This is a genomic window from Rhodococcus sp. OK302, from assembly GCF_002245895.1.
In the GTDB taxonomy this organism is placed as follows: domain Bacteria; phylum Actinomycetota; class Actinomycetes; order Mycobacteriales; family Mycobacteriaceae; genus Rhodococcus_F.
In genome coordinates this window covers 4,688,187-4,803,529 of the sequence record NZ_NPJZ01000001.1, presented here as the reverse complement: position 1 = coordinate 4,803,529, position 115,343 = coordinate 4,688,187, and the positions used below count along the sequence as shown (strand labels likewise).

The following is a 115,343-nucleotide window of genomic DNA, read 5'->3' as shown; positions in this document are numbered from 1 at the left end:
ACGATTCTCCTTTCCGGTTTTTGTCATCGTGCTGATCATGCTTGTGCTGGTGCTCATTCCGGGTATCGGCACAGCCGCTCAGGGCGCGCGTCGATGGTTCACGGTGGGCGGATTCTCGCTTCAACCGTCGGAGCTCATGAAAGTTGTGCTCGCAATTTGGGGTGCGCACTTGCTTGCGTCGCGGAGACCCGACGACAATTCGGTTCGTACGATCCTGATCCCGCTGGTGCCGGCAGCGTTGTTGGTGTTCGCTTTGGTTGTCGCACAACCGAACCTGAGCACGACAATCGCTTTGGGAATCATCCTCGGTGCGCTCTTGTGGTTCGGCGGTCTTCCGCTGAAATTGTTCGGAACTATTGCCGTCACCGGCGTCGTGCTCGCCGGAACACTTGCATTGACGGCTGGATACCGGTCGGACCGGGTCAAGTCGTTCTTCAATCCCAGTGATGACCTTCAAGGCGGCAATTACCAGGCGAAGCAAGCTCTGTATTCGCTCGCTGACGGCAGAATCTTCGGTGTGGGGTTGGGTCAGAGCGCCGCGAAATGGAATTATCTGCCCAACGCGCACAACGACTTCATCTTCGCGATTATCGGCGAGGAACTGGGTTATGTCGGTTGCCTAGTCGTGCTCGGACTCTTCGCGGGGTTTGTCTACACGGGCTTGCGTATCGCGGCCCGAAGTATCGACCCGTTCTGGCGACTGCTCTCCGCCACGGCAACCACGTGGATCGTCGGCCAAGCGATGATCAATATCGGATACGTGATCGGGTTGCTCCCCGTGACCGGCCTTCAGTTGCCACTGGTCTCCGCCGGCGGTTCGTCGCTCGCGATCACGTTGTTCATGTTCGGCATCATCGCGAATGCCGCGCGCCACGAACCCGAAGCTGTCGCTGCCCTGCAGTCGGGTCAGGACGGTAAGATTTCCAGGCTCCTGCGGTTGCCGATGCCGGTTCCGTATCGGGCTTCCGGCGCGGTTCGTCGTGTTGCCCCGCAGCGTCGCAACGAGCAGGTGCGGCAGGCAGGGCAGAATAGACAACGTCGGCAGGCGCCGACTCGGAACACTCAGGACCCACAAGATATTCGAGAGCGAGGAATTCGTAGGTGAGCGGCAAAAATTCGGCCCTGTCGGTAGTAGTGGCCGGGGAGGAACAGCCGGTCATATCGAGCCAGCTCTGGCAGTGGCGGACGCAGTGAAAGCTCTGGCCCCCGACACCGTCATTACAGCGCTGGGCACGGCCCGAGGGCTGGAAACGACGTTGGTACCGGCCCGCGGATACACCCTCGAACTGATCCCACCAGTCCCGTTGCCCCGTAAGCCGAGGATGGATCTGGTGAAACTCCCGATGCGTATTCGGGCTTCGGTCCGTAAGACGCGCGAGGTCCTCGACGCCGTCGATGCGGACGTCATCGTGGGTTTCGGTGGATATGTGGCATTGCCCGCGTATCTCGCTGCCCGCGGTGGGGTGCTTCGACGCCGTCGCAGCATCCCGATTGTCATTCACGAAGCCAATGCCAGTGCCGGTATCGCGAACAAGATCGGCGCACGACTTGCAACGCGAGTTCTGGCTGCCGTGCCGGGATCAGGTGTGAAGAATCGCGGTGCCGACGATGCTGACATCGTGGGGATTCCGGTTCGGGCGTCCATCGCGAATTTCGACCGGGTGGGTTTGCGTTCGCAGGCTCGGGAGTACTTCGGGCTTCCGCAAGACGGGCCGGTTCTGCTGGTCTTCGGAGGTTCACAGGGCGCCGCATCACTGAACGACGCGGTCAGTGGAGCGGCTCAGGCTCTGGCTGATGCCGGAATCTCGGTGCTGCATGCGCACGGCCCCAAGAACTCGCTTGTCGTTACGCAGCATTCGGCGTCGGCGCCGTATGTTGCTGTTCCGTACCTGTCTCGGATGGACCTTGCGTATGCGGCCGCCGACGCCACGATTTGCCGTTCGGGTGCAATGACGGTTGCCGAGGTGTCGGCAGTTGGACTACCGGCTGTGTACGTCCCGTTGCCACACGGAAACGGAGAGCAGGAACTCAATGCAAAACCTGTGGTCGCCGCGGGCGGCGCGGTCATCGTCAGGGACGCTGACCTGACGCCCGCGTTTGTAGCCGCCACCGTCGTGCCATTGCTCGTCGACGCGCCGCGTCTGCAGGAGATGAGCGACGGCGCCAGCGGCTTGGGGCACCGAACTGCCGCCACCGAAATTGCGCGAATCGTTCTGGAAACAGCAGAACGCCACAACACAGCTGTAAGCAACAACATTAGGGGAAACCGATGACCGCGCTGCCCGCCCACCTCGAGCGAGTACACATGGTGGGAATAGGCGGTGCCGGCATGTCCGGTATCGCACGAATTCTGTTGTCCCGCGGTGGACTTGTATCAGGGTCGGACGCGAAGGAAAGCCGTGGCGTGTTGGCGTTGCGGGCGCGCGGAGCGCAAGTCCGTATCGGTCACGACGCCGATGCACTCGACTTGTTGCCCGGTGGGCCCACCGTAGTTGTCACTACGCATGCAGCGATTCCCAAGGACAATCCTGAACTCGTCGAGGCGGCACGTCGTGGGATTCCGGTGATTCTCCGGCCGGCGGTTCTTGCGTCGTTGATGGAGGGAAACCGCACGTTCCTGGTTTCGGGTACGCACGGTAAGACGTCGACGACGTCGATGTTGGTGGTTGCGCTGCAGCACTGCGGTTTCGATCCGTCGTTTGCAGTGGGCGGCGAACTCAACGAAGCCGGAACCAACGCGCACCACGGCAGTGGAGACGTCTTCGTGGCCGAGGCGGACGAGAGCGACGGGTCGCTCCTGCAGTACGACCCCGACGCGATAGTCGTGACCAATATCGAAGCCGATCACCTGGATTACTTCGGAAGTGTCGAGAAGTACGTTCAGGTATTCGATGATTTTGTCGACAAACTGGCCCCCGGCGGTCTGCTGATCGCGTGTCTCGACGACGAAGGTTCTGCGGATCTTGCGAAGCGCGTAGTTGCATCCGGCCGCAAGGACATTCGGGTTATCGGCTACGGCAGTGCGGATGTCGATGCACCTGACGCGTTCGAGCCTGTCGACGGAGTCGAGGTGGGCGTGCGCCTACTCGATTTCCGTGCCCACGACGTAGGCGGTGTACTTCAATTCCAGTTGGCCGGAGAAGCGGCTGCGCGGACGGTGCGCATGGCTGTTCCGGGACGCCATATGGCGTTGAATGCGCTTGCTGCACTCTTGGCTGCAAAAGATGCGGGCGCAGAAATCGACGAAATCGTCGAAGGTCTAGCCGGATTCGGGGGAGTGCACCGACGCTTCCAGTTCACCGGTCGTGAGCGCGGAGTGCGAGTCTTCGACGACTACGCGCACCATCCCACCGAGGTGCGTGCCGTGCTGAGTGCTGCGGCAGATCTCGTTCGCCCGCAGGATGATTCGTCGGTATCGAATTCCGCGGCCGGTCGGGTAATCGTGGTATTCCAGCCGCACCTGTATTCGCGGACGGCTACTTTCGCTACGGAGTTCGCGGCTGCCTTGGACTTGGCCGACGAGGTGGTCGTGCTCGACGTCTACGGCGCCCGCGAAGAACCGATGCCCGGTGTCAGTGGGGCTCTGGTTGCCCAGTCGGTCACCAAACCCGTTCACTATCAGCCTGATCTGTCGTTGGCGCCGCGTCAGGTTGCCGGGCTCGCGCACCCCGGCGACATCGTCATCACGATGGGTGCGGGTGATGTCACGATGTTGGGCAAGCAGATCCTCGATGCGCTGCGCACGGTTCCTCATCAGGCTCAGCGCACGCAGTCGCGATGAGTCCTGACGCACGCAGTCACCGGGGTCGTCGAGATCCGGGGGCGCGGCGGGCCACGAGCACGCGTCGGCGAAGCACTCGAACCGAATCCCGCTATTCGACGCGTGCAGCCGTGCCGGTAGCGGCGCCGGAGCCCACACCGAAGGCGCCGTGGTTCAAGCGACCCGCGATCATGCTGCCGTTTGCGACAGTGGTCGTCGTCGGGCTTTTCCTGACAGCATGGTTGTCTCCGGTGCTTTCGGTGCGCGGCACCGAGGTCCGGGGAGCGACGACGGTTGGCGAGTCGGAGATTCTGGAATTGCTGGCGATTCCCGCGGGCCAGCCGCTGATGCGGGTGGACACCGGCTCGGCTGCGGCGCGGGTTGCGGCCATTCCCAAAGTGGCGTCGGCGCGGGTGCAGCGAATGTATCCGTCGACCATTCGCGTGACGGTGACCGAACGCGTGCCGGTGGTGTTCATCGATTCTCCGGAAGGTGCGCATCTTCTGGACGAAGCGGGCATTGATTTCGAGATGGGTGTTCCGCCGCCGGGTGTGCCGCGATTGGTGACGGCAGCACCGGGGTGGAACGATCCGTCGACGTTGGCTGCGCTGAACGTCCTGGCCGCCTTGCCGCCGGAACTACGTTTCCAGGTGGGAGAGGTTGCTGCGCGGTCGATTTCGGATGTGTCATTGACTCTGGTGGACGGGCGAGTGGTCAACTGGGGAGGCGTCGAGAAGTCTGATCGCAAGGCTGTGGTGACGCTTCCGCTGCTGACTCAGCCAGGTCAGACCTACGACGTATCGAGCCCTGATCTTCCGACAGTGCGTTAGCTTGCGTCGAATACAGTGTATTTACGTCAAATACTTCCGTCTGTCTCGGCGCGCCTAATGGCGGATCGTGACGCCGGTGCATAGCGTTTGCTTTCAGATCGAGTACTTGACATAACTCTAACCCTGTGGTTGAGGTTGAGTGTTGAGATTCCAGCGTTACCCAGCTTCATCCAGCAATAGACAAAACAATGCGTAATACGACACGGAAGGCGAGAGCCGATGACGCCCCCGCATAACTACCTCGCCGTAATCAAGGTCGTCGGCATCGGCGGCGGCGGCGTGAACGCAGTCAACCGCATGATCGAACAGGGACTCAAGGGAGTCGAGTTCATCGCGGTCAACACGGACGCGCAAGCCCTCCTGATGAGTGACGCCGACGTCAAGCTCGACGTCGGTCGCGAACTGACCCGCGGTCTCGGTGCCGGTGCTGATCCTGAGGTCGGCCGCAAGGCTGCCGAGGATCACAAGGACGAGATCGAAGAGGTCATCAAGGGCGCCGACATGGTGTTCGTGACCGCTGGTGAAGGCGGTGGAACCGGAACCGGTGGCGCCCCTGTCGTCGCGGCCATCGCGCGGAAGCTGGGCGCACTGACGGTCGGCGTCGTGACGCGGCCGTTCTCCTTCGAAGGCAAGCGACGTGGCGGCCAGGCCGACACGGGAATTCAGGCATTGCGCGAGTCGTGCGACACGCTCATTGTCATCCCCAACGATCGCCTGCTTCAGCTCGGCGACGCGGCCGTCAGTCTGATGGATGCGTTCCGTAGCGCCGACGAGGTTCTCCTCAACGGCGTTCAGGGCATCACCGACCTGATCACCACGCCCGGACTGATCAACGTGGACTTCGCGGACGTGAAGGGCGTTATGTCCGGTGCGGGTAGTGCGCTCATGGGTATCGGCTCGTCCCGCGGCGAAGGCCGAGCGATCAAAGCCGCTGAGTCCGCTATCAACTCGCCGCTTCTCGAAGCATCGATGGAAGGCGCCCGCGGCGTTCTGCTGTCGATCGCCGGCGGCAGCGATCTGGGCTTGTTCGAGATCAACGAAGCGGCAACGCTCGTGCAGGAAGCCGCACATATCGACGCCAACATCATCTTCGGAACGGTCATCGACGATTCACTCGGCGACGAAGTTCGTGTGACGGTCATCGCTGCCGGTTTCGACGGCGGTGCGCCTGCGCGTCGTCCGGTCGAGTCGAGTGCACCCGGCCGCGGATCCATCGGCGCCGGCCGGGCGGGTGAGGTCGGACGTTCACCCGTTGCGGCGGAACCCCCTGTGGAGCAGCAGGTTCCGGTCGCGCGTGAGCCCATCGGCGGCGGCTCGCTGCCGCCGCTCGACGGACCGCGTCACGCACCACAACCGGAAGACGACGGCGACGACGACGTCGACGTTCCCGTCTTCATGCGTCGCTGACAGTCGCTGACGACAGCGCCGCGCACAGTCTCGAGATCAGGGTATCCAGTTTTCTGGGTACCCTGTTCTTGACTGATCCTTTATTCATCCAAGAACTGCACCCGGATCATGTCCCATGTAGCAGTGAACATTCGACGTTTGTGAGCACAAAATCTTGAGTACCGAGAAGCCGACCGCTAATTTTCGAGTCCGCCGCGTCGTGACGAGTCGAGCAGGCGGTGTTTCACAGGCGCCGTACGACTCGTTCAACCTCGGTGACCACGTTGGCGACAACGCCGACGCCGTCGAGTCCAATCGTCGTCGCCTCGCGCAGGAAATCGGCGTCGAGCCGAATCATCTTGTCTGGATGGAACAAATCCATTCGCGCAACGTCACCGTCGTGACGGCGCCGACGGACGAGGTCATTGCGGTGACCGATGCTTTGGTCACCACCGTTCCCGGCCTTGCGCTCGCGACGCTCAGTGCCGACTGTGTTCCGGTTCTGCTGTCCGACGAGCAAGCCGGAGTGATCGCCGCGATTCATGCCGGTCGGATCGGCGCCCGCATCGGAATCGTGCCTCGTGTGTTGGCCGAGATGGTCCGCCAGGGTGCCGACGTTTCGCGTATCGGAGCCTTCCTCGGACCTGCCGCCAGCGGCCGCCAGTACGAGGTTCCCGCGGCGATGCGCGCTGATGTGGAAAAGCACTTGCCGGGCAGTGCAACTCGCACTGTAAAGGGCACTCCCGGGCTCGACCTCCGGGCCGGAATCCGCAAGCAACTCCTCGATGCGGGTGTTACCGGCGTTGCCGAGGATCCGCGTTGCACCATCGAGGACAAGGCACTGTTCAGTCATCGTCGCGAGTCACTCACGGGACGTCAGGCCGCAGTGATCTGGATGGATCCGATCGCCCCGGCCGTAGCTCCGATCGAATCCGCACCAGCCGAATCCGCAGCTGCGGAAACCGACTAGGTCATTCGGTATGAACGACGACGCCGATTCTTCGCGAGTAGCCGACATCGCGTCGGCACTCGACTCGGTGCGGGCCAGACTGGCGGCGGCGTGTGTCGCTGCCGGTCGGCCCGCCACCGACGTGAAGCTCCTGCCGGTGACAAAGTATTTTCCGGCATCTGATGCGCGGATTCTCTACGACTTGGGTTGCCGTGAGTTCGGGGAGTCCCGCGAGCAGGAAGCGATCACGAAAGTCGCGGAATTCGACGCTGCGACGCGTACTGAGTCCGCCGAGCCCGTTCGCTGGCACATGATCGGCCAGTTGCAGCGGAACAAGGCGCGATCCGTCGCCAAATGGGCCTACGCAATTCACTCCGTCGACAGCTCACGGCTGGCCGATGCCCTCGATCGTGGCGCGCTCGGCGCGCTCGACGACGGTGATCGCACCTCGCCGTTGCGCGTGTTGATCCAAGTCAGTCTCGACGGTGACCCCTCGCGTGGCGGTGTCACTCTCGAAGAATTGGCATCTCTTGCCGACAGAATCGAGCGAGCCGAGGGGTTGGAATTTTCCGGCCTGATGGCCGTTCCGCCGCTGGGTTCCGATCCCGACGAGCAGTTCTCGATCCTGCACGGCGCGCATCGGGCGCTCCTCGAATCACACCCCGGTGCAATCGAATTGTCGGCCGGCATGACCGGCGATCTGGAGGCGGCAGTTCGCCACGGATCGACATGCGTGCGTGTCGGAACCGCACTGCTCGGCTCACGACCAGTAACCTCGAAATGATCGCTCAGGTGATCGCCCAACCCGTCCACACCGCTGCGACCGGTCGCAGTCGGATTGATTCCGCCGCGCCAAGGAAGGTCGATCAATGAGCAACCTGCACAAGTTCAAGGCTTACTTCGGCATGGTTCCCCTCGATGACTACGAGGACGAGTACGTGGAGGAGCCCGACCAGGCTCGTCGCGCACCTCGTCGTAGCCACGATGGTTACGCCGAACGCGATGACCGTGAGTTTGCCGAACCGGCGTTCTCGAAGGCCGGTTACGCACCCAGTCGTCGTGAAGAGGAAGAAGCCGATTTCGATCGCTACGATTCGCGTCCGCGCATCGATGCAGTCGGAAGCCGCGCGCCTCGCCCCTCGATGGCACCGCGTCCGGCCAGCCGCGGAAACCTAGCAGTCGACGCTCGCGCCGAGCGCCCCGAGGTTCGCCGCGCGCCCGTAGTCGACGACGGCGGCCCGCTGGCGAAGATCACCACGCTGCGCCCACAGAGCTACGCCGAGGCCCGGACTATCGGTGAGCGATTCCGCGACGGAACTCCCGTCATCATGGATTTGGTCGATATGAGCAACGCCGATGCGAAGCGACTGGTCGATTTTGCCGCCGGTCTGGCTTTTGCCCTGCGCGGTTCTTTCGACAAGGTCGCCACCAAAGTGTTTCTTCTCTCACCGGCTGACATCGATGTGTCGGCCGAAGAGCGTCGTCGCATCGCGGAGACGGGCTTCTACAGCCAAAAATGATTCTCTCGATTGCGGATAGCTCCCTGAACAGCCGAAACGCTGCGTTTGCTGGTTGGTTGAAGCCGGTGCCGACGACCTCGATCGTCGGTGTGCCCGGTCGCAATTCAGCCAGTTTGCGGAGCTCCGGTTTTGCTGCCGATGCAGGATGTCTGTTTTGGACGCCACGCAGAAGTCAGGCAGAGTGAGAGTGTGAACGGGCTCCTCGAAGTGATCTATCTAGTGCTGGTTATCTTCTGGCTTTTGTTGATCGGCAGAGTGATAGTCGAGTTCGTTCGTTCGTTCGCCAGAGACTGGCGACCGTCGGGACTGGTCGCAGTCATTCTCGAAACAGTTTTCACTATCACCGATCCGCCGGTGAAACTCCTTCGTAAGTTGATCCCTCCGATCAACCTGGGTGGGGTTCGCCTGGATCTATCCATCATGGTCTTGCTTTTCATCGTCATCATCCTGATGTCGGTTGTCGGCTCGGCGCGGTAGTAGAGAGGGTGTGCCAGAATGGAACCCATAACTCGTGTGGTGGTTCGCCGCTACGTACACCGTGTTGCAACTGAATGCTTGCTAGACCGCCTAATGACGCGTGAAGGGATCCTTCCATGCCGCAACTGACTCCAGCTGACGTGCACAACGTTGCGTTCAGCAAGCCGCCTATCGGCAAGCGCGGCTACAACGAAGACGAGGTCGACGCATTTCTTGATCTCGTCGAGCAGGCACTTTCGCAGCTCATCGAAGAAAATGCAGATCTGCATCAGCGCGTAGGTGAGCTGGATCAGGAACTTGCCGCCGCGAAGAAGGCGCCGGCACCGGCTGGTGCGCAGGCCGCTCCGGTTGCTCCGCAGCCCAAGCCTGAACCCGCTCGCGTGGTAGAGGCTCCCAAGCCCGCTCCCGTCGTGGCACCGGTCCCCGTGGCCGCAGCAGCTCCGGTACCTCAGAGCGCTGACACACACATGCAGGCAGCCAAGGTCCTCGGCCTGGCTCAGGAGATGGCCGATCGCCTTACCGGTGATGCCAAGGCGGAGTCCGAGCAGCTGCTCGGAAGCGCTCGCACCAACTCCGAGCAGCTGATGAGCGAAGCTCGCAGCAAGGCTGACGGCATGATCTCGGACGCTCGCAACAAGTCGGAAGCAATGCTCACCGACGCGCAGACTCGCTCCGAGACTCAGCTTCGCCAGGCTCAGGAGAAGGCCGACGCTCTCAAGGCGGACGCCGAGAAGAAGCACACCGAGATCATGGCGACCATCAACCAGCAGCGTTCGGTCCTCGAAGGCCGTATCGAGCAGCTCAAGACGTTCGAACGTGAGTACCGGGTGCGCCTCAAGTCCTACCTGGAATCGCAGCTCGAAGAGCTCGAACAGCGCGGTTCCGCAGTGCCGGTCGACGGTGGCCAGGAATCTTTCAGCCCGTCGTTCGCAAAGGGAAACAGCTGACCGAGAAGTTCTCGACGGTCAGCGGCGACACCGGTAGAGGGTGACACGTGCTGGTCTCGACGATAGTTCTCGCTGCGGCAGGATTCGCATTCCTGGTCATTGCTCTGACAACCGGTTCGATTATCTGGGCGTGGGCATGTATCGCAATTTGCATCGCAGGTGCCGTTCTCTTGCTGGTCAGTGCGCTGACCAGCAAGAGAACGGTTCTGCCGTTGGATGAGCAGGATCGGTCCGCTGCTTCCGGCGCCGGGTCGATCCCGGATGCCGGGGACGTGCCCGATTCTGCGGGCACCGACGGCGGATCAGCGAATGAAAACGACGAGCATTAGACTGGTCGACACAAACACAGGCTAATTAGGATTTATCTGGCGATGAACCGGCTATCACCGGGGAGCCTTCGGAAGAACGGTGATTCAGCAGGCAATCGAGCTTGCCGGACACTCAGTAGAACCGAACGGGTGAGCCCGTCACAGCTCGATGAGAGAGGTAACCGGAAGTCCGGAAGATGAACGTCGCCGGATTCACGTGTTGCAAGCGGGGTGGTACCGCGGTACGTACGCAGATGCGCACATATCGTCCCCGTGCCGAGTCGGACAGGCACGAGGAGATCGCAGTGGCGAGTAACGGGTACCCCAAAGTCGATTACGGCGTCCCCGCCGATACCGGAGTCAAGTTTCCGGTTCTGGAAGAAAAGGTCCTGAAAGAGTGGGCCGACGACGACACCTTCCGGGCGTCTGTTGCCAATCGCGACGGCAGCGAGGAGTTCGTCTTCTACGACGGCCCGCCGTTCGCCAATGGTTTGCCGCACTACGGTCACTTGCTGACGGGTTACGTCAAGGATCTCGTGCCGCGTTTCCAGACCATGCGGGGCCGCAAGGTCGAACGCCGATTCGGCTGGGACTGCCACGGACTGCCGGCTGAGCTCGAGGCCGAGAAGCAGCTCGGAATCAAGGACAAGTCCGAGATCGACGTCATGGGTCTCGCCAAGTTCAACGACTACTGCAGGTCTTCGGTACTCAAGTACACCGATGACTGGCGTGAGTACGTCACCCGTCAGGCGCGCTGGGTCGATTTCGACAATGACTACAAGACCCTCGATATCGACTTCATGGAGTCGGTCATGTGGGCGTTCAAGGAACTTTTCGACAAGGGCCTGATCTACCAGGGATTCCGTGTCCTGCCGTACAGCTGGTACGAGCAGACACCGCTGTCCAACCAGGAAACCAAGTTGGACGACGCGTACAAGATGCGTCAGGATCCGGCTGTCACTGTCGATATGCCGTTGGTGGCACCGGGTTCTCCTCTCGACGGCGCCAACGCAATCATCTGGACCACGACGCCGTGGACGCTTCCTTCCAACTTGGCGACGGCGGTGCACCCCGAGATCGACTATGTCCAGGTACTCGGCTTGGACGGCAAGCGATATGTGTTGGCGGAAGCTCGCGTCGGTCATTACGCGCGTGAGCTGGGGGAGGAGCCCGAGGTGGTTTCGCGCCACAAGGGCAGCGAACTCGTCGGCTTGTCGTACACCCCGCCGTTCGATTTCTTTGCGGGCCATCCGAATTCGCATGTCGTGTTGTCCGCCGACTACGTCACCGTGGATTCGGGAACCGGAATCGTCCACCTCGCACCAGCTTTCGGTGAAGAGGATATGGATGTTGCTACTGCCAACGGTATCGAGGTCGTTCAGCCTCTCGACGCTGGCGGAAAGTTCACGTCGATGGTGCCGACCTACGAGGGCTTGATGGTCTTCGATGCGAACCCGGTCATCATCAAGGATCTCAAGGCCGCCGGAAAGTTGTTGCGCCACGAGACAATCGAGCACTCGTATCCGCACAGTTGGCGCAGTGGTCAGCCGCTTATCTACATGGCAGTTCCGTCGTGGTTCGTGTCCGTCACCAAGTTCCGCGACCGCATGGTCGAGCTCAACCAGGACATCACGTGGGTGCCCGACCACATCCGTGACGGCCAGTTCGGCAAGTGGCTCGAAGGTGCGCGCGACTGGAACATCAGCCGAAACCGATACTGGGGCAGTCCGATCCCGGTGTGGATGTCGGACGATCCGCAGTATCCGCGCATGGATGTGTACGGTTCGCTCGATCAGCTGGAGGCAGACTTCGGCGTGCGCCCGGCCGATCTGCACCGTCCGGTGATCGACGATCTGGTCCGTCCCAACCCGGATGACCCGACCGGCAAGTCGATGATGCGTCGGGTTCCCGAGGTTCTGGACTGCTGGTTCGAATCGGGTTCCATGCCGTTTGCTCAGGTTCACTACCCCTTCGAGAACCAGGATTGGTTCGAGACTCACTACCCTGGCGATTTCATCGTCGAGTACAACGGTCAGACGCGCGGCTGGTTCTACAACCTGCACGTGCTGGCTACCGCATTGTTTGATCGTCCCGCGTTCAAAACTGTTGTGGCACACGGCATCGTCCTCGGTGACGACGGATTGAAGATGAGCAAGTCCAAGGGCAACTACCCGGATGTCAAGGAGGTGTTCAACCGCGACGGCAGTGATGCCATGCGCTGGTTCCTGATGTCCTCGCCGATCCTGCGCGGTGGAAACCTTGTTGTCACCGAGCAGGGCATCCGCGAAGGTGTTCGCCAAGCGCTGCTGCCACTGTGGAACGCCTGGAGTTTCCTGCAGCTGTACGCACCGGAATCCGGTGTGTGGCGTACGGATTCGGAGAACATTCTCGACCAGTACATCTTGGCGAAGCTCGCGAGTACTCGCGATGTCATCACCGACGCTCTCGAGGCCAACGACATCTCCGGTGCCTGCGACGAACTGCGCTTGTTCTGCGACGCGCTCACCAATTGGTATGTGCGACGCTCGCGTTCACGTTTCTGGGATGAGGATCGCGACGCGATCGACACGCTCCACACTGTTCTCGAAGTGGTCACGCGTTTGGCTGCGCCGCTGCTGCCGCTGGTGTCCGAAGTGATCTGGCGTGGATTGACCGGCGAGCGCTCGGTGCACTTGGCTGATTGGCCGGAGGCGTCGGAATTGCCGGCCAACCCTGAACTGGTTTCCGCGATGGATGACGTGCGTGTGGTCTGCTCCACCGTGCTGAGCCTGCGTAAGGCGCAGAACCTGCGGGTTCGTCTGCCGCTGCCCGAGGTCACTGTCGCTGCTCCCGATTCGGAGCGTCTGCGTCCATTCCTCGGCTTGATCGCTGACGAGGTCAACGTCAAGAAGGTCGACCTCACCGATGACGTCGACGCTCACGGCCGCTTCGAAATTGTGGTCAACGCGCGCGCTGCCGGCCCGCGTCTGGGAAAGTCCGTGCAGACCGTCATCAAGGCAGTGAAGGCCGGCGACTGGACCGAGAACGCCGACGGCGTAGTTGTCGCCGCCGGAATCGAACTCCTGCCGGAGGAGTACACGCAGAAACTGGTTGCAGCAGAACCTGATTCGACGGCTGCTCTTCCCGATGGCATCGGCCTGGTTGTTCTCGATTCGGCTGTGACCGAAGAGCTCGAGGCTGAGGGCTGGGCCAAGGACCGTGTTCGTGAATTGCAGGATGCACGCCGCAATGCCGGTCTCGACGTGTCGGACCGCATCAAGGTCATCCTCGAGGTCCCTGAGGATCGCAAGGAATGGGCACAGCGCCACGGCGACATGATTGCCGGTGAGGTTCTGGCGGTCGAATTCTCCGTGGGCGAGGCCGGTAGCGACGCCGTGGACCTCGGTGACGGAGTCCGCGCCGCGATCACGAAGGCCTAGTACACGCTGACTCCGGTGCCCCGAAATGTGTCGGGGTACCGGAGTAGCGTGCTGGCATGAGCTCGAGCAAAGACACCGTCACGTGGATCCTGGAACAGTTGGAGCCGCTCGACGTCCGTGCTCGGGCTATGTTCGGTGAGTACGGGTTGTATTGCGACGAGAAAATGGTTGCTCTGATCTGCAACAACACGTTGTTCGTCAAGCCCACCGAGATCAGTGGTGAGTTCTCATCGCCGGCAGAGCGTATGCCGCCGTATCCGGGCGCAAAAGACTATTGCCGGGTGCCTCGAGAGGGCCTCGACGACGTCGATCAACTTCAGGCATTCATCCAGCGAACAGCTGACGCACTACCGCTGCCCAAGAAGAAATCGCCCAAGAAGAAATTGCCCGTTATCACTGATGAATCACGCTGACCCGACGCGAAGTCGAAGGTGGGTACTTCATCTCGACATGGATGCGTTCTTTGCTTCCGCCGAGCAGTTGACTCGTCCGACTTTGCGGGGACGCCCGGTGATGGTGGGCGGTCTGGGTGGCCGGGGTGTGGTCGCCGGTTGTAGTTACGAGGCCCGTGCGTTCGGGGCTCGCTCCGCGATGCCGATGCATCAGGCGCGTCGATTAGTGGGCGGTGGGGGAGTAGTTCTGCCGCCGCGCATGTCGCTCTATTCCGTGCTGAGCAAGCGGGCGTTCGACGCATTGAGGCTGCGGATGCCGGTGTTGGAACAGTTGTCAGTGGACGAGGCGTTCGGTGAGCCGACGGAATTGGCGGGTGCCGGTGCCGATGAGGTTCGCGCGTTCTGTGAGGACATTCGTGCTCTCGTCCTGGCCGAGACGGGATTGGTGGCCTCCATCGGTGCGGGGGCCGGCAAGCAGGTGGCCAAAATTGCGTCGGGCCTGGCCAAACCTGATGGCGTTGCGGTGGTTCCGCCTGGTCAGCAGCGGGATCTGCTTGATCCGTTGCCGGTACGCAAGCTGTGGGGAATCGGCCCGGTGGCGGAGGAGAAACTCAAACGGCTCGGGATCGTGACCATCGGTGGGTTTGTGCGGACACCGCCGGCGGAGGTTGCGTCGATCCTGGGAACAACGGTGGGGCCGGGCCTGCACCGGTTGGCTCAGGGGATCGACGATCGTCCGGTTGCGGAGCGTGCGGAGTCCAAGCAGATCAGTGCAGAATCGACGTTCGCCACCGACATCGTGACGTTGGCGCAGTTGCGTGCTGCGGTCGAAAACAGTGGTGGCTCTGCCTATTCCAGGCTCGAGAAGGACGGCCGCGCTGCTCGGACTGTGGTACTCAAGCTCAGGAAATCGGATATGAGTGTCCTGACCCGATCAGTGACCCTGCCGTATGCAACCCTCGACCGCGCGATCCTGATCGCGACTGCGCAGAAGCAGGTGATCGATCCGTTGGAACTGGGTCCCATCCGACTTGTCGGGGTAGGTTTTGCCGGGCTGTCGACCGTCCGTCAAGGGTCGTTGTTTCCGGAACTCGACCAGGATGTGCCCGGGTATCTGGTTGAAACAGTGACGGACGAACCCGACGATGCACCGGTGCCGGCGCGGGTTCCGGAGAGATACTGGCACCCCGGTCTGGATGTGAGCCATCCGGAATTCGGTCACGGTTGGGTGCAGGGCGCTGGACACGGCGTGGTCACGGTTCGGTTCGAAACTCGTTCCACGGGAACAGGAATCGCCAAAACATTCTCCGACGACGACGCGTATCTCCAAGTGGCGGATGCGCTGGGCAGCCTATTCTGAGGAGATCCTTAGACTTTCCACACTTACCGTTGGGTAATGTGATCAAAGACCGCGAGTGCCCACGTTCATGGTGCGCTCGTATATGAACACCGGATATGGATAGGACTGAGAAGTTGAAGCTTCGTAACATGACCGTCGCAGCCGTCGCGATTGCAGCGGCCCTGACGATGACTGCCTGCAGTTCCAGCGACCCCGCGCCCGCCCCGAAGACGACTGCCAAGACCACGACGGCCGCCCCCACCGGAACCCCCGTTGTGCTGCCGTCGGCTGCCGACCTCAATGCACTTCTGGTCAAGGGCCTCGACGAGACTGTTCCCGTCGCGGAGCGTGCCAACCTCGTCGAGGGTGCCGAGGCCGATCCCGAGCTGATGAACCAGGTTGCCGCAGCTGCCAAGGCTGCCAACGCTCAGGTCGAGATCCTCGACCCGGTCATCGACACGGGTAGCGATACGGCTTCGGCTTCGTTGAACATCATCGTCAACGGACAGCCGCTCGGTCAGGGTGCTCAGGCGTCCTTCGTGTACGTCGACGGCGTGTGGAAGCTCTCGAAGACCACCGCGTGCGCGATTCTTCCGGTTGCGAACCTGACGTCGCCTGCGTGTGCTTGATTTTCAATTCTGAATAGAACTGCCGTCGGCACCCGAACATGGGAGCCGACGGCAGTTTTGTCTGTTCAGCAGGTTAGTGATGGAAGCCTTCGGTGACGCGTGGCCGGGGCATCGGGCTGGCAAGTTCGTCGAGGAACGCGGTTTCCTCGTCGATGACGCGCAACAGGCTGGCCGCCAAGTCCATGCTCAAGCCGTTCCGCACGACGATGCGTTGAACGGTGAGGTCGGCCAGGTTGTCGGGCATCGGGTAGGCCGGAACCAGCCAGCCTTTCGCCCGCAGTCGATCCGACAGGTCGTAGAGGGTCCAATTTTCTGTGTGCCCGGGCTTGAGACGCCACGCGAAGACCGGAATATCGCTGCCGTTGTTCCAGAGCTCGAAGGCGTCGAGTTTTCCGATGCCCTCCGCCAGGAACTTCGCGACGTCCTGCGAGGACTGTTGGATGCTGCGATATCCGTCGCGTCCCAGTCGAAGGAACAAGTAGAACTGCAGGATCACCTGCGCGCCGGGACGGGAAAAATTAAGCGCGAAGGTCGGCATGCTGCCGCCGAGATAGCTGACCTTGAATACGAGATCATCCGGGAGTAGATCTTCCGACCGCCACACCACCCAGCCCAGTCCCGGATAGACCAGTCCATATTTGTGCGCCGATGTATTTATCGAGTGCACCCGTGGAAGCCGGAAGTCCCACTCGATTTCCGGCTGAAGGAACGGCGCGATCATTGCGCCCGAAGCTCCGTCGACGTGAATGGGGATGTCCAGACCGGTCTTTGCCTGGATTGCATCGAGTGCGTTGGAAATTTCGAGCACGGGCTCGTACATACCCGTGTACGTGACTCCCATGATCGCGACAACCCCGATGGTGTTCTCGTCGACGTACTGGTCGAGATCGTACCCGTCGAGGGTGTGGTGCTCTTCGCTGATCGGCACGTATCGCGCTTCGACGTCCCAGTAGTTGCAGAACTTTTCCCAGCACACTTGCACTGCTGAGCTCATGACCATGTTCGGTCGATCCGTCGACTTGCCGGCGGCTCGGCGTGCGTGCTGCCACCGTCGCTTGAGAGCGAGTCCGCCCAGCATGCAAGCCTCGGAGGAACCGATGGTCGACGTTCCGATCGCGTCCTTCGGTGACGGTGCGTGCCACAAATCAGCGAGAATTCGCCAGCAGTACGTCTCGATTGCAGCGGTCTGCGGATACTCGTCCTTGTCGATCATGTTCTTGTCGAAGGATTCGGCGTAAAGGCGGGTAGCGTGATCGTCCATCCACGTGCCCACAAATGTGGCGAGATTAAGGCGGGCATTGCCGTCGAGCATCGTTTCGTCGTGGACGATCTGATACGCGGTTTCGGGGAGCATTCCGTCAGGTTCGAGGGTGTACTTCGAGGCAACCGAATCTTCGCCGGGTCTGGAAAAGATCGGATTTACGGAAACGTAGTCGGAATGGTCAGCTCTTCTCGGTTCTGGCATGAAACTCTGCTCCTCACGTCGGTGTGGCGCTTTCGTCTTTTCCCAGCACTACTTACCGTTCATTGTGGCGGGCGAGTTGTCAAAGGGTCTGCGGTTTGGCTTCTTTCGAGTAACAGAACGCCAGCAGGTAAAAGAGGACGGAAACTACGACAAGAAAGCCGGAGATGCGGGAGACGATGGAGGGCTCGATAGTCGCGAGTGCGACGCCGCCGATTCCGAGGGCGATGGCGTAGAGCAGCTTGAGTGTTTGCCACACGACAGAACCGGATCGGATTGTGGAAGGCTTGCCACGCTGGTCGTTCCACCAACTCAATGCCACTGGAACGACCATCGCGACATAGACGATCGTCGATAGTTCGCCGTTCACGATGCCGGTGATCCCCAGGTACACGGCAGCCAGAACAAAAATACCTATCGCAATGTTGCGGAGAAGGCGTCGACGGTTCATGCACGTCATCTTGCCGGGGAATCTGATGCAGCGGATACATCTGGGAACACGTGTTGGTGGAATTCGTGATCTCGCCTCTCCGGCTCGAGACGAGAAGTGGTCCCACAAGGAAAACAGGTACACGAGGGGGCACTTTGGCCCGGGTGCCGACGTGCGCGGCATGCCACGATGAGGCACAACGAAGCGGTTCCCTGTGAACCCGGTATCCCGATACTCCAAGCGGCAACGCCGTCATGCGCGAGTGAGGGAACGATGGCGCATAGATTTTTCAATATCCGTGCCGCCGTTAATAATTCGGTGCGGCGTCATCATCTTGCTCTGAACTCCCGTAGCAAAAGTCCGTGATCGTTCAACCTTGAATCGAGGTGGCCTGATGCGTACATCCATCCTGGTCATTGTATTTACTGCATTTGTTTCACTGCTCCTTGCTGGACCTGCCAACGCTCGCAATGTGATCGTCGTTGACGGTACTGGTCGATCCGGCTCGGCGCTGAGGGCTCCGGAGATCCACCCTGAGGACACGGTCACCACTCTCACGTATCCGGCGACGGTGCTCGCTCCAGGCTACGACCAGTCGGTGGAAGCTGGAAAGCAAGCCCTGCGTGCTGAACTCGCCGACGCACCGGACGGCACGCTCGTTATCGGTTATTCGCAAGGAGCCCGCATCGTCGGCGATGTTCTCACGGAGCCGCAGAAACCTGGTGTCACGGGCATCGTCTACTCAGATCCTCGTGAAGCCGGTTCGGGTGTAGAGACGAAGGTCGCGTTGCCCGATGTTCTCGGCGCGACAATGTCCGGTGAGCGTCAACCGTTCACGGTCCCGGTTGAATCGCGGTGCATTCCGAGTGACGGTGTCTGCGATTGGCATGCTGGAGACTCGGTCGGCAGTATCGTCGGTTACCTCGAATTGCACACCGCGTATTTCAACTGACGCTGGAAACGTTGTGCCAGAACGGGAAGCGCCGAAACCGCTTACGAGTTCTGCCGCTGGATGGTCGCCGCTGACTGCCGCAAGTGCGGTATCGACAGGTCGGGGGGATCCACAAAATAGGTATGTCCCAGGCAATTTGGCCGTCGCGGGCAGGGTCGTGACGCGACATCCTGTGAAGGTAATTCGCCATTCGCAACGCAAGGGCCGGGACGAGAGTGCACCTGCCCCACACATCAGTCAAGGAAAAGATGAGCAAGCACAGAAAATGCAAGGCTTCCAACACAAAACGATTTATCGCAGTCGCTGCAGGAGTGGGCTCTCTCGTGAGCGCCGGGGTGGTAGTGAATGCCGGTACAGCCGGTGCACAAAGTTGGTCGAACAGCTGCAGTTGGGAGTGGCCGGTCAACGGATCACTCTCGCAGGGTTACCACCCAGGACATGACGGTGTCGACTTCGCCGTTGGAGTCGGCACCGTGCTTCATGCGCCGACGTCGGGAACGATTTCTGTTGCCGGACCGAATGATCCGGGTGGATACGGAACGTACATCCAGTTGGAAGCCGACTCAGGCGAGCAGATTCAGATGGGTCACCTCTCCCAGACGTGGGTCGGGGTGGGGGATCATGTGGAGGTTGGCGATCAGATCGGGGCCACGGGCAACACCGGCAGCTCTACCGGTCCGCACTTGCATCTCCGCATTCACAGTGCTGGGGCGGTCGATCCAGCGTTTTTCCTGAATTCGGTCGGTGCGTGCAACGCCGGTTCGTGAGGTGTCTGATGGTCGATTTCCCATCGTTTCCTGAAATAGCTTGAAGTCGACCCCCTTCGGGGGAAGCGTAGCAAGGCGACCCGCGTGCGCTGTGCCGGCCGTGCCCGCGGCTTCGTTTCCCCAGAGAGTGGATCGACGAAAGTCCCTGCCGCACAGTCTATGATCTTCGAACGTCATGTGTGGCCGCTTCGCGATCTGGAACGAGATCACCGGCACGACCACCATGACCAACATGCACATTCACGATCCCAGCCGTTCCCGCGCCGCCACAATCAAAGCCTCGATCCTGCGGTCGAGTGTCGGGTCGATCACCGGGGCGAAGTGCGGCGAGTGATTCGACGCGTAGTTGATCTGATGAACCATTTGATCGAAGGCAGTCGTTGATCAATGTTGCGCGGGAGACGTGGTTCAGGTCTCGTTGAAACGGCTCACAGTGAGCGTCCGAATCTGCCCGATCGTCACTATCAGTGGTCGAGGCGCCGACCGCTACACCCGCCTCGGAGCTCCGGCGAATACTTCCCACGATGATGTCCGTCCGCGGTCTCCAAGATCAAACCTGGTTCGGAATTGATGGGTCGGGTAGTTGATCATTGCTTCGCCTCGGTCTGGTGGAGGAGTGTGAGAGATGGGGGATTGACCCGTCGGCGCCGTCGGGGCGCCGCCCGAGGAGAAGGGTGTCGATCGTGTATGCACGCTCTACCACCATTGATGCGCAGCCGTCGTTCATCGACGTAGGGATCAAACACATGCGAGATACCGTGATGCCCGCGCTGGCCGACATCGACGGCTGCGCCGGACTGTCCCTGCTGGTCGACCGCAGTTCCGGCCGGTGCATCGTCACCACGTCCTGGATGGACGAGGATTCACTTCGCGCGAGCGAAGGACCAGTGCTGCAGCTTCGCGCCGGAGTGGCTGAGGTCTTCCACGGCACCGCCGCCGTCGCGCGGTGGGACATCGCCGTCCTGCACCGCGACCACCGCTCACGCCGTGGTGCCTGCGTGCGGGTCTCGTGGGTTCACGTCGAGCCGGGCCATCTGGAACGCGCCGTCGACGTGTACAAGATGGTCTCCCTGCCCGCGATGGAAGAGCTCGAGGGGTTCTGCAGTGCCAGCTTGCTGGTTGATCCTGCTGCCGGTCGTGCTGTGTCATCGGTGACCTTCGACAGCGCCGAGGCGATGAATGGAAACAGGAAGGAGTCCGAGACCATCAGAACTTCGGGAATCCGTGAGTCTGGTGCGCGGCTGCTCGAGGTAGGTGAGTTCGAGCTGGCGATCGCTCATCTGCACGTACCCGAGATGGCCTGACAACGATTGTCGCAGTGCACCGTCGGTCGGCTTCGGTGCGGTTGTCGGAGCGTCGCGGTAGGTGGACTACTGGTGTCCGCGGGCCGGCTGGGTCTGCAATTCCGGCGCGGCGGCGTTCAGCAGGGCGGCCCGATCGCGGGTCAACGGCGGATAGATGCGCGCGGTGTTGATGGTGTTCTTGGTGGCTTTGGCCTCGGCACCCGTCGCCACAACCTGCCGATCCCAGCCCTCGGTGTAGACCGCGCCCGCCGGGCCCAGATCTAAAACTGTTACATACCAAGGGATACGGAGGGTCAGCATCGGATTGCCGAGAAGATCGCTGATCACGTTGTACCCGGCGTAGCGGCCCATCGGCCGGCTGTGCTGGCAGGACATCACTGACTGGTGCTGATCGTCCATCTTCGCGGCGGCGACGTCGCCGGCAGCGAACACGCCTGGTACGCCGATCACCCGCAAATAATCGTCGACTGGGAGCCGCCCGAGCCGATCACGCTCGACCGGGAACTGCGCGGTCAACGGGTTTGCCTTCATTCCGGCACACCAGATGACCGTCGCCGCGGGCACCACCTCACCGGACGACAGCGTCACCCCGCCCTGATCCACAGCGGCCACGCCCACCCCGGTCAGTGCCTCGACACCGGTGTTGAACAATGCGGCTTCGATGACGGGCCGCGCCGACTCGCCCATATCCGATCCGACGTTGGGGTTGTGGTCCACCAGCACCACTCGCGACGTCACGTCGGCGCCGAACAAGGCCGTGAGCCGGCCCGGCAACTCGCAAGCGGTCTCGATGCCCGTCAGACCGGCCCCGACCACCACCACGGTCGCTGCGGCGGATGTGACGGGTCCTTCGGCCAGCCGGGCCAGATGCGCCTCGAGTTTCATTGCGCCGTCGTACGTGTCGACGTCGAACCCGAACTCCCACAGGCCCGGGATATCGGGCCGCACTACACGGCTACCTGCCGCCAGCACGAGGCGGTCGTAGCTATACGCCTGCGCCTGACCGCCGACGTTGGTGGAGACTGTCCGTGCATCGGTGTCGATCGCGGTCACGTCCGCGGCGACGTACGCGATCCCGACCGGGTCGAGGACATCGGCCAGCGGGATGCGGCAGGCGCTGAGATCGGCCTCGTAGTTGCGCACCCGGATGTCGTGGAAGGGCTCGGCACTGAGCACCGTGATCGACACCTGCCCGGCCGGTATCCCGAGTTCGTCGAGCTGCCGGGCAGCGCCGAGCGCGGCCCATAATCCGGCGAAGCCGGAACCGATGACGATGACATCGCTCATACGTTGAGGGTCTCACGGATCGCGGCGATAACGGGTGCGTGCGGCGTTGGCAAACTGCTTCGACAATCCGCATTCTTCAAGGTCGGGTCGCCTTTTTGTCTGACTCAGGGTTTCGACGCGCTCAGTGTGAAAGCGCGAGGCTAATGAAAGGGTGGCCAGTAAGGTACGAATACCTGAGCCAGTTGTGCCGGCGAACTCGGACATGGGTTCGGCCAATCCCCGGCGCACGCAAACTCGAGGAGTACGGATGCCACAGCTGTTGCACATCGATTCGTCCGCGGAGTTGGAAACCTCGGTTTCCCGAACATTGACGGGGCTGTTCGCCCAGACCTGGCGTGAACTGGGGGCGGATCACAGTGTTGTCAGACGAGATTTGCACCGCGCGCAACTGCCCCACCTTCCTGATGCAGAGTTGCATTACGCGAAGCGACTTCGGAACCCTGGCAGTGCACCCGACGCCCGGGCAGAGGTGCTGCAAGCTGAGTTGATTGCCGAGGTCGCGGCCTCCGATGTTCTGGTCATCGGCGCTCCGATGTACAACTGGTCGTTGCCTTCGACGCTGAAGGCGTGGATCGACTACATCCATGTACTGGGCACGACGGTTCCCTTCGATGAACCGAATCGGCCATTCGCCGGAAAACCTGTTGTCATCGTGTCGAGCCGAGGCAACACGTACGCGCCGGGAAGCCACAATGCGGGTCTCGATTTTACGATTCCGCCGCTGCAAGAAGTGCTGGGAAGCTCTCTGGGAATGAAGGTTTCGGTTGTCACTGCAGAGTTGACATTGGCCGGGCGTATCCCGCCGATGGCACCACTGGCAGAACGCGCTTCCGCTAGCCTCGAACATGCCGAGAAAGCGGTGCGCGAGTTGGCAATTGCGCTCGGCTCCTGATTGGATTCCGTGACTTCCCTTGTCCAAGCTGATGATCCCGTTGTATCCGGGCGGGATTGTTGCGGTACACACGACCGCGGACAAAGCAGGATTCGGGGTCGATGAAGAACCTGGGTTGCATTCAGTGGATCTCGAATTTTAGTGCCGATTCCACCGAAGGTACGGTCCTGTCATGACTGACATTGCACAGGAAATTATCACGACGTACTCGTACGGACCGGGCGCCGAGGTGTTCAGCGAGCGACGCGGGTTTATCTCGATTATCACCATTAACCGGCCTAACGCACGTAATGCCGTCAATGCTGCTGTTGCGGAGGGCATCGGGGACGCACTGGCCGACGCCGAATCCGACCCTCGTATCCGGGTGATCGTTCTGACCGGATCCGGCGACCTGTCATTCTGCGGCGGTGGCGATCTCAAAGCCATGGCAGCAGGAGAGGACCTGGTGCCCAATGATCCGGTGAAGCGGGCACGTGGATTCGGCGGTATTTGTGAGCATGTGATCGAGAAACCGATCATTGCTGCTGTCAACGGATTTGCGATCGGTGGAGGCGCCGAAATTGCACTGGCGTGCGATTTGGTTGTCGCCGACCCGAAGGCAGAATTCTCGCTGCCCGAGGTTCGCAACGGATTTATCGCCTCGGCTGGCGGTGCAATCCGGCTGGCGCAGTGGCTGCCGAAGGCGATTGCCATGGAAGTGCTTCTGGTGGGGGATCGATTCAGCGCGCAGCAGGCCAAGGAATGGGGACTGGTCAATCGGATCAGTGAGCCGGGTGCGTCTCTCGGACTGGCACTCGAACTGGCTGCGTCGGTTGCTGCAAACGCGCCGTTGGCGGTGCAGTCCACCAAGCGGCTGGTGGCCGGAATTGTCGATGGCAGTCTTGTTGACGAACAAGCAGCGTGGGCGCGTTCATACGCGGAAATGGCGAGGGTGGGAGCGACCCGCGATTCTCGAGAGGGTCCGCTGGCCTTCGCTCAGAAACGTGAGCCCATCTGGGAAGGGCGATAGTCCTGGTGGGTCCGTAATCCATCTTCGCGGGCGCAGGGTAACTCGTGGATTGTGACGCGCTGCGCACAATGACGGCTACGGGGTCGGAACGCTCAATCGCTGCGCCGCAGTAACCGCCATGGACCCCAGTACGTCCGGGGCGATGGGCGTCGGAGCCGTTGCCGAAAGCTGTGTCAGAGTTGTACCGACCGCAGCGACGACAACGTCGGCAACAAGTGTGAATCCTTCACTCGTAGTGATTATTCGGTACGAGAAGGACGCATCGCCGACGCTCGGCTGGTGTGCCGCGCCGACTCGATAGGAAACTGTCATGCCGTCGGCGTCGGTACCGGAATACTCCGCGCAGCCGGCCAGGGTTTCCTGCATCGTGCGGAAAGCTGTTGCGGCAGCGGTACCGTCGGCAAAGGAGGCACTGTCCTGATCGATGCTCGTGAAATCCGGTCCGGCGAACATTTTCGTGATCGAAGCGACCGATCCGGGGATCTGGGTGGAGATCGGTGCGAGCACGGCCGCACACGCGGCGGGGTCGGTAGTGGACTTGTCGGAATCCGATGTCGACGGTGCCGGAGCGAGGCCCAAGTCTTCGACCGGGTCCGGCACGATGTCGAAATCGGCGGGAAGGTCACTCAAGGTGAGCGCGGCGCGCTGCAACGTCGCCTTGTCCAGGGGAGTGCCACCAAGATTAGTCGCCTCGATCGGTGTAATCGGAACGAGTGATACCTCCGGTGCCGGTGAAGTAGCGGTGGCACTGTCACTGGAAGCTCCCGAGCTACACCCACTGAGGACGAGTACGGTTGCAACACCGAGTCCGAGCGCGATCCGACGCGCCATTACTGAGTCCACCGAATGGTGTTCGTGATGCTCTGCTTGATGACGGACGATCCGTCCGGGTCGCTGTACGCCTGGTCGCCGCCGATCGACATGTCCCCGCTGATGGGAAGGGGCAGTGTCATGTCGACAGTGACAGTCCCGGAACCAGCCATCACGTACTGATCGATGTTGAGTATCCCGGCGTTGCCGGCAAGATTCCAGACACTGCTCTGCGGAGTCTGAGATACCTCGACGGAGAAAGTGAGACGGTCGCCGTCGCGGGCGGTCAATATGACGGTGGTGGTCTGGTCAAGCAGGATCTCGCTGCTGACCTCCTGCTTGACGGTCCATCGCGCCCCGACTCCGACGGGAGCATCGGGTAGCGCAACGGTGCGGTAGACAGCCTGACCGAAAGCCTGCTCGATAGCGGCACGGGCGGCGTTTGCGGAATCGCCGGCCGGACGGAGGCGCAATGCCGTGATGGATCCGGACTCCGTGATGCTCAATCCGGCTCCCGAACCGTCGGCGCCACCGAGCGCTGCTTGCAGTGTCGCGTCAGGAGTGCTCATGTCCGACAGGGTGAGGTCGACCACCGTCGTCGGACTTTGTGCCGACGCAGCAGTCGTGACAACCGCGGTCAGGGGAATCGTGATTTCGGGTGACGAGAAATCTTTGACCGGTTGGTGATCGATCTGCTGACTAACGACGGCAGAGGTGATCAGTGTCGCAGCCTGAGTTGTTCCGACCGGCGCGCTCATCCGAAGGCTTTGGCGTGGTTCGCTGCCGGCATCGAGCACCTCGACGGTGGAGGCGGTTACCGGAACGGTGAACTCGCTGGGCGTCGCCGAGGAGGTGTTGGGAGGTTGCTCCGAGCCACTACAGGCGGTGAGCAGAGTAGCGAGAGTGAGGGCGGCTGCGAACGCATACGGAACGCGCCTGCCGGACGTAGACAACTGTGGCACGCGCTCCAGGTTAACCGGTTCCCCGAAGTGCCCGGTCGAGGTCGGGGAGTGAGTGCAGGCCGAGCGCCGAACATAGGGGATGATGGTGGCGTGAGTACAGACCACCCAGAACGAGATGTCAACGCGGAGGATCAGCCGATTACCGATTTATCGAAGCCTGACTCGACGAAGCCCGATGGGCCCCAGCACCCGCTGAATTCTCCCCAGCGCCCGCTGAGGTTGGTGATGCTGATCGTGATTGCGGCAGTAATCCTGGTCGCGGACATCCTGACCAAGGTGTGGGCTGTTGCAGCGATCACGCCCGGTCAGCCGATCGAAATCATCGGTGACGTTGTCACTTTCACGTTGGTCCGAAACCCGGGCGCAGCATTCTCGATGGCGACGTCCATGACGTGGATCCTCACACTGGTGGCGATCGGTGTGGTGATCGGCGTGATCAAGATCGGCCGCACACTCCGCTCGCCGTGGTGGGCTCTGGGCCTCGGTCTCGTACTCGGCGGCGCTCTCGGCAATCTGATGGACCGGTTGTTCCGCGCACCGGGGTTCATGCAGGGACATGTTGTCGACTTCATGTCGATCGGCTGGTGGCCGGTGTTCAACATCGCTGATTCTGCGATCGTGTGCGGCGCGATTCTCCTGGTCGTCCTGACCCTGTTCGGGTTCGAGCCCAACGGTGAGCGACTCCACAGCGGCAAGTCCGGCAGCGACAAGACCGGCGACAACAAGTCTGAATCCCAAGGGGAGAACAAATGAGGGAATCTCGGTCGATGCCAGTGCCGGACGGACTCGATGCCATGCGCGTCGACGCCGGTTTGGCTCGTCTACTCGGACTCTCCCGCACCGTCGCGGCCACCCTCGCCGAGGAGGGTTCGGTTCTGCTCGACGGCGTTGCCGTGGGTAAGTCCGATCGGTTGACCGCGGGTTCGTGGCTCGAGGTCACGTTGCCGGAGCCGCCGCGTCCGTTGACTGTCGAGGCGACGCCGGTCGAGGGCATGGAGATCCTGTACTCGGACGACGACGTTGTTGCTGTGAACAAGCCCGTCGGAGTCGCGGCGCACGCCAGCGTCGGATGGACGGGGCCGACGGTCATCGGTGGACTCGCTGCAATGGGCTACAGGATCTCGACGTCCGGCGCACACGAGCGTCAGGGCATCGTCCACAGGCTCGATGTCGGTACGTCGGGTGTCATGGTTGTTGCTACGTCCGAGCGGGCGTACACGGTGCTCAAGCGTGCTTTCAAGGAACGGACCATCGACAAGCGCTACCACGCGCTCGTGCAGGGGCATCCGGATCCGAGTAGTGGAACCATCGACGCTCCCATCGGCCGCCACCACGGAAACGACTGGCGTTTTGCGGTGCGCGCAGACGGTAAGGCGAGTGTCACGCACTACGACACCATCGAGGCGTTTCAGGCCGCGAGTCTGTTGGACGTTCATCTCGAAACCGGTAGGACACACCAGATTCGGGTCCACTTCTCCGCACTGCGACATCCGTGTTGCGGCGACTTGACCTACGGGGCAGACCCGCGACTGGCCGAGCGTCTGGGTCTCGAACGCCAGTGGCTGCATGCAGTGTCGCTCGGTTTCGCTCACCCGGCCGACGGCCGGTGGGTCGAGATCAAGAGTGAGTACCCGAAGGATCTCGCGGACGCTCTCGAGGTCCTTCGATCGACGTGACGCTGCGCGGAATCGGTTCCGCGTTGGCCGGCGTGGCAGTGGTCGCGCTGGTCGTCGGCGCGGGACTGATGAATCCGGTGCCGACGGCGCCGATCGGAACGGATTCGCTCGGCCCGGACGGTGGGGAACTGGTTGTCGACTATCTCGATCGGGCGCAGGCAACACTGTCGACGGTGAACGGGCCGACCTGGGCGTTGGCATCTTTCGCGGCACCGATCACTGCCGACGAGGTCATTGCGGCCACGCCCGGAATTAGGGTGTCGGAAGTGCTGTGGCGGGTGCCGATCGATCGCGTCCAGACGCCGTTGGTCTCGATTGGCGTACCGGACAACGACGTGGCGATCAAGCAGTCGCCGGGTGCTGCCGCGACTCGGCTTGCCTCGATGTCCGGGGTGGACGAGCGGCAGAAGATGATTGCCGCTGCGTCAGTTCGATCTCTTTCCGAGGACTGCTCCTGCGCGGTCGGTGTGGTTGTTCGCGGCGATGCCGGTGACCTGGCAGTGCTGGCAGCAAATCCTGCAGTGCGGGCACTCGAGGCGATGCCTGTCGACGGAACGCCGTGGCGCGCCGCAGTCCGGCCGTTGTTGGCCGAGTACGTGGACGTGGTTGTTCCCGGCCCGGACGACGGTCCGATTCCGTGAGTCCGGTCTCGTAACTCTCGTCACTACTACCTCGGATACAGATGCTCGGCCGCCGACCCTGTCGGTAGCGGGGCCTACACTCGACAAAGCTCCCAGACCTTCAGAGAGGCGCACGTGGCTGACTCGTTCGTTCATCTTCACAATCACACCGAGTACTCGATGCTCGACGGTGCGGCCAAAGTCGGCGCCATGTTCGAGGAGGCCGCACGTCTCGACATGACGGCCGTCGGCATGACCGACCACGGAAACATGTACGGCGCCAGCCAGTTCTACAACGAGGCTAAAAAGGCCGGCATCAAGCCGATCATCGGTATCGAGGCGTACATCGCTCCCGAGTCCCGGTTCAACACCAAGCGCGTGCTGTGGGGCGATCGTAGCCAGAAGTCCGACGACGTCTCGGGTAGCGGCGCGTACACGCACATGACGATGGTCGCGGAGAACGCGACGGGTCTGCGTAACCTCTTCAAGCTTTCGTCGCTCGCCTCCATCGAAGGTCAGCTCGGCAAGTGGCCGCGTATGGACGAGGAGCTCATCGCGACTCATTCCGAGGGCATCATCGCCACCACGGGTTGCCCGTCGGGGGAGATCCAGACTCGTTTGCGACTCGGTCATGATCGTGAGGCTCTCGAGGCTGCCGCGAAGTGGCAGGAGATCTGGGGCCCCGACAACTTCTTCCTGGAACTGATGGATCACGGTCTGTCGATCGAGCGCCGGGTGCGTGAGGGCTTGCTCGATATCGGTAAGCAACTCGGCATTCCGCCGCTGGCTACCAACGACTGCCATTACGTCACCAAGGACGCTGCCGAGAACCACGAGGCACTGCTCTGTATTCAGACCGGTAAGACACTCTCGGATCCCACTCGCTTCAAGTTCGACGGCGACGGCTATTACCTCAAGTCGGCTGCCGAGATGCGGGCGATCTGGGACAAGGAAGTTCCCGGGGCCTGCGACAACACGGTTGCAATCGGTGAGCGTGTCCAGTCCTACGAGGATGTCTGGGCATTCCACGACCGCATGCCGATCTTCCCGGTTCCCGAGGGGCACACGCAGCAGAGCTTCCTGCGCGAGGAGGTCATGCGAGGTTTGGACCGCCGTTTCCCGAGCGGTCCGCCGCAGGAGTATCTGGCGCGCGCCGACTACGAGATCGGCGTCATCAACGAGATGGGCTTCCCGGCCTACTTCCTCGTGGTCGGTGACCTCATCAACCACGCCAAGGACGTCGGAATCCGCGTCGGTCCCGGTCGTGGATCCGCAGCCGGTTCGTTGGTGGCGTACGCGATGGGCATCACCAACATCGACCCCATTCCGTACGGCCTGCTGTTCGAGCGATTCCTCAACCCCGAGCGTGTGTCGATGCCCGATATCGATATCGACTTCGATGATCGCCGTCGCGGCGAGATGGTTCGCTACGCGACGGACAAGTGGGGAAGCGACCGCGTCGCACAGGTCATCACGTTCGGAACCATCAAGACCAAGGCAGCCATCAAGGACTCCGCACGCGTGCAGTTCGGTAAGCCGGGTTTTGCCATCGCCGACCAGATCACCAAGGCGTTGCCGCCCCCGATTATGGCCAAGGACATCTCGGTGTCCGGCATCACCGATCCCAAACACGAGCGGTACAAGGAAGCGGCCGAGGTTCGGGCGCTCATCGACTCGAGCCCCGACGTCGCAAAGATCTACAAGACCGCAAAGGGTCTCGAAGGTCTGATCCGTAACGCCGGTGTACACGCGTGTGCCGTCATCATGTCGTCCGAGCCGCTGATGGACGCCATTCCGGTGTGGAAGCGCGCCCAGGACGGTGCCATCATCACCGGCTGGGATTACCCGTCGTGTGAAGACATCGGTCTGCTCAAGATGGACTTCTTGGGCCTGCGTAACCTCACCGTCATCGGTGACACGCTCGAGAACATCAAGGCCAACCGCGGTATCGACATCGACCTCGATACCTTGCCGATGGATGATCCGGCTACCTACGAACTCCTCGCGCGCGGCGACACCCTGGGTGTGTTCCAGCTCGACGGCGGCGGTATGCGTGAGCTGCTGAAACTGATGCAGCCCACCGGTTTCGGCGACATCGTGGCCGCTCTGGCGCTGTACCGACCGGGTCCGATGGGTGTGGACGCGCACATCTCGTACGCGAAACGTAAAAATGCACTCGAAGTGGTCAGTCCGATTCACCCCGAGTTGGAAGAGCCGCTCGCGGAGATCCTTTCGGAGACATACGGTCTGATCATCTACCAGGAGCAGATCATGCAGCTGGCGCAGAAGGTCGCCGGCTACACCCTCGGACAGGCCGACTTGCTGCGCCGCGCCATGGGTAAGAAGAAGCTCTCCGAACTGGAAAAGGCGTACGCCGGTTTCCGTCAGGGCATGTTGGACAACAACTTCAGTGAAGCTGCCATCAAGGCTCTCTGGGACACCGTGTTGCCCTTCGCCGGCTACGCGTTCAACAAGTCGCACTCCGCTGGGTACGGGCTGGTCTCGTACTGGACCGGGTACCTCAAGGCGAACTATCCGGCCGAGTACATGGCCGGCCTGCTCACCTCTGTCGGTGACGACAAGGACAAGTCCGCGATCTATCTCGCAGACTGCCGCAGAATGGGCATCACGGTGCTACCGCCGGACGTCAACGAGTCGCGCGTCGACTTCGCGACAGTCGGTGAGGACATCCGTTTCGGTATGGGGTCCGTGCGCAACGTCGGTGCCAACGTGGTGGCGTCCATCATCAAGGCGCGAACCGAAAAATCGAAGTTCACCGACTTCTCCGATTACCTCGGCAAGATCGACGCGATGGCATGCAACAAGAAGGTCACCGAATCTCTCATCAAGGCAGGCGGATTCGACTCTCTCGGGCATCCGCGTAAGGGCTTGATGTTGGTGCATGCCGACGCTATCGACGCTGTCATGAGCACCAAGAAGGCTGAGGCGATCGGCCAGTTCGATCTGTTCGGCGGAGCTGAGGCAGACGAATCCATCGCGTCGGTATTCGACGTCAAGATTCCGGACGAGGAGTGGGAAACCAAGCATCGTCTTGCGCTCGAGCGAGAGATGCTGGGGCTCTACGTTTCCGGGCACCCACTCAACGGTGTCGAACATATCCTCAAGCAACAGTCCGACACCTCCATCGCCTCGATTCTCGACGGTGGAGTCCAGGACGGCGCGCAGGTTACCTTGGGTGGCATCATCGCCTCGGTCGACCGCCGGGTGAACAAGAACGGCCTGACGTGGTGCATCGTGACTCTGGAGGATCTGGTCGGTGGCATCGAGGTGTTGTTCTTCCCGCAGGCGTACGCCGTCTACGGGATGGACATTGCGGAGGACGCGATCGTTCTGGTCAAGGCACGCGTCTCCATCCGTGACGATCGGATGTCGCTGATCGGCAATGACCTTGCAGTTCCGGATCTTTCGGCAATCGGAGTGGCGCGCCCGCTCTCGGTGTCACTGCCGTTGCGTCAGTGCACGAAGGACAAACTCGGTGCTCTCAAGCAGATTTTGACCCGTCACCCCGGAACGTCGGACGTGCACGTTCGACTGATCGGTGGCACGGAGGTCACGTTGTGGAAGGTTGACGACGTACTGCGTGTAGAACCGTCGTCGGCGCTGATGGGTGATCTCAAGGCACTACTCGGGCCGGCCTGCCTGGCGGTGTAGCCCTGAGCCGCTCCGGCTGACAGACCCCGACAAACCCCGTCGAATATGGGTGGTGGAATCTTCCATCGCCGTCATTCGGTGGGGTTTGTCGTTATTGGTTTGGAGTGTTTCGACCTGGATTCAGGCGTAGCGAACCTGGGGCATACGAGCGGCAGTCGGGAGGCTGCGGAGCTGGCTGCGGCGTTGCAAAGTCGGGACAATGGATTGTGCGCCGGACATGTTTCGCATGATCGCGATAGCTGCCATTCTGACCGGAGCTGCGTGGTGATGGTCGAATTTGAGGTGCTCCATGGGTCCGCAGATCGAGATGGCCGCAATCGCGCCACCGATCGGGCCGATGGGCACGGCGATGCCGCCTATGCCCGCGATATTTTCACCGGTTGCGAATGCCATACCCTGTTGGCGAATTTTGTCGAGCTCGTCCGCGAGGGCGGGCGAGCCTGCCGCCGGCGCTGTGGCCGAGCATGCGAGTAGCGCTTTCCCGATTGGTGACTTGTCCGCGGGGAATCGACCCCCGGCGCGGGACGGTAGTGCGGATGCGACGCGCCCACCGATCTTCTCGAGATAGACCACGTCGGAGTCATGGAGGATGCCGAGATGCACTACGTGGCCGGTTACTCGATGCAATTCGTGGAGGAAGGGCAATGCTGCGTGATGTAGGCGATCCTGATGGATGGCAAGAGATCCGAGCTCCATGAGACGAAGTCCGAGTTCGTAGTTCCGTCCGTCTCGCCGCAGCCATCGCATCTGCACCAGTCGTTCGAGTATTCGATGTGCGGACGATCGCGGCAGCCCGGTCAGTGTGACTACTTGGGTAAGCGTGAGGAGCCCGGGTCCGTCGAAGGCGTCAAGGACCAGCGAGACCCTGTCCAGAATTGCAGTGGGGGCGGAATCGGTACTCCGGACCTGACCGGTCATGTCTTCTCCCTGTTGTAACTGTGTGTTCAGCGAAGCTGTCGATAACTACCAGCAATGCTCTGATGTCGGTGATTCAATGAGGAATCGTGGATATGCGTCCGGCCTGCGGGGCGCTGACACGTCCCGCGGGCCGGAAGGTTTATTGGTCGTCAGTGCCCCAGATACGTTTCGCCACTCAAGATTCGGTGTCCTGCAATTCGGATTCGCGGCGAGCAATGATCTCGGCAACTTCCTGTTCCCAAGCTGTGATGGCGCGAGTCGTATCGATTTCGAATTCGAAACGGCGAGTCATGTCCGGGGTGATATCCGCGACGTCGACGTAGAACTGCTGATACCAGCGTCGCAGCTGATAAACAGGTCCGTCTTCTTCGCAGAGCAGGGGATTGTCGATGGGAGCCTTGTTCTTCCAGATCTCGACATCCTGTAGGAAACCGCTCTCGACGCCCGTGACGAACTGGACCGCCATCGCGGCGGACTCTTCGTCGGTCATGCCCGGCAGCTTCTTCATCGAGACGCCGTACATCAGGACAAATGAATTCTCGTCGATCGGATAGTGGCAGTTGATCAGCGCCGTCTCGACCTCTGCGCCATTGGCGTTGATCCAGAGTTTGTCGACCATGTACGACGGGCCGAAGTAGGACGCATCCGAGCGCAAATGCTGGTTCGGATCGTTGTAGGACGCTTCGACGTCGAGGCGGGGCGTCGACTCCTGGTACTGCGTCGCGATGTGACCCTCGAAAACGTTCTTGAAGAATCGAGGGAATGACTTGTGGACATAGAAGAAGTGCGCCATGTCTACAACATTGTCGATAATCTCGCGGCAGTGAGAGCCCTTGATGATCTGTGCGTTCCACGTCCAGTCAGTCCACTCGTCAGTGCCGACCCCCTCGATCTGAGGGATGGTGACCTCGTCGGTGGGCGTGGAGCCCTCCGGGTCGTGCCAGACAAAAAGTTGGCAGTTGCGTTCGAGAGTGGTCCAGGCGCGAGTGCGAGCGAGCGGAGGTACGCGTCGTGCGTAGGGAATGTCGGTGCATTTCCCGTTGCCACCCCAGCGCCAGTCGTGGAAAGGACATGCGATCGAGTCACCCTTTACTTCTCCGAGTGCCAAGTTGCCACCCATGTGTCGGCAGTAGGCATCCAGCACTTTGATGGCGCCCTTGCTGTCGGCGAAGACAACAAGGCTCGTTCCGAATGCTTCAATCTGGTGTGGCTTGCCGTCTCGGAACGTCTCGCTCAGGCCGAGGCAATGCCACCCGCGGGCGAAGCGAGACGGTGCGGGTGCAGCCTCGATCAAGCGGATCGCTTCGTCGGTGTCGGTGTCGGTGTCGGTGATGTTGGTGGGGGCGGTGTCGAGCGTCATGTTTCCTCCGTACCGCGTCGATGTTGCGTCGAGCGCTCAGTCGTTTCCATGTGATCCACCTCATAGAATCTTGAAGTGCAGATGCGGGGAAGGTCATCTCCCGGTAGGCGGAACATGGCGTCTGGCCTGTGTCTTTTCGGTCGGATTATGGTGCGGGTCGACTTCGGGAGTCCCAGTGCATTGTGGGCCGGTGGCACTGTTCACGACTCCCGCTCACTGGACCGTGTGAATTGGGCATTGTGGTGCCGGTCATAATTGGAGCGTGGAGAGTGTCAGTGATTCCCTTGCCGAAGCAATTGCTTCCTTGCTTCCCGAGATCGCCGTGTGTGCGGCCGAAGCGGATCGCCGGAGGCGCTTGCATGAGGACACTGTGGACGCTTTAAGTGAAGCGGGGGCATTTGCGCTGTGTATCCCGAATCGATTCGGTGGATCGCAGGCTGAACCGTCCGTATTCCTACGGACGGTGCGTGAACTGGCAACGTCTTGCACATCAGCGGGCTGGGTTACTGCCTCCTTCGGGATTGCCGCTTGGCAGTTGGCGCTGTTCCCGGATGAGGCGCAAGCCGACGTGTGGGGCGGTCCGAGCGATCACCGTGCCAGGTTGTGTGGCTCGCTCACCCCCGGCGGCACTCTGACGTCGACCGGCCGAGGACTCGTTCTGCGAGGCCGATGGAAGTACGTCGTGGGAAGCCGCCGATCGGAGTGGGCAATCGTTGGGGCTGTGTTATCGGATCAGTCCGGCGCGCCCGTCGACTTCGTCCTCGTATTGGTGAATGCCCAGGACTATCGGATTGAGGCGGGCACCGATGCCCTCGGGTTGCGTGGGGCGGAGATGAACGACCTCGTTGTTGCCGGAGCTTCTGTTCCGCAGCATCGAGTGTTCGGAACGGCCGAGCGCGCGCAGGTCAGTAGTCGTCACGAACTTCTCTACAGATTCCCACAATCCGTTTTGTATGTGCATGCACTGACGGAGCCGATCATCGGTGCAGCACAGAGCGCGTTGAGGCATCACATCGAGAGTGTTCGGGCGGCTCACGAAACAAGAACGGGCCCACTGTCTTCGGCCGACCGCGACGGCTATGCGTCGATCTCGCGTGCGGCCGGCGACATCGATACCGCTGCTTTGCTTCTGGACCGCAGTATCGAGGTAGCGACGACGGCCACCGAAGAGCATCGAGAACTCGAAACGGGCGAGTGGGTTCGAGGTCGCCGAGATCAGGTCCTGGCATTCGAGCGTGTTGTCGCAGCAGTCGAACTGATTTTCGCGACGGCGGGCAACGGCGCGATCGCCGTCGACGATCCGCGGCAGCGAGTGTGGCGAGATACCCGCACAGCCAGGGTGTACACCGTCCACAGTGCGGAGCGTCCTCTCGAAGTGTATGGACAGTGGGCGACCGGACTGGACGTGAGCGCTGGGTTCCTGGCCATCTGATCGAGGCGACAAACACAGTGAGATATCGGACCAGCAGAGATATTGACCAGCAGGCGAGGAGAAAATGACTACCGGATCTCCGTCGATGATCGAGCGAATGACTCTGATCATGAGTGTCTTCGATACCGACACGTCGATGTTGCGCCTCGTGGACGTTACCGAGCGCACGGGGCTGGCACGGTCGACCACCCATCGGATTCTCGAACAGTTGGTGGGTTACGGGTGGCTTCGACACACGGGCGACTTCTATCTTCTGGGTGCTCGCTCCAAGGAGCTTGGTGCCAAGGTGGTCAACCATTCCCGACTGAGAACCGCCGCTGCACCGATATTGCATACGCTGCACGCCGAGACCGGTTTGGTTGCGCATCTCGGCTACCTGGACGGAACCGACGTAGTGTATCTCGACAAGGTAGGGGGACAGGCGTTTCCGCGAGTGCCGACGCGAGTGGGTATCCGGATTCCCGCGCATGCCACCGCTCTGGGAAAATCGGTGTTGTCGTTCTGGTCGCCTGAGCAGGTGGACACGCTACTTCCTGCGAAGCTGTCTGCCCGCACCGCGTCGACGATAGTCGACCGCGGCTCTTTGCATCTTGAGCTTGCTCGAATCCGCGCTCGCAACGGACTTGCGTTCGACCGTCAGGAAGTCGCCTTCGGAATCGGTTGTGTGGCCGCGGCATTGCGGGCGCCAACCGGTGTGCACGCCGGCTTCTCACTTTCCGGTGACCTCAGGCCTGGGGTTTTCGAACGCTCGGCACCAGTCTTGCTTGCCGCCGCGCGCCGCGCGACAGAGGCACTGTTCCCCGATGCGCCCGGCGATTCTGTTGTGCGCGAAGGTAACGCGGCACCGGAGAGCAGCCGGGTGTTGTCGTGGATGCTCGATATGAGTCGCGGGACCGAACGACTCTGACCTGAGGTACTCCGTCAGCGTTCGTTCTCCCGTTCAGCGGGAGAATGGTGTGACTCCGGCGCGCGGGCGCCTCTATCCTCACGGCACTGCCCGCAGTTGCGGCTACCGGGAAATCTCCTCTGCGACGTTCAACTGACGTCGAGGTGACTCACAATGTGTCTAATCAGTTGCAATGCAACATTTTTCAGAACATTTCATTCCATTCGTGAGCTCCGGTCAATGTTCATGTGTCGATCCGTCTGCCGATGTGCGCGCGGGTTTTCGAGGATGGTGAAGCTGATGGTGCGATTTATCAGGCAACGAGTGCTGCTTGCCATACCGACGATCCTCATCGTGACATTTCTAGTTTTTGTCCTGATGGAGTTGTCGCCTTCCGATCCTGCTCTGGCACTGGCCGGCGACAATCCGACGCCGGAGAAACTGGCAGAATCGCGAGCCGCGTTGGGACTGGATCGGCCCATGCTAGTCAGATACGTCGAATATCTGGGAAACGCCGTGCGTGGTGATTTCGGGACTTCGCCGATCACACACCAGTCGGTCCTGAGTGATCTGATGTTCCGCTTGCCGATTACAGCCGCGTTGGTTCTGCTTTCGCTCATCTTTACGGTTGTCCTGGGTCTGACACTCGGAACCCTCGCTGCCGTCTACAAGGGAGGGGTCGTGGACTGGCTCGCAAATAGTGTTGCCGCGCTGTTGATGTCAGTCCCGCCGTTTGTCGCGGGAGTTCTACTCATCTTGTTTCTCGCAGTATCGTCGCAGATGTTCCCGGCAACCGGATACGCGACGCTGTCGGACGGACTGGTTCCTTGGCTCACGTACATGACCCTGCCTGCGTTGTCTCTCGCACTGATTCCTGCAGCATTGCTTACGCGCCAAGTGCGCAGCGCCATGGTCGACGCTCTCGAAGAGGATTACGTCCGAACCGCGAGGGCGAAAGGACTCCGGCGCGTCACCGTGGTCGGAAAACACGCGGCTAAGAATGCTGCCGTTCCAGTAGTGACTGTCTTGGGATTGGTAGTTACCCAAATGGTCGGTGGCGCAGTAGTGGTGGAGAAACTCTTTGCTATCCCCGGACTCGGGTCGGTGAGCGTAGACGCGGTACTGACTGGTGATCTGGTGACTTTGCAAGGCCTCGTGCTCTTCATTGCACTGGTGGTAACCGCGGTGAATCTACTTGTTGACGCCTCCTACGGCTACTTCAACCCGAGATTGAGAGTCCGATGACGATACCTGAGCTCGAAAAGTTCGAAGTTGTTGTGAATCGGCCGGATTCGCAGACAGACGCGCCGGTCGAGTCGAAGTCGTGGTTCCAGCGCAGCAGAGTCCTTCGGAGACTGCTCGCAGACAAGGTCGCGATGGCTGCCGTCGGAGTCATCACGCTCCTGATCGCAGTGACGGTATGTGCGGATTGGCTTGCCCCGCAAGACCCGAACAAGGCGTCCATCGCGGATCGTCTGGAACCACCGTCGTCGGCGCACTGGCTGGGTACCGATGAACTCGGCCGGGACGTCCTCAGTCGGTTGATCGTGGCCACCCGACTCGATTTGCTCGCGTCTTTCGAAGCAGTGGGTATCGCGCTGGCGATCGGCGTGCCGCTCGGTCTGTTGGCCGGGTACTTCGGCGGAGTCGGTGACGCCGTGACGAGTCGTGTCATCGATGCTCTGATGACCTTGCCGCCACTCATCCTGGCAGTGGTGATCATCGGCATTCTCGGCCCCGGACTGACTACGGCGATGCTGGCCATCGGCATCCTGATCATCCCGTCCATCTACCGAGTTGTCCGCGCGTCCACCCAGAGCACTCGTTCCGAGTTGTACATCGAAAGTGCCCGCGCCGCTGGATGTGGGCACGGTCGCATCATCTTCAGGCACGTCCTACCCGCAGTATCAGCGCCGTTGCTCGTCCAGGCTTCCTTTGCTGCTTCGGCAGCCATCGTCGCTGAGGCAAGTCTCTCGTACTTGGGCCTCGGAGCCCGTGCGCCGCAGGCGACCTGGGGTCTGATGCTCAAGGAAGCTGCGTCCTCGCTTGCTACCAGCAGCTACCTACTCTTTCCGCCCGCAATCATGATCTCGGTGACGATCTTGGCACTGTCACTGCTCGGCGACGGCCTGCGGGACGCCATGGGACGACAGAACAAGGAGGGAGGCAAGTGACTACTCTTGATCAGGCGGTGGTCGTCGACAAGGCCGCCGGTTCGGACGTCGTTCTGCAGACCACCGGTCTCACAGTGGAAGTCAGTACTGAGCACGGTTGGGTCGAGGTCGTGGACGGCGTTGATCTGACGGTTCGGCGTAACGAGACCGTGGGACTGGTCGGTGAATCCGGATCCGGAAAGACACTGACCTCGCTCGCCGTCATGGGGCTGCTCCCGGAGAACGCACGAATCAGCCGCGGCGACGTGAGACTGTCCGGACGAACCATCTCCGGGTTGTCGGAGAAGGCGCTCAGTGACATCCGCGGTGTTCAGGCCGCGATGATCTTCCAGGAGCCTCGTCGTTGTTTGAATCCGGCATTCACGGTGGGCGATCAGGTGGCTGAATCCATACGTAGGCACCGTGGTTGGTCACGCAAGCAGGCGAAGGCGCGAGTCATCGAACTGTTCGAGCTTGTCGAGATCCCCGATGCGGCTCGTCGAATTGATCAGTACCCGCACGAGTTCAGCGGCGGCATGTGCCAACGCGTCATGCTTGCAATGGCGTTGGCCTGTGATCCCGAACTGTTGATTGCAGACGAACCGACCACGGCTCTGGACGTGACCGTGCAACGCCAGGTTCTCGAACTGATCCGAAGGTTGCAGGGAGAGTTGGGCCTGGGAGTCCTGCTCATCACCCACGATCTGAGTGTCGTTGCCGAGATGTGTGATCGGGTGACGGTCATGTACGCCGGACAAGTTGTGGAGTCGGCACCAGTGGATCCCTTGTTCTATACGCCGAAGAACCCGTACACGAGTGCCTTGCTGCAATCGATGCTGGAGCCCTCCGGGCGCGGAGAACCGTTGGGTTACATCCCCGGATCCGTTCCGCCGCCGCATCTGTTTCCGTCGTCATGCCGTTTCCAAGAGCGCTGCACGCACGCAGTCGAATCCGTGTGTGGCCGAGCAGTGAATCTGGAAAATGTGAGTGCAGCGCACCTGACCCGGTGTGCCCGAGCTGCCGATCTGGCTTTACCAGGAGTGTCCGCATGACTGTGCAATCGAGCGAACCCGCAGTGTCGACGGGCCGGGCAACACTGTCCGTTCGGGGCCTGACAAAGACTTACGGGAACGGACCTACTCTGTTGCGTCGTAAGGGTTCTACCTTCACAGCTGTGGATTCGGTGGACCTCGATATTGCGCCCGGCACCACTATGGGGTTGGTGGGGGAGAGCGGGGCCGGCAAATCGACAGTCGGGCGGTTGGTGCTTCGCCTCATCGAACCCGATTCGGGTTCGATCGAACTGCTCGGGACCGACATTGCAGCACTCGGGCGCCGTGAGCTCGAGAAGATGCGTTCGGATGCCACCATGATTTTCCAGGATCCGTACACTTCGCTCAATCCTCGTATGCTGATCAAGGATTCGGTGACCGAGCCGCTGTTGGTCAAGGGCGGAAGCTCTCGCGCCCAGCGATACGCCAAGGCCACGGACATGATCAAGCGAGTGGGTCTCACGGCGGCTCACCTCGAGCGCTACCCGTACGAAATGTCGGGCGGACAATTGCAGCGTGTGACAATCGCACGGGCATTGATTACCGATCCGAGTTTCATGGTGTGTGATGAACCGGTGGCGGCGTTGGACGTGTCCACCCAGGCGCAGGTGATCAACCTGCTTCGAGACCTTCAAACCGAGCGAGGCTTGGCCTATCTGTTCATCTCACATGATCTTCGGTTGGTACGCCTTATTGCAGACAACGTTTCGGTGATGAAGCGGGGACGGATCATGGAGACGGGTGACGCGGTCGCGGTGTTCGATCACCCCCAGCACGAGTACACGCGAGAACTGCTCTCGGCGATTCCTGGTCGTAGTCCTCGTTTGAGACGCTTCTCGCGCTGAGCGCCGGGTAGTAGGTACCGTCGACGAAATTGCAGACGGTACCTACTACCCGGCTGAGACGTCGCTGCCGCGTCGGATGCCGCTGTCCAAGTAGACGGGTACTCCGCCAATGCCACCGACCCGGTCCACAACTGCGGGAACGGCTTCGATGCCCGACAATGCGCCGTCGAGTTGACGACCACCGTCGTTCGACACCACAATGCCGTCGGCCCCCAGTTCTACCGCTGCTGCAGCGTCCTCGGGATCGAGGACGCCTTTGAGTCGTTGCCTACCGTGGCCGGCGTGCTGCGTCGAGCATGCTGGTGGGTGTCAGGGTGGGCGGAATTCCCATGCCGCGCTTGCGTTCACCTTCTTTCGCCGGTACGGACGCTTGTCCACGGATAAAGCCGGAAGAAGTGGTTCTCGCTCGTTGCGTCCGCTATCTCTTCGACTGTGTAGCTCGAGGTAGTCGAGATGACGGCGCGCATTCCCACACACTCGGCGGCCCGGACAGTCGCGCACTCACTCCGCCAGTGGATCAGTCCGGTCATGCCAGTGGGGAGATGACGACCGGCAGGCTTAACGGTGTGTTTCCTACCGTGACAGCGAGATCGGTTCCTTCTTTGCCGGTGAGAACTCAAGACTGCAGTGTCCACCGGTCGACGACGTCGGTGTTGGCGCGCATGATCCCAGTGATCGAGGCGGGTGTTCGGCTTGCGCCGAACACCCGCCTCGATTCTTGCGGCAGAACTACCTACTTGGTGATGTACACGTTTCTGAGATCACTGACTCCGAAGGGAGTGAAAGGAAGATTGCCCGTGCCGGTTCCGCCGACCTTCGGGGTGATGAGCATTCCCGTGACGCCCTGCATCAGCGGTGCATAGAGGGCGTTCTCGACCGAGAACTTGTTCACGGCTTCAGCTTTCGCCTTGCGTTCGGTGTCCGAGAGTGAAGAGTCATCGACGCCGACAAGGAGCGGTTTCATGGCTTCGGGAGTGCCACCGGGAAGGGTGAGCGGGCTGGTGTAGAGCCAGGTGAACCAGGCGGAAGGATCAAGAGACGCGGAGGTCATGTACGTGAACATGCCGGGTGCGTTGGACTTGCTGTATTCAGTGGTCAACTGCAGGATATCGACCGAGCGCAGTCCGATCTGGATGCCGATCTCTGCCAATCCGGCCTGGATGGCCTGAGCCTGGGCCGGCATCCTGCCGTTGTTGGCTACCAGGAACTCGCCGAGGTCCAGCCCGTTCGGGTAGCCGGCCTCTGCGAGTAGCTTTTTGGCTGCGTCGACGTCGTAGGCGTAGGACTTTTCGCCGGCCTCGTAGAACCCGGGCAAAGTGCTCGGGAAGGGTTGCACACGTGCTGCCTGGCCTTCGCCGAACGCCGCCACCAAAGACTCCCGATCGAGGGCAGTGTTGATAGCCTGACGGACCTTGATGTTGGCCAGCGCGGGAATCGTGCTGTTCAAGAACATTCCGGAAACCGTCGAGGCAGTCGGTTGGCGTCGGACGATCACCTTGCCCGAGTCGATCTCACTCTGCAGTTGCGTGGTGCCGCCGCCGGCTTGCGCTACGTCCAACTGTCCGGTGCGAATGGCGTTGTTGCTGGCATCGGGCGCGTAGGCACCGATCTGTACTTCTGCGGGTTTTCCGGCATTGGTATCCCAGATATTCCCGTCGGAGCGCCGCTTGTAGGTGATCTTCTGTCCGGGCTCGAATGATTCGAGGACGTACGCACCGGTGCCAACCGGTTTTGTAGCGAGATCAGCGTTTCCGAGCGCCTTGGGACTGATCATCGCGCCACCGATCGGGATGGCGATGGTGTTGAGGATGGTAGTGGTGGGGCGGCTCAATCGAAGCTTCACTTCGTTGGGCGCCACTACGTCTACCGAACTGATGGCTGCGGTCGCGGTTGCGGAGGCAGATCCTGTTGCCGCCCGGTACCGGTCGATGTTGGCCTTGACGGCGTCACCGTTGAACGGTGTGCCGTCGGTGAACGTAACACCTTCTCGCAGTTTCAGATCCAGCGTTGACCCGTTGTCCGAGAAGGTCCACTCGGTGGCGAGCATCGGGGCATACTGGCCGTCTTCGGTGACTTGGAGAAGTCGGTCGTAGACGGGCCATGTCGACATCAGGGTCCGCACCGCCTCGGGGGCGGCGACCGGATCGAGCGACGTCGCGACAGTCGCCCCGACGCGCATCGTGGCGTTGGTATCTACTTCGCCGGTGCTGCCTTGACTTCCCGTGCCGGCCGCTGCGCCTCCGACAGCCGCACTCGGGCTGCCACAGCCGGTCAAGGCCACCGCTCCTGCAGCCGCGACGGCCGCCACAGACAGCCAACGCTGTTCACGTTTCGATCTCATGAGAGTTCCTTCCAGAGGTGACGCGAATGCGTCCGGATGGCGAAGTTCTGAGATGACCGTAGTGTGCGGTGTGCGTGGAGGTCGCTACGGCTTCCCGTTCACTGGGAGAAGTGTATTTCTTTGCAGCCCTATTGATTTGGTGCTCTGGATGCATCCATTCGGGTACTCAGAAGCGGGGGATGCTGAGCCTGGAGTGGGCGGCTCCGTCTACCGGAACCAGAGTGCCGTTGATGTACGCGGACTCGTCGCTCACCAGAAATGACGCTACCGACGCGATATCCTCGGCAGTGCCCAGGCGCCCTGACGGGATCTGCGCCGCATAGGCTTCGGGACCGTCGGGATGGGTTTCGAGCCATCGATGTAGACCGGGGGTGTCCATTGATCCGGGTGAGATCACGTTTGCGCGAATGCCCAAGGCCCCGTATTCGACTGCGATACTTCGGGTGAGGCTGATCATCCCGGCTTTGGCTGCTCCGTATGCGGCCAGGCCGGGGACCGCTCCGATGCCTGCTCCCGAGGTCGTCGAGAGGAATACTCCTGATTTCTGTTCGAGCATGAATGGCAGTGCAGCTGATATTCCGTAGTACATGGAATTCAGGTTGAGCACAACAGTATTGGCGAAGGCGGCGGGAGTGACCTCGAGGGTGGGTTTGGGTTGCTGCCCACCGGCATTGCTGTAGAGGATATCGAGCCGTCCGTAGCTCTCGACGGTACCGGTCACGAGGGATGAAACAGCCTCGGCGTCGGTGACGTCTGTCGTGACGGCTGTAGCTTTGCCGCCGGCGTCGGTGATCAGATCAGCTGTGGCAGTCGCAGAATCGCCGTTGATATCGCTGACCACGACGGTTGCTCCGTCGGCAGCGAACCGTATCGCAGATGCCCGTCCGATGCCGCTGCCGGCGCCGGTGATAACAGCAATTTTGTTGCTGAGCTTTCTGCCCATGGTCTTCTCGATTCTCTCGGGGATTGCAGGGGATTTATGTCGCTGACGACATCTTTCGGAATCGCTCGGCAGCTTCGAGAAGCAGTGCGCTGCGGTCGAAGCCGCTTTGCTTCTGTGCCGTCTCGAAGTGGCCGGTGGTAATCCAGATCGGGCCCTGATCGAGGTGCTCGAGGCCTTCGCGGGCTACGTCTTCGGGATCTGCCAGGACCAAGCCCGGCATGTCGAGATTCAATCCCAGACGGCCCAACGCCGGTGTTCGTGTTGCGCCGGGAATTACTTCGAGGACGTGAACACCGAGCGGAGCCAGTTCGAGCCACAAACCCTCGGCAAAAATTCTTCCGAAAGCTTTTGCTGCAGCATAGAAACTGATGTGCTCGGTTCCGAGGTACCCGGAGATCGACCCCATCAGGATGATGCCGCCACTACCGCGTTCTTTCATCCGGCCACCGAAGTGGTGGGTGAGGGCCAGTTGGCTCTTGATGTTCAGATCGATAGTGCGCTGCACAGCCGCGAGGTCACTGCTGACGAATTCGCTGGCATATGATCCTGCGCCGGCGTTGAATACGAGCAGCCCCACGTCGAGTGGGTCCGTGACCGCTCGCAAGTGATCGAGCGCATCGTCGTCCAGTAGGTCGAGTTCGAGTGTCGTGACCTCGACGCCCAGGGCGCGCGCCTCGGATGCGGTCTCTTCGAGTGGGCCACTCTTGCGGGCGAGAAGTACGAGATTAATACCGGCAGTGGCTAATTGGCGGGCGTATGCACTGCCCACACCTTCAGATCCGCCGGCGATGACAGCCCAGGGGCCATAGTAATTCTTGTCGATCATGATGCACCTCTCGATACGTATCAAACATTTGCTGCATGGGAGAATGTAGACGGTGGTGTGAACTGTGCGGGGTCGTCTATTTTTGTGGTTCGATGCCTTCGAGGAAGACCGAGATCAAGGTATCGCCGAACTGTTCGATCGAATAGTTCTTGGTGGGGGAGAACCACCGCAGCGACAACCAGACCGCGTCGCGCATCAATCCGTAGATCACGTCTGCGGGTAGATCCGCGCGAAGCTGTCCGGCTTCGATTCCGGAGGCGATCGCATCCATCCACGTTGTCTTGGTGGTGCGGGCTGCCGATCGAATAGTGTTGTTCCCCGGAAGTTTTCGAAGATATTCGGAGTTGTTCTGATAGATCTCCGAGGCATGCGGGTGCGCAACGCTTGCGGCCAGCGAGGCGTGGACGATCGAGGTAAGCCGATCCCGCGGATCGGCGTCGGTAATCGCTTCGTATCGAGCAGTCAGATCGTCGAGATACCTCGACACGATCATGTACGCGATTGCATCCTTGGATTCGAAGTAGTGATAAAGGCTGCCGGAGAGGATGCCGACTCCGTCGGCGATATCCCGCACCGGGGTGCCTGCGATTCCCTTGGTGGCAAACAGCGATGCTGCCTGCCCGAGAATCAGGTCGTGGCGCTCAGACCACTCCATGCCTACCTCCGATGTTTGTGCAAGGATCGCGTCGCGAATTCTACGACAGTTGAACAAAGGTTTGATGCGCGCCCGGCGAAAAGGGCACCGTTGCGTTTCACGCGAGGTTCTGTGCGCACGACCAGGCCTGTGCAGCCAGACGCTGTGCCTGGACACCGAACGATTCGGGGGTGCGGTCGGTGCGACCCATCGATCCGCGGGATACGCGGGTGTAGACGCCTTCGACGATGCAGGCCGTTTTCCACCAGTTGAATGCCAGGTAATACTCCAAGTCGTCGCCAGGCATACCGGTGGCGGTCAAGTAGCGATCAGCCAGTTCGTCTCGGGTGGGTAGACCGGCTGCGAACGTCGGGGGCGTCTCGAGCGCGGTTACCTCGTCGCCAGGTTGCGCCCAGTACATCAAGAACTGCCCCAGGTCCGCCAGTGGGTCACCGACTGTCGACAGTTCCCAGTCGAGCACTCCGAGCACCTGGCCCTGTGTGCCCATCAGAGCGTTGTCGAGGCGATAGTCACCGTGTACGACGCTCGAGCGTAATTGGGGTGGGGTCCGGCGACTCAATGCGTCACGGGTGCGACTGATGTCCTCGAGGACTCGCACACGATCTCCTTCCCAACTGGCGGACCAGCGTGAGAGTTGCCGTTCGACATACCCTCCCGATGTCGAGCGCTGCGACCAACCGTGAGCCGCGGGGTCCAACGAGTGCAGGCGCGCGAGAGTGTCGACGAGCGAATTGCCAAGTGCGCGGCGTTCGGTGGGAGGGAGGAAAGCCTCCACCGCGTCCGAGTCCCGCAGGATTTCTCCGTCCAGGAATTCCATGACGAAAAATGGAGATCCGTTGATCTCGAGATCGGTACAGACACCGACGACCGTTGGAACCGGAACCCCGGTATCTGAGAGTCGAGACAAGATGCCTGCCTCGCGGACGACGTCGTGAGCGGTGGCCACGATCTTTCCCAACGGGGGTCGGCGGAGTACCCAACGAGTACCCGAGGTGTCGGTGACCAGGTACGTCAGATTTGACCGGCCCCCGGCTATCTGTTCGAAGCTGAACGGAGCGAGAGCATTCGGGACTGAGCGCTCGAACCAGGCGGTGACCGCGAGACGGTCGATACCGAGCGTGGCCGTGGTTCTGGTAGCAGTGGATCTATCGGTCATGTGCGGTCCTTGTTCATGCGTAGGCCTACTTTGTCATCGCAAGATGGCGAAGATCGTAGATTCCGACGTTGACCCACGGGACGTCGTCGGCGCCGACCACTTTGTTGCTCGAGAGCGTGGCGTTGGTCTGGTTGCAGATCGGGACCCACAGGGCCTTCTCCAGCGTCTTCGCCGAGATCTTGTGGTACAGCTCGGCACGGTCGTTCTCGGACATCGTCGGATCGGCAGCCTGCTTGATCATGCCCAGGATTTCCGGGTCGTCGGCAGCGAACTTGAAGTTGTTGACCAAGTAGAAGTTCACGGTTTCCGCAGGATCGACTTTGGGTGTGAACGAGTTGGCGACCATCTGATCGAATTCACCGGCAATGTAGCGTGGTTCGAGCTGGTTGAGCGGAACGGGATTGAGCTCGGCATCGAAGCCCGAAGTGGACAGGGCAGACTGGATGACGTTGGTGGGCTTTTCGGTGTTGCTCCCGGCACCGAACGTTAGCGTGACCTTGGTGTTTCCATTCTTCTGGACCAATGCCTTGGCCGCCTCCGGATCGAAGGCGTACGGATACTTGTAGTCGGGATCGAATGCCGAGCTCGTCTTCGGGAACATCTGGTTGTGTGGTGTGCAGTTCCCGGAGAACAGCGCGTTGATCTCATCCGGATTGATCGACTGTGCAACCGCTTGACGTACTTCTTGATCGGCCAGCTGACCCGTCGGACGCAGATAGACACCGAGGGTGCTTCGGAACGGAACCTTGTCGATTGCGAAGGCGCCGCGGTCGGCAAGCGTATTTGCCTGCACCACTTCGCTGGCCGAACTGACCCACGTGAGATCCAGTGCTCCGGTCTGGATGGCGTTCAGACGCGTCGACGCGTCTGGGACAAGCGTGATGTCGATGCCGCCGAGGCGTCCGCCCTCCGCGTCCCAGTACGGACGATCGGACCGCTTCAATACAAGCGACTCTCCGGGAACGTATTTGGTGACGACGTAGGCGCCGGAACCTGCAAGTCCCGGGTCGTTGCGGATATCGGTGCCGGCGGCGATCACGGCGGGACTGATCATCATGCCTACCGGAGTGGTGAATACTCCGGGTAGTTCGACACCGGCTCCCGGCGCCAGTTCGATGCGCGCGGTGTACATGTCAGGTGCAGTGATATCGATGACGCCCGCGAGTGCCGCAGCCGAGGTACTGCCTGCGAGTGTTTTGCCTCGTTTCAGGGTGGCGGCAACCGCCTCGGCATCGAAGCGGGTTCCGTCGTTGAAGGTGACGTCGTCACGCAGCTTCAGCTCCAGATACTTGCCGTCCGAGCTGAATTCCCACGACTTGGCAAGTCCGGGAACAATTTTGTCGTTGCTGTCGACGGTCATGAGTCGATCGAAGAGTGCAGTGAGATGACTCCACCCGCCGATGGTCATCTGTTGCTGGGGGTCGAGATTGTTGGACGTGCCGGCGGAGGCAATCCGTATCACTGCAGCGGGGTCGACCTCACCGCCGACGCTTCCGCTGTTCGTCGTACCGCTCGCGCCTCCGCCACAGGCGGACAACGACAGCGCTGCCACGGCAAGAGCAGTGACGAGCTTTCCCTTGCCGAACCGGGTCTGTGTCATAGTTGGCCTCTCTTCGATCGCGTTCGAAAAATGGTGTTAATCAGGCGGTACGAGTGATCAGCCGAGGGCTACGGTCACTTTGTCGAGTACTCCGTCGAAGATGAACGGCAGCTGGTACTGCTCGGACACCGGGGTTCCGGTGTCGCGTCCGATGCTCAGGCCTTCGATATAGTTGAGGCGGAACGGGGCAGTGTTCGCCACGGTTCCGTATCCGACCTTCTCCTCATCGCAGAGGAGGGTGACCGCTGCGGATCCGCCGCGCTGCGTGGGATCGATGTCGACCACGGCCACGAGTTGGTGCCGTCCGGCAGGAAGAGCGAATTCGGAAGTGACCGTGCCACGCTCGCGGCCTAAGAGGTTGTAGTGGTAGGTGAGGACACCGTTTGCCAAATACAGAGCATGGCCACCGAATCGACCACCTTGAGAGAGGAGCATGCCGTCTGCGTGGTTCGAAGTCAACACTACGTCCGCGGTAATGCTGAACGGCTTGTTGGTGACATCGGGTGCACTGCCAGGTGTCACTCGCGTCACCCCGTCGTAGTAGACGAACGTGGTCAGGCCGAAAGTCGGATTCGGCTTAGGCGGGCCAGGATTGAGCGCTTTGACGATAACGGGAAGAACCTGGTTGGCTTCGGCCTCTTCCCAGAACAGATCGACCAGCGCGCTGAGTTTGTCGGGGTACTGCGCCGACAGATCGTCGGACTGACTGTAGTCGTTCTCGACGTGGTACAACTCCCAGTTCACATCGTCGAGAGAGTCTGCGCCGGTGGCGAATTCCCACGGCATTTCCCGGGGCGTAGTAGCGGCAACCCACCCGTCGGAATAGATCGCGAGGTTGCCCATCAATTCGAAATACTGTGTCGTTCGGGTCGACGGTGCCGCGGCGTCATCGAAGGTGTAGGCCATCGGCACTCCGCACAGCGGCATCTGTTCTACGCCCCGAATCTGTTTGGGCGCTTCTATTCCGATGACATCGAGGATGGTGGGAACGACGTCGATGACGTGGTGGAATTGCGTGCGGATTCCGCCGGCGTCGGTGATTCGGGCGGTGTGCGAGAGCACCATCCCGTTGCGCGTGCCCCCGAAATGCGACGCGACCATCTTGAACCATTTGAACGGGGTATCCGTCGCGTGGGCCCAACCGGCCGGAAAGTGGTTGTAGTGCAGCGGGCCGCCGAGTTCGTCGAGGTGTTCGAGGAGGGATTCGATGCTGTCTTCCATACGGTTGACGTAACTCATCTCGTTGAGAGAGCCGTTGGCTCCACCTTCGGGACTGGCTCCGTTGTCGCCCTGGATGTAGAAGACCAGCGTGTTGTCGAGTTCACCGATGCGTTCCAATTCTTCGAGAACACGGCCTATCTGGGAGTCGGCGTAAGCGAGAGCGCCGGCGTAGACCTCCATCATGCGGGCCGCCACTTTTTGATGCTCGGCGGTGAGGGAGTCCCACGATGCGATCTGCTCGGGACGTTCGGTCAGTTCGGTGTCTGCGGGTATGACACCGAGTTGCTTCTGTCGAGCGATCGTTTCCTCGCGTATGGCATCCCAGCCCTGATCGAACTGCCCACGGAATCGATCGATCCACTCTCGTGGTGCATGGTGCGGAGCGTGAGTAGCGGCATTGCTGTACTGGATGTAGACAGGCTTGTTCGGTGCCGCCGACTTCTGCCGACGAATCCAGGTAATTGCCTTGTCTGCCAGGTCTTTTTCGAGGTGGTACGTGGGATCGTCCGTAGGTGGGTCCACCGGACTGGTCCCTTCGTACAGTGCGGGTGCCCAATTGTCGGTGCTGCCACCGAGATAGCCGTAGAAATGTTGGAATCCCATGTTCGTGGGCCAGTGGTCGAACGGTCCGGCGGGCCCGGTCTCGTAGACGGGGACATTGTGGTACTTGCCGAACTGTGCGGTGGAATATCCGTTGCACCGCAGCATTTCGGCAACCGTGGCAGCGCTGTCGGGGATGATGCTGGTGTATCCGTCGTAGGCAAGCGCCATCTCGGTGACACGCCCCGCACCGACCTTGTGGTGGTTGCGACCGGTCATGAGTGCCGCGCGGGTCGGAGAACACATCGCAGTTGTATGAAACTGCGTGTAACGCAGACCGGTTTCGGCGAGTGCGTCGAGCGCCGGAGTGGGAATCGGTCCACCGAAAGTGCTGCTTGCCCCGTAACCGACGTCATCGGTCATGATCACGAGAACGTTCGGCGCGCCTGCGGGCGCCGACACGGGAACCGGCCATTTCGGCGCATCGGATTCGCGGGGTTCGCGGCGCTGTGAACCCGAGGCGCTCGTGCGGGTATCGACGTTCATATGTGCACTCCTGGAATGGATTCTGAAGGCAGTTCGCACCGTATCAAGCATTTGCTACGCAATGTTCCAAATTGGGATTACGGTGTGTTTCACGGTCGATCGAGGAAAGCAGGAGCGACTATGGATCACAACGACAAATCCCGCCAGATGGACCTGGTGCGAGGCCCATTTCCTTCCGTCAGTCTGATTACAACCGCGAGTTGGGCATTGCGTGACGAGTTGGCGCTCTGCCGACGCCTCGGGATTTCCGCCGTGGCACTGTCCGCGTACAAAGCGGGTCGAACCGGTTGGCCGGAAACGGTATCGCTGGCCCGTGAGTTCGGCGTCGCGGTCGGTTGTATCGCGCACGGAATCACAGCCGATCCGGACGATGGAACTGCCTGGGAGGGGGAGATTGCGGCACTCGACGCAGCAGTGGTCGGCGCGGCAGGTCTGGGAGCACCGACGGTGCTGTTCACAACGGGACCGTCCGGACGTCTCAGCTGGGAAGATGCAGCAGACCGATTGATCGATCATGTGTCGCCGGTGGCCGAGCGGGCCAAACAGTTGGGAGTTCGGCTCTCCCTGGAGAACACCATGCAGATGCGTTCGGATCTGAGTTTCGTTCATACAGTTCGCGATGCGGCGGTAATCGCACGGCGTCTGGACATCGGAATGGTCGTCGACCTCTATTGCGCATTTCAGGAACCGGATCTACTCGGTACCTTGCGGGCTGAACTCGATCGGGTGCAGATCGTGCAAGTAGCCGATTTCCGGGTAGGAACGCTCGCGGTTCCCAACCGGTGGGTACCCGGCGATGGAGATCTTCCGATGGATCGACTGTTGCGTGAAGTGCTCGGTCTCGGCTACCGCGGTGCTGTTGAGCTGGAGATACTCGGTCCTGCGATTGAGGAGGAAGGGCCGGAGAGTGCGCTTAGGCGAGCGTATTCCTGGCTCACCGCGGAGTTGGCGGTTGACGCGGAGATGAAACCATGATGATGTGAATCAAACGTTTGCTACGCGACGATGGCGCGCCAGAGCAACGTTTCCCCGAATTCGAAAGGGTGGACCCATTGAGTGACAAGACGATGACCGAGGACGATGTCGTACGTCGACTGCGGTCCGGTATGACGATCGGTATCGGTGGTTGGGGGTCACGGCGCAAGCCGATGTCCCTCGTGCGTGCAATTCTTCGATCAGACCTCACGGATCTGACGATCGTGTCGTACGGTGGTCCGGACGTCGGATTGCTCTGTGCGGCAGGGAAAGTCAAGAAGGTGATTTTCGGGTTCGTTTCGTTGGACTCGATTGCCCTCGATCCGCATTTCCGGGCCGTCCGTCAGGCCGGAGCGGTGGAAGTGGCCGAGTACGACGAGGGAATGCTGCAGTGGGGTTTGTACGCTGCCGGCATCCGGATGCCCTTCTTGCCGACCCGAGCTGGACTGGGATCGGACGTCATGACGGTCAACCCCGATATGCGTACCGTATCCGACCCGTACGGAGACGAGGTTTTTGCAGCGATGCCCGCCTTGAATCTTGATGCGGCACTGGTGCACATGAACCGTGCAGACATGCATGGCAATGCCCAATTCTTGGGCCCTGACCTGTATTTCGACGATCTGTTCTGCATGGCGGCCGAGGATGCCTATGTGTCGTGCGAGGAAATCGTGCCCACCAAGGCCTTGACGGCCGATGCTCATCCGTCGACGCTGCGGATCGCCCGTCTCCTGGTCTCCGGTGTGGTCGAGGCACCGAAGGGCGCACATTTCACCTCGTGCGTGCCGAACTACGAACGCGACGAATCCTTCCAGCGGGAATATGCGGCCGCCGCCCGCGATCCACAACAGTGGAAAGCCTTTGTCGGCGAGTACCTTTCCGGTAGCGAAGCGGACTACCAGCGCGCTGTCGCGCTGCGCGATTCCCAGGCGGTGTCGGCATGAGCGAGTCGAGTGCGAACGTGGCTCCTGCTACCCGAGCCGAAGTGTGCGTCATTGCCTGCGCCGAAGCGTATCGCGGCAACGGTGAGGTCATCGCGAGTGCCTTCGGAACCATTCCGGCCATCGGAGTTCGGTTGGCACGACACACCTTCGAACAGGATCTGGTGATCTCCGACGGCGAGGCGCATGGAGTTCGTGGCACCTGGGCCGTCGGCGGGCCGGCGGAGGGGGAGATCGAAGCGTGGATGCCGTTCAGCGCGATCTTCAATCTGGTGTGGAACGGCAAGCGCCACATCATGATGATCCCCACCCAGCTCGACGTCTACGGCAACAGCAATATCTCGGCGATCGGTGATCACGCGGCGCCCAAGGTGCAGCTTCTGGGTGTGCGGGGTGCGCCGGGAAACAGTGTGTACCACCCCACCAGCTACTGGGTTCCCGCACACAGCACCCGTGTGTTCGTGCCACGCGTAGACATGGTCTCGGGAGTCGGTAACGACAACGCGACCAAGGCAGGTCCGGCTGCGACCAAGCATCACGATCTGCGTCACGTTGTCACAAATTTGGCTGTACTGGATTACGCAGACTCGGGTCGACTTCGGCTTGTGTCGGTGCATCCGGGGGTCAGCGTCGACGACGTGGTGGCAGCAACCGGATTCGAGCTCGAGATTCCCGAGTCGGTTCCGCAGACCCGGCTTCCGAGCGTCGAAGAGCTACAGCTCATTCGGGATGTCATCGATCCCAAGGGACTGCGAAACAAGGAGGTTTCGGCATGACTGACCTCGCTGCAGACCACCAGGCCCTTCACACGCGGGCGTGCGACCTCTTCGGGGTCAAATATCCGATCGTGCAGACCGGAATGGGCTACGTCTCCAACTCGACACTGACCGCTGCCACAGCGGCGGCCGGCGGACTCGGCATTATTGCCGGTGGAATGTTGGCCTACGAAGAACTCGCTGAGGCGATCGCGGAAGTTCAAGCCCAGACTGATAATCCATTCGGCGTAAACCTGAGAGCAGATCAGGCGGACATCGACAAGCGAATCGATCTGCTGATCCGATCCGGTGTCAAGGTTGCGTCGTTCGCTCTGGCGCCCAAGCAGGCACTCATCGGACGACTGAAAGATGCCGGGCTGGTGGTGGTTCCGTCGATCGGGGCTCGACGGCATGCCGAAAAAGTTGCTTCGTGGGGCGTTGACGCGGTGATCGTCCAGGGCGGCGAAGGCGGCGGCCACACCGGCGCTGTGCCGACCTCATTGCTTCTGCCTCAGGTAGTCGATGCCGTGGACATCCCGGTGATCGCGGCGGGCGGTTACTTCGACGGCCGCGGTCTGGTCTCGGCGCTCTCCTACGGCGCAGCCGGAATCGCGATGGGTACACGATTCATGATGACAAGCGATTCCCCCGTTGCGAAGCAAGTCAAGGATGTGTACCTGTCGAAGTCGGTCAACGACACCGTGGTCACACTCGAGATCGACGGTGTGCCGCAACGTGTTCTGCGTGCGGGGACCATTGATCAGCTGGAGTCCACAACGGGTCCGGGTCGGATGATCCGCGCGGGCCGCAACGCTCTGGCATTCCAGAAACTCTCCGGCACACCGTGGCGCGACATGATCCGTGAGGGTCTCGCGATGAAGAAGAGTCACGAACTCGGCTGGAGTCAGGTGGTGATGGCTGCCAACGCTCCGATGCTGTACCGGTCCGCATTGGTGGACGGCCGCGTCGACGTCGGCGTCATGGCAACAGGCCAGGTAGTCGGGCTGATCGAGGACGTGCCCAGTTGCAGCGAATTGATCAACAGAATTGTGGCCGAGGCGAATTCGGTTCTCGCTCGACTCTCTGCCTGACATGTTTGATACACGTATTCGAAAGGGACTTGGATGAATCAGCTTGAAGGTCGTGTTGTTGTCGTCACCGGAGCCGGCCGTGGAATCGGCCGCGAACACGCGCTCCTTGCTGCCGCGGAAGGCGCGCACGTCGTAGTCAACGACACGGGCGCCGCTGCCGACGGCTCGGGAACGGATGACGCTCTGGCCGCAGCGGTCGCTGCTGAGATCACAGCTCTCGGTGGCAGCGCAATCGCCAGCAACGCGGACGTCACCACAGTCGCCGGAGCTCAGGCGCTTCTCGATCTGGCAGTAGAGAACTTCGGCGCAGTTCACGGACTGGTCAACAATGCGGGTGTTCTCCGCGACCGGATGTTCGTGAACATGAGTGAAGAAGAATGGGACACCGTGATCGCGGGTCAGCTTCGCGCGACGTTTGCTCCCTGCCGCGTGTTCGGCGCGCACTGGCGTGACCGTTCCAAGGTTGGCGACGCCGTGGCAGCATCCATCGTGAACGTCTCGTCCACGTCGGGGCTTCTCGGCGCAGTCGGCCAGAGTAACTACGGCGCCGCCAAAGCTGGGATTGCCGCGCTCACTGTGATTTTGGCGCAGGAGATCAGCCGCTACGGAGTGCGCGTCAATGCCATCACCCCAGTCGCACGCACTCGAATGACAGAGAAGGTTCCCGGAATCGCCGAGATGGTGGCGGTCCCCGCGGATCCGAACGATTTCGACGTCTACCACCCGGGCAACGTGTCTCCGGTGGTCGCTCACCTGCTCACCGCCGACTGCGACACCAACGGCTCGGTCTTCTATGCGAAGGGCGGCGAGATCAAGCAGTTCCTCGGCTGGTCGTACGGCAAGAGCATCGTGAAGGACTCACGCTGGACACTCGAAGAGCTGGCGACGGAAATGAAGACCTTCGCATAAGCGACCCTACGACAAAGAAACTCGGAGTGAGTTATGGCAAACAAAGATGCCGTGGGTGTAACGGGAACACCGTTCCGGCTCGACGTGGAACGCGGAAAGGTCCGCGAATTCGCCCACGCGATCCGCAGCACCAATCCTGAGTACCTCGACTCGGAAAACCCGGTCAGTCCGCCGACCTTCTTGACCACCACGTTCTTCTGGCAGTCTGGCGATCAGAACCCTTGGAGCGCAGTGAAACTGAATCAGCAGCGAGGTCTGCATGCTGAACAGGAATACACCTTCTTCGGTCCGCCGCCGCGCGCGGGAACCAAGCTCGAGGCCCGCTCACGGATCACCGACGTATTCACAAAGGAAGGTCGACGAGGCGGCGAAATGACCTTCGCAGTCATGGTCACCGACTTCGTGGACGAAAACGGAACCTTGGTGGCGCAGGCGAAGATGACCGGCGTCGAGACCGGACGAGCACCGTCGGAGGAATCATGACCATGACAGCGCAGCCCACGGCGATCACGGCACCGCTGCCGTGGACCATCGGACCGGTAACCCGCACGGACTTCGTTCGCTACCAAGGTGCGTCGGGGGATATGAACCCGATTCATCATGACGAGACCTTCGCCAAGGCCGCAGGATTCGAGAGTCCGTTCTCCGTGGGAATGTTCCAGGCCGGAGTGCTGGGCACCTATGCGACGGACTGGCTCGGTGCCGAGAACGTACGTTCCTTCCGTATTCGATTCCTCGAGCAAGTGTGGCCCGGAGATGTCCTGACGTGTACCGCCAAGGTCGTCAAGGAATATCAGGACAACACCGAGAGCAAGATCGACGTGGAACTCGAGTGCGCCCGCCAGACGGGCGGCGTCGCGGTGCGGGTGTGGGCATCCTTCGTCACCGCTCCCGGTGTGGTGTCGGTGTGAAGGCGCACCAGTGCCACACGCTCGGTGAGCCGGATGTCCTCCGGTTCACCGATGTGCCGGACCCGGTTGCGGCACCGGGAACTGTGATCGTGGATGTGCGGGCCTGCGGCATCAACTTTCCGGACGGACTGATGGTCGCCGGAAACTACCAGACCAAGCCGCCCCTGCCCTTCACTCCGGGATCCGAAGTGGCGGGCGTGATTCGGACAGTCGGAGACGGTGTCGAAGGTTTGAACGTGGGGACTCGTGTCCTGGCGTTCTGTGGAATCGGCGGTTACGCCGAGCAGGTCTCGGTACCCGCGTCACAAGTCTTCGCGATTCCTGAGGCGATGTCCTACCCTGACGCTGCAGGATTCTCCGTGACGTACGGAACCTCCTACCACGGCCTCGTCGACCGAGCGGGACTTGCTGCCGGAGAACGACTTCTGGTGCTCGGTGCGGCTGGAGGTGTCGGGCTCACTGCTGTCGAGATCGGTCGAGCATTGGGAGCCGAGGTGATTGCCGCGGCGTCGACTGCCGAGAAGTTGGCACTGTGCGAAGAGCACGGTGCGTCGACACTGATCAATTACGCAGAGTGCGACCTGGCATCCGAACTGAAGACACGCGAACGCGTCGACGTCGTCTACGACCCGGTCGGCGGCGACGCGGCGCAAGCTGCAATCAGGGCGCTCCAATGGGGCGGCCGGTACCTGACCGTCGGATACGCGAGTGGCGACATTCCCAAGGTGGGAATGAACCGCCTACTCATCTCCTCGGCCTCACTTCTCGGAGTGTTGTGGGGGGCGTGGGCAAAACGGAACCCGGCCGAGAACGCGAGCAACATGCGTCAGTTGCTGGACTGGTACGAGCAGGGGCTGCTGGTGCCGCACGTGTCTCGGACCTTGCCGTTCGACGACGCGTCCGAAGCGCTGAACATCGTCATGAATCGGCAGGCTGCCGGCAAGGTGATTTTGGTCCGTGACTGATCGGTTCGGAATCGATCTCCCGTGCATACATACGCATTCATATTGTGAGAACTGAGAGGACTTCTATCGTGGACCTAGCTCCCAGCCCGGCAGCCCAGGAGATCATGGACCGCTTGAACGCGTTCATGGTCGATCATGTGTATCCGGCCGAGCCGGTGTACGCGCAGCAGATGGAAGAGATGGGGCCGCGTAATCACACGTTGCCGGCTGTGGTCGAGGAACTGAAGGCCGAGGCTCGGCGTCAGAGGATGTGGAATCTGTTCCTTCCCTCGCTGTCCGGGCTCTCACACCTCGACTATGCGCACATTGCCGAGATCACCGGACGCTCGCCTTACATCGCGCCGGAAGCGCTGAATTGTGCGGCACCTGATACCGGCAACATGGAAATCCTTCATATGTTCGGCACGCCCGAGCAGAAGGAGCAGTGGCTCGAGCCACTGCTGGACGGCCGTATGCGTTCCGGGTTCTCCATGACCGAGCCCGCTGTCGCGTCGTCGGATGCTCGAAACATCAGCACCTCCATCGTTCGTGACGGCGACGACTACGTCATCAACGGTCGCAAGTGGTGGACAACGGGCGCCGCCGACCCACGTTGCGAGATCCTGGTTTTGATGGGCAAGACCGACCCTGAGGCGTCGCCCCACCGCCAGCAGTCGATGGTCCTGGTACCGGTGAACACGCCGGGCGTCGAGATCATCCGGTCACTTCCGATCTTCGGTTACCACGATCAGCACGGACACTGCGAAATTACGTTCACGGACGTGCGAGTGCCCGTAACCAACATTCTCGCGGGTGAAGGTGAAGGATTTGCCATCGCACAAGCTCGGTTGGGTCCGGGCCGAATCCATCACGCGATGCGTTGCATCGGAATGGCGGAACGTGGACTGGAATTGATGGTCCGGCGAACGTTGTCGCGCGACGCCTTCGGTGGCCCGATTTCTGACCAAGGTGTTGTGCGGACGTGGATTGCGGAGTCCCGCATGGAGATCGAGCAGGCGCGTCTGCTGGTTCTCAAGACCGCGTGGATCATCGACCAGATGGGTGTCAAGGAAGCCGCGATCGAAATTGCCGCGGTCAAGGTCATCGCTCCGCGAGTGGCACGCTCTGTTCTCGAACGGTCCATCCAATGCCACGGTGGCGGGGGAGTCACCGAAGATTTCCCCATTGCCCGGATGTGGGCCAGCGCCAGGATTTTGGGAATTGCCGACGGTCCGGATGAAGTTCATATCCGCAGTGTCGCGCGGACCGAGATCCGCAAGTATCGCTGACAAGAACAGAGGGACTAAATGTTGGGTCGAAGTACGTTCGCAGACAACCCTGAAGCCTTTTCGGACGTCAGTATCAGCGAGGTCGTCCGTCATCGGGCCGCGAACACACCAGACTCAGTAGCCTTCGTCACCGGGGACCGCCGCTATACCTGGCGCGACTACGATCTGACCGCCGACCGAATCGCCGCAGCACTCGCTGTCGCAGAATCGGTCGGCGGTTCCGGTGTGGCGATCTACCTCCCTGACACCATGGCAGTGCATGCGGCATTGTGTGGCGCCTATCGGGCCGGCCGGGTCGCAGCTGGAATCGGTTTTCGTTCCGGGACAAGAGAAATCGCGCACCTGATGGCCAAAGCCGACTGCCGGGTTCTGATCACCACCGCAACAGTCCGCGGCCGCAGCTGTTACGACGTTGTCGATGACCTGCAGCGAAGTGGGGCGACGGTTCTCAGCGTCATTGTGGTCGATGACGACGGCGTGGTGGAGCTGGGTACCACCGATCGCACGGAGGCGCGCAGTCGCGTCGAGTCATCTGAGTCGTCCAACAGTGTCGGAGTCTTCACTACGTCCGACACCACGCTGCTGAACTCGACCTCGGGCACCACCGGACTGCCGAAAGTAGTGGCGCACAACGAGAAGAAGTGGATCGAATTCGCACAATTGGCGATGGTGGGTGCGCGGATCACCGACGTCGATGTTTTCTGCTCGGCAGTACCGGCGCCGTTCGGCTTCGGGCTGTGGTCTGCCCATTTTTTGCCCACTCTGCTCGGTGCACGCACCGCCGTCCTGGAGAAGTTTGACGTCGAGGTGATGATAGATCTGATCGAGTGCGAACGAGTCACCGTGCTGTGTTGTGTCAGTACACAATTCAAGATGTTGCTTCGATCGGAACGGGCGCGTACAGCAGACTTGTCCAGTCTCCGCGTGCTCTACACGGGTGGCGAAGCGGTTCCCTACTCCGAGGCGCTGGCATTCGAACAGCGTACGGGTGCCAAGGTTTTGCAGTTCTACGGTTCGAACGAAGCCGGTGCTGTCAGTCAGACGACGCTCGATGACGACCGTGAGACTCGGTTGAGAACCTGCGGGCATGTCATCGAGTCCATGAACGTGCGGATTTTCTCTGACAATGGCGGTGAGGGTGAGCCTCGGCGTGGACAACCTGCTGTCCACGGGCCGCTCGAATCGCTGGGCTACTGGCAGGACGAAGACGCGAACGCCGAGCTTTACACGGTAGATGGATGGATGTTGCTCGGGGACATCGTGGATATCGACGCTGCCGGTCGGGTACGGGTTGTCGGACGCATTGCCGACATCATCATCCGCGGAGGTAAGAACATCTCCGCAGTCGACGTCGAAGAACTGATGTGCGCGCATCCGTCAGTTCGAGCTGTTTCCGTGGTCGGGGTGCGTGACGATGTTTTCGGGGAGCGGGTGTGCGCCGTGGTGGTCGCCGAATCCGGTGTCGAACTTTCCACGGCGATACTGTCGGAATGGATGCGCGCGCAGGGAATTAGCACCGAATACATTCCGGAATATGTGGTCTTTGTCGACGACCTTCCCACTGGGCCCGGTGGGAAAGTCGCCAAGGGCGAGGTGCGAAAGTTGGCCGTCTCGCGAGTGTGAGACGGGCCAACTTCCACGCCACGACTGATGTCATCGGGACAGCAGTGCCAATGCCCGCCGGGTGACGCCTTCGGCTGTAATGCCGTAGTGGGCAAGTAGGTCCGCCGGAACGCCGACCTCGAGATCCTCGTCTGGTAGTGCAACGATTCCGAGTCGGGTGGAGACGCCATTGCGGCCGAGTACTTCGGCCACCGCGGAACCCAGACCACCGATTGCGTTGTGCTCCTCCACCGTCAGGATCGCGCCGGTCGTGCTGGCGGCGTCCAAGATCGCTTCCTCGTCGAGTGGTTTGATGTAGGCCGAGTCGAGTACGGCCGCGCTGATCCCGTGTGCTTCGAGTAGTTCGGCGGCTCCCACGGCGCAGCCCACGCCCATTCCGGTGCCGATGATGGTCAGATCGCGGCCCTGCCGAACCCGGGAGAATTTTCCTCGCGCCAGTGTTGGAGCTTCCGAATACACCGGCCTGGTTGCTTCGCTGATCCGCAGCAAAACCGGCCCTGCCTCGGTGTTGCTCTGCTCCAGTAGGGCGAGGGTTGACGCGTTGTCCGCCGGCGTCATCACGGTCAGGTTGGTGATTGCCCGCGCTATCGCAAGGTCCTCGACTGCGTGGTGGCTAGCGCCGAAGTAGCCCATCGCAAGGCCCGAGAGCCGGGTTACCAGGGTTACGGGCATCATCGTCGCCGCCAAGTCGGTACGAATCTGTTCGGCGCACTTGATCATTCCGAACGGGGCGAATGCGAGAACGTACGGCCGATACCCGGAGGCCGCCATCCCGGCTGCCACCGAGATCGAGTTGGTTTCGGCGATACCCATCTCGATGTACCGGTTCGGGTGCCGTTCCCGCAGTTCCGTCAGGGCCGAGCCCAGATCTGCGGAGAGGACGACCACGTCGGGATGCCGGTCGGCGAGTTCTGCCAGGGCATGTCCGAGCAAGTTGAGGGACGACGCCTGACCTTCGTCGGAGAAGACGTCCTCCATCGCGCCGGCTCGATTGTTTGTCGTGGCGGTCATGGTGCTACCTCCTGCATGCGGGTGGTGATTTCGGAAATGGCGGCTTCGCGCTGCTCCGGGGTCAGGCAGCCGACGTGCCAGGCCCGGGGAGCTTCCTCCATGAGAGCGAGACCTTCCTTTTTGTGTCCGGGCGATGATGCACACCGGCCGGTCCCCGTCCGGGGACGGCAGATCGGCGAATGTGTCTGCGAGAGTTGCGACGTCGTGGCCGTCGAGTTCGATGACGTGCCAGCCGAATGCCTCGAAGCGTGCGGCAAGAGGTTCGATGCCCATCATCTCGGACGTGGGGCCGCTGCCGATGTATCCGTTGGCGTCGACGACGGCCACGAGGTTGCCGAGTCGGTAGTGGGAGGCGGCCATGGCTGCCTCCCAGACCTGGCCCTCGTGGATCTCACCGTCGCCGGTGAGGACAAACGTCCGATGGTCCGAGCCGCTCAGACGGGCGGCGAGCGCCATGCCCAGTCCGACGGAGAGGTTGTGGCCCAATGATCCCGAACTGAAGTCGACGCCAGGGGCCTTGCGCATGTCGGGGTGGTCGCCGAACCGGCTTCCGATGTAGCCGAAAGTATTCAATTCCTCGCGGGGGAAGTATCCGAGATCGGACAAGATCGGCCACAGGCCGACAGCGGCATGCCCTTTGCCGAGCAGGAATCGGTCTCGGTCGGCCCAGTCCGGATTTTCCGGGTCGAGCCTCAGCGCCTGGTAGTAGAGGACCGAGAGGATCTCCGCGCAGGAAAACACGCTCGAATAGTGGCCTAGTCCGGCTCCGTCGATCATTCGGATCACCTCGATCCGCAGCCAGTCCGCACGGTTGCTCAGCTCTGCGACCGAGGCGCTTCGGCCACGCTCCAGCCGGGTGTTTTCCGGTCTGGACGCCATTCTTGTGCTCATGTGATCCTTCCTCGACTACTTCGTTCGGTTGGAGATACCCACCTGGTATCGGGATGGGATTTGATGTCACGCCACCACTGCTGGGTCGTTCTCGAGTTGATGTCGACAAGTCGTCCAGGCGCCAACACTAACCGGTGTATCAAACATTTGCTACATTTCGACCACTTGGCAATTTGTAGCGTAGAACACTGGGGGACAGGGTGATTCATACCTCCACGGGAAGCGGATCTGACCGAATCGCGGAACGAGTGAGCGCGTGCGCCGGCCTCAGCCACGATCGGGACTGAAGGTCCGCTAGGCGGGATGACTTCTTGCGGAATGCGGTTCGATCGGGTGATCTCGGCTGCACTGCACATAGCAAACGTTTCATTGATGAACCAGAGGGAGATTCCATGAAGTTCGGCGAAGCTGTAGCCCGAATTCTCGAAGCAGAAGGTATCGAGATCGTGTGCGGGTACCCACTGAACTACGTCTTCGAATACGCTGCGGATGCGGATATTCGGCCGGTCATAACGCGAGCTGAACGAACCGGCGGCCATATCGCAGATGCAATTTCACGGGTTACGAGCGGTCGAAAGATCGGCGTCTATGCCACACAGCACGGACCTGGAATCGAGAACGGTCTGGGAGCAGTTGCGCAAGCGTACGGTGAGTCCGTGCCGATTCTTGTTCTCCCGATGGGCTATCGGAGAGACGAAGCCCACCTCGCGCCGAATTTCAACTCCACGATCAGCCTGCGTTCAATTTCGAAGTCGGTCGAACCGATCAACGATCCCAACCAGGTCGTTCCCGTTTTTCGTCGAGCATTCAGTCGATTGAAGAACGGAAGAGGCGGGCCGGTCGTGGTCGAGATTCCCCGCGACCTGTGGTTCGAAGACGTCACCGTGCCCTTCGATTATCAGCCAGTTGTCAGAACCCGATCCGGTCCGGACCCGGTCGCTGTGCGACGCGCGGCAGAACTGCTTGTCGCTGCTGAGCGTCCCGTCATCTATGTCGGTCAGGGTGTGCACTACGCGCAGGCCTGGTCGCAACTGCAGCAGTGTGCAGAAATGCTGGCAATCCCAGTCATCACGACCCAGGAAGGCAAAAGTGCATTCCCGGAGAACCACCCTCTGTCTCTCGGGACGGGCGGACGAGCAATGCCTCGTACTGTCCATCACTTCCTCGAGAAAGCGGATGTGATTCTCGGCGTCGGATGCAGTTTCACGCCAACCGATTTCGGCGTCGCGATTCCGAAGGGTAAGCGGGTGATTCATGCGACGCTGGATCCGGCACACCTCGACAATTCGGTCGTAGCCGAGATCGGGTTGGTCGGCGACGCCGCACTCACACTCGACGCGCTGCTGGCGGCGGTGGCAGAACTGACCGACAGCACCGTTCGAGATGCCGACGCCGTTGTGAGCGAGATTCGTGAGGTGTACGACGCGTGGCTGGCGGAATGGATGCCGCTTCTCACCTCCGACGAGAATCCTGTTTCCGCATATCGAGTGATCTGGGAACTCATCCAGGCGACCGATCCCGCAGACACCGTCATCACGCACGACGCGGGCTCGCCACGGGATCAGCTGTCACCGTTCTGGAAGTCTGTCGCGCCCCTGTCCTACCTCGGGTGGGGAAAGACCACTCAACTCGGTTACGGGCTCGGCCTCGCGATGGGCGCGAAACTGGTTCACCCCGAGAAGTTGTGCATCAATGTCTGGGGTGACGCTGCCATCGGATTCACCGGGCTCGAGCTGGAAACCTGCGTGCGAGAGCAGATCCCCATCTTGTCGATCCTCTTGAACAACTCGTACATGGCGATGGAGACCAACGCGATGGGGTTGTCCCAGAAGAAGTTCGGCACGATGAACATCTCTGGTGACTACACCGCGATGGCCCGCTCGCTGGGTGCATACGCCGAGCGCATCGACGATCCGAGTGAGATTGCCGGCGCCCTGAAGCGCGGAATCGCACAGACGGAGGCCGGTCGCCCCGTGCTCCTGGAGTTCATCACCTCGCGAGAGCTGCGCATCTCCACACACGGCGGCGACACGTACATGTCGCCGGTACCCGACAACTTTCGCTGACGACCTCCTGGAAGTTGAACGATTCTCACGTCCCGAGGTTCCGCTGCAATGGAGCCAGAGCTGCCATCTCGACGTGAATGAGCGTCGGACCGTCGTGTCCGAGTGCTTCGGTGAACGCCGATTCGAATTGGCCGACATCGGAAACCCGACGGGCCGGTGCGCCGAATGCCGATGCCAGGGCAGTGAAGTCGGGGGTTGTCAGATCGACGTGATGATGTGAACCGTCGCCGATGGTGCTCTGGATTCCACGCAGCATTCCGTATCCGTGATCGTCGAAAAGGCACACGATCACCTTTGCGGAAGACTGTACGGCGGTGGCTAATTCGGCTACACCCAACATGAATCCGCCGTCGCCCTGCAACAGGACCGTGTGTTGGTCGGCGGCAAGAGCTGCGCCCACCGCCATCGCCATGCCAGGTCCGATGCCGGCTGCCGTCGAACGAACAGAGGTTCCGGCATCCGTGACGGGGACCAGTCGATCGCCCCACACGTAAGCGGGAACTGTAGCGTCGCAGACCAATGCGCCGTCGGTGGGCCTCAGTCTCGTGATGATCTCACTGATCGCAAGGTGATCTGTGCCGGCCTGACGTGCCACCAGTTCGCGTGCTGCCGCCGCAGCGTCGCGGCCGGCCTCGAGGTGGGCCGCTCGGGTTGGGGCATCGACGGTCGACGGCATGGATTTTGTGAGACTGTCGAGTCCGGCCGCTGCGTCGGCAATCACGGAAGCTGCAGCCGGATAGTTCAATCCGATCATCGTCGGATCGATGTCGAGATGAACCACGGTGGGCGGTAGTTTCAGATTCCATTGCGCCGTCGGATACATCTGGAACCGTGTGCCCACTGCGAGCATCACATCGCACGTATCCAAGAACTCACGCATTGGCGGAAGTGTCGCATAGCCGCCGAGACTGCGAGGATCCAATTCCGAGATGGCGCCGCGACCCTCGCGGCTGGTGATCACCGGTGCATCCCAGCGCTCCGCGAAGAGCTTCAACGCAGCGACGGCGTCGGAGCGGACCACGCCGCCTCCCGCCCAGATGATCGGCGCGTGTGCCTGGGACAGCAACGCCACGGCTTCGTCGATGCTGACTGTATCGGGGGCCTTGCGAACTAGTGGACGGATATCTGTGTCAAGGCAGTCGAGCGCGTGCGGGTCGCCGATGACCGCGTCCTGAAGGTCCAACGGAATCTCGACACACGTCGGCCGTGGACGGCCCGAACGAGCGGCGCGGCCGAGTCTCAGGACAGTCGTCGCGATGTCATCCACTGATTCGACCGTCACCGTCTCCTTGGATGCGGTGCGCAACATCTCGCTCTGATGCTCGGCCTCGTGAACATAGCCGCGCCCGCGGCCGAGATGGCCGGTTTCAACCTGGCTGGTGATCAGAAGGACGGGTGAAGACGCATGATGAGCCTCGTACAATCCGCCCATCGTATTGGCGGTGCCCGGACCCCCGCTGACTATCGCCACGCCTAGTCCGCCAATGACCCGGGCGTAGGCGTCGGCGCTGTGAAGGACGCCTTGTTCGTGCCGGCAACCGACAACCCTGATGGTCCCGAGGTCTTCGATCGATCGAAGAATCGTCATGTTGTGTGCGCTGGGAATGGTGAAGACGGTGGTGACGTCCATTGCTTGGAGCGCCAACGCGACACTCATTCCGCCGGTGATCTCATCTGTCGTCTCGAACATCTTCATCGACAATCTCTTTCCCTGGGTGTATCTGCTGCGGATCTCGAGTAACCCACTGGCCGGGAGAATGCGTTCCGCATCGGGGCGCATCACTTGTAGCGTCCCGTCCATGAACTCGGCTGCCCCTGTGGCGGTCAGTGTGTTTCACACGAAAGGAATAAGGACTATGAGTAAACCGTCCCCGGGACATTCGCGAGAAGCTGCAACAGTCGACGTGGTGCTGGTCGGCGCCGGAGTTTCCGGTATGTACGCGATGCACAAGTTACGCCAAAGTGGCTTGACAGTCCAGGGTTTCGAAGCTGGATCCGATGTCGGCGGGACCTGGTACTTCAATCGCTACCCGGGTGCACGCTGCGATGTGGAGAGCGTCGACTACTCATTCTCGTTCTCCGAAGAGGTTCAGCAGGAATGGGATTGGAGCGAGAAGTACGCTACCCAGCCTGAGATTCTCTCGTACATCAACTTCGTCGCGGAGCGTTTCGATCTGCGCAGTGACTTCGCCTTCGACACCCGAGTTCTCAGCGCTGAATTCGACGAGGAGGCTTCACTGTGGCGTGTGACCACGGATCAAGGACACGACATCACTTCGAGGTTCTGCATCTTTGCCACGGGTTGCCTTTCGGCCGCGAATGTTCCGAACATCGAGGGGCGAGACACCTTTGCGGGCAACACTTATCACACTGGGCATTGGCCCCACGAGGGTGTGGACTTCACCGGACGACGAGTCGGGGTCATCGGAACAGGCTCGTCCGGAATTCAATCGATCCCGCTTCTGGCTGAGCAAGCTGATCAACTTTGTGTTTTTCAGCGCAGCGCGAACTACAGCGTGCCGGCTGGGAACGCGGTACTCGACGAAGCAACCCGTCGGGAGCAGAAAGCCAATTACGCAGAGCGCCGACGGTTGTCGAGGCTCAGCGGCGGCGGGTCACCGTTCACGGCGGATCCCCGTAGTGCATTGGAAGTATCGGATGAAGAACGCATCGAGGCCTACAACAAGCGTTGGACGCTCGGCGGTGTGCTGTTCGGCAAGACGTTCGCCGACCAAACCAGCAACATCGAAGCCAATGACACTGCTCGACGGTTTGCCGAGGACAAGATCCGCTCGGTGATCGACGATCCCGCGGTCGCGGAAGTGCTGATTCCCAAGGATCATCCGATCGGGACAAAGCGAATCGTCACCGACACCAACTATTACGAGACGTATAACCGGGACAACGTCACCCTGGTGGATCTCAAGTCCGATCCGATCGAGGCGATCGACGAGGCTGGGATCAAGACTATGTCCGAGCATTACGAACTCGACGACATAGTCTTTGCTACGGGCTTCGACGCCATGACGGGCGCATTGGAACGAATCTCCGTGACCGGCAGGGGTGGGGTAACCCTCAAGCAGGCTTGGGAAGCGGGTCCGAGAACGTATCTGGGACTGGGTGTTCCGGGATTTCCGAACCTGTTCATCATGACCGGGCCGGGTAGCCCCGGTGTGCTCGCGAACGTGATTTTGGCCGGTGAGCAGCATGCGGACTGGATCTCCGATTTCATCACCTACCTCGATGATCATGGCCTGCGCACAGTCGAAGCCACGACCTCCGCCACCGATGCGTGGGTGGAGGAGTGCTCCGAACGGGCCTCTCGTACCCTCTTCCCTTCGGCCAACTCGTGGTATCTGGGCGCGAACATTCCGGGTAAGCCGCGGGTGTTCATGCCGTTCATCGGCGGGTTCGGCACCTACCGGCAAATTTGTGAAGACGTCAGTGCTTCCGGGTACAAGGGGTTTGAAATGGTCGCAGCAGACGACTGATCTACCGCCTGCTTCTCGATAAATGGCTGTACCCCGTCACCCAAGGTGGCGGGGTACAGCCATTTTGTTTCGAATCTGTGAGGGTGGAGTAGGCAACGACAAACGAATTGGCGCCCCCGGTGAGGGCGCCAATTCATTTGAGCAGGTTGTGTGTGGAAGGTACCGTCGACCGCTAGTGTGCGAGTTGTGCTGCCGAGACCGAGTTTTCGGTCTGGTTCGAGCTGACACCACCGGTCGCCGGTGTGCGTCCGTGGCGCATGATAAGCGCGACGCCGATACCCACGACGAGCACGACCGCGCAGATGAGATATCCGTATTCGAAGCCTTGCACGGAGGAAATCGGCTGCTGCGTAGTCGGATTGAGCATGAGGACGTAGTTTGCGGCCAAGGCTCCCAAGAAGGCACTCGAGAGTGCTCCGGAGACCTGCTCCGACGTGAACTTCATCGAACCGGTGACAGCTTGGGTGTTGGCAGGAACCGCTTCGATCAGGAGATTGGTGGAGGCGACGAAGTACAGTCCCATTCCGGTGCCGGCCACCATGGCGACCAGGATCGTCATGGAGGGGGTATCCACTGCGCCGACTCCGATAAGGACGGCAGTGAGCAGGCACATGGTGAGCGCGAAGATCATCACGAAACGCGGTGAGTACCTACGGGCCAACCAGCCGCCGAGGATGCCGCAGATCGCTGCGGCCAGTCCGGACGGCAAGCCGTAGTGCATAGCGTATCCGGTGGCAGTAAATCCCAGACCCGACTCGTCGTTGCCGGGAATGGCGGGGGTACGGAGCATCTGGGGCATCAGCGCGCCGTTTGCGCCGTTGTACACGCCGTAGCAGGCGGCAATCAGCAGTGTCATCCAGACCCCGGGCCGTGAGAGGAGCCCCATCGAGATCAGGGGCTGGTCGATGCGGCGTTCGGCGACGATGAACGCGATGATCATCGCTACACCGACGGTGAAGGCGACCGCCCGGTAGTCAGGTCGGATTGCTCCGAAGATCAGTGAACTGGCACCGAGTCCGAGCAACGCTGCGCCGAGGTAGTCGATGGTGTGATTGATGCGGACCTTCGACTCGGGAACGAACACCGCAGTGGCGAGGATGACTACTGCGGAGTAGACGAAGAGAAACCAGAAGGCTGATCGGAAGCCGTGATTGTCGATGAGCCAGCCACCGATCAGTGGTCCGCCGAGGGACGATGCGCCGATTCCTACACCAATTCCGCCTACGCCCAAAGGGACCCAGCGAGCGGGGATCAAGTCGCGGATCAATCCGTAGCAGATAACCGCCGATGCCAGACCGACTGCCTGCAGGCCACGCCCGACGAGGAAGAAGTTGAAGTTGGTGACAGTTGCGCAGATTGCGGTGCCGAGGAGGAAGAACGCGCTCGCCCACATCAGCATCTTCTTCTTACCGTGGACATCGGCAAGTTTTCCGAGGATCGGAACAACCACACCACCGACGAGCAAGGGAACGGTCATGACCAGTCCCACTTGATTGGTCTTGAACGCGATGGCCATGTCAGTGAGCCCGGGACTGATGAGAGTGAATTCGAAGGCGACGATTTCGGTCATCAATGCGATGAGCGCGATGATGAGAATCGACTGTTTTTTGGAGCGCGATTCGGTATCGGAGTCAAAGCCCGAAGGTGTAGCTGCTGGCACGGCGTTTGCCATGGCATCTCCAAGGTTGGTAGGTGACGTGATGTCAGTCACTTTCCGTGTAGCAAGCGATCTTCGTCTAGGAGTTCTCCCAGTCATCGGGAGGAATCGCACTTCGACGAATCCGGCGCCCATGGCCTTCCTGTGGGTGCGGCCGTGGGCGATCTGTCAATCAAACCATTCGGTCCGGTTGATGTTTGAAGTGCGCTGGGAGAGAAGGTGTTCGGGACCTGTGTTGTCAGTGTCGCCCACGTGCGGGCGGTGACGACTCCGGTGCGGTCGGTTGTGAGACGAGCCTGCCGATTAGGAGGGCCAGTCGTTCGTCGATGTCGCTCTTGTCCTCTGGCTCGTTTCCGAAGGCGTCGACAAGTTGGTCGCCGAAGACGGTCCATCCGTAGGTGAGGGCAAAAGCCCCGATCAGGTCGATGTGGCAATCGGCTCCGAGTCGGCGCTTGAGTTCTTCGATCGCCGGGAACTGGACCGGGAACTTGTCGCGGTCTTCGTCCGAAAGCAATAACCATGCCATCGTTCGAACGGACAGGCCGTTGGCGATGGTGGCACGAAAGATCTCCGACATCGCCTCGCTGGGATCGGCTGTCGATTCGACGATCTGAAGCCCGGATTGACTGCGGGATTCCAGTACTGCGCGCAACAAGTCGTCCTTGTTGCCGATGTGGCGGTGGATGAGTCCCAGGTTGACCCGCGCCTCGGCCGCGATGTCGCGAAGCGACGCTCTGGTTCCTACTTTTGCGAAATGGCGGCCCGCGACCTCGATTACGGCAGCTCTGACCTCTTCTGCGCCGGTCGGTTTCGGGATGGATTCAGGTGCCATTGGTCCACTCTATCGTGGGCGAGAAATGTTGGGTGGCAACAAACTTGCTCTTGACATGACCGGCGGAATGCCTAATCTGTAGACATGCGTCTACAGTCACTGGTAAACCCAGCCATCCGCCCGCTCACTTCTGTCATCGGTGCCGAAATTACCGGGATCGATCTTGCCCGCACTTCGACCTCGGATATCGAATTCGTGTCGAAGGCGCTGCTCGAACACAAGGTGCTGTTCTTCCGCGATCAAGAACTCGACGATCGTGCACACGCGGACTTCGCTGCACACTTCGGCGTTCCTCAGCTCTTCGCCTTCTTGCCGCCGGTAGCCGAGGACGTACCCGAAGTACACGCACTTTCCAGCGGCGGAACCAAACCGAAGCGCTCCAATGCCGATATCTGGCACTCCGATGCGACCTTTCAGTCCACTCCACCGATGGGGTCAATTCTGCGTTCGTTGGTCTCACCCACCGTTGGCGGAGATACCTTGTGGGCCAACATGGAAGCTGCCTACGAAGCGTTGTCGCCTCGCTTGCAGGAGATGCTCGACGGTATGACGGCGACACACGATTTCAAGAATTCGAGTACGCATCGTAACAATCCTCTCGGTGACGTCTACCCGCCCATTTCGCACCCGGTTGTCCGGACGCATCCGGTTACGGGACGAAAGTCGTTGTACGTCAACCGGACGTTTACCACGCGAATCGACGGACTCAGTGAACGTGAGAACGAAATGCTGTTGCCCTTCCTGTGCGATCACGTTCGCGGCCCCGAGTTCCAGTGCCGATTCACCTGGGCGGCAGGTTCCGTCGCTTTCTGGGACAACCGCTGCACCCAGCACTATGCGGTAGCGGACTACACGCAGCCGCGACTGATGCACCGCGTAGTGATCGACGGGGATCGACCGTTCTAGTCCAGCGGGTTCGACCGATCTGTTTGCCGAGATTGCAATAAAACCTCCCGTCTCGTGAGACGGGGAGTAACGGCACGTGGTTCCCCCGGTCCATAGTGGAGCGACATCACAGACGGAGGAGCGAAATGACGGTGAACGAGCAAGGCACGCAGAGTTCAGTTGTGTTCACGCCGGGTCGAATTGGACCGCTGACTCTTCGAAACCGCATCATCAAAGCTGCGACGTTCGAAGGTCGAACGCCCGACGCATTGGTTACCGACGAGTTGATCGCTTTCCATGCCGAGGTGGCAGCAGGTGGCGCTGCAATGACCACTGTCGCCTACTGCGCCGTGCAGCCTGAGGGGCGCACGCAGGGGGGACAGATCTGGATGCGCCCGGATGCCGTTCCGGGTCTCCGCAAGCTCACCGATGCCGTGCACTCACAGGGCGCCGCAGCTCAGGCTCAGATCGGTCATGCGGGAATCGTTGCAAACTCGACGTCCACCGGGTTGCCGGCGCTGGGGCCCACGAACAGATGGGATCCGGCCAAGGCAAAATTCTCCCGTAGTGCAACGGTTGACGACATCGCCCGCATCGCGCGATCGCACGGGACTGCCGCTGAACTTGCACTGGAGTCCGGCTTCGATTCGGTCGAGGTCCACTTGGGGCACAACTATTTTGCGAGTTCGTTCCTCAGTCCCAAGATCAACAAGCGCAAGGATGAATACGGCGGATCCTTCGAAAATCGGTCGAAGGTAGCGCTCAACTCCTTGCGCGCGGTGCGGGACCGAGTAGGGGATCGCATGGCCGTCACCGCGAAGATGAACATGGATGACGGTGTCGCCGGCGGGTTCTGGATCGAAGAGGCCGTGCGCCTGGCGCAGCTTCTCGAGGCGGAGGGGTTGGTCGACGCTCTGCAGATGACGGTGGGAAGTTCGCCTCTCAATCCGATGTACCTCTTCCGCGGCGAGGCGCCGATCCGAGAAATGGCAGCGTTGATGCCCCCGGTTCGTAAGCTCGGGCTCAAGGTGGTCGGTAAGTACATGCTGCACAGCTATCCGTACGAACCGCTGTTCATGCTCGAGCAGGCGCGTCAGATCAGGGCGGCAGTCAAGATTCCGCTCATTTTGCTCGGTGGTGTCACTGACCTGGCGGGAATGAACACCGCGATGGAGTCCGGCTTCGAGTTTGTCGCGATGGGTCGCGCGCTGCTTCGGGAACCCGACCTGGTTCGAAAACTGCAGGCAGACAATGCCACACGTTCACTGTGTATTCACTGCAACAAATGCATGCCGACCAATTTCTTCAATACCCACTGTGTACTGCGCCCGGAGTCGCCGTCGATGCCGACAATGCTTGCGACGCCGACAATGGCTGCAGCAGGCGAAGGAGCGATGGTTCCATGACTGTAAACCGTTTCACAATTCCGATCGTCAACAACGTGGCACAGCCCAAACCGGCTGTGTTCGTCCAAGATCAGGTTCCGAAATTCAATCGAGTAGATCCGGTGCGACCGCCGGAAGACGCACCCAACGTACTTCTCGTCATGATCGACGACGTGGGATTTGGTGCGGCGTCTACCTTCGGTGGACCGTGCCACACGCCTACTGCAGATCGATTGGCCTCGGAGGGCTTGAAGTACAACAAGTTTCACACAACAGCTCTGTGCTCACCGACCCGCGCCGCCACGCTGACCGGTCGCAACCACCACAGTGTCGGCTTCGGCAATATCGCCGAGGTCTCCACGACATCCCCCGGTTATAACGGAATGCGTCCCGCCAGTGCAGCGACCGTCGCACGGGTGTTGCAGGGCAACGGATATGCGACCGGAGCCTTCGGCAAGATGCACCAGACGCCGCCGTGGGAAACAACCGCAGCCGGCCCGTTCGACCACTGGCCACTGCGTGAAGGCTTCGACAAGTTCTACGGATTCCTCGGTGCCGAGGCAGATCAGTTCGCGCCGGTGCTCTACGACGGCTACACCATGATCGCCCCGCCGAAGACCGCGGAGGAGGGCTACCACCTCTCCGAGGACCTCGTGGACCAGTCGATCAAGTGGATCGACGGCGTCAATACGATGGACCCCGACAAGCCGTGGTTCTGCTACGTACCGTTCGGAGCAGTTCATGCGCCCTTGCAGATTCCCGACTCGTACCAGGAAAAATACCGCGGCAAGTTCGATCACGGTTGGGACGAGCAGCGCGAGATCACCCTCGCTCGGCAGAAGGAACTCGGTGTTGTCGGCGAGGACACCGAGTTGGCGCCGTGGGCACCGGGGGTGCCGCATTGGGACACATTGACCGACGTCCAACGCACGGTTTCCGCACGTCTGATGGAAACCTATGCGGCGTTCCTCGAGCACACCGACGATCAGGTCGGACGCCTCGTCGATCACCTCGAGAAGCGTGAATTGCTGGACAACACGCTGGTCATCTACATGATCGGCGACAATGGCGCGTCCGCGGAGGGCGGCCTGGACGGTTCGTTCAACTACATGGCTACGCTCAACGGGTATCCGCAGACACCGGAGGAGATCAACGCGCGCCTCGACGACATCGGAACCGAGGACAGTTACGCGCACTATCCCGTGGGATGGGCGCTCGCGCTGGACACTCCGTACCAGTGGGCCAAGCAGGTTGCGTCTCACTACGGTGGAACGCGCAACGGGCTGGTTATGCATTGGCCCGACGGAATCGGGGCCAGGGGCGAGGTTCGCAATCAGTGGCATCACTGCGTGGACATCACTCCGACGATTCTCGAGGCAGTCGGCATCCCGTCGCCGACGATGGTGGACGGTGTTCCGCAGCAGCCGATCGAGGGCACCGCGATGAACTACACGTTCGACGACGCCGAAGCAGCAGATCAGCATGTGACCCAGTACTTCGAGATTTTCGGCAATCGAGGCCTCTACGATCACGGCTGGACGGCGGTGACAGCGCACCGCCGGCCGTGGGAGTTGGCGCTGCCCGGCCAGGACTACGCCGATGACACGTGGGAGCTGTACGACACCTCGGTCGACTGGTCGCAGGCCCGGAACCTGGCGGACGAGCATCCGGCCAAACTGCGTGAGCTACAAGAGAAATTCCTTCTCGAAGGTGCTCGCTACCAGGTGTTCCCGATCGACGACCGCACCAGAACTCGAAACATCGACCCGGCAACACGCGCTCCGCACGTTTTGCGCGGCCGGACCGGACTGACCCTGTATCCACATATGAACGGGTTGGTCGAGACAGCGGCGCCGCGAGTATTCAGCAGTTCGTACACGATCTCCGCGAAGATCGATGTCGGGGACAAGGTTCTGAACGGCGTCTTGATGAGTTTCGGCGGACGATTCGGCGGGTTGGCGCTGTACGTGCGCGATTCGGTTCCGGTGTTCTGCTACAACAACTCCTATGTTTCGCACACGTACCTCCGTGGTGCAACACAGCTCGAACCTGGGATGCGTGAGGTGACCATCGATTTCGACTACGACGGCGGCGGAATGGGGCTGGGCGGAATGTTCACCCTCCTTGTCGACGGACTACCCGTGAGCAAGGAACGAGTGTCGCAGACGACGCCGGCAATGTTCAGCCTGAACGAGCATCTCGATGTCGGGCTGAGTCGAGGAACGCCGGTAACGCCTGAAATTCCTGTTGGCGGTGACGCTTTCGACGGTGTGCTCGAGCACGTACGAATCGATGTCGAAGCTGCGCGTCCTCCACAGGAGGCGAAGGCGCTCGAGGATATCGTTCGAGCAACTCAGTAACAGAACAATAAAGGAGCGCCCCGCGTGGACAACACGCGGGGCGCTCTGGTGTGTGAGGTCAGAACGGTTTGTCGCCGAGAATGGTGACGCGCTCCATGACCCGAGGGTCGGGGAAGTAGTCACCGCACGCGTAGTGCTGGGTGGCGCGGTTGTCCCAGAACGCCACGGACCCAGGCTTCCAGTGGAACCGGCACTGGTATTCCGGATGTGTGGCCTCGTGCATCAAGATCTTCAGCAGTTCGTCACTCTCGTCCTTGGGAATGCCGACGATGTGTGTGGTGAAAATAGTGTTGACGTAGATCAGCTTCTGCCCGGTCTCCGGATGAATCCGACACACCGGGTGTTCCTGGGGTGGATACTCCAAGGCCTTCTGTGCCTTGACATCTGGAGGAAGTCGACGTCCGAATGTCTGCATGAAGTCGTGCACCGCGACCTTGCCGTCGATGCGTGCCTTGACCTCGTCGGAGAGTCCGTCGTAGGCGACGGCCATATCGGACCAGAGTGTGTCGCCGCCGGTCGTGGGAACGCTGACGGCCTTCAGGATCGAGCCCATCGGCGGCGTCTGCTCGAAGGAAGCGTCACTGTGCCAGACGTTTTCGACCGGAATATCGGCGGGCCCGCGCGCGAGACGCACAACTTCCGGAATATCTGCCTTCGGGATGAAGGGGTGTATCTCGGGCGTGCCCCATAGTTCGGCCATATCACGATGCGCGTGAGAGTCGAGGCTCTGGTCGCGAAAAAAGATCACTTTCCATTCGAGCAGGCAGCGATGCAATTCGGCATGGAGTTCTGGGCTGATCGGCTTCGACAAATCCACGCCACTGATTTCGGCACCGATAGTTCGTGAGTACGGGGTGATGTCGAACATCGTGTACGGCTTCTGCGCCGAGTCGTCGGCGGTCCGATACAGCGGACGAACATACACGGCGGACATGGGGTTTCGGGTTCCTTGTGGGACCGGAACAACAGCGCGGTCTTCGATCTCTGCAGTCATCGTGCCTCCTGGTTGGTTGTGAATGGAGAAGATGGTCGTGGAGTGTTCACTCGGCTGCCAGAGCCATCGCCCGGAGTCGTGCCACGGCGTCAGTGCCGATATTTCGCAGGGGAGTTCCGGGCAGGTACTGCACAGCAATCAAAGTTCCGGTGTAACCGAAGGTTCCGTCTGTGATGTGTCTGTCCCAGGAGACTGGCGAACGTCGGTCGATACCGATGTCGATTCCCTGGAAGAGTGCCTGACCGGCCATCGACGAGACGGAGGTGAGCTCACCGGCACACTCGCCGGCGACGTCGAGGCGCACCGTAAGTGTGGAGGCGTCGTGCGCCTGCGCATCGAGCGTCAGCTCCTGCCTACCGGGATTCAAAGGCTCGGAACTGATTGTGTCGACGGTTCCGTAAGCGTTGTGCAGGTAAGTGACTCGGTCGTTGTCGATGTAGAGCGAGTATCCGCTGCTCTGTCCGCCGTGGGCTACCAGGGTTCCGCGGTCGCCGGGCTGAAAGTCGACGTCGACGACGATTTGATAGGAACGGAGAGCGACCAACTGGGCAGACCGATACCGCTCCAGGGTAGGAGTTCCGGGCAGTATCCGTACGGGGAGGGACAGGCGCTCTTCTCGCTGCGGACGCAATGCCCGCTTCAGCCCGGAACCTTCATCGAGTGGAAACACTTGATTCTCCCAGGCAGCTTGCTCCCACCGTTTCGATAGTTCAGCCACCTTGTCGGGGTGCTCGGCAGCGAGGTTGCGACATTCAGTCGGATCTTCGTCGAGGTGATAGAGCTCGTACTCTGCGTCGTCGAACGGAGTGAGCGGAACATGACGGCTGACGATCTCCCAGCCGTCCTCGTAATAGCCGCGATGACCGAACATTTCGTAGATTTGTCCACCGCGTTCGTGTGGTGCTTCAGCGTCGAGCATAGTTTCTGCGAAGCTGGAGCCGTCTTCAGGTTTGAGCGGAACTCCCTGTCGGTGAGTCGGATTCGCAATCCCGATCAGCTCGAGCAATGTGGGAAAGAGATCGGTGACGTGGACGTACTGCCGCCGGATCCCGCCGCCGAACTCACGAAGCCTGGCCGGCCACGACATCACTGCGGGCACAGAATGCCCTCCGGCGTGTGTGTTGACCTTGTACAGGCGGAACGGGGTATTGGATGCCATTGCCCACCCGCGCGGATAGTGCGGCATCGAGCGGGGTCCGCCTACCAGGTCGATAGTCTCGAGATCGCGAGCGAAGCCGTCGGTTCGGACTCCCTTGTCGTGGAATCGACGCAGCGCATCGAAGTACTGCATCGTCCCGTCGGCCTCGCCCTCGCGGGACGCTCCGTTGTCGGACGTGAACAACACAATGGTGTTGTCCCATTCTCCCAAGTCCTCCAAAGTTTTCCGAATGCGGCCGAGGCTCTGGTCGACGCTGTCGACCATCGCCGCGTAGACCTCCATGTACCGGGCGAAAACCATCTGCTCGTCCGCCGTGAGACTGTCCCAGGTGACAACATCGTCGCCGTCCTCGGTATTGCGCGGTGCAAGTCGGGTTCCGTCACGGATGACACCGAGGCGCCGCTGCTTCGCGAAACGCGATTCCCGCAGCGCATCCCAGCCCTGCGAATAGGTGCCGCGATACTTCTCGATATCCACAGGCTTGGCGTGCAACGGTGCATGAACTGCTCCGTGTGCGACGTAGAGAAACGCGGGCTTGGTGGGATCGGACGCTTTGACAGACTTCAGCATTCGGATTGCCTCGTCCGTGATGTCTTCGGTGAAGTAGTAACCGGGCGGGTACTCATCGGGGCTGACCTGCTCGTTTCCGCGCAAGATCGCCGGCGGATTGTGTAGGTCGGTCATGCCGCCGAGAAATCCGTAGAAGCGCTCGAAACCTCTTTGTAGCGGCCATGACTGCATCGATGCGCCGTCGTGATCGTCATTGTCCTTGCAGAGGTGCCACTTTCCCACCGCCATCGTTGCGTAGCCGGCGTCGCGGAGTGTCTCGGCAAGGGTGGGGACATCGTCGCCGAGTTCCATCGCGAGCGAAGGGAATCCAGGATCTGCGTGTGCGACGTAGCCAACTCCGGCAGCGTGAGCGTTACGGCCGGTCAGCAGTGCAGCACGAGTAGGCGAGCACATCGGAGTGACATGGAAATTGCTGTACCGCAGCCCTTCTTGCGCCAGTAGGTCGATGTTCGGTGTATCGATTTCGGATCCGAAACAGCCCACGTCGGAGAATCCGAGATCATCACACATCACTACGACGACGTTGGGTGCGCCGGCGGGGGGAGTGGCACGCTCCGGCCACCACGACTCGGATTCGGCCAGTGTGCGTCCGATACGGCCCCGGAAGTCTTGGTAGGCGCGACGTTCCGGCGCGATATCGGCGGGGATCCCTCGTTCATCTGAGTTGGACATGGTGGTGACGTTACGAGTGCGATGCAGACCGTGCCGAGGGGGAATCCCGCTCCCCGGGAGATGCCCTGATGATCGAGACGCGGAATCAATAGTGTCCCGAAGGACGAGACGGAGCAAAGGACAATGTATGTCACGAATGACTGACAAGGTCGTACTGATCACGGGTGCCGGCGCCGGAATGGGGCGAAGTCACGCAGTGCGACTGGCCGAAGAAGGCGCCGATATCATCGCTGTCGATCTGCCCGGTGTGGTTGGCGAACAAGGGTTGGCTGAGACGTCCAGATTGGTGCAGGCACTCGGCCGCCGCATTGTCACCGCAACCGCTGATGTGCGCGATCACGGCGCGCTCGATGATGCTGTGGCTACGGGTGTAGCACTGCTGGGTTCAGTGGATGTGATTGTTGCCAACGCGGGCATCTGCGAGACACCCGGGCCTTCCTGGACCATAGATGAAGAGGTCTGGAACCGGGCGATCGACATCAATCTGACGGGAGCCTGGAATACGGTGAAAGCCGGAGTGTCCGCGCTGAGTCCGGCGGGAGGCTCGGTGATCATCATCAGTTCCACCGCCGGTATCTCCGGCGCAACCGGTCGGTCTCAATACGCCGCATCCAAGCATGCCGTTGTCGGTCTTGCCCGCACATTAGCCAATGAACTCGGGCGACAATCCATCCGCGTCAATACCGTTCATCCCGGAGCCGTCGGAACTGACATGGTGCTCAACCCGGAAACCTTTGCCAGACTTCGACCAGACCTCGTAGCGCCCACAGCGGCTGATGCGGCCGAAGTGCTCCGAGCGAATACGTTGTTGCCCGTGCCTTGGGTCGAATCCGTCGATGTGAGCAACGCAGTACTGTTCCTCGCCTCGGACGAATCCCGTTACGTCACAGGCCTGCAGATGGTTGTCGACGCCGGCCAGACCCAGAAGGTGGCGTGATGAGCGGGCGGTTGGCGGGCAAAGTTGCACTGATCAGCGGTGGTGCGAGGGGAATCGGCCGCGCCCAAGCGGTTCGATTCGCCGAGGAAGGTGCCGACATCATCGTCGTGGATATCTGTGAGGCGGTGGAACATTCGACGACACCCGGTTCCAGTAGTGCAGACCTGGCCGAGACCGTGAGTTTGGTAGAAGGTCTGGGGCGCAAGATCGCTGCTTTCGAGGCGGACGTTCGCGATCAGAAGGCGCTGGACGCTGCAGTTGCCGAAGGTGTTGCTGCGCTTGGTCGGTTGGACATCATCTGCGGTACGGCCGGCGTCAGCTCCGCGGGAAAGGCTCTCGAACTGTCCGCAGAGCGTTGGCAGACCATGCTCGACGTCAACCTGACCGGCGTGTGGCGCACGTGCAAGGCTGGTATTCCACACGTGATCGACGGCGGCGCCGGTGGGTCCATCGTCTTGATCAGCTCGATCGCCGGATTGCGCGGTTTGGTGAGCGTCGGCCACTACACGGCCGCAAAACACGGCGTGGTCGGATTGATGCGGTCTCTCTCGCAAGAACTTGCGCCGCACAGTATTCGGGTTAATACGGTTCACCCCGCCAACACACGTACGACGATGCTTCAGAACCCCGGAACCATGAAGACCGTGCGACCTGATCTGGCGAACCCCACGCAGGAAGACTTCGAGGCGGGTCTACAGTCCATGCACATGTTGCCGGTCGCGATGCTCGATCCGCGAGACATCGCGAATGCCAGCTTGTTCCTGGCTTCGGACGAGGCGCGATACATCACCGGCGTAACTCTGCCCGTTGACGCCGGCCACTGCCAGAAATAGGAGAGCTGTGAAACTCGAAGAATTGCGCGGCGGAACAGCCGTCATCACCGGCGCCGGAAGCGGAATCGGTGAAGCGCTGGCACACGAAGCAGCGTCACTCGGAATGAATCTGGTACTTGCAGATATCTCGGCTGAGCGGCTGGATGCGGTAGCAGTGAACCTGCGTGCGGACGGCCATCGCGTGCTCGCCGTACCGACTGATGTCCGAGTGGCAGCCCAGGTGGATGCGCTCGCCGATGCGGCGTATGCCGAATTCGGTTCTGTTGCACTGCTAGCCAACAATGCCGGTCTTGAATCGGTCGGATACACCTGGGACATTCCGGCAGACGAATGGCAACGTGTCATCGACGTCAATCTCACTGGGGTCTTTCACGGTATTCGTTCGTTCATTCCTCGAATGGGCGCGGATCCGCAGCGCTCGCATCTAGTCAACACTGTGTCGGTGGGCGGTGTCTCGATCACTCCACGGATGACGGCGTACGCGGCGTCGAAGCATGGAGTGCAGGCGCTCAGTGAGTGCGTGTATCTGGAATGCGCCGAGAAGTTTCCGCAGATACAGGTGTCGGTATTCAGTCCGGCGCAGGTGGCCACCAGAATCTTCGACGATATCGAAGTACGCCACGACTCCGATCAGGACACCGAATTCTGGCGAGAGAACATTCGCGGCGGCATGACACCGCAGACCGCTGCGAAGCTGTACTTCGACGGTCTCTCACGAGACGAGTTCTGGATACTCACTCATCCCGAGGCCTTCGAACGACTGGCCGGCAAACGGGCGAAGGTCCTCGCCGGAAAGCTGCGTCCCGACGCGGTATTCGACGGACGGAACTGAAGGGGTGGAGTGGCTCCTCTACATGCGGGAGTAGTGGAAGCGTCGTACCCACCAGGTACTGACCGCCGCTGAAGCTGCGGTCAGTACAGCGACCTGCATGGACGTCGTCACGGCGAGAATGACCACGAACAGAATCAAGCCGAGGATCACGGCTTCGATCTTGTACAGCGGCCACGGTGTGCCGGCGATGTCGACGTAGTTGTCGGTGGTCCGGCGTGATCCGCGGGTGGAGATTTCTGCGGTTGTCATGCCGTCACCTGCCTTTGCTATGCCCTGTTGTGGACTTTCAGGGTATCCAGATACTTGGTTTCGGGCAAGCGAACTTTATTGATAGGTCGCTCACTTTCTCGATCCGCCGGCAGATCTGTACTTTCGGTGGCAATGGGATGGGAGTGGGTGTTCACTGGACCCATGCCAATTACAGGTGAATATGAACCCAGTCCCGCAACGTGGGCTGCCGACCAGGTTGAACTCATCGAGAAGTCCGGCGGCACCGAGGGCAATGAACTGAACGGCATGGCCGTTGTCATTCTCACGACCGTGGGGGCAAAGTCCGGAAAGGTACGCAAGACGCCGTTGATGCGCGTCGAGCACGACGGAAAGTATGCCGTCGTCGCGTCTCTGGGCGGTGCACCCAAGAATCCGGTCTGGTACTACAACGTCAAAGCGAATCCGAATGTCACTCTGCGTGACGCGACGCAGGTATCGGACATGGTTGCGCGTGAAGTAACCGGTGATGAGAAGGCGATCTGGTGGGAACGCGCGGTTGCGGCGTTCCCCGACTACGCGGAGTATCAGAAGAAGACCGATCGAGAGATTCCGGTATTCGTGCTCGAACCCAAGTAGCTCTACGGAGGCCGCATGAGTCCGAAAACCGTTGCAGATCAATTGGTTCAACAGTTGCTTGATGCCAGAGTGAGTCGGATCTACGGCATCGTCGGAGACAGTCTCAACCCCATCGTGGACGCAGTGCGGCGCACCGGCGGATCCACGAAGGGGGGTATCGACTGGATTCATGTCCGGCATGAGGAAGCAGCAGCCTTTGCTGCCGCAGCGGATGCGCAGATCACGGGACGGTTGGCGGTCTGTGCCGGCTCGTGCGGCCCCGGAAACCTGCATCTGATCAACGGGCTTTACGACGCACATCGCTCGGGCGCGCCGGTCCTTGCGATTGCGTCGCACATTCCGAGTGCTCAGATCGGGATGGGTTACTTTCAGGAAACCCATCCCGAGCGCATCTTGATCGAATGTTCGAGCTATACCGAACTGATCAGCACGGCAGTGCAGTCGCCGCGCGTCGTACAGTCTGCAATTCAACATTCGGTGTCCCGCAGCGGTGTCTCGGTGATCGTCCTCCCTGGTGACATCGCGGATTGTCCCGCGGAAGGAACGCCGCCGGCTCTGGTGGCAACGCGTCGGCCGGCGCTTGTCCCGGATACCGAAGATGTCACGGCGTTGGCTGAGGTGATCAACGCGTCGAAAAAGGTGGCGATCTTCGCCGGCATCGGGGTGCGAGGTGCCCGCGACGAAGTCCTCGAATTGGCTGAAACTGTTGGCGCGCCCATCGGCCACACTTTGCGGGGCAAAGAGTGGATTCAGTACGACAACCCGTACGACGTCGGGATGACGGGTCTTCTGGGTTACGGTGCTGCACACGACGGTATGCACGGGGCTGATCTGTTGCTCCTGATCGGAACGGATTTTCCGTACGATCAGTTTCTGCCACACACTGTGCGGACCGCTCAGATCGATTCTGCAGCAGAGAAATTGGGCCGTCGAACCAGCTTGGATCTTGCGGTGCACGGAGATGTTGCAGCCACACTCGCGGCGGTGATTCCCCAATTGGACCGCAAGGAAGACCGGGTTTTCCTCGAAGACATGCTCGCTACGCACAACACACTCATGACCAAAGTTGTCGGGGCATATACCGATCCGGTAAAGCAGCGAACGCCGATTCACCCCGAATATGCTGCATCGATCCTCGACGACCTTGCCGCGGACGACGCCATCTTCACCGCTGACACCGGCATGTGCAATGTGTGGACGGCACGCTATCTCAATCCCAACGGTTCCCGGCGATTTCTTTCGTCGGCCTTGCACGGTTCCATGGCCAATGCATTGCCACACGCTATGGGCGCGCAATGGGCAAGCCCAGGCCGGCAGGTCATTTCGGTCTCCGGCGACGGGGGACTGTCGATGTTGCTCGGCGAACTGGTGACGGTTGCGATGTACCGACTGCCGGTCAAGATCGTTGTGTTCAACAATTCGACCTTGGGAATGGTCAAACTCGAGATGTTGGTGGATGGTCTACCCGATTTCGGCGTCGACGTTCCACGAGTCGACTACGCAGCGGTTGCTGCGGCCTTGGGGATCTTCTCGCGTCGTATCGAAAACCCCGCTGATATCGAATCCGGTATTCGCGCTGCGCTCGGTCACGACGGTCCGGCATTGGTCGATCTTGTGACGGATCCGCTGGCATTGTCGTTGCCGCCCACCATCACCGGAGGCCAGGTCAAGGGGTTCGCGCTTGCTATGTCGAAGATGGTGATGAACGGCGGTGTGGGGGAGGCCGTGCAGATGGCGAAGTCCAATCTGCGGAACGTGCCGCGTCCGTCGCAATTCAACCCGCGGGGCTGAGAAGGCGCCAATCTCAGCTTTTCAGTTTCAGTACCTTGCGGGCGTTTTCGTGGAGGAACTTGGGCCACACGTCGGCGTTGAACGGAACCTGCGGCATGTCGTCGAAGATTCGGTCCAGCGTCAATCCAGCCGGAAAGTATCCAGCGTAGATGATTTTGTCGGCCCCGCGAGTGTTGGCATAGTCGACGATTGCCTTGGGGTAGTGCTTGGGCGCGAATGCCGAGGTGGAGTAATAGAGATTGGGCCATTTGAGCATCAGCTTGACGGCCAGCGCCTCCCAGGGTTCGCAGCCGTGCCGGGTGACAAAAACCAGGTCCGGAAAATCGAACATCACATCGTCGATCAATTCGACGTGCTGGACTGCGGATTTGAGCCTGGGCCCGGCGATGCCGGCGCACGCGAAGATCGGGATATCCAGTTCGACGCACTTGGCGTAGATCGGGTACATCTGCGGCGCGTTGAGAGCCACCTGCGGGAACGTTCCAGCCGCAAAGGAACTCACCGAGACGATGCCGAATTCTTCGTACTCGCGGGTCATTCGGTTGAGTGTGCCCATGATGTCGTTGGGGTCGACCGCGGAACCCTGCGGAACGAACCGGTCCGGGAAGAGTGTGACCGCGCGCTTTCCCGACTCCTTTGCCATGCTGACCATGCCGATCTCGATGCCGTGCTTGTCCATCTCCTTCAGGGTCACGGAGACGGGATCGTCGGTGGATAGGTTGTCGGGCACGCCCTTGAACATGTACTGCGCCGGCATGCTGAATTCGTTGAGGCTCTGCTGATCCTTGGTCTGCCGCGTGATGAACGCGTACTCGTCGTAGCCTGACTCGCGAAACCCGATGTGTGTGTCGATGATCGGGATGCCGTCGTAGGAGGTCATGCGATGGGTTCCTCTGAGTTCGTCGAAGACACGGCTGATTTCTGCCATCGATGACGAGGCAAATGTCGAGCGCTGAACTTCGTTCTATTTCCTGCTTTTCACGAGACTAGACGAGGGCTCATTCGGTGTCTTCGAATCGATGTAATCCTCTGCCGCCGAAAAGAAATGGCCTCTCGGGTTGGTTCAGCGTCCGGTCCAGGACTCTGCAAGGCGAGCAACCAGGGCGCCGTGTTCTTGCGCCCGCTCGGGCTGAAAGCGTGTGGAAGGCGCGCAGATAACCAAGGCCGCGACCGGTACGTCGTCGCCTCGAAGTAGTGCGGCACCGACTGCTCGGGTGCCGTCGTATCCTTCGCCGTCATTCTGTGCCCAGCCGCGCCGGCGGATCTTAGCGAGCGAGGCGTCCGTCAGATCGGAGTCGACCATCCGCCACGGACCGAGTTCGTCGGCCGGCAAGTGGGCGGCGATAGCGCGCAGTGCGGAGCTGGTTCGAGCCAGCATCTCCGTTCCGACTGTCACGGAAACCCGCAGGGTTTGGCGGCTTTCGGCGGCATCCACGATCATCAGTCGATTGCCTTCGGGAACCACGAGCATTGCTGTTTCCCCGGACTGATCCCGAGCAGCTTCTACAAGGTGTCGAACGTCGGTCGCAAGAGTCGTGGTCGCGGACGCGCGGATCGTGGCCAGTATTGTCGGCGAAACAGTCCATCGTCCGTCCTCGGTGCGTTCGAGCCAGCCTGCTGAGTGCAGGGTGACCGCCAGGCGATGTACGGCGCTCTTGTCGATGTCGATGGTGCGAGCGAGGTCGCTGACCCCGACTGGCTGCATCTGAGAAATTGCTTCGAATACTCGGCACGCGTTACGGACCGACTGAATTTCCTTGACGGAGGACATATTTCCACCCTAAGCTAATTTTGTAACACAATCATGTTACAGAGTAACACGACAGTTCGTTTGCGATGACGAGGAGTGTTGATGGGTACCGACAAGCTGGGAACAAGCCTTCCGTGGGTTGATGCAATTGCGGATTCCTTCCCGAGGTATTCATTCGCTTCATTCCATGTGGATCAACTTCCTGCATTGAATGCACTGAACGGCGCCCTGGTTGTCGATGATCTGAAAGGTGTGCCGCCGTTAGGTTTTCGGATTGACGGAACCACTTATACCTGGACGGCCACGGCGCGCGGCATCGAGGTTGTCGTCGGAGATGAGAGGGCCGAGACACTCGTCGAACTCGACGAAGCGACGTTCTCGTCGTACCTGAACGAGCTGTTGACTGCCAGCGGATCATTTCGTACCGAGCGCGCCACGATGCTTCGGGGCACGGTGGACACGTGGCGGCGATGGGAGCCGGCAACACGAGCATTGGTCTCCGGTCGGCCGATTTACACCGATGCAGTGTGGGACACGCTGATCGGCCTGGACGGCGAACCACTCGACTTGCTTCGTAGATTCCCGGCCGACGGTGATCGTGACGAGATGCGACACTTCCTCGCGACAGCCGGATATCTCCATATCAAGGGGGTGTACTCGCCCGAAGAGATTGCGACGTTCCGCGACGAGGTCGAATACGCTCGATCCCAGACGGCGCCGGGTGATCCGTTCTCGTGGTGGTCGCTCAACGCCGATAGTGATGAGGTGGTCACCCGAATCAACTATCTCGGCCGCTATTCAAAGGTATTGCAGGAGCTGTGCTTCGAGCCTCGATTGACTGATTTCGCTCGCCTGGCCAACCCGAACTTTCGCGTGTGTGACGACCGTCTGGACGGACCGATGGTCTTCATCAAGTCCTCCAACATCGTCAAGGGTGACGGAGACCTCGGCTGGCATGTCGACGACGGCATCGGTGGTCATCCAGTCCTGTGCCCACTCATTCAGGGCGGAATCCAGCTCGACTACGCAAATCCCGCCAACGGTCAGCTCATGGTTCTGGCAGGTTCACACCGGTACGCCAATCACCGGCATCAGTGGGGTGAAGAGGGCAATTTGCCGGTGGCGAAACTCGAAACCGAGCCCGGCGACCTCACCCTCCACTTCGGCGATGTCATGCACAGCACGCCGCCGCCCACCGGCCAAGCTGCAGGCCGACGCGCTCTCTACTACAAGTTCTCCGAAGAGAAGACCTTCGAGTGGGTGCCCCCGGGATGCCACTACAACGATGCGCTCTTCCATGCTGATGCGGCCGGTGCCATGTCGGCGCGCGCGGCCACCGCACAGGCGGTCAACGACCGCGTGTGACGCTGCAGTGGGTGCGCCGACGTATGCCGGGGTGAAATGCGGTGACCGCGGTGGGAAGGTTGGCGTCGGACGTGCAAAAATGGCGGGGTGTCTAACTCGCCCGAGGTCGTAGCTACCAAGTCCACCCTGCCGGCGCTCGACGCGCGGGAAATTGACGCGGCGATCGAGCGAATTCAAGACGTTATTGCGGCCACGCCTTTGCAGTACAGCGAGAGGCTGTCAGCGCTGACCGGCGCCAAGGTGTACCTCAAGCGTGAAGACCTGCAAAGTGTTCGCTCGTACAAGATCCGTGGTGCGTTCAACCTGATCGCACAGTTGACCGACGAGGAACTTGCCGCGGGCGTTGTGGCTGCCAGTGCCGGAAACCACGCCCAGGGTGTCGCGTATGCCTGCCGGCGGATGCAGATCCAGGGCCGGATCTACGTGCCGGCGAATACGCCGAAGCAGAAGCGCGACCGGATCCGCGCTCACGGCGGCGAGTTTGTCGAACTTTTCATGATCGGTGAAACGTACGACGCGGCTGCTGCGGCAGCTGTCGAGGATGTTGCGCGAACGGGCGCCACCATGGTTGCTCCCTTTGACGACCCGCGTACCGCGGCCGGTCAGGGGACAATCGCCGCAGAAATCTTGCAGCAGCTGGATGCGCCCCTCGACGCGATTGTTGTCCCGGTCGGCGGCGGTGGGTGCATCGCAGGCATCGCTACCTACCTGCATGAGCGTTCGCCGAAGACGTCCATTGTCGGCATCGAGCCGTCCGGCGCGGCGTCGATGACGGCGGCCCTGGTGGCTGGTGCCCCCGTGACGCTGCCGGTGGTGGATCCGTTTGTGGACGGCGCAGCGGTCAAGCGAATCGGTGATCTTCCGTACGAGGTGGTCTCGCGTTTGGGCGCTGCCGTGGTTTCCCATGCGTCGTTGCCGTTGGTTGCCCGTCAGCTGTCCGGCCTTCCCGGTTCAGGCTCGTTTGTGGTGAACCAGATCGACGAAGGCGCAATCTGCACGGCGATGCTCGAGATCTATCAGAACGAGGGCATCATTGCTGAACCGGCGGGCGCGCTTTCTGTTGCAGCACTTCAGAATTTGACTCTCGAGCCAGGGTCGACCGTCGTGTGCCTGATTTCCGGTGGAAACAACGACGTCTCGCGCTACGGAGAAATCCTCGAGCGTTCGTTGGTGCATCTGGGGCTCAAGCATTACTTCCTGGTGGATTTCCCGCAGGAGCCGGGCGCGCTGCGCCGGTTCCTCTCCGAAGTGCTGGGCCCGGACGACGACATCTCGCTGTTCGAGTACGTCAAGCGCAACAACCGTGAGACTGGCGCAGCGTTGGTCGGTATCGAACTGGGCTCCGCCGACGGTTTGTCGTCGTTGCTCGAACGTATGGAGCGCGCACCGATGAAGTCCGAGCGGCTCGAGCCGGGAAGTCCGGCGTACCGCTATTTGACGTAGGGAACGTTCCGTCAGGTGGTCACGGCATCAGCCGCTCGATCACCTGACGGTGCAGTTCGGGATCCGGTTGGGGGAGTCCGAGCATTGCGGCGAGGTAGATGCCGTCGCCGACGAGGCGGATGATTTCGGCTTGAACGGGATCGGAATTCTCCGTCTGCAGACCCTGGTCCCAGCTGCGCATCACTTCGATGACAGCTTTCTGGATTTCGTCGTGCTGGCCGTCGACGGTCCGTAGTGCGGCGATGATCGAGCGGAACAGCGCCAGTTCTTCAGCGGTGCTCGAATCCGGAATCTGAAGATAGAACTCGGTTGCGGACGTGCCACCGGCAACGGCGTCGGCCAGTTGTTGATCGGAGCGTTCGCCGAGCCTGCGGACCATCGCGGCAAGGAGAGCTTCCTTACTGGGGAAGTGGTACAGAAGTCCGCCCTTTGATACCCCGGCTTCAGTGGCAACACCTTCGAGCGTGACCTGCGCGACGCCACTGACCAGCAGTAACTTCTCCAGTGCGTCGAGGATGCGATCACGTGTGCCTTGAGCCATGTGATGGAACTGTACCGGGAAATAACTTTACCGCCGAGACGGTTCACTGTTAGTGTCAAACAGTCACTGTACCGGCTGGACGGTTCAGTGAAATTCGTACTCGACTCACGGAAAGTTGCAGAAGAGCAATGTCAGTGTCGGCAGATCAGACGTCTGCAATCAATCCCGAGGATGTTCGGGCAACCAAGCGCGACTGGGCGGGCCTGGTGGTCCTCGCGTTTGCGGTGTTGCTCATCGCGGTCGACGGCACGGTGCTCGATCTCGCCCTGCCGTTCATCAGCGCGGACCTGGAACCGAGCAGCACTCAGCTGCTCTGGATCATCGACGTCTACTCGTTCATCCTCGCGGGTCTCCTCATCACGATGGGCACGCTCGGTGACCGCATTGGTAGGCGAAAGCTCCTACTCATCGGCGCGGTGGGCTTCGGTCTCGCGTCGATCATCGCGGCTATGGCCACTACCCCGGAAATGCTGATCGCAGCCCGCGTTCTGCAAGGTATTTCCGGTGCGACGCTTATGCCCGCGACGCTGGGCCTGATCCGCACCATCTTCATTAACCCTCGTCAGCGCACCGAAGCAATCGGCGTCTGGGGAGCCATGGCCGGCGGCGGTACCGCAGCCGGCCCGCTGGTCGGCGGCTGGTTGCTCGAGCACTTCTGGTGGGGTTCCGTCTTCCTCATCAACATCCCGGTCATGATCGCCCTGGTTATCCTCGGCCCGATCCTGATCCCGGAGTCCAAGGACCCCAACCCCGGCCGATTCGATCTGATCAGCGCGGGCCTGTCGATGGCAACGATGCTTCCGTTGGTCTACGCGATCAAGGAATCCGTCGTCCACGGTGTCAGCTTCACGTTGTTCGCTGTCGCCCTGGTCGGCCTGGCCGCAGGTGTTGCCTTCGTTCGTCGTCAACGGAGCCTGAAGGATCCGATGTTGGATCTGAAACTGTTTGCGAATCCGGCGTTCTCCACCGCAGTGCTGACAAACCTGCTCTCGATTTTCGCTCTGGCCGGTGTGTTGTTCTTCGGCTCGCAGTACCTGCAGTTGGTGCTCGGTAACGGTGCATTCGACGCCGGTCTGTTGATGCTGCCCGGTATGTTGCTGAGCGCCTTCACCGCGGTGGCAGGTGCCTGGCTGATTCGCCGATGGACGGTGTCGCAGGTGCTCAGCGCCGGTTTGCTCGTTGCCGGTATCGGCGCGGCAATGATGCTGGCACTGGGTGTGGACAGTGGTCCGATGATGTTCGTGATCGGCTTCGGTCTGGCCGGAGCGGGTGTCGGTGTGGCCTTGACTCTTACTTCGGATTTGGTGATCAGCTCGGTTGCACCCGAGCGCGCCGGTGCCGCGTCGGCGGTGTCCGAGACAGCCTACGAACTTGGTATTGCGCTGGGCGTGGCAATCCTGGGTAGCGTCGTCATGGCGATCTTCCGCAAGGGAATCGACGTCTCCATGCTCGACGGCGATCAAGCACACGCAGCGCAGGGCACCCTCGGCGGTGCGCTCGAAGAAGCCAAGCACCTGCCCGTCGAGGCAGGATCGGCATTGGCGGATTCTGCGAAGTCGGCCTTTGTCGACGGTATGCACGTTGCCTCCGGCGCTACTGCTCTGGTGCTGTTCATCAGCGCTGCGCTGGTGCTGCGGATGCTGCGGAGTACACCGGAGAACGCGAAGCGTTAGTTAGTCAGTTCTCCAGTACCACAAATGAATGCCCGGGCACCACAGTTGCGGACGCGGTCTCGTCCTGCGTCGGTAGATCCCACCAGAGAATGGGGGTTCCGCCGGCCGGGACGTGGGCCGCGTCCGTTCCCAGATTGCAGACGATCTGTAATGCGCCGCGTCGCAGCGTGATCCACTGCTTACCCTCGTCGTAGTCGACGTGCAGGTGCCCCAGCCAGGGATCGGTGAGCTCGATTCGCTTCTTGCGCAATGCAAGTAGATCCCGGTAGCAAGATAGAAGGCGCGGGTGGGGGCCCGCGTCGAGCTCATCCCAGTTCAACTTCGATCGCAGAAACGTCTGCGGGTCTTGGGGATCGGGGATGTCGTCGGTGTTCCAGCCGTGGGCCGCGAATTCGGCCTTGCGTCCGCGTGCAGTAGCCGCGCCCAGTTCCGGTTCCGGATGTGACGTGAAGAACTGGAATGGCGTCGACGCGCCCCATTCCTCGCCCATGAACAGCATCGGCGTATACGGCGAGAGCAGGACGAGTGCCGCTTTGATCGCGAGTTGGCCCGGCGTCAGATAGGCGCTGGGACGGTCGCCGATTGCACGGTTTCCGATCTGATCGTGAGTGCAGGTGTAGGCCAGCAGAGCGCTGGCGGCCTGCTGCGAAATGTCGAGTGGACGGCCATGAGCCCGTCCGCGGAACGACGAGTACGTGCCCGCATGAAAGAACCCGCGCCGCAAGGTGTTCGCCAGTGATTCCAGAGATCCGAAGTCCGCGTAGTAACCCTGCCGCTCGCCGGAAACCGCAGTATGGATCGCATGGTGGATGTCGTCGTCCCATTGCGCGTGAAGACCGAATCCGCCCGCCGCTCGGGGAGTGATGAGGGTGGCGTCGTTGAGATCGCTTTCGGCGATCAGCGTCAGCGGCCGGCCGACATGGGCAGACAGTGTTTCGGTGCGGACTGCCAGTTCCTCGAGAATGTGAGTTCCGCTGTGGTCGACCAGCGCATGGACGGCGTCGAGGCGCAGACCGTCGATGTGGAAATCACGCATCCAGCGCAACGCGTTTCTGATGATGTATTCACGTACTTCGCCGGACTGCGGACCGCCGATGTTGACGGTTCGACCCCAGGTGTTTGCACCGTCGGCAATGTACGGGCCGAAACGCTCCAGATAGTTGCCCGACGGGCCGAGATGGTTGTAGACGACATCCAGGATCACGCCGAGTCCGCGATTGTGGGCGGCATTTACCAAGCGCTGCAATCCGTCCGGACCGCCGTACCCTTCGTGGACCGTGTACCAGAGCACGCCGTCGTAACCCCAGTTGTGGGTGCCGTTGAAACCGTTGACCGGCATCAGTTCCACAAACCCGACACCGAGATCGACGAGGTGATCGAGGCGGGAGATCGCGGCGTCGAATGTTCCCTCAGGAGTGAATGTTCCGACATGCAGTTCGTACACCGATGATCCAGCGAGTTGGCGGCCGGTCCAGAGTGCGTCCGTCCACACCGATTCATCGAGCGCATGGAGTTGGGAGAGTTGGTGCACGCCTTCGGGTTGGCGCGGTGACCGCGGGTCGGGGAGTGTGTTGCCATCGACCACAAATCCGTACCGCGCGTCGTTGGGGCATTCGATCTCGCTTCGCCACCAACCGTCGGCGGCGCGTGTCATCTCGTGAACTTTGCCGTCGACGTCGACCTGAACTGATTCTGGAGTGGGCGCCCAGACCTCGAAAGTGTGCACCCGATCAGCATGCCTGGTTCAGTGCTGATGTGCCGCACTTGAGTGCACACGACCCGGTCGCAGATAGCCAGATGTGACCGAGTGCAGCGACTTGTGTGCACTCACGCGCGCGTCGGCGCAAGTGCCTCATCCAGCGGAACGTTGAAATCGACAGATGTCGATTGCGCAATCACCGCAATTTGCCGAGCCTGTGAGCCTGCGCCGCCAGGTGCGAGTGCTGTGAGGATGTACCGCCCGGAAGCCGGCAGCGCTATCCCGTAGTACCCGGTCTCATCGGTGAGGGTTGAGGCGATGAATTCACCGGTCGGTTTGGTCAGCGTGACAATGGTTCCCGCGATGGACAGTCCGTCGACACTGACTGTCCCGGAGATCGTGAGCCGCTGGCCCAACGTCACGGTGTGCGTCGATTGTGCGTCGTCGAAGTGCAGGACCTGCGATGTGGGGGACCACCCGTCGGCGCTGGTGATCACGAGGTAGCGTCCGGGTTCCGGTAGGGCCAACGAGAACACGCCCTCGTTGTCGGCGCGGCTCCAATCGATTGGCTGACCGTCAATGTCCATGACAGTGACAACGGCTTGCTTGACCGGCCTCTGATCATCGCGCACCACACGCCCGGCGACAACGATTTCATTCTCGGCGGAGGGGATTTCGAATCCCTCGGGCGTGACGGGTGGCAATGCGGATTCAGGTTTGGCGCCGTACCGCGGAATGAAGGCGGCTGCAATGACTGCGCCGACTGCGGCAAGGGCAGCGAGCCAGAAGATGTTCTTGAATGCGCCGAGCGCCGGCAACCCTTCGCCGGGACCGGAGGGGATGACCATCGCGGTGAGCATGGCCGCGACCACGGCGCTGGACATGGAAGTACCGACCGAGCGCAGTAGTGAATTGAGACCGTTGGCCGACGCGGTTTCGGTGATCGGCACAGACCGCATGATCAGCATCGGCATTGCCGAATACGCGATGGCGGTACCGATACTCACGACGGCAGCACTGATCACGATCAACGGAATCGAACCGGTGAGGAAAACACGGGCGACGTATGCGAGGGCGAGGACTGCGCCGCCGACCATCAGCGTGATCTTGGCGCCGAACCCTTTGGTGATCTTGGCGGAGACAGGCGCAAAGAAGACCATCGCGAGGCCCGCGGGAATCATGCACAGACCGGCTGCCATGACGCCGAGTTCGAACCCGTAGCCGGAGATCTTGGGCATCTGCAACTGCTGCGTCGTCGAAAGGTTGTTGGCGTACATCGAGAATCCGACCAGAGCGGAGGCAACGTTGGTCAGCAGGACCGGCCGTTTTGCCGATGTTCGTAGATCGACCATGGGTTGGGTCACGCGAAGTTCGTATGGGAACCACAGCGCGAGTACAGCGAATCCGAGGCCGAACATCAGGATTGTCGGCTCACTGGTCCAACCCCAGCGCGCACCTTTGGAGATCGCCAGAAGGAGGGAGGTCAGGGCAATGGAGAGCAGGATGGCACCTAGGAAATCGAATTTCCCGCGGGTTCGGACACTCGATTCCGGGATGACCACGGCGACTGCGACTATCAGAAGTACACCGACCACGGCCGAGAGCCAGAAGATCGCTTCCCATCCGAACTGTTCGAAGATGAAGCCGGACAGTGGTAGACCCAGGGCACTACCGATTCCGAGAGTCGCACTCATCAAGGCGGTTGCCGACGCGACCTTTTCCTTGGGCAGTTCGTCGCGCATGATGCTGATGCCGACCGGGATCATCGAGATCGCGAACCCTTGTAATGCGCGTCCGATGAGGAGCGTGAGAAACGTGCCGCCGACAGCGGCGATCAGTGACCCGATGACGATCATCGTCATCGAGATCAACATCATTCGGCGTTTCCCGAACATGTCCGCGAGTCGCGACACGATCGGCGTTGCCACTGCACTGGTCAACAGAGTCACGGTGACAAGCCACGACGCGTTGTCCGAGCTGACTCCGAGAATCTTGGGGAAGTCGGGGAGTAGCGGAATCACCATGGTCTGCTGTAGTGCAACGACAGTTCCGGATAGGCACAGGATCAGCGTGATCAGTCGACTGGAACGGCGGGTGGCCGGGGCGAGCGGAGTGACGGGGGATGTCTCAGGTGCTGAGTGCAGTGCCAAGAGGTGCGGTCCTTCCCTCAGGCGCGGGTGAATGATTGTTCACCGACAAGTGAACCACTGTTCACCTGGTTGGCGCCACATCCGAGTGGTGTGGATTCAGTCACCGCGAGATCTGCGGGTTATGTGGCGCCTCCGTGGGGAACACGCAAAGAGAGTGTTCGCTCGAGGGAGGAAATTCATGCATGCCCAGGTAGGTGATCGTCTACATGTACAAGGTCGGGTTGTCGGTCAGGCCGAGACGTCGGCCGAAGTAATCGAAGTGCACGGGGAGAACGGTGCTCCGCCGTATCTTGTGCGCTACGACGACGGCCATGAAGTTTTGGTGTTTCCGGGCAGTGACGGTTGGATAGATCATCCGAAGAAATAGCTGCTGAACTGCAAGTTTTTTTCTTTGCGTCAAGACTGCATTGAATGCGTATAGAGTGCCCCGCGTGAGCGAGAAACGGCACTACAGTTCGCAAGTGAGGACCGATGCAGCCCGTCGAACGCGTGAGTTGATCCGCGACGCCGGTGCTGCGCTCTTTGTCGAGAAGGGCTACGTCGGGGCGACAGCCAAGGACATTGCCTCAGCCGCGGGAGTTGCGCCGCGAACAGTGTTCACTGCGTATCCGGGTGGCAAGCTCGAGATTTTCGAAGCTGCGTTAGCGCATGCGCTCGACGCGGACTTGGACACATCGGATTCCGGTGTGCGTACCAACGCGTCGGATCCCGATGACGTTCGCAGGCTGGTGTCGCAGATCGTCGAACAAGGCATCGGACTGCTCGAGCGTGCGGGCATGTTGATGATGGTGGCGGTGGAATCGTCGGGAGCCGATGCAGATATGCGTCGGCTGGCTCTCGAGACGTCCGACCAGTCGTCGGTCAATGCGATGTCGATTGCCGAAGGGCTTGCAGAACACGGGCTGATCCGTCGTGACATCTCGGTGGAGAAGGCAGCCGGAGTGCTCACGGCACTGGTCTCGCCTCAACTGCATCAGCAACTTCGTCGCACCAGTGGGTGGGGTATCGACGACTATCGAAGCTGGCTCGAGTTCAATATTCGCGCCAATCTTATGTACTAATTGGTCTGTTCTCGTTAGCATGACGAGAGTTTTCGAACCCAGGAGGAAAAGAAGCGTGCCTTACGCATTATTTGGACTGATCACGATGTTGCTGTGGATCTTCTGCATCGTGGACGCCATCACTCGCGATGATGCGTACATCCAGCACTTGCCCAAAGTTGTGTGGATTCTCGTGATTATCTTCCTTCCCACCTTGGGTTCGGTTCTGTGGCTGATCGTCGGGCGCGGGCACAACGCACCGGTTGGATACGTCGGACCAACCGGATACGGCGAATACGAACGTCCGGGGCGGGCATTGGCACAGGATCCGGCTGCCGACGAAGAGTTCTTGCGCCAGTGCCGTGAGCGAGCCGAGGCGCAGCGTCGGATCGGCAAGCAGCAGCGCCTCGACGGCGAAGCCGGCGGCGCCTGACTCAGCGGTACTTCATCAGTCGATCGAGTACGAGCCGAAGCGGAGGCCACGACGATCTTCCGCGTCGTGTCACGGCATAGGCCGTGAGGATGACAGGTGGTTCGGTGAGCGGCATGATCCGTACGCCCGGGCGGGTTTTGCGTTCGGCGGGCATGAGTCCAACGCCGTGTCCGTCGAGGATCAGCCGTTCGACCAGATCGAGACTGTCGATCTGATGAGTGATCCTCGGTGTGAACCCCGCCAGAGATGCCAGAGTGCGGACGGCTCGTTCGTCGGCGGTGTTCCGCGAGTTCACGATCCACGGAGTCTCGGCGTATGAGCCGAGTTCGGCGTGTGACACCGTCGTGTTGTCGGGAATTCCCAGACCCCAGGACGTCGACCACAGGGGGATCGCCTCCAAGAGCGGACTCGGTGATGCGGGCGCGAGGTTGTAGTCGTAGGTCAACGCGAGATCGAGGTCGTCGCGTTCGAGTAGCGCAAATGCCTCCAGTGGTTCGAACTCACTCATCACGACATCCACGGTGGGATGTGTGCGACCAAGCTCCCGAACAACGGGAAGAAGTGCTGTTCGGATCGCGGTCGCAAACCCGCCGACGCGCAAAGTCCCGACGGGTTCGGCGTCTGGATCGAGATCGAGCCACGCTGCTTCGAGCGCTGCAAGAATCGTGACCGCATGGTCGGCGAGCCGCTGTCCCGCGGGAGTGAGACGAACGCGTCGACCTTCTGGTTCGATCAACTGAGTGCCGATTTCGGCAGTCAAAGCGGCCAGTTGCTGCGACACCGTCGACGTGGTCAGGTTGTGTGTTTCGGCAACTGCGCGCATGGATCCGAGGCGTGAAAGTTCGAGCAGAAGGTGCAGCCGACGTGTTTCCATCCGTTGATCATTCACGATTTCTGAACATTATGTCGGTCAAAATCGCGTGGACGCGAACGGTGGTCGTCCCGTTCACTGGGGGCATGGATCTTCGAGTGCGCGCCGGCGTCGGTTTGGCTGTTGTATCGATGCTGTGTGTTCAGCTCGGCCTCGCGGTGTCGGTCGGTCTGATCGACCAGCTGGGCGCCGACGGAGCCGCGTGGCTGCGACTTGCGTGGGCGGGAGTCGTCCTTCTACTCATCGTCAGGCCACGGCCGTCGGCATTCACTCGAAACGCTTTTCTAGCCTGCCTGGTTCTGGGTGTTGTCACCGCAGCAATGACGCTCTTGTTCATGGCGGCTGTCGAGCGTCTTCCGTTGGGTACCGCAAGTGCATTGGAGTTCCTGGGGCCACTGACCCTTGCACTGATCCGTGGCCGCGGCCGAATCCTCTGGCCGGTACTGGCAGGCATCGGCGTCGTTTTTCTGACCGAACCGTGGGCGGGAACCGTCGATCTGTTGGGTGTTGCCTACGCGCTCGGCGCCGCACTGTGTTGGGCTCTGTACATTCTGCTCACCCAACGTGTTGGCGACGAGGTGGCAGGGATTAACGGCTTGGCTGTCTCGATGGCCGTGGCCGGGTTGGTGGCGACAGTTGCCGTGGGTTCGTCAGCCGTCGATCGTTTGACACCGCACCTCATCCTGGTGGGCCTCGGACTCGCGATTTTGCTGCCCGTCGTTCCCTTTGCCTTGGAAATGGTTTCGCTGCGAAGGCTCTCAGCAGCGGCGTTCGGGACCCTGATGAGTCTGGAACCCGCCTTCGCGCAGTTGATCGGTTTTGTTGTGCTGCACCAGGTGCCGAGCCTCTTGGCGGTGGCCGGAATTGGGTGCGTAGTCGTGGCCGGCGTCGGCGCAGCACGCGGCGGTGGGCGTAAGCAGGCCGAGGTTGCGCAGGCGGTGCAACCACCCGAATCTGAGCGAACGTACCTTTCGTCGCCTTAGATAGAACGAAAGGCGCGTTCGCTCAGCGGCGAGGCGTGCTCGCTGTCAGGATCCGAAAATTGGGCCGAGGAAATCGAGAGACCCGGTCGACGGAAGGGCGGCTTCGGTGATCTCGACGGTAACCGGCAAGGGATTGGCCTCGCCCTCGCTGTTGGAGGCCATGACGGTGAAGGTGAATGATCCTGTCTTGGTGGGGGTTCCGGACAGCACTCCGGCCTCGGTGAGTATCAGTCCTTCAGGCAATGTCCCGGTGGAGGTGACAGTGAAGGCGGGGTATCCGGTCACGGTAAAGGCGTAACTGTAAGGCTGGTCGATCGAACCGGCCGGCGGTGTCCCGGTGACGGTGGGAGCCGACAGCGGGTTCAGCGCGAGGACATGTGCGCCGCCGGCAGAGATAGCGGTGTGGCCGATACCGGCGGCTGCCTGCCCGACGTCGTTGAGTCCCCAGGTGACGATCTGGCCGTCGGCGGTGAGCGCGGTGGAGTACCAGGTGCCAGCCGATATCGCGATGTAGCCGCCGTCAGTGGGTGCGTCCCAGCGCTGCCCCATGGTGACATCTCCCCAGATGGTGATGTGGCCGTCGTTGGTGAGTGCGAGGGAATGATTGCCGCCGGCGGAGATGGCGGTGTAGCCGCCGTTAGTCGGCATTCCATCGGCCTGCCTGTAGTCGTTGTTTCCCCATTGGGTGATGTGGCCGTCGGCGGTGAGTGCGAGGGAATGATTGCCGCCGGCGGAGATCGCGGTGTAGCCGCTGTCGGTGGGTGCGCCGGTGGTCTGCGCGCCCCAGTTCTTTATGTGGCCGTCGGCGGATAGTGCGAGAGAATGGTCTTGACCGGCGGAGATGGCGGTGTAGCCGCTGTCGGTCGGGATGCCGTCGGCCTGACCCCAACTGGTGGCTCCCCAGGTCTTGATGTGGCCGTCGGCGGTGAGTGCGAGGGAATGGCTGGAGCCGGCGGAAATCGCGGTGTAGCCACCGTCGGTCGGCGCGTTGTTGGCCTGGCTGCGGGTGGTGTCTCCCCAGGTTTTGATGTGGCCGTCGTTAGTCAGCGCGAGGGAATGCGAGCCGCCCGCGGAGACGGCGGTGAAATCGCCGGAAAGTCCGGTGGCCTGCCCGGCGTTGTTATATCCCCAACCCGTGATGTGCCCGGCGGGTGATACCGGCACCCCGTCCGGTGCCGCGGCGGCAGTACCGATCGCACCACCGATAGTCATCGTGAGTGCGAGCGCAGCAGTGCCGAATGCCGCAGTGGTGCGGGACCGTCGCTGGGATGGACGTAGCCGATCGAGAACAGTCACAGGTGTTGCCCTTCCGATTCTTCGTGCCCCGTTCGGGCGCGTGTAGCGATTGCGGGAGGCAATCACCAAACTGGAAGATATCGGACATTTTGGTTGTGCGGAGCGGTTTGATGTGGCCGCTTCTGGCCACTATTTGATGCAAATCATGGTGGCCACAAATGCCCCTGTGACGAGGGGCCTCGTCGTGGGTTTGCGGGGATACTTACGGAATCAGGATGAATTTTCCGGCTGGGTGCGAATTCTGTAATTCGGTGTGTGCCTCTGCGGCATCGGAAAGCGGAAAAGTCTTAGCTATCTTCACATTCAAACGTCCGGATCCGGCAAGCTCGGCCAGTCCAGCCCGCGCATTCAGGCGTGCCTGCGCGCTCTCCGGAGTTCCTCCACCGACGGAGCGGAAGCCGTCTTCCTGGGCGCGTCCGAATGCCACGATCGTGACGATGCGAGATTTGTCCGCCACCAGCGCCAGGGAGGTGTCGACGGCTTCGTCCGTGCCCGCGGTGTCGAAAGCGGCATCGACAGAACCCAATTCGCGAACTCGCGTTTCGAGTCCGTCGCCGTAGAGGACCGGCGTCGCGCCCAGAGAGCGGACGTACTCCTGATTGGAGGGTCCGGCTGTTCCGATCACGGTGGCGCCGCGGGCTACCGCAAGTTGAACCGCTAGTGCTCCGACACCACCGGATGCGCCATGGATCAGGACGGTGTCGCCAGAGTCAACCCGGATCGTGTCGAGTGCGTCGACGGCTGTCCCGCCAACGAGGAGGAGGCCAGCGGCCTGTTCCCAACTGATCGAGGCCGGTTTCGGTGTGAGTGACGTAGCCGGGACAACTACCTGTTCGGCGTACAGGCCGTTCCCGGGGCTGACGATTACCTCGTCGCCGACGGCAACAGTGGTGACGTTTTCGCCGATCGCCGAGACGATTCCAGCGGCCTCACCGCCGAGGTGAATGGGCAACTTACTCGGGTCGGTTCCGAATGCGCCGCTGTAAAGCTTGTAGTCGAAAGGATTGACGCCGATTGCTTTGACGTCGACCAGTACTTCCCCTGGCCCGGGCGACGGAACCTCCACGTCGATCAGCTTCAGAATTTCGGGGGTTCCGTATGTCTGCGCTACAACAGTTTTGGTCATGTGTTGTGCAACGAGCCTGACGGGAACTGATATTCCCGTCAGGCTCGCACAATATTCGCGTCTGTTTGAGATCAGCGAATCAAGGTACCCAGATCGAGCGGCATGGCAATGCCGGTGATGTGGTGTGCCTCGTCGGATCCGAGGAAGGCGACAGCGGCAGCGATGTCCTCGGGCTGGCTGACGGGATCGGGGAGGGTTCCCATGAAGATGGGGCCGAGGGTTCCGGCGTTGGCAGCGATGAGGGGATTCATGTCATTGACCAGCATGCCGGTTGCCACACCGTGGGGGTGAATGGTGTTGACACGAATGTTGTACTGCCCCAACTCCGATGCCATGGTCTTCGCGAGGCCGGTGACACCGTGCTTGCTGGCGACGTAGTGGCCGAGGAAGGGGAGGCCACGAAGGCCGGCGACGGAGCTGGTGAAAATAATCGATCCACCGGTGCCCTGCTTGATGAGGTGCGGAATCGCGGCCTTGGCGGTGTGGAAGACGCCGGTCAGGTTCACGTCCAACGTTTCCTGCCACTGCTCGGGCGTGATCTCCCAGGACATGTTGGCAGAACAGATTCCGGCGTTGGCGACGACGACGTCGAGGCGGCCGAGCTCGGCGATACCGGCATCGAGCGCAGCGGACAGTGCCGCGAAGTCACGGACGTCGGTCTTCGTGGCGACGATTCGACGGTCGAGCGCCTTGACCAGTTCGACAGTCTCAGCGAGGTCTTCCTCGGTGGCACCGTCATACGCAGTCGAGCCGAACGTGACGCACGCGTCGACGGCAATGATGTCGGCGCCTTCCTGCGCGAGGCGAACTGCTTCGGCGCGGCCCTGACCACGTGCGGCTCCCGTGATGAATGCGACCTTGCCGGTGTACCGATCTGCGGACATGTTCTGCAACCTCCGAGTTGGCGAAATGAATTTGTCCTTGAAAGTTAGCGTATCGAACGACGCTGCGGATGCGCTTTGCCCGTTCAGTGGGCAGGTTTTCGGACCAACAGAGCCGTCGGGCTACCGGCAAGGATGGCCAGCATCCGATTCGACGTAACCAGGCGTCCGTTCAAGGTGTCGGTCCAGTCACCGTCCGGAAGATTGAGAGTGGTGTCGCCCCATCCGTGATCGGCCAGCATCATCGAGTGGCGTGTGGCCACCGCGACAACTGTGGGTTCTTTTTCCGCCGGACCCCGCGAAAACGCGATGACGTGGCCGGACCTGGCACCTGACGCCAGAATCGGCCGATAGGTTCCGCCCACAAACCAGTCGGGGTTCTCACGTCTGAGCTGCAAAGCTGTCCGGACGAGATGCAACTTCGCACCGCCGGTGGCGTCGACGGGAGCCGCCGGACCTTCCAGCAACGATCGCCGGATGTCGAAGTTGACCAGGCGCCTGTTGTCCGGGTCCACGAGGGAGTCCTCCCACAGTTCCGTGCCCTGGTAGATATCCGGGATTCCAGGACCGCAGATCTGAAGGAGCTTCTGGCCCAACGAGTCCGACCAGGAATGACGTGCAATGCGCAACACCAGATCCGAAATCGACTGTCCGACCGGGCCGTCGATGACGTTGTCGATCCAGTGGTGAACGGCAGCCTCGAACGTCGAATCAGGAGAGTTCCAGGAGGTCCGCACTGCGGCTTCGCGAATCGCTTTTTCCGCGTAAGCGTGAACCCGTGATCGGAAATCGGGCGCAGGTTCACCCACCGGCCAGACCCCGACGAGGTTCTGCCACAAGAACAATCCCGTCAAGGGGTCAGGACTGGGGGCCGCCTCTTCCCAATCCTGAACCAGTCGCGACCACAGTGTCGGCATCTGGGACAGCACACTGATTCGCGCGCGAACGTCCTCTCCGCGTTTGGTGTCGTGAGTGGACAGGGTGGTCATGGCTTTGGGCCACAGGCGTGCACGATCTGAGTTGGCGAGGTGGAATTCGGCGACCGAGACGGCGAACGCTGCGGGATTGCCGCCGACTTCCTGACGGGAGATCAACCGTGCCGTCCGATAAAACAATCGATCCTCGACGGACTTGGCCATCACCGCGCCACATATCTGTTGGAAGCGGATCGCCGCCTCGCCGCCGATTGAAAGTGCTTGTGCCAGAGCGTTGAACGGCTTCTCATGGCCGGGAGCAAGTTCGTGGATCTCACCAAAAATACGAGCAGTCAGGCCGGCGAGTGGACTGTAGTCGGAGCGGTACACGGGCATTCGCGCAATGGCTACGACGACGGCGTCAGTCAACGACTTGTTGCTGCACAGGCTTCCAGTTTCGAGTTGGATCGCACGCACCAGTCGGCGGATTTCGGGTGCAAGGTCACCCCGCGCGGTTTCACGTTTGAACTGACGCTCCGTGTGATGCAGCCACGCGCGATCGCCGTCGTTGCCGGTCAACACTGCGGAAAGTTCCGAAAATTCGTGTTCGGCACCAGGATCGACAAAAACGCCGCCGAGTTGATTCAGAGCGTCGTAGCCGGTGGTGCCGTCGACGGGAAGTAGTGGATCGAGCGGTTCGGTGTGCCCGAGAATCTTCTCGATCACGATCCATTGGTCCGGGCCGATAAGTTCGCGTAGTTGTACGAGATAGCTTGCGGGATCGGCCAGTCCGTCGGGATGGTCGATCCGAACTCCGTCGATCAATCCCTCGTCGACCCAGGATTTCAGTTCGCGATGGCACAGTTCGAATACACGGGGGTCTTCCTGACGGAGTGCAGCCAGTTCATTGACCGTGAAGAACCTTCGGTAGGTACTGATTCCGGCGTTCCACGGGACCAAGCGGTAGGCCTGTCGCTCGTGAACCTCGCTCGGCGAACCCGATTCGGTTCCCGGCATGATCGGGAACCGGTGCTCGTAGAACGTGAGTAGCGGTGCGCCGCTGCTGTAGTCGATCTGCAGGGCATCAAGATCTGCCGGTTGTCCCAGCACCGGGAGTGCAAGCTTTCCGTCAGCGCCGTTGTCATGGTCCCAGTCGATGTCGAAGAAGTGTGCGTACTCCGAAGACTGTCCGTGTGTGAGAACATCCCACCACCAGGCATTTTCCTGGGGCTTGGCGACGCCGACGTGATTGGGCACCAGATCGACGATCAACCCCATGCCGTGTTCACCCGCGCGATGAGCAAGTTCGACCAACGCATCGCGGCCGCCGAGACCTTCGGCAACTGTCGTCGGATCGGTGACGTCGTAACCGTGTGTTGATCCTGAGGTAGCGGTCAGGATCGGGGACAGATAGAGGTGCGAGACGCCCAGTCCGTCAAGGTAATCGACCAACTTCGCAGCATCGCGGAGGGTACAGGCGTCGGGCCGCAACTGCAGTCGGTATGTGCTGGTGATTGGCGCCATCGTGCTCTCCTCAGGCTGTCCGGCGAAGGACCATCAATGCGCGGGCTTTCACGTCGAGAATCGTTCCAGCGTTGATCACGACACCACTCTCGCCCGTCGGCACCGAGGTATCAAGGACCACAGTCCATTCCGATGCGTAGTCCGAGTTCGGAGTCGAGAATTCCATAGACTCGTGATGCGCGTTGAAGCACAAAAGAAATGAATCTCCGATGACCCGTTCGCCGCGATAGTTGGGTTCGGGGATCGCCTCGCCATTGAGGAAGACGGCCAACGACTTTCCGAATCCGCTGTCCCAGTCGGCCGGCGTCATTTCTTCGCCGGATGGAGTGAGCCAGGCGATGTCGCGACTCTGATCACCGCTCCGGATGGGTTGTCCTTCGAAGAAGCGTCGACGTCGGAACACGGGGTTCTTTGCGCGTAATGCGATGGCACGCTTGGTGAACTCGACAAGATCGGCATTGGACTCCGCGAGTGACCAGTCCATCCACGACAGTTCGGAGTCCTGGCAGTAGACGTTGTTGTTGCCGTGTTGGGTGCGGCCCATCTCGTCGCCGTGGGCGAGCATCGGAGTGCCCTGGCTCAGCATCAGAGTGGCGAGGATGTTGCGGCTTTGGCGGCCGCGCAGTTCGAGGATGTCGGGGTCGTCGGTCGGACCTTCGACGCCGCAGTTCCAGGATCGGTTGTGAGATTCGCCGTCGTTGTTGTTCTCCCCGTTGGCCTGGTTGTGCTTGTCGTTGTACGAGACGAGATCGTGCAGGGTGAACCCGTCGTGGGCGATGACGAAGTTGATGCTGGCACCCGGCCGTCGGCCGGTCGCTTCGTAGAGGTCCGAAGATCCGGTGAGGCGGGAGGCGAATTCGCCGAGCGTCGCCGGTTCTCCTCGCCAGTAGTCGCGGACGGTGTCGCGGTACTTGCCGTTCCACTCGGTCCACAGTCCGGGGAAGTTGCCTACCTGGTAGCCACCTTCGCCGACGTCCCAGGGTTCGGCGATCAGTTTGACCTGGCTCACGATCGGATCTTGTTGCACCAGATCGAAGAACGCGGACAGGCGATCGACGTCGTGCAGTTCTCGGGCGAGAGTCGACGCGAGGTCGAAGCGGAATCCGTCGACATGCATTTCGGTGACCCAATACCGCAGTGAGTCCATGATCAGCTGCAGGGTGTGCGGATGGCGGGCGTTGAGGCTGTTACCGGTGCCCGTGTAGTCCATGTAGTGGACCTCGTCGCCGTCGACGAGTCGGTAGTAAGCGGCATTGTCGATTCCGCGAAAACTGATGGTGGGGCCGAGGTGGTTGCCCTCGGCGGTGTGGTTGTAGACCACGTCGAGGATGACTTCGATTCCCGCCTGATGGAAGCTGCGCACCATTGCCTTGAATTCTGCGACTGCCGCATCGGGTTTCGCGGCCGACGAGTAGTCGGTGTGCGGTGCGAGAAATCCGAATGTGTTGTAGCCCCAATAGTTTCGCAGTCCCTGATCACGAAGGACCTGATCGTGCATGAACTGATGGACGGGCATCAGTTCGATTGCGGTGATTCCGAGGTTGGTCAAATGCTCGATGATCACCGGATGTGCAAGTCCGGCATACGTTCCTCGAAGTTCTTCCGGTACACCGGGGTGGGTGGCCGTCATGCCTTTGACGTGCGCTTCGTAAATGACGGTCTCGTGGTACGGGCGCCCGGGTGAGCGATCCGACGCCCAGTCGAAGAACGGGTTGATGACCACCGTCGACATCGTGTGACCGAGTGAATCATGTTGAGGGAAAGAGATTGTCGCAGGTTCGTCTACCGGTGCATCCGCGTCGTCGACGATGGGAGGGTCGACGGGAACCTCGGAGCCTTCAGCGTCGTCGCTGGGTTCTGGCTCTGGTTCCGGTTCCGAAACAGCCTCGACGTCGTACGAGAACAGCGACCGATCTCCGTCGAAGTCTCCGGCAAATGCCTTGCCGTAGGGATCGAGCAACAATTTGCTGGGATCACAGCGGTGTCCGGCGGCGGGATCGTACGGCCCGTGCACCCGATAGCCGTATCGCTGGCCTGGGGATACCGACGGGAGGTACGCGTGCCAGACGTACCCGTCGACTTCGTCCAGGCGGATTCGGGTTTCGGTTCCGTCCTTGGCGATCAAGCAGAGCTCGACGGCATCCGCGACCTCGGAGAACAGCGAGAAGTTGGTGCCCGCACCGTCGTAGGTTGCGCCGAGGGGATATGCGCTGCCGGGCCACACGGCAAGGGGAGTGAGTTCGCTCGGCGGGTGATCCATGACCGAACCCTATCGCCCGACGAGAGTGCGTTCCTGTTGACTGCGCGCTACTTCGAGCATTCCGGCTGTGATCTGTTCCACCTCTGCTCCGGAACACAGGTACGGCGGCATTGTGTAGACGAGATTGCGGAAGGGGCGCAGCCAGACTCCGGACCGGACGGCGGCGTCGGTGGCGGTCTGCATGTCTACCGGGTGATCCAGTTCGATAACTCCGATTCCGCCGAGCACTCGAACGTCCACCACGCCGGGGATCGAGATAGCTTCGGCCAATCCGTGAGTGAGCCTTCGCCTCAGATTCTGGACGTCGCGTCGCCAGTCCATTGCCAACACGAGTTCGGTTGATGCGACGGCTATTGCACAGGCCAGCGGATTGCCCATGAATGTCGGTCCGTGCATCAGTCCGCCGCCGTCGCCGGCTGTGATGGTTTCGGCCATCTCGGTGGTGCACAGAGTGGCGGCCAAACTCATGTACCCACCGGTCAGTGCTTTTCCGACGCACATGACGTCGGGACTGACGCCGACGTGATCGGCAGCGAACAGTTCGCCGGTTCGGCCGAATCCGGTTGCGATTTCGTCGAACACGAGCAAGACGCCGTACTTGTCGCAGAGTGTTCTGAGGTCGACGAGATACTTCGGGTCGTGGAATCGCATGCCGCCCGCGCCCTGCACCACCGGTTCGACGATGACCGCTGCGAGTTCGTCGTGGTGCGCGGCCAGCAGCGTTTCGAGATGCCGGACGTACTCGGGTCGGTAGTCGGTCGGGGGAGCGTCGGCAAAGATTTGTGCCCGGAGGACGTCGGTCCAGAGTGAGTGCATGCCGCCGTCGGGATCGCACACGCTCATGGGGGTGAAGGTGTCCCCGTGGTAACCGCCGCGCCAGGTCATCAGCCGATTTTTCGACGGTTTTCCGAGACTGCGCCAGTACTGCAGGCACATTTTTACCGCGACTTCGACGGCCACGGAGCCGGAATCGGAGAGGAATACCTTGTCCAGGCCGTCGGGGGTGATCTCGACAAGTAATTGCGCCAATCGGGCCGCTGGTTCGTGGGTGAGACCGCCGAACATGACGTGGCTCATCTTGCTGAGCTGCCTTGTCGCGGCGGCGTCGAGTACAGGATTGCGGTACCCGTGAATTGCGGCCCACCACGAACTCATGCCGTCGACGAGTTGGCGCCCGTCAGTCAGCGTCAGCGTGGCGCCCTGGGCGCTGTCGATGACAAGAGGCGCAGTAGTGGCAGGAAATGCCCCGTACGGATGCCAGAGGTGCTCGGCGTCGATGGCCGAGACGGTTGTCGATTCCAGTCCGATTGTGTGCACCCGTGCACCTTAGCTAGTGGCTTGAACGGTGTTCAAGTATGGTCGGAAAAATGAACACGTCGTTGGACTGGCTTACCGCCGTCGAATCGGATCGCCGAGCGGCCGGGTTGCGCCGCGAACTCCGGCCGCGGTCAGTCGATGCTCCGCTGATTGACCTCGCCTCCAATGACTACTTGGGTCTTGTCCGACATCCCGACGTGGTCGCGGGTGCGATCGCGGCGCTGCAACGCTGGGGCGCCGGCGCTACCGGGTCGCGTCTGGTCACCGGAACCACCACCGAACACGAATTGCTCGAACTCGAACTTGCGGAGTTTGTCGGCGCCGACGCCGGGTTGGTCTTCTCTTCCGGATATACCGCCAATCTCGGTGCTGTAACGGCACTTTCGGGTCCCGGATCGCTGATAATTTCCGACGCCGGATCGCACGCCTCGTTAGTTGACGCCTGCCGGTTGTCCCGCGCCCGTGTCGTTGTGGCCCCGCATTCCGATGTGGATTTTCTTGCGGAGCAGTTGAGAACCAGAACCGAGGAGCGGGCGCTCGTCGTCACGGACTCCGTGTTCAGCGCCGACGGTGACCTGGCGCCGTTGCGTGAGATGCATAAGGCTGCGCGCGAATACGGTGCCCTTCTGCTCGTCGACGAGGCACATGGGATTGGGGTGCGCGGCAATGGTGGACGAGGGTTGGTGCACGAGGTCGGATTGGCCGGCGAGCCGGACGTCGTGGTGACGGCAACCCTGTCGAAATCCCTCGCCAGTCAAGGTGGGGTTGTGTTGGGGCACGAGAAGATTCGCGCCCATCTGATCGACGCCGCCCGAACCTTCATCTTCGATACCGGACTGGCACCCGCAGCAGTGGGAGCGGCGCGCGCAGCATTGGCAATTCTCCGGCGGGAGCCGACACGAGCCGTTGACGTATTGTCTCGGGCGTCGGAACTGGCAACGATCACCGGCGTCGGAATGCCGGAATCTGCCGTTGTGTCAGTAATTCTCGGTGACCCGCAGCGCGCGTACGACGCGGCCGCCGAATGTCGACGGTTGGGTCTGCATGTCGGCTGCTTCCGTCCACCGTCCGTCCCCGCGGGGACGTCGCGACTGCGTCTGACAGCTCGGGCAACCATCTCCGAAACCGAGATGGCCATGATCAGCAGTGTGCTCGGTGAGGTCTTGGAAGGCGCGCGCGTATGAGCATTCTGATCGTGACGGGCACATCGACTGATGTCGGAAAGACAGTGGTGACAGCGGCATTGGCGTCGGCTGCGCTCCAATCCGGCAAGTCGGTGGCTGTTCTCAAGCCCGCGCAAACCGGGGTCGCACCCGGTGAGGCTGGGGATCTGGCCGAGATCGATCGACTGACCGGAGGCGGGGCGAGCTTGGTCGAACTGGCACGATATCCGGATCCGCTAGCTCCCGATACCGCGGCGCGGCGAAGTGGTTTGCCGATGCTCACACTCGACGAGGTAGTGGACAAGGCCCGAGAGTTGGATGCTGCGCACGATCTGACGCTGGTCGAAGGTGCCGGTGGCGTGCTGGTCCGCCTCGGCGTCGGCGGATTCACGATTCGAGATGTCGCAGTGGAACTCTCGGCTCCGGCGCTCCTGGTGGTTGCGTCGGGATTGGGCACGCTCAACCACACTGCATTGAGCGTCGAAGCGCTGGCAGCCAGGGGAGTGAGGTGCGCTGGATTGGTGATCGGATCCTGGTCCGTCGACCCGGATTTGGCCGAACGCTGTAATCGCGAAGACCTCGTGTCGGTCACCGGTGTGCCGCTACTCGGCTCGATGCCTGCTGGTACCGGCCAGGTGAGTTCCGAGGAATTTGCACGTCGGGCATTCGAGAACTTTGAAGGCGCGCACGCGCGTTAGCCGATCTGCTCGAACAGGGACACGATGATCCCTTCGGGTCCACGCACGTAGGCCATCCGCACGCTGTTCTCGTACTCACCGATTCCGCCGATGAGCCCGTACCCGTCCGCAGCAACCGCATCGACGGCCGCTTGGAGGTCGCCTACCTCGAAGGACACGTTACGAAGCCCAAGCTCGTTGGCCATCGCCGTCGGCGACCCGGGCACGTGGTCAGGCGTCACGAAGGCCGAAAGCTCCAGCCGGGACCCTTCACCGGGCGGACGCAGCATGACGATTTCGCAGTGCGCGCCGGGGATGCCACAGACGGTTTCCACGAACTCGCCTTCCACGGATCCGGTGCCCTCGACCTCGAGACCCAGTCCGACGAAGAACGCAGTTGCCGAGTCGAGGTCCGCGACGGTGATTCCGATGTGGTCGAAACGTTGTATGTGGGCCATGGGATCCATCCTCCATCAACGACTGTCGCCTGTATTGCTCTCAACTGCGGACGTGTTCTCATCGCGACTGAAAGCGAAGACACTGTCACACTGCGGCCGAGAAGTGAGTGCAGATCATCAAATTTTTACACTCCTCCGCCACCCGTTCCATCGCCGCTGCTGTTGAGAGGAAAGATGTCGGTGTGTGATCCGTCCATGCGTCGAGGTGACAGTGACGAATATGGGCTCGGCTTCCGATCTTGCATGAGCCTGCGGAGTGTGGCCCCCACCCGTTGGAGCGTCCTCCACACCCAGCTCCGCGAAGCGGCTGGTGTTCTCACAGACTTGTCCATGCGCCTAGCGTATTCGGCGACGGAGACCAACCTGCCCGACTGCTCGATCTGCAACAACACCGAGATCTATCCCTTAAACTCAGCGCTGAACGAGGCAGAACTCGTTTCCCAACGGGTCGGCCAGAATCATGGTTCGGTACCCACCTTCCTCGTTGTGTTCTTCCAATGTTTGAGCGCCGAGATCAGCTAATCGCAGCACTTCCGAGTCGAGATCATCGACGAAAATATCCAGGTGAACCCGGTTTTTTCCGGATTTCGGCTCCTTCACGCTTTGCAACGTGAGGTGATGCAGACCTCCGTCCGGCGACACCAGCGCATGGAACTGCGCACCGTCTGCGAACGGGACGTGGGTGGAGTGACAAAGGAAAGCAGGCGCGACAGGCAGCGCCGAGAAATCAAACGGGACATCGTCGCCGAAGCGCGCCGGAAACTCGAGGAAGGTGGACCGAGCGCCGTCACCCTCCGCGGGATCGCTCGCGAGGTTGGAATGAGTGCGCCCGCGCTCTACACCTACTTCCCCAGCCTCGGCGAGCTGTTCACCGAGTTGATCGTCCAGAGTTACAAATCGCTCGAAGACAGCATCACTGCCGCATTCAGTGTGTTGGCAGGGTCGGATCTCGAGCAGCGCCTTGCCGCGGGGCCAGTTGCCTACCGGGCCTGGGCGATCGAACATCGGCGCCAGTTCAATCTCATCTTCTTCGACCAGATCGGCGGGTACGCCGCGCCAGCTGACGGACCGACAGTGTCCGCGCAAACTGACGTTCTGCAACCGATTGCTGTCCAATACGCCGAGGCTCGGGGATACTCCCTCATCGAACTGCTGGCCGACAGTGATCTCCTCGATGACTTTCTCGGATGGTGGGGAGCATTTCACGGCATCGTTGCCCTCGAGGTCAACCATCATCTCGACTGGCGCGAACCGGAAACAATCTTCCGTCGTCACCTCGATGCCAGCATCCGAGGCCTCCTCGCAACAGATACGACAACTCGCCGGTGACAGCAGCTGAATACCTGGAAATCACTTCGATCTCGACTACATCAATCGACAGAAACGGAGCACACACAATGCCCAAGGGATACGTCATCTTCACCGAAAAGGTCAGCGACCCAGAAGGAATCGCCGCCTGCAGTTCAGCAGCAGTTCCATCCGCAATACTGTTCCGCTCAGCCAGTTCTCGACGTGAAATGGCAAGTGCACTGTTTCGGAGAGTCTGACAGCTAGAAAACAAGCCAGGGCCGGATTACGGATCCTGGCTCGTTATTGATAGCTGACCCCTGCTCCAATTTGGCGGCTCCCGCGACCTTGGGAACCGTGGCGCATCCTGTGGTCCGTGATCCCGTCCGACTTTGGCGGGCATTTCCCTGAGTGAGCTTGTCTTGTCTCGGGGGGCCGGTGCTTCGCAGCCAGCAAGCTCAGTGGTTGCAGGTGTGGGGTGATCACCATCTTGGGTTCCGGATGGACTGGACCTTTCTCGATGCTGTTGTCGTGGATCATCGCCCGAGTGGGGCCGGGACACTATGTGAGCCAGCCCCGTTCGGCTCCAGCAGCTGGCGCAGGTCGCTGATGGGCTGGATCGCGGAGACCGGCGTGCCGCCGTCGATCATCAGGGTCGGGACGCCGGTGACGCCGTGCTCGGCCCCGCGACTCCGGTCTGCACGCACCTCGTCGGCGTATGCGTCACCGGCCTGGACTGCGAGCACCTCATCGGCATCCAGGCCGGCCTCGCGGCCGAGTCGTCGCAGGACGTGCGGGTCGGCCAGGTTGAGCCCCTCGGTGTGGTACGCGTGGAGGAGCAGCTCCATCATCTGGTCGACACGGCCGCGGTCGGCCGCCAGCTTGGATAGGCGGTGTGCGTCGAACGAACTGACTGGCCGGGATAGATGCATGTTCAGCTCTAGGCCTTCCGCAGTGCCCAGCGACCGGATCCGGGCGATCCGGGAAGGTGCCTCGTCACCCCACCACCCGGCCATTGCCTCGGCGGCGGTCTCGCCGGGGATCCCACTGTCCTCCGGCGCGAGCTCGAAACTGCGCCACACTAGCTCCACACTCTTGGCGTCAGCGAGCGTTGACAGTGCTGCCGCCAGTCGTCGTTTACCGATGTAGCACCAGGGGCACAGCACGTCGGAATATATTTCCACCTTCATGAGCGTCCTTTTGTCAGTGATCTGGCTGATGGGGTCCAAGGCGTTCGATGTACTCTGCGTCAGCAAACGCCGATCCCAGGGCGCACAGGGAAAGCACACCGACTGCGCGGGGCAATGGCCATCAGGAGTCGAGGCGCTGTAGCCCGGGTCCGATTTCACGGACGACTGTGTAGGTGGGGACCCCGGTCATACGCGCCTCGGCCTTGCCGGACAAGCCTGCCAGCGCTTTCTCGATGGCGGCCATCCGGCCGTCGGTGTCGGAGTTCTCCACAAAGTTGCGGTAGTCCGCCTCGCTCGTCCAGCGCACGATGTTGTAGACGCGGGTGCCATCGGTACTCAGGTGGAACCGGGATGAGCTGTAGCCAGGATAGAAGCGCACCCACCGCTCCTGGATTTCTGCGAAGGCCTCAACAAGCTCAAGCTGAGTGTCGAAGCCATCGACGGTGTAGTCAATGATCGAATAGAAGCCAGCGTCAGCGCTCACGTACATGCTCCTCGAGATCGAATGCGGGAAAGTCCCGGTGGCCTATCGTGCAATCTCAAGTGGGGTTGAGATCAACCCCCAGTGGCAGACGTTCTCACGGTGATCCGCTTGCGTCTGCTCGGCGTTCTGAGTCGATCTCCTCAACGCGCGGATCTGGCCGTTATCTGGCTTTACCCTCAACAGGGCGACCCGAGGTCAGTCATCGCCCAATCACATTGCCACCAGTGCGAACCCGCGCCGCCGGCCTTCGATGTCGCGTGCACGGTGTGCGGTGATGGTCCGATCTCGCCGGCACCTTCGCACAGACCGCCCGCGGCGGCATCCTCCCGGATCCGGTGCAGCAGTGGCTCACTGCGAGCGGATGGACGGTGGTTCCGGAGTTGCGGTGTCCGGATCACATCTGAGGTGGGCGGCGGCTATGAAATAGCTGTCTCAGAAACGTCAGACCCGATTTAGTGGGCACGACACAAGGCGAGACGAGTCGAAATCCGGCGCGCGCCAACTCGATATTCGCGTACAACGTCGCCCGTTTCAAACCTGTGTTCCTGCAGAATTGTCATCGTGGTTGTCAATTCCCGGCGCTCTGACCTGCGATGTGACAACTAGAGCGGCGACACCACGGGACCTTTGTTGTCATCGAAGTTGGCATTTGTTCGAGACTGTTCGTTGCTGAACGAAATGTGGCGGTTCGATCATCAGCACTATGCCACCGCTCGGTGTCGTCGGCGAGGGCGTTCGGATCCGAGCAAACGAATCAACATGCAGTATCTTGCCGCATCGGCGGCAGACCCAGCGCCATGACACGGACGCCGCTCGCACATCCGCTGCCGGCGGATTTCGCCTGCGCGCGGTCCGGTGCGCGAGGGATCTCCCGATGAATGGGACGCCCTTAGCCGATTCGGGCAAATAGCTGTTTGTGTGAGATCCGACACTCCAAGTTTCGGTTCTTCGGCATACCTGAAGTGGCGTTCCCCACGATGAAAGGCATCCCCACCCATGCGAATCCGATCTCTTCGACTATCCATTGCGGTGATGGCGACCGCGGTCGCGGCCACAACCGCTACCGCCGGCGTCGCGTCCGCCGATATCGACTTCGGAAGCTTCGGCAGCAGCTTCGGCAGCAGCTCCGGCAGCAGCAACGACGAAATGGTCATCACCCTGGTGCGCCATGCCGAGTCCGCCGGTAACACCTCCGGCCTGATCGACACCACGGTGCCCGGACCCGACCTGACCCCACGCGGCCGGACACAGGCAGACAACCTGGCCGTCCAGCTGGCCGACAAGAATTACGACTGCGCCTTCGCGTCCAACATGGTGCGTACCGAGCAGACTGCGGCACCGACCGTCGCCAAGCGCGATCTGAGCCTCAACATTCAGCCTGGTTTCCGGGAGATCGAGGCAGGCGAGTACGAGGGCACCTCGGAAGCCGCGGCGATGTCCGGGTACCTGCAGGCGCCGATCAAGTGGCTCTCCGGCGACTTGACCGCACGGATTCCAGGCTCCATCGACGGCAACGAGTTCGACGGCCGCGTCGATCAGGCACTGCTCGATGTGCAGCGCCGCGACTGCGCCAACCCGGTGATCTTCGCGCACGGCGCCACCATCATGTTCTGGTCCATGATGAACGCCAGCAACGCCGACAAGGGCAAACTTGGCACCGATCCGATACGCAACGGCGGCCGCGTCGTCCTCAAGGGCAGCCCGCAGAAGGGCTGGACGATTGTCGAGTGGGTCGGCCACCCGGACCTTGGCTGATTCATCCTTCCTCGCCCCGGACGTCACCGACACAGTCGATGGCGCCGGGGCGCAGTCGTATCTCAGCCCAGGGCCCCATGGCGACGTCGGCAACAGCCTTCGGATACCCGTCTTCGGTGCAGTTAACAGACACGATGGACAATGGTTGGCCGGAGTGACTGTGTACGTCACCGATGCCAGCGGAACCAACAGCGTCGAAATCGACATGCTGGTGACCGCAGATGCCATCACCGAAGTGCCGGCCACCGAGGGCGTGTCTGACAAAGGTTGAGCGTTCTGGCTGGAACTTTGGTCCCGTGTCGCGTTTTCAGTTGCTCTCGGACGCCCAGTGGTCGTTGATCGAGGGGATGCTCCCGAAACCGACGGGACGCCCGGGCTGGAAGGGAGTGGCCGCGACTTACAATCGCGGTGAGGGCGAAGCGCCAGGCCGAGATTCCGGCACCGGGGTGAGGGAGGGGTCAGGATGTTCGGCAGGATGTTCGGCAGGATGTTCGGTTCGGAGAAGAAGCTCGACGATCTGATGGCGCAGCTCAGGCCCGACCTGAGTCGGGAATCGCTCGGCGTCGGGCCTGACTTCCCGGGCGTCGCCCCGAACCCGTTCATGAGCAGTGGTGCATTGAAGCGCATTGCGGAACTGCGTACGGGGGCGCTTGCGCTCGGCGTTCTCGTCGACTGGCGGGAGGTCAACGGCAATCCACGCGTGGTCCTGATGTTCGACGTGGAGACCGCCGACGGCATCTCGTTCCGCGGTATCGCAGACGAAAGCCTCACGATCACCGAGCTCACCCGGCTCGCCCCAGGACAGACGTTGCCCGTGCGCTACCGGCCGGCCGTCATGGACCACTGCGTCGCGCTTGCCCGGGACGCGGACCCCACCGATGTGCAGCAGCTCTCTGACGAGATCGCGAGCCGCAAGCGGACCTGACCCGAGGTTCGACGCCGCCGATTACAAGAGCCGCAACGTGATCGAGCACCGGTTCTGCCAGACCAAGCAATGGCGAGGCCTCGACACCCGCTACGACAAACACGCGATCGTCTACCGCGCTGCCGTCCTCATCCACGCCGAAATCGCATGGATCCACGCTTTGTCAGATACGCCCTAGGCCAGGCAACTACCGAACGTACAAAAGGGCCGGTGAGCAATGCGCTCACCGGCCCTACGAGTGCAAGATCGACCTATGTCACCAGCTCTGGACGATATCGATGGTGCTGTTCCAGATCGCGGGGTTGTTGACCGTGAAGGCGACCTCGCCGCGATTGCGGGCGGACTCGTCCACCAGCTGTCCGATGGTGGCGAAGACGATGTGCTCGGGGGTCTGGTAGATCGACCCCTTGCCGAGGTACACACCCCAGTATTCGTGGGGGATGCCCTCGAGGAAATCTGCGGTATTGGTGTCGGCGAGGAAGCGCGTTTCGTTCTGATCGAACGTGACGCCGACGAAGCCGTCGCCGGAATACGGAGTGGCAGCAGATGCCGCACCGGCCCCGAAAACTGCGACAGCACCGGCGGCAATCGGAATCATCAACGCGGCTACGGCCATACGTGAACGGGACATGGAGACCTCCTGTGACGAGAAGGCTGCGCCACCGCAGCCTCACTTGGATGTGATTGACGGTATCGCATATCTCGATAACCGAACATTTGCGACAAGGTGACCCCAGTCACGTTCGCTGCGCAGAAGGTTGCAGAATTGGCGGCGCTAGCACTGTGTGACTAGGCATGCGGTGGAGCCGGAGCGAAGTTTCCCCTATCGGCGCCTTGTGTTGCCTCGATGCGGCACCCATTCAGTGAATGACGGGCATTCAACCCGGCCGGTCGGATCATCTTCGCAGGTGCCGGTTAAATTCACGTCGGCTGCTGTGGGAGGAAGCACTGATCCATGCCTTTCCCGATGCAAACGATCCAACAGGCAGCCTCACCTTTCAACGGGTCTCCCGACTGCACTCTCTGCGGAACAGAGTCGGGCATATGGAACATCTGCTCGACTCGAAGCCTGGGAAGAAGCACCGCGATGCGTTACTACTCGTCCAGTCCATTTGTCCATCGACGATGGAGTGGTTGTCCGGTGTCAGCCGTGTGCCGGCAATTCTCAAAAATTGTCCGGTAAAGGGCGTCAGCCTGTGAAAGGAAATATCAACG

103 protein-coding genes and 1 pseudogene (1 of these 104 only partly in view) are annotated in these 115,343 nt (G+C 61.0%); 63 read left to right on the top strand and 41 right to left on the bottom strand.

From position 1 onward, the window contains the following. From ftsW to BDB13_RS21925, 15 genes and pseudogenes are all read left to right on the top strand, one after another. Positions 1 to 1,105, top strand: the 3' portion of a protein-coding gene (ftsW, locus tag BDB13_RS21995; protein ID WP_094273695.1) for a putative lipid II flippase FtsW. It extends 248 nt beyond the left edge of the window; 1,105 of the gene's 1,353 nt are visible here — the last part of the coding sequence; its start codon lies beyond the left edge, outside the window; its stop codon occupies positions 1,103 to 1,105. After that, positions 1,102 to 2,273, top strand: a pseudogene (gene murG, locus BDB13_RS21990) (undecaprenyldiphospho-muramoylpentapeptide beta-N-acetylglucosaminyltransferase). Before ftsW ends, murG begins: the two are co-directional and overlap by 4 nt. Continuing rightward, complete coding sequence (gene murC, locus BDB13_RS21985; RefSeq protein ID WP_094273694.1) at positions 2,270 to 3,781, top strand: UDP-N-acetylmuramate--L-alanine ligase; 1,512 nt, start codon at positions 2,270 to 2,272, stop codon at positions 3,779 to 3,781. Before murG ends, murC begins: the two are co-directional and overlap by 4 nt. A 170-nt stretch (positions 3,782 to 3,951) precedes the next feature. After that, the gene (locus tag BDB13_RS21980) at positions 3,952 to 4,590 is read left to right on the top strand and encodes a cell division protein FtsQ/DivIB (RefSeq protein WP_441347244.1); all 639 of its coding nucleotides are present in this window, start codon (positions 3,952 to 3,954) and stop codon (positions 4,588 to 4,590) included. Between the two features lie 219 nt (positions 4,591 to 4,809). Then, positions 4,810 to 5,997: a cell division protein FtsZ gene (gene ftsZ / locus BDB13_RS21975; RefSeq protein WP_094273692.1), complete on the top strand. Its 1,188-nt coding sequence runs from the start codon at positions 4,810 to 4,812 to the stop codon at positions 5,995 to 5,997. 151 nt (positions 5,998 to 6,148) lie between these two features. After that, a complete protein-coding gene (pgeF, locus tag BDB13_RS21970; protein WP_094273691.1) occupies positions 6,149 to 6,946 on the top strand; it encodes a peptidoglycan editing factor PgeF in 798 nt (265 codons plus the stop codon). Positions 6,947 to 6,956: 10 nt separating this feature from the next. Then, a complete protein-coding gene (locus BDB13_RS21965) occupies positions 6,957 to 7,709 on the top strand; it encodes a YggS family pyridoxal phosphate-dependent enzyme (protein ID WP_094273690.1) in 753 nt (250 codons plus the stop codon). Positions 7,710 to 7,794: 85 nt separating this feature from the next. Further along, on the top strand, positions 7,795 to 8,445 hold the full coding sequence (locus BDB13_RS21960) for a cell division protein SepF (RefSeq protein ID WP_094273689.1): 651 nt from the start codon (positions 7,795 to 7,797) through the stop codon (positions 8,443 to 8,445). A 189-nt stretch (positions 8,446 to 8,634) separates the two neighbouring features. Then, positions 8,635 to 8,922: a YggT family protein gene (locus BDB13_RS21955; protein WP_094273688.1), complete on the top strand. Its 288-nt coding sequence runs from the start codon at positions 8,635 to 8,637 to the stop codon at positions 8,920 to 8,922. Positions 8,923 to 9,038: 116 nt separating this feature from the next. Further along, positions 9,039 to 9,869, top strand: coding sequence for a DivIVA-like cell division protein Wag31 (gene wag31, locus BDB13_RS21950; RefSeq protein ID WP_094273687.1), 831 nt, complete (start codon positions 9,039 to 9,041; stop codon positions 9,867 to 9,869). A gap of 47 nt (positions 9,870 to 9,916) precedes the next feature. Next, positions 9,917 to 10,198 carry a hypothetical protein gene (locus tag BDB13_RS21945; protein ID WP_094273686.1) on the top strand — a complete coding sequence of 94 codons (282 nt, stop codon included), beginning with the start codon at positions 9,917 to 9,919 and terminating at the stop codon, positions 10,196 to 10,198. Between the two features lie 233 nt (positions 10,199 to 10,431). Beyond that, positions 10,432 to 13,596, top strand: a complete 3,165-nt coding sequence (gene ileS / locus BDB13_RS21940; protein WP_094275098.1) for an isoleucine--tRNA ligase — start codon at positions 10,432 to 10,434, stop codon at positions 13,594 to 13,596. 56 nt (positions 13,597 to 13,652) lie between these two features. Then, positions 13,653 to 14,009: a TfoX/Sxy family protein gene (locus tag BDB13_RS21935; RefSeq protein ID WP_094273685.1), complete on the top strand. Its 357-nt coding sequence runs from the start codon at positions 13,653 to 13,655 to the stop codon at positions 14,007 to 14,009. Beyond that, positions 13,996 to 15,348 (top strand): DNA polymerase IV, encoded by a 1,353-nt coding sequence (locus BDB13_RS21930; protein ID WP_094273684.1) that lies wholly within the window; start codon positions 13,996 to 13,998, stop codon positions 15,346 to 15,348. The genes BDB13_RS21935 and BDB13_RS21930 overlap by 14 nt, the downstream gene beginning before the upstream one ends. A 113-nt stretch (positions 15,349 to 15,461) precedes the next feature. Then, a complete protein-coding gene (locus BDB13_RS21925) occupies positions 15,462 to 15,956 on the top strand; it encodes a hypothetical protein (RefSeq protein WP_094275097.1) in 495 nt (164 codons plus the stop codon). Between the two features lie 73 nt (positions 15,957 to 16,029). Here the strand turns inward: BDB13_RS21925 and BDB13_RS21920 are convergent, their stop codons facing one another. Continuing rightward, positions 16,030 to 17,421: a glutamate decarboxylase gene (locus BDB13_RS21920; protein WP_094273683.1), complete on the bottom strand. Its 1,392-nt coding sequence runs from the start codon at positions 17,419 to 17,421 to the stop codon at positions 16,030 to 16,032. 79 nt (positions 17,422 to 17,500) lie between these two features. Then, positions 17,501 to 17,869: a hypothetical protein gene (locus tag BDB13_RS21915; protein WP_094273682.1), complete on the bottom strand. Its 369-nt coding sequence runs from the start codon at positions 17,867 to 17,869 to the stop codon at positions 17,501 to 17,503. A gap of 373 nt (positions 17,870 to 18,242) precedes the next feature. Between BDB13_RS21915 and BDB13_RS21910 the strand changes: the two genes are divergently transcribed. The 3 genes from BDB13_RS21910 (at position 18,243) to BDB13_RS21900 (ending at position 20,871) form a co-directional block, all read left to right on the top strand. Next, complete coding sequence (locus BDB13_RS21910) at positions 18,243 to 18,800, top strand: cutinase family protein (protein WP_094273681.1); 558 nt, start codon at positions 18,243 to 18,245, stop codon at positions 18,798 to 18,800. 323 nt (positions 18,801 to 19,123) lie between these two features. Then, the gene (locus BDB13_RS21905; protein WP_254922915.1) at positions 19,124 to 19,567 is read left to right on the top strand and encodes a M23 family metallopeptidase; all 444 of its coding nucleotides are present in this window, start codon (positions 19,124 to 19,126) and stop codon (positions 19,565 to 19,567) included. A 674-nt stretch (positions 19,568 to 20,241) separates the two neighbouring features. After that, the gene (locus BDB13_RS21900) at positions 20,242 to 20,871 is read left to right on the top strand and encodes a hypothetical protein (RefSeq protein ID WP_094273680.1); all 630 of its coding nucleotides are present in this window, start codon (positions 20,242 to 20,244) and stop codon (positions 20,869 to 20,871) included. Between the two features lie 66 nt (positions 20,872 to 20,937). On the opposite strand, the gene BDB13_RS21895 is transcribed toward BDB13_RS21900, so the two are convergent. Beyond that, entirely contained in the window at positions 20,938 to 22,158 is a 1,221-nt protein-coding gene (locus tag BDB13_RS21895) for an NAD(P)/FAD-dependent oxidoreductase (protein ID WP_094273679.1), read from the bottom strand. Positions 22,159 to 22,405: 247 nt separating this feature from the next. Between BDB13_RS21895 and BDB13_RS21890 the strand changes: the two genes are divergently transcribed. Both BDB13_RS21890 and BDB13_RS21885 read left to right on the top strand, forming a co-directional pair. Then, on the top strand, positions 22,406 to 23,050 hold the full coding sequence (locus BDB13_RS21890; RefSeq protein ID WP_094273678.1) for an FMN-dependent NADH-azoreductase: 645 nt from the start codon (positions 22,406 to 22,408) through the stop codon (positions 23,048 to 23,050). A 172-nt stretch (positions 23,051 to 23,222) separates the two neighbouring features. Continuing rightward, on the top strand, positions 23,223 to 24,059 hold the full coding sequence (locus BDB13_RS21885; RefSeq protein ID WP_094273677.1) for a crotonase/enoyl-CoA hydratase family protein: 837 nt from the start codon (positions 23,223 to 23,225) through the stop codon (positions 24,057 to 24,059). Positions 24,060 to 24,134: 75 nt separating this feature from the next. On the opposite strand, the gene BDB13_RS21880 is transcribed toward BDB13_RS21885, so the two are convergent. Both BDB13_RS21880 and BDB13_RS21875 read right to left on the bottom strand, forming a co-directional pair. After that, a complete protein-coding gene (locus tag BDB13_RS21880; RefSeq protein ID WP_094273676.1) occupies positions 24,135 to 24,890 on the bottom strand; it encodes a sensor domain-containing protein in 756 nt (251 codons plus the stop codon). After that, positions 24,890 to 25,831, bottom strand: coding sequence for a hypothetical protein (locus BDB13_RS21875; RefSeq protein ID WP_094273675.1), 942 nt, complete (start codon positions 25,829 to 25,831; stop codon positions 24,890 to 24,892). The genes BDB13_RS21880 and BDB13_RS21875 overlap by 1 nt, the downstream gene beginning before the upstream one ends. A 192-nt stretch (positions 25,832 to 26,023) precedes the next feature. On the opposite strand from BDB13_RS21875, the gene lspA reads away from it, so the two are divergent. From lspA to dnaE, 4 genes are all read left to right on the top strand, one after another. Continuing rightward, complete coding sequence (gene lspA, locus BDB13_RS21870) at positions 26,024 to 26,584, top strand: signal peptidase II (RefSeq protein WP_254923050.1); 561 nt, start codon at positions 26,024 to 26,026, stop codon at positions 26,582 to 26,584. Continuing rightward, on the top strand, positions 26,581 to 27,507 hold the full coding sequence (locus BDB13_RS21865) for an RluA family pseudouridine synthase (protein WP_094273673.1): 927 nt from the start codon (positions 26,581 to 26,583) through the stop codon (positions 27,505 to 27,507). Before lspA ends, BDB13_RS21865 begins: the two co-directional genes overlap by 4 nt. Continuing rightward, complete coding sequence (locus BDB13_RS21860) at positions 27,504 to 28,148, top strand: hypothetical protein (protein ID WP_094273672.1); 645 nt, start codon at positions 27,504 to 27,506, stop codon at positions 28,146 to 28,148. The genes BDB13_RS21865 and BDB13_RS21860 overlap by 4 nt, the downstream gene beginning before the upstream one ends. A gap of 114 nt (positions 28,149 to 28,262) precedes the next feature. Beyond that, positions 28,263 to 31,799 (top strand): DNA polymerase III subunit alpha, encoded by a 3,537-nt coding sequence (gene dnaE, locus BDB13_RS21855; protein ID WP_094273671.1) that lies wholly within the window; start codon positions 28,263 to 28,265, stop codon positions 31,797 to 31,799. Between the two features lie 120 nt (positions 31,800 to 31,919). Here dnaE and BDB13_RS21850 read toward each other — a convergent pair whose 3' ends face one another. Together BDB13_RS21850 and BDB13_RS21845 are read right to left on the bottom strand one after the other, a co-directional pair. Further along, positions 31,920 to 32,717 carry an IclR family transcriptional regulator gene (locus BDB13_RS21850; RefSeq protein ID WP_094273670.1) on the bottom strand — a complete coding sequence of 266 codons (798 nt, stop codon included), beginning with the start codon at positions 32,715 to 32,717 and terminating at the stop codon, positions 31,920 to 31,922. A gap of 175 nt (positions 32,718 to 32,892) precedes the next feature. Next, complete coding sequence (locus BDB13_RS21845; RefSeq protein WP_094273669.1) at positions 32,893 to 34,077, bottom strand: Rieske 2Fe-2S domain-containing protein; 1,185 nt, start codon at positions 34,075 to 34,077, stop codon at positions 32,893 to 32,895. Positions 34,078 to 34,339: 262 nt separating this feature from the next. Here BDB13_RS21845 and BDB13_RS21840 point away from each other — a divergent pair, with 262 nt between their 5' ends. From BDB13_RS21840 to BDB13_RS21815, 6 genes are all read left to right on the top strand, one after another. Continuing rightward, the gene (locus tag BDB13_RS21840; protein ID WP_094273668.1) at positions 34,340 to 35,509 is read left to right on the top strand and encodes an acyl-CoA dehydrogenase family protein; all 1,170 of its coding nucleotides are present in this window, start codon (positions 34,340 to 34,342) and stop codon (positions 35,507 to 35,509) included. Positions 35,510 to 35,573: 64 nt separating this feature from the next. Next, complete coding sequence (locus BDB13_RS21835; RefSeq protein WP_094273667.1) at positions 35,574 to 36,416, top strand: IclR family transcriptional regulator; 843 nt, start codon at positions 35,574 to 35,576, stop codon at positions 36,414 to 36,416. Positions 36,417 to 36,695: 279 nt separating this feature from the next. Then, a complete protein-coding gene (locus tag BDB13_RS21830; protein ID WP_176459649.1) occupies positions 36,696 to 37,640 on the top strand; it encodes an ABC transporter permease in 945 nt (314 codons plus the stop codon). Beyond that, a complete protein-coding gene (locus BDB13_RS21825; protein WP_094273665.1) occupies positions 37,637 to 38,569 on the top strand; it encodes an ABC transporter permease in 933 nt (310 codons plus the stop codon). Before BDB13_RS21830 ends, BDB13_RS21825 begins: the two co-directional genes overlap by 4 nt. Continuing rightward, a complete protein-coding gene (locus BDB13_RS21820; protein ID WP_254922914.1) occupies positions 38,566 to 39,600 on the top strand; it encodes an ABC transporter ATP-binding protein in 1,035 nt (344 codons plus the stop codon). Before BDB13_RS21825 ends, BDB13_RS21820 begins: the two co-directional genes overlap by 4 nt. Further along, positions 39,597 to 40,445, top strand: coding sequence for an ATP-binding cassette domain-containing protein (locus BDB13_RS21815; protein ID WP_094273664.1), 849 nt, complete (start codon positions 39,597 to 39,599; stop codon positions 40,443 to 40,445). Before BDB13_RS21820 ends, BDB13_RS21815 begins: the two co-directional genes overlap by 4 nt. 45 nt (positions 40,446 to 40,490) lie before the next feature. Here BDB13_RS21815 and BDB13_RS21810 read toward each other — a convergent pair whose 3' ends face one another. From BDB13_RS21810 to BDB13_RS21770, 9 genes are all read right to left on the bottom strand, one after another. Then, entirely contained in the window at positions 40,491 to 40,661 is a 171-nt protein-coding gene (locus tag BDB13_RS21810; protein WP_441347243.1) for an alpha-hydroxy-acid oxidizing protein, read from the bottom strand. A gap of 128 nt (positions 40,662 to 40,789) precedes the next feature. Beyond that, positions 40,790 to 41,080 carry an alpha-hydroxy-acid oxidizing protein gene (locus BDB13_RS33630; protein WP_369597458.1) on the bottom strand — a complete coding sequence of 97 codons (291 nt, stop codon included), beginning with the start codon at positions 41,078 to 41,080 and terminating at the stop codon, positions 40,790 to 40,792. A gap of 98 nt (positions 41,081 to 41,178) precedes the next feature. Further along, a complete protein-coding gene (locus BDB13_RS21800) occupies positions 41,179 to 42,786 on the bottom strand; it encodes an ABC transporter substrate-binding protein (RefSeq protein WP_094273662.1) in 1,608 nt (535 codons plus the stop codon). A gap of 166 nt (positions 42,787 to 42,952) precedes the next feature. After that, positions 42,953 to 43,729 carry an SDR family NAD(P)-dependent oxidoreductase gene (locus BDB13_RS21795; RefSeq protein ID WP_094273661.1) on the bottom strand — a complete coding sequence of 259 codons (777 nt, stop codon included), beginning with the start codon at positions 43,727 to 43,729 and terminating at the stop codon, positions 42,953 to 42,955. Positions 43,730 to 43,763: 34 nt separating this feature from the next. Continuing rightward, positions 43,764 to 44,555 carry an SDR family NAD(P)-dependent oxidoreductase gene (locus BDB13_RS21790; protein WP_094273660.1) on the bottom strand — a complete coding sequence of 264 codons (792 nt, stop codon included), beginning with the start codon at positions 44,553 to 44,555 and terminating at the stop codon, positions 43,764 to 43,766. A gap of 76 nt (positions 44,556 to 44,631) precedes the next feature. After that, the gene (locus BDB13_RS21785) at positions 44,632 to 45,210 is read right to left on the bottom strand and encodes a TetR/AcrR family transcriptional regulator (protein WP_094273659.1); all 579 of its coding nucleotides are present in this window, start codon (positions 45,208 to 45,210) and stop codon (positions 44,632 to 44,634) included. A gap of 97 nt (positions 45,211 to 45,307) precedes the next feature. After that, positions 45,308 to 46,366: a phosphotransferase family protein gene (locus tag BDB13_RS21780; RefSeq protein ID WP_094273658.1), complete on the bottom strand. Its 1,059-nt coding sequence runs from the start codon at positions 46,364 to 46,366 to the stop codon at positions 45,308 to 45,310. A 25-nt stretch (positions 46,367 to 46,391) separates the two neighbouring features. Next, the gene (locus BDB13_RS21775; RefSeq protein ID WP_094273657.1) at positions 46,392 to 47,966 is read right to left on the bottom strand and encodes an ABC transporter substrate-binding protein; all 1,575 of its coding nucleotides are present in this window, start codon (positions 47,964 to 47,966) and stop codon (positions 46,392 to 46,394) included. Positions 47,967 to 48,023: 57 nt separating this feature from the next. Then, the gene (locus BDB13_RS21770; RefSeq protein ID WP_176459648.1) at positions 48,024 to 50,273 is read right to left on the bottom strand and encodes an arylsulfatase; all 2,250 of its coding nucleotides are present in this window, start codon (positions 50,271 to 50,273) and stop codon (positions 48,024 to 48,026) included. 120 nt (positions 50,274 to 50,393) lie between these two features. Here BDB13_RS21770 and BDB13_RS21765 point away from each other — a divergent pair, with 120 nt between their 5' ends. From BDB13_RS21765 to BDB13_RS21720, 10 genes are all read left to right on the top strand, one after another. Next, on the top strand, positions 50,394 to 51,248 hold the full coding sequence (locus tag BDB13_RS21765; RefSeq protein ID WP_176459647.1) for a sugar phosphate isomerase/epimerase family protein: 855 nt from the start codon (positions 50,394 to 50,396) through the stop codon (positions 51,246 to 51,248). 77 nt (positions 51,249 to 51,325) lie between these two features. Further along, the gene (locus BDB13_RS21760) at positions 51,326 to 52,192 is read left to right on the top strand and encodes a CoA transferase subunit A (protein ID WP_094275095.1); all 867 of its coding nucleotides are present in this window, start codon (positions 51,326 to 51,328) and stop codon (positions 52,190 to 52,192) included. A 17-nt stretch (positions 52,193 to 52,209) separates the two neighbouring features. Beyond that, positions 52,210 to 52,965 carry a CoA-transferase subunit beta gene (locus BDB13_RS21755; protein ID WP_094275094.1) on the top strand — a complete coding sequence of 252 codons (756 nt, stop codon included), beginning with the start codon at positions 52,210 to 52,212 and terminating at the stop codon, positions 52,963 to 52,965. Then, positions 52,962 to 54,035, top strand: a complete 1,074-nt coding sequence (locus tag BDB13_RS21750; protein ID WP_094273654.1) for an NAD(P)H-dependent flavin oxidoreductase — start codon at positions 52,962 to 52,964, stop codon at positions 54,033 to 54,035. The genes BDB13_RS21755 and BDB13_RS21750 overlap by 4 nt, the downstream gene beginning before the upstream one ends. A 33-nt stretch (positions 54,036 to 54,068) precedes the next feature. Continuing rightward, positions 54,069 to 54,944: an SDR family NAD(P)-dependent oxidoreductase gene (locus tag BDB13_RS21745; RefSeq protein WP_094273653.1), complete on the top strand. Its 876-nt coding sequence runs from the start codon at positions 54,069 to 54,071 to the stop codon at positions 54,942 to 54,944. Between the two features lie 33 nt (positions 54,945 to 54,977). Beyond that, positions 54,978 to 55,427, top strand: coding sequence for an FAS1-like dehydratase domain-containing protein (locus tag BDB13_RS21740; RefSeq protein WP_094273652.1), 450 nt, complete (start codon positions 54,978 to 54,980; stop codon positions 55,425 to 55,427). Further along, on the top strand, positions 55,424 to 55,855 hold the full coding sequence (locus tag BDB13_RS21735; RefSeq protein WP_254922913.1) for a MaoC/PaaZ C-terminal domain-containing protein: 432 nt from the start codon (positions 55,424 to 55,426) through the stop codon (positions 55,853 to 55,855). Before BDB13_RS21740 ends, BDB13_RS21735 begins: the two co-directional genes overlap by 4 nt. Continuing rightward, positions 55,852 to 56,820, top strand: coding sequence for an NADPH:quinone oxidoreductase family protein (locus BDB13_RS21730; RefSeq protein ID WP_094273651.1), 969 nt, complete (start codon positions 55,852 to 55,854; stop codon positions 56,818 to 56,820). The genes BDB13_RS21735 and BDB13_RS21730 overlap by 4 nt, the downstream gene beginning before the upstream one ends. A 68-nt stretch (positions 56,821 to 56,888) precedes the next feature. Beyond that, entirely contained in the window at positions 56,889 to 58,088 is a 1,200-nt protein-coding gene (locus BDB13_RS21725) for an acyl-CoA dehydrogenase family protein (RefSeq protein WP_094273650.1), read from the top strand. A gap of 18 nt (positions 58,089 to 58,106) precedes the next feature. Next, the gene (locus tag BDB13_RS21720) at positions 58,107 to 59,711 is read left to right on the top strand and encodes a class I adenylate-forming enzyme family protein (protein WP_094273649.1); all 1,605 of its coding nucleotides are present in this window, start codon (positions 58,107 to 58,109) and stop codon (positions 59,709 to 59,711) included. Positions 59,712 to 59,741: 30 nt separating this feature from the next. On the opposite strand, the gene BDB13_RS32595 is transcribed toward BDB13_RS21720, so the two are convergent. Then, positions 59,742 to 61,613, bottom strand: a complete 1,872-nt coding sequence (locus tag BDB13_RS32595; RefSeq protein WP_217902144.1) for a transketolase family protein — start codon at positions 61,611 to 61,613, stop codon at positions 59,742 to 59,744. Between the two features lie 311 nt (positions 61,614 to 61,924). Here BDB13_RS32595 and BDB13_RS21705 point away from each other — a divergent pair, with 311 nt between their 5' ends. Continuing rightward, positions 61,925 to 63,679 (top strand): thiamine pyrophosphate-requiring protein, encoded by a 1,755-nt coding sequence (locus BDB13_RS21705; protein ID WP_254922912.1) that lies wholly within the window; start codon positions 61,925 to 61,927, stop codon positions 63,677 to 63,679. 25 nt (positions 63,680 to 63,704) lie between these two features. Here the strand turns inward: BDB13_RS21705 and BDB13_RS21700 are convergent, their stop codons facing one another. Beyond that, a complete protein-coding gene (locus tag BDB13_RS21700; RefSeq protein ID WP_094273646.1) occupies positions 63,705 to 65,480 on the bottom strand; it encodes a thiamine pyrophosphate-dependent enzyme in 1,776 nt (591 codons plus the stop codon). Between the two features lie 55 nt (positions 65,481 to 65,535). On the opposite strand from BDB13_RS21700, the gene BDB13_RS21695 reads away from it, so the two are divergent. Next, on the top strand, positions 65,536 to 67,170 hold the full coding sequence (locus tag BDB13_RS21695; RefSeq protein WP_094273645.1) for a flavin-containing monooxygenase: 1,635 nt from the start codon (positions 65,536 to 65,538) through the stop codon (positions 67,168 to 67,170). Positions 67,171 to 67,342: 172 nt separating this feature from the next. On the opposite strand, the gene BDB13_RS21690 is transcribed toward BDB13_RS21695, so the two are convergent. Continuing rightward, a complete protein-coding gene (locus BDB13_RS21690) occupies positions 67,343 to 68,842 on the bottom strand; it encodes an MFS transporter (protein WP_176459646.1) in 1,500 nt (499 codons plus the stop codon). Positions 68,843 to 69,065: 223 nt separating this feature from the next. Beyond that, positions 69,066 to 69,659: a TetR/AcrR family transcriptional regulator gene (locus BDB13_RS21685; RefSeq protein ID WP_094273643.1), complete on the bottom strand. Its 594-nt coding sequence runs from the start codon at positions 69,657 to 69,659 to the stop codon at positions 69,066 to 69,068. Between the two features lie 84 nt (positions 69,660 to 69,743). On the opposite strand from BDB13_RS21685, the gene BDB13_RS21680 reads away from it, so the two are divergent. From BDB13_RS21680 to BDB13_RS21670, 3 genes are all read left to right on the top strand, one after another. After that, positions 69,744 to 70,565, top strand: coding sequence for a TauD/TfdA dioxygenase family protein (locus BDB13_RS21680; RefSeq protein WP_094273642.1), 822 nt, complete (start codon positions 69,744 to 69,746; stop codon positions 70,563 to 70,565). A 125-nt stretch (positions 70,566 to 70,690) separates the two neighbouring features. Continuing rightward, entirely contained in the window at positions 70,691 to 71,950 is a 1,260-nt protein-coding gene (locus BDB13_RS21675; protein WP_094273641.1) for an NADH:flavin oxidoreductase, read from the top strand. Further along, positions 71,947 to 74,289, top strand: a complete 2,343-nt coding sequence (locus BDB13_RS21670) for an arylsulfatase (protein WP_094273640.1) — start codon at positions 71,947 to 71,949, stop codon at positions 74,287 to 74,289. Before BDB13_RS21675 ends, BDB13_RS21670 begins: the two co-directional genes overlap by 4 nt. Before the next feature lie 58 nt (positions 74,290 to 74,347). Here the strand turns inward: BDB13_RS21670 and BDB13_RS21665 are convergent, their stop codons facing one another. Next, complete coding sequence (locus tag BDB13_RS21665; RefSeq protein WP_254922911.1) at positions 74,348 to 75,283, bottom strand: TauD/TfdA dioxygenase family protein; 936 nt, start codon at positions 75,281 to 75,283, stop codon at positions 74,348 to 74,350. Positions 75,284 to 75,329: 46 nt separating this feature from the next. Beyond that, on the bottom strand, positions 75,330 to 77,684 hold the full coding sequence (locus BDB13_RS21660) for an arylsulfatase (RefSeq protein WP_094273639.1): 2,355 nt from the start codon (positions 77,682 to 77,684) through the stop codon (positions 75,330 to 75,332). A 127-nt stretch (positions 77,685 to 77,811) separates the two neighbouring features. On the opposite strand from BDB13_RS21660, the gene BDB13_RS21655 reads away from it, so the two are divergent. From BDB13_RS21655 to BDB13_RS21645, 3 genes are read left to right on the top strand one after another with little or no spacing between them, the layout of a single operon-like run. Then, positions 77,812 to 78,621, top strand: a complete 810-nt coding sequence (locus BDB13_RS21655) for a mycofactocin-coupled SDR family oxidoreductase (RefSeq protein ID WP_094273638.1) — start codon at positions 77,812 to 77,814, stop codon at positions 78,619 to 78,621. Continuing rightward, entirely contained in the window at positions 78,621 to 79,454 is an 834-nt protein-coding gene (locus tag BDB13_RS21650) for a mycofactocin-coupled SDR family oxidoreductase (RefSeq protein WP_094273637.1), read from the top strand. Before BDB13_RS21655 ends, BDB13_RS21650 begins: the two co-directional genes overlap by 1 nt. Before the next feature lie 7 nt (positions 79,455 to 79,461). Further along, the gene (locus BDB13_RS21645) at positions 79,462 to 80,286 is read left to right on the top strand and encodes an SDR family NAD(P)-dependent oxidoreductase (RefSeq protein WP_094273636.1); all 825 of its coding nucleotides are present in this window, start codon (positions 79,462 to 79,464) and stop codon (positions 80,284 to 80,286) included. A gap of 18 nt (positions 80,287 to 80,304) precedes the next feature. Here BDB13_RS21645 and BDB13_RS21640 read toward each other — a convergent pair whose 3' ends face one another. Beyond that, on the bottom strand, positions 80,305 to 80,535 hold the full coding sequence (locus tag BDB13_RS21640; protein ID WP_094273635.1) for a hypothetical protein: 231 nt from the start codon (positions 80,533 to 80,535) through the stop codon (positions 80,305 to 80,307). Positions 80,536 to 80,697: 162 nt separating this feature from the next. Here BDB13_RS21640 and BDB13_RS21635 point away from each other — a divergent pair, with 162 nt between their 5' ends. Next, a complete protein-coding gene (locus tag BDB13_RS21635; RefSeq protein WP_094275091.1) occupies positions 80,698 to 81,132 on the top strand; it encodes a nitroreductase family deazaflavin-dependent oxidoreductase in 435 nt (144 codons plus the stop codon). A gap of 15 nt (positions 81,133 to 81,147) precedes the next feature. Next, the gene (locus BDB13_RS21630; RefSeq protein ID WP_094273634.1) at positions 81,148 to 82,923 is read left to right on the top strand and encodes a pyruvate dehydrogenase; all 1,776 of its coding nucleotides are present in this window, start codon (positions 81,148 to 81,150) and stop codon (positions 82,921 to 82,923) included. A 13-nt stretch (positions 82,924 to 82,936) separates the two neighbouring features. Here the strand turns inward: BDB13_RS21630 and BDB13_RS21625 are convergent, their stop codons facing one another. Beyond that, positions 82,937 to 83,803, bottom strand: coding sequence for an amidohydrolase family protein (locus BDB13_RS21625; protein ID WP_094275090.1), 867 nt, complete (start codon positions 83,801 to 83,803; stop codon positions 82,937 to 82,939). A gap of 183 nt (positions 83,804 to 83,986) precedes the next feature. Then, the gene (locus BDB13_RS21620) at positions 83,987 to 84,694 is read right to left on the bottom strand and encodes an IclR family transcriptional regulator (RefSeq protein WP_094273633.1); all 708 of its coding nucleotides are present in this window, start codon (positions 84,692 to 84,694) and stop codon (positions 83,987 to 83,989) included. 81 nt (positions 84,695 to 84,775) lie between these two features. On the opposite strand from BDB13_RS21620, the gene BDB13_RS21615 reads away from it, so the two are divergent. Next, on the top strand, positions 84,776 to 86,038 hold the full coding sequence (locus BDB13_RS21615; RefSeq protein ID WP_094273632.1) for a phytanoyl-CoA dioxygenase family protein: 1,263 nt from the start codon (positions 84,776 to 84,778) through the stop codon (positions 86,036 to 86,038). Positions 86,039 to 86,125: 87 nt separating this feature from the next. Further along, positions 86,126 to 87,481, top strand: a complete 1,356-nt coding sequence (gene ilvA, locus BDB13_RS21610) for a threonine ammonia-lyase IlvA (protein WP_094273631.1) — start codon at positions 86,126 to 86,128, stop codon at positions 87,479 to 87,481. Between the two features lie 19 nt (positions 87,482 to 87,500). Here ilvA and BDB13_RS21605 read toward each other — a convergent pair whose 3' ends face one another. Then, positions 87,501 to 88,022, bottom strand: a complete 522-nt coding sequence (locus tag BDB13_RS21605; RefSeq protein ID WP_094273630.1) for a TetR/AcrR family transcriptional regulator — start codon at positions 88,020 to 88,022, stop codon at positions 87,501 to 87,503. 128 nt (positions 88,023 to 88,150) lie between these two features. Here BDB13_RS21605 and BDB13_RS21600 point away from each other — a divergent pair, with 128 nt between their 5' ends. Further along, positions 88,151 to 89,695 (top strand): MFS transporter, encoded by a 1,545-nt coding sequence (locus BDB13_RS21600; protein ID WP_094273629.1) that lies wholly within the window; start codon positions 88,151 to 88,153, stop codon positions 89,693 to 89,695. Between the two features lie 4 nt (positions 89,696 to 89,699). Here BDB13_RS21600 and treZ read toward each other — a convergent pair whose 3' ends face one another. Beyond that, complete coding sequence (treZ, locus tag BDB13_RS21595; protein WP_094273628.1) at positions 89,700 to 91,421, bottom strand: malto-oligosyltrehalose trehalohydrolase; 1,722 nt, start codon at positions 91,419 to 91,421, stop codon at positions 89,700 to 89,702. A 101-nt stretch (positions 91,422 to 91,522) separates the two neighbouring features. After that, entirely contained in the window at positions 91,523 to 93,544 is a 2,022-nt protein-coding gene (locus tag BDB13_RS21590; RefSeq protein WP_254922910.1) for an MFS transporter, read from the bottom strand. Positions 93,545 to 93,722: 178 nt separating this feature from the next. Between BDB13_RS21590 and BDB13_RS21585 the strand changes: the two genes are divergently transcribed. Genes BDB13_RS21585 through BDB13_RS21575 form a run of 3 tightly spaced genes read left to right on the top strand, consistent with a single transcriptional unit; the run spans position 93,723 to position 95,017 of the window. Continuing rightward, a complete protein-coding gene (locus BDB13_RS21585) occupies positions 93,723 to 93,911 on the top strand; it encodes a DUF1918 domain-containing protein (protein ID WP_094273627.1) in 189 nt (62 codons plus the stop codon). A 55-nt stretch (positions 93,912 to 93,966) separates the two neighbouring features. Then, entirely contained in the window at positions 93,967 to 94,605 is a 639-nt protein-coding gene (locus BDB13_RS21580) for a TetR/AcrR family transcriptional regulator (protein WP_441347205.1), read from the top strand. Between the two features lie 55 nt (positions 94,606 to 94,660). After that, the gene (locus BDB13_RS21575) at positions 94,661 to 95,017 is read left to right on the top strand and encodes a PLD nuclease N-terminal domain-containing protein (RefSeq protein ID WP_094273625.1); all 357 of its coding nucleotides are present in this window, start codon (positions 94,661 to 94,663) and stop codon (positions 95,015 to 95,017) included. A gap of 1 nt (position 95,018) precedes the next feature. On the opposite strand, the gene BDB13_RS21570 is transcribed toward BDB13_RS21575, so the two are convergent. Beyond that, positions 95,019 to 95,891 (bottom strand): LysR family transcriptional regulator, encoded by an 873-nt coding sequence (locus BDB13_RS21570; RefSeq protein WP_094273624.1) that lies wholly within the window; start codon positions 95,889 to 95,891, stop codon positions 95,019 to 95,021. An 83-nt stretch (positions 95,892 to 95,974) separates the two neighbouring features. Here BDB13_RS21570 and BDB13_RS21565 point away from each other — a divergent pair, with 83 nt between their 5' ends. Next, positions 95,975 to 96,871 carry an EamA family transporter gene (locus tag BDB13_RS21565; RefSeq protein ID WP_094275088.1) on the top strand — a complete coding sequence of 299 codons (897 nt, stop codon included), beginning with the start codon at positions 95,975 to 95,977 and terminating at the stop codon, positions 96,869 to 96,871. A gap of 45 nt (positions 96,872 to 96,916) precedes the next feature. Here BDB13_RS21565 and BDB13_RS21560 read toward each other — a convergent pair whose 3' ends face one another. From BDB13_RS21560 to BDB13_RS21535, 6 genes are all read right to left on the bottom strand, one after another. Then, on the bottom strand, positions 96,917 to 98,167 hold the full coding sequence (locus BDB13_RS21560) for a putative Ig domain-containing protein (RefSeq protein ID WP_094273623.1): 1,251 nt from the start codon (positions 98,165 to 98,167) through the stop codon (positions 96,917 to 96,919). A 202-nt stretch (positions 98,168 to 98,369) separates the two neighbouring features. Beyond that, positions 98,370 to 99,293, bottom strand: coding sequence for an NADP-dependent oxidoreductase (locus BDB13_RS21555; protein ID WP_094273622.1), 924 nt, complete (start codon positions 99,291 to 99,293; stop codon positions 98,370 to 98,372). Positions 99,294 to 99,364: 71 nt separating this feature from the next. Further along, the gene (locus BDB13_RS21550; RefSeq protein ID WP_094273621.1) at positions 99,365 to 100,177 is read right to left on the bottom strand and encodes a mycofactocin-coupled SDR family oxidoreductase; all 813 of its coding nucleotides are present in this window, start codon (positions 100,175 to 100,177) and stop codon (positions 99,365 to 99,367) included. Positions 100,178 to 100,260: 83 nt separating this feature from the next. Further along, positions 100,261 to 102,612, bottom strand: coding sequence for a malto-oligosyltrehalose synthase (treY, locus tag BDB13_RS21545; protein WP_094273620.1), 2,352 nt, complete (start codon positions 102,610 to 102,612; stop codon positions 100,261 to 100,263). A 10-nt stretch (positions 102,613 to 102,622) separates the two neighbouring features. Then, positions 102,623 to 104,872 carry a glycogen debranching protein GlgX gene (glgX, locus tag BDB13_RS21540; RefSeq protein WP_094273619.1) on the bottom strand — a complete coding sequence of 750 codons (2,250 nt, stop codon included), beginning with the start codon at positions 104,870 to 104,872 and terminating at the stop codon, positions 102,623 to 102,625. Positions 104,873 to 104,881: 9 nt separating this feature from the next. Next, a complete protein-coding gene (locus BDB13_RS21535; RefSeq protein ID WP_441347242.1) occupies positions 104,882 to 106,180 on the bottom strand; it encodes an adenosylmethionine--8-amino-7-oxononanoate transaminase in 1,299 nt (432 codons plus the stop codon). Positions 106,181 to 106,227: 47 nt separating this feature from the next. Between BDB13_RS21535 and BDB13_RS21530 the strand changes: the two genes are divergently transcribed. Both BDB13_RS21530 and bioD read left to right on the top strand, forming a co-directional pair. Continuing rightward, entirely contained in the window at positions 106,228 to 107,373 is a 1,146-nt protein-coding gene (locus tag BDB13_RS21530; protein WP_094273617.1) for an 8-amino-7-oxononanoate synthase, read from the top strand. Further along, positions 107,370 to 108,050, top strand: a complete 681-nt coding sequence (gene bioD, locus BDB13_RS21525; protein WP_094273616.1) for a dethiobiotin synthase — start codon at positions 107,370 to 107,372, stop codon at positions 108,048 to 108,050. Before BDB13_RS21530 ends, bioD begins: the two co-directional genes overlap by 4 nt. Here bioD and BDB13_RS21520 read toward each other — a convergent pair. Continuing rightward, on the bottom strand, positions 108,047 to 108,487 hold the full coding sequence (locus tag BDB13_RS21520; RefSeq protein WP_094273615.1) for a VOC family protein: 441 nt from the start codon (positions 108,485 to 108,487) through the stop codon (positions 108,047 to 108,049). The two genes, bioD and BDB13_RS21520, sit on opposite strands and share 4 nt — an antisense overlap. A gap of 411 nt (positions 108,488 to 108,898) precedes the next feature. Then, positions 108,899 to 109,129 carry a VOC family protein gene (locus tag BDB13_RS21510; RefSeq protein ID WP_176459645.1) on the bottom strand — a complete coding sequence of 77 codons (231 nt, stop codon included), beginning with the start codon at positions 109,127 to 109,129 and terminating at the stop codon, positions 108,899 to 108,901. Between BDB13_RS21510 and BDB13_RS21505 the strand changes: the two genes are divergently transcribed. Next, positions 109,106 to 109,816, top strand: a complete 711-nt coding sequence (locus BDB13_RS21505) for a TetR/AcrR family transcriptional regulator (protein ID WP_094273612.1) — start codon at positions 109,106 to 109,108, stop codon at positions 109,814 to 109,816. The two genes, BDB13_RS21510 and BDB13_RS21505, sit on opposite strands and share 24 nt — an antisense overlap. A gap of 494 nt (positions 109,817 to 110,310) precedes the next feature. Here BDB13_RS21505 and BDB13_RS21495 read toward each other — a convergent pair whose 3' ends face one another. Both BDB13_RS21495 and BDB13_RS21490 read right to left on the bottom strand, forming a co-directional pair. Beyond that, a complete protein-coding gene (locus BDB13_RS21495) occupies positions 110,311 to 110,964 on the bottom strand; it encodes a DsbA family oxidoreductase (protein ID WP_094275087.1) in 654 nt (217 codons plus the stop codon). Between the two features lie 121 nt (positions 110,965 to 111,085). Then, complete coding sequence (locus BDB13_RS21490) at positions 111,086 to 111,448, bottom strand: antibiotic biosynthesis monooxygenase (protein WP_094275086.1); 363 nt, start codon at positions 111,446 to 111,448, stop codon at positions 111,086 to 111,088. Between the two features lie 996 nt (positions 111,449 to 112,444). Between BDB13_RS21490 and BDB13_RS21480 the strand changes: the two genes are divergently transcribed. After that, positions 112,445 to 113,203: a histidine phosphatase family protein gene (locus BDB13_RS21480; protein WP_094273610.1), complete on the top strand. Its 759-nt coding sequence runs from the start codon at positions 112,445 to 112,447 to the stop codon at positions 113,201 to 113,203. A 1-nt stretch (position 113,204) separates the two neighbouring features. Here BDB13_RS21480 and BDB13_RS33095 read toward each other — a convergent pair whose 3' ends face one another. Continuing rightward, the gene (locus BDB13_RS33095) at positions 113,205 to 113,336 is read right to left on the bottom strand and encodes a hypothetical protein (RefSeq protein ID WP_254922909.1); all 132 of its coding nucleotides are present in this window, start codon (positions 113,334 to 113,336) and stop codon (positions 113,205 to 113,207) included. Between the two features lie 330 nt (positions 113,337 to 113,666). On the opposite strand from BDB13_RS33095, the gene BDB13_RS21470 reads away from it, so the two are divergent. Continuing rightward, a complete protein-coding gene (locus tag BDB13_RS21470) occupies positions 113,667 to 114,128 on the top strand; it encodes a hypothetical protein (protein WP_254922908.1) in 462 nt (153 codons plus the stop codon). Between the two features lie 37 nt (positions 114,129 to 114,165). Further along, on the top strand, positions 114,166 to 114,306 hold the full coding sequence (locus tag BDB13_RS33090; RefSeq protein ID WP_254922907.1) for a transposase: 141 nt from the start codon (positions 114,166 to 114,168) through the stop codon (positions 114,304 to 114,306). Positions 114,307 to 114,384: 78 nt separating this feature from the next. Here the strand turns inward: BDB13_RS33090 and BDB13_RS21460 are convergent, their stop codons facing one another. After that, the gene (locus BDB13_RS21460; protein WP_141210675.1) at positions 114,385 to 114,759 is read right to left on the bottom strand and encodes a hypothetical protein; all 375 of its coding nucleotides are present in this window, start codon (positions 114,757 to 114,759) and stop codon (positions 114,385 to 114,387) included. Positions 114,760 to 115,343 lie beyond the last annotated feature (584 nt).

Bases quoted from the DNA above. Each gene is read 5' to 3' on its own strand.
- murC (WP_094273694.1), top strand. From the start codon at position 2,270: ATGACCGCGCTGCCCGCCCACCTCGAGCGAGTACACATGGTGGGAATA.
- BDB13_RS21980 (WP_441347244.1), top strand. From the start codon at position 3,952: ATGCTGCCGTTTGCGACAGTGGTCGTCGTCGGGCTTTTCCTGACAGCA.
- ftsZ (WP_094273692.1), top strand. From the start codon at position 4,810: ATGACGCCCCCGCATAACTACCTCGCCGTAATCAAGGTCGTCGGCATC.
- BDB13_RS21965 (WP_094273690.1), top strand. From the start codon at position 6,957: ATGAACGACGACGCCGATTCTTCGCGAGTAGCCGACATCGCGTCGGCA.
- BDB13_RS21960 (WP_094273689.1), top strand. From the start codon at position 7,795: ATGAGCAACCTGCACAAGTTCAAGGCTTACTTCGGCATGGTTCCCCTC.
- wag31 (WP_094273687.1), top strand. From the start codon at position 9,039: ATGCCGCAACTGACTCCAGCTGACGTGCACAACGTTGCGTTCAGCAAG.
- ileS (WP_094275098.1), top strand. From the start codon at position 10,432: ATGCGCACATATCGTCCCCGTGCCGAGTCGGACAGGCACGAGGAGATC.
- BDB13_RS21935 (WP_094273685.1), top strand. From the start codon at position 13,653: ATGAGCTCGAGCAAAGACACCGTCACGTGGATCCTGGAACAGTTGGAG.
- BDB13_RS21930 (WP_094273684.1), top strand. From the start codon at position 13,996: ATGAATCACGCTGACCCGACGCGAAGTCGAAGGTGGGTACTTCATCTC.
- BDB13_RS21920 (WP_094273683.1), bottom strand. From the start codon at position 17,421: ATGCCAGAACCGAGAAGAGCTGACCATTCCGACTACGTTTCCGTAAAT.
- BDB13_RS21915 (WP_094273682.1), bottom strand. From the start codon at position 17,869: ATGAACCGTCGACGCCTTCTCCGCAACATTGCGATAGGTATTTTTGTT.
- BDB13_RS21910 (WP_094273681.1), top strand. From the start codon at position 18,243: ATGCGTACATCCATCCTGGTCATTGTATTTACTGCATTTGTTTCACTG.
- BDB13_RS21895 (WP_094273679.1), bottom strand. From the start codon at position 22,158: ATGAGCGATGTCATCGTCATCGGTTCCGGCTTCGCCGGATTATGGGCC.
- BDB13_RS21890 (WP_094273678.1), top strand. From the start codon at position 22,406: ATGCCACAGCTGTTGCACATCGATTCGTCCGCGGAGTTGGAAACCTCG.
- BDB13_RS21885 (WP_094273677.1), top strand. From the start codon at position 23,223: ATGACTGACATTGCACAGGAAATTATCACGACGTACTCGTACGGACCG.
- BDB13_RS21880 (WP_094273676.1), bottom strand. From the start codon at position 24,890: ATGGCGCGTCGGATCGCGCTCGGACTCGGTGTTGCAACCGTACTCGTC.
- BDB13_RS21865 (WP_094273673.1), top strand. From the start codon at position 26,581: ATGAGGGAATCTCGGTCGATGCCAGTGCCGGACGGACTCGATGCCATG.
- BDB13_RS21850 (WP_094273670.1), bottom strand. From the start codon at position 32,717: ATGACCGGTCAGGTCCGGAGTACCGATTCCGCCCCCACTGCAATTCTG.
- BDB13_RS21845 (WP_094273669.1), bottom strand. From the start codon at position 34,077: ATGACGCTCGACACCGCCCCCACCAACATCACCGACACCGACACCGAC.
- BDB13_RS21835 (WP_094273667.1), top strand. From the start codon at position 35,574: ATGACTACCGGATCTCCGTCGATGATCGAGCGAATGACTCTGATCATG.
- BDB13_RS21830 (WP_176459649.1), top strand. From the start codon at position 36,696: ATGGTGCGATTTATCAGGCAACGAGTGCTGCTTGCCATACCGACGATC.
- BDB13_RS21825 (WP_094273665.1), top strand. From the start codon at position 37,637: ATGACGATACCTGAGCTCGAAAAGTTCGAAGTTGTTGTGAATCGGCCG.
- BDB13_RS21815 (WP_094273664.1), top strand. From the start codon at position 39,597: ATGACTGTGCAATCGAGCGAACCCGCAGTGTCGACGGGCCGGGCAACA.
- BDB13_RS21800 (WP_094273662.1), bottom strand. From the start codon at position 42,786: ATGAGATCGAAACGTGAACAGCGTTGGCTGTCTGTGGCGGCCGTCGCG.
- BDB13_RS21795 (WP_094273661.1), bottom strand. From the start codon at position 43,729: ATGGGCAGAAAGCTCAGCAACAAAATTGCTGTTATCACCGGCGCCGGC.
- BDB13_RS21790 (WP_094273660.1), bottom strand. From the start codon at position 44,555: ATGATCGACAAGAATTACTATGGCCCCTGGGCTGTCATCGCCGGCGGA.
- BDB13_RS21785 (WP_094273659.1), bottom strand. From the start codon at position 45,210: ATGGAGTGGTCTGAGCGCCACGACCTGATTCTCGGGCAGGCAGCATCG.
- BDB13_RS21780 (WP_094273658.1), bottom strand. From the start codon at position 46,366: ATGACCGATAGATCCACTGCTACCAGAACCACGGCCACGCTCGGTATC.
- BDB13_RS21775 (WP_094273657.1), bottom strand. From the start codon at position 47,966: ATGACACAGACCCGGTTCGGCAAGGGAAAGCTCGTCACTGCTCTTGCC.
- BDB13_RS21770 (WP_176459648.1), bottom strand. From the start codon at position 50,273: ATGAACGTCGATACCCGCACGAGCGCCTCGGGTTCACAGCGCCGCGAA.
- BDB13_RS21765 (WP_176459647.1), top strand. From the start codon at position 50,394: ATGGATCACAACGACAAATCCCGCCAGATGGACCTGGTGCGAGGCCCA.
- BDB13_RS21750 (WP_094273654.1), top strand. From the start codon at position 52,962: ATGACTGACCTCGCTGCAGACCACCAGGCCCTTCACACGCGGGCGTGC.
- BDB13_RS21745 (WP_094273653.1), top strand. From the start codon at position 54,069: ATGAATCAGCTTGAAGGTCGTGTTGTTGTCGTCACCGGAGCCGGCCGT.
- BDB13_RS21740 (WP_094273652.1), top strand. From the start codon at position 54,978: ATGGCAAACAAAGATGCCGTGGGTGTAACGGGAACACCGTTCCGGCTC.
- BDB13_RS21735 (WP_254922913.1), top strand. From the start codon at position 55,424: ATGACCATGACAGCGCAGCCCACGGCGATCACGGCACCGCTGCCGTGG.
- BDB13_RS21720 (WP_094273649.1), top strand. From the start codon at position 58,107: ATGTTGGGTCGAAGTACGTTCGCAGACAACCCTGAAGCCTTTTCGGAC.
- BDB13_RS32595 (WP_217902144.1), bottom strand. From the start codon at position 61,613: ATGAGCACAAGAATGGCGTCCAGACCGGAAAACACCCGGCTGGAGCGT.
- BDB13_RS21700 (WP_094273646.1), bottom strand. From the start codon at position 65,480: ATGGACGGGACGCTACAAGTGATGCGCCCCGATGCGGAACGCATTCTC.
- BDB13_RS21695 (WP_094273645.1), top strand. From the start codon at position 65,536: ATGAGTAAACCGTCCCCGGGACATTCGCGAGAAGCTGCAACAGTCGAC.
- BDB13_RS21690 (WP_176459646.1), bottom strand. From the start codon at position 68,842: ATGGCAAACGCCGTGCCAGCAGCTACACCTTCGGGCTTTGACTCCGAT.
- BDB13_RS21685 (WP_094273643.1), bottom strand. From the start codon at position 69,659: ATGGCACCTGAATCCATCCCGAAACCGACCGGCGCAGAAGAGGTCAGA.
- BDB13_RS21680 (WP_094273642.1), top strand. From the start codon at position 69,744: ATGCGTCTACAGTCACTGGTAAACCCAGCCATCCGCCCGCTCACTTCT.
- BDB13_RS21675 (WP_094273641.1), top strand. From the start codon at position 70,691: ATGACGGTGAACGAGCAAGGCACGCAGAGTTCAGTTGTGTTCACGCCG.
- BDB13_RS21670 (WP_094273640.1), top strand. From the start codon at position 71,947: ATGACTGTAAACCGTTTCACAATTCCGATCGTCAACAACGTGGCACAG.
- BDB13_RS21665 (WP_254922911.1), bottom strand. From the start codon at position 75,283: ATGACTGCAGAGATCGAAGACCGCGCTGTTGTTCCGGTCCCACAAGGA.
- BDB13_RS21660 (WP_094273639.1), bottom strand. From the start codon at position 77,684: ATGTCCAACTCAGATGAACGAGGGATCCCCGCCGATATCGCGCCGGAA.
- BDB13_RS21655 (WP_094273638.1), top strand. From the start codon at position 77,812: ATGTCACGAATGACTGACAAGGTCGTACTGATCACGGGTGCCGGCGCC.
- BDB13_RS21650 (WP_094273637.1), top strand. From the start codon at position 78,621: ATGAGCGGGCGGTTGGCGGGCAAAGTTGCACTGATCAGCGGTGGTGCG.
- BDB13_RS21640 (WP_094273635.1), bottom strand. From the start codon at position 80,535: ATGACAACCGCAGAAATCTCCACCCGCGGATCACGCCGGACCACCGAC.
- BDB13_RS21635 (WP_094275091.1), top strand. From the start codon at position 80,698: ATGCCAATTACAGGTGAATATGAACCCAGTCCCGCAACGTGGGCTGCC.
- BDB13_RS21630 (WP_094273634.1), top strand. From the start codon at position 81,148: ATGAGTCCGAAAACCGTTGCAGATCAATTGGTTCAACAGTTGCTTGAT.
- BDB13_RS21625 (WP_094275090.1), bottom strand. From the start codon at position 83,803: ATGACCTCCTACGACGGCATCCCGATCATCGACACACACATCGGGTTT.
- BDB13_RS21620 (WP_094273633.1), bottom strand. From the start codon at position 84,694: ATGTCCTCCGTCAAGGAAATTCAGTCGGTCCGTAACGCGTGCCGAGTA.
- BDB13_RS21615 (WP_094273632.1), top strand. From the start codon at position 84,776: ATGGGTACCGACAAGCTGGGAACAAGCCTTCCGTGGGTTGATGCAATT.
- BDB13_RS21605 (WP_094273630.1), bottom strand. From the start codon at position 88,022: ATGGCTCAAGGCACACGTGATCGCATCCTCGACGCACTGGAGAAGTTA.
- BDB13_RS21600 (WP_094273629.1), top strand. From the start codon at position 88,151: ATGTCAGTGTCGGCAGATCAGACGTCTGCAATCAATCCCGAGGATGTT.
- BDB13_RS21585 (WP_094273627.1), top strand. From the start codon at position 93,723: ATGCATGCCCAGGTAGGTGATCGTCTACATGTACAAGGTCGGGTTGTC.
- BDB13_RS21570 (WP_094273624.1), bottom strand. From the start codon at position 95,891: ATGGAAACACGTCGGCTGCACCTTCTGCTCGAACTTTCACGCCTCGGA.
- BDB13_RS21565 (WP_094275088.1), top strand. From the start codon at position 95,975: ATGGATCTTCGAGTGCGCGCCGGCGTCGGTTTGGCTGTTGTATCGATG.
- BDB13_RS21555 (WP_094273622.1), bottom strand. From the start codon at position 99,293: ATGACCAAAACTGTTGTAGCGCAGACATACGGAACCCCCGAAATTCTG.
- BDB13_RS21550 (WP_094273621.1), bottom strand. From the start codon at position 100,177: ATGTCCGCAGATCGGTACACCGGCAAGGTCGCATTCATCACGGGAGCC.
- treY (WP_094273620.1), bottom strand. From the start codon at position 102,612: ATGGCGCCAATCACCAGCACATACCGACTGCAGTTGCGGCCCGACGCC.
- glgX (WP_094273619.1), bottom strand. From the start codon at position 104,872: ATGGATCACCCGCCGAGCGAACTCACTCCCCTTGCCGTGTGGCCCGGC.
- BDB13_RS21530 (WP_094273617.1), top strand. From the start codon at position 106,228: ATGGTCGGAAAAATGAACACGTCGTTGGACTGGCTTACCGCCGTCGAA.
- bioD (WP_094273616.1), top strand. From the start codon at position 107,370: ATGAGCATTCTGATCGTGACGGGCACATCGACTGATGTCGGAAAGACA.
- BDB13_RS21520 (WP_094273615.1), bottom strand. From the start codon at position 108,487: ATGGCCCACATACAACGTTTCGACCACATCGGAATCACCGTCGCGGAC.
- BDB13_RS21505 (WP_094273612.1), top strand. From the start codon at position 109,106: ATGCAGACCTCCGTCCGGCGACACCAGCGCATGGAACTGCGCACCGTC.
- BDB13_RS21495 (WP_094275087.1), bottom strand. From the start codon at position 110,964: ATGAAGGTGGAAATATATTCCGACGTGCTGTGCCCCTGGTGCTACATC.
- BDB13_RS21480 (WP_094273610.1), top strand. From the start codon at position 112,445: ATGCGAATCCGATCTCTTCGACTATCCATTGCGGTGATGGCGACCGCG.
- BDB13_RS21470 (WP_254922908.1), top strand. From the start codon at position 113,667: ATGTTCGGCAGGATGTTCGGCAGGATGTTCGGTTCGGAGAAGAAGCTC.
- BDB13_RS21460 (WP_141210675.1), bottom strand. From the start codon at position 114,759: ATGTCCCGTTCACGTATGGCCGTAGCCGCGTTGATGATTCCGATTGCC.